Source organism: Agrococcus sp. DT81.2 (genome assembly GCF_049844935.1).
Classification (GTDB): domain Bacteria; phylum Actinomycetota; class Actinomycetes; order Actinomycetales; family Microbacteriaceae; genus Agrococcus.
This window is the reverse complement of the sequence record NZ_JBNCLZ010000001.1, coordinates 518,769-624,265: the sequence shown is the minus strand read 5'-3', so window position 1 is coordinate 624,265 and position 105,497 is coordinate 518,769. Positions and strand designations below refer to the sequence as shown.

Sequence of the window (105,497 nt, the reverse complement as noted above, 5' to 3'; positions counted from 1 at the left end):
CAGCGCCCTGCGCCCTCCCGCTGGTTGAGCCGGTCCGGGCGCGCAGCGCCCTGACCGTGTCGAAACCATCCCGCTCCGCCGACCGGTTTCGACACGCTCTGCGCCTTCGGCGCGGAGCGGCTCAACCAACGGAGGGGCGGTCTGCGGCGCCGGCTCCGACTGCTCCCGCTGGTCCGGACGCGCAGCGCCCTGCGCCCTCCCGCTGGTTGAGCCGGTCCGGGCGCGCAGCGCCCTGACCGTGTCGAAACCATCCCGCTCCGCGACCGGTTTCGACGCGCTCTGCGCCTTCGGCGCGGAGCGGCTCAACCAACGGAGGGGACCGGCGCGGAGCGGCTCAATCAGCGGAGGGGCGCGGCGCCGATCGGGCGTCCTGGATCGCCGCTGCCAGCCGCTGCGGCCGGCGGGAGCTGATCACCCAGGCGCCCGTCGGATCCGTTTGGTCCTCGACGGCGACGCGGACGAGCGACTTCGTCCATGGCGAGATGACGTGATGGTCGGTCGGATCCCATCCCGCCCGCATCGCCGCAGTCGCATCCGCGCCCTCCAGCGCATCCGCCGCGCCGAGGTGCACCGCGTCGATCCGAGCCCTGCCGGCGCGCAGGACGCCGTCCTGCACCTCCACGACCGGTGCGCCCAGCCACAGGGCGGCGACGATGGCGGCGTAGAGCCCGATCGCGACCGCAGCGCCGACGCCGATGTTCACCGGCAGGAACACCAGCAGCGAAGCGGGCACGATCAGCAGCAGGAGCAGGAGCATCCACCACGGCGGCGTGAGCCGCTCGCGGTACGAGGGAGCGGGGTTCATGGCTCCATCATCCCGTGCCCGCCGGAGCGCTGCCGGGCACCGCGTTTCCCGACCGGCCGGGGCTCGGCTAGCCTCGACTGCGATGGAGCAGGTCGAAGTCCTCGTCACCGGATCGCCGGTGCCGTCCTACGCGCACCCGGGCGACGCCGGGGCCGACGTCCACGCCGCCGAAGCGGTGACGCTCGAGCCGGGCCAGCGAGCGCTGGTCGGCACGGGCGTCGCGATCGCGCTGCCGGACGGCTTCGCCGCGTTCGTGCACCCGCGCAGCGGCCTCGCCGCGAAGCACGGCATCACGATCGTCAACGCACCCGGCACCGTGGACGCGGGCTACCGGGGCGAGATCAAGGTCAACCTGCTCAACACCGGCAGCGAGCCGCACAGCATCGAGGTGGGCGACCGCATCGCGCAGCTCGTCGTGCAGCGCGTCGAGCGCGTGCGCTTCATCGAGGTCGAGCGGCTGCCCGGATCGGATCGGGGAGAGCGCGGGCACGGATCGACCGGCCACGGCGCCGTCCAAGAGGGGATCGCACGATGACCGACACCACCGAGGGCCAGGGCCAGCTCGACGACGACGAGGCGCTCGTCGAGAAGAGCGCGCCGGACGACAGGGCGGAGGTCGGCCCGCTCGACGAGGCCGAGGCGCCCGTGCGCCCGTACGTCGACCTCGGCGGCCTCCGGATCGTGCCGAGGCCCGGGATGCAGATGCGCCTCGAGGTCGAGGAGAAGACGAAGCGGATCGTCGCCGTCACGCTCGAGCACGAGGGATCGACCGTGCAGCTGCAGCCGTTCGCGGCGCCGCGCAGCGAGGGCATCTGGGCGCCCGTGCGCGAGGTGCTGCGCGCGCAGCTCGAGCGCCAGGGCGCGACGGTCGACGACGCGGAGGGACTGCTCGGTCCCGAGCTGCGGGCTCACCTGCCGTCGGGTCCGGACGGCTCGCCGCGCGCCGTGCGCATCATCGGCGTCGACGGGCCGCGCTGGATGCTGCAGGGCCTCATCGGCGGGAAGGCGGCGCTCGACGACGAGCAGGCTGCCAGGGCGATCGAGCTGTTCCGCTCGACGGTGGTGTGCCGCGGCGTGCAGCCGATGCCGCCGCGCGAGCTGATCCCGCTCACCGCCCCGAAGACCGTCTGATGACGGACGAGCGCGACCAGCCGACCGACCCGGCAGCGCAGGAGCCGTCCTTCTCCGACCAGGTCGGCGCCGCCATCCGCGGATCGACGCTCGGCCACCTCGACCCCTCCGCGAAGCCGTCGCCCCACGCGATGCTCGCGGCGATGGGCGGCGCGCGCGGCCTCGTCGAGTCGCTGCTGCCGGGCATCCTCTTCCTCGCGCTCTACGCGACCACGAAGGATGTGTGGCTGGCCGTGCTCGTGCCGCTCGTCGTCTCGGTCGGATTCGTCGCATGGCGCGTGCTGCAGAAGGGCCAGCCCGTGCTCGCGTTCGCCGGGCTCATCGGCGTCGGCATCTCGGCCGCGGTGGCGCTGCTGACCGGGCAGGGGGAGGACAACTTCCTCTGGGGCTTCACCGTCAACGCCGTGGTCATCACGGTGCTGCTCATCAGCATGCTGATGCGACGACCGCTCGTCGGCGTCATCGCCGGCGCGCTCACCGGCACCCCCTACGCGTGGCGCACCGAGCGTGCGAAGCGCGCCGTCGCCTGGCGGGCGACCGCGCTGTGGCTCGCCGTGATCGGCGCCCGCCTGGCGTTCCAGGTGCCCATGTACTTCGCCGCCGACGCCGGCACGCCCGGTGCGGTCGAGCTGCTCGCCGCCACGAAGCTCGCGATGGGCGTGCCGCTCTACCTGGCTGCGCTGTGGGTCTCCTGGCTCATGGTGCGCGCCGTGCTGGACACGCCAGCGGATGCGGCGGAGGCCGAGGCGCGCTAAGGTATCTTGACGTCAAGATATCTTCCTCTGGCCGACCGGAACGCCGGCTCGAGGCATACACTCGAGGCGCAGCCTGCGCATCCCGTGAGACCCCTAAGGAGTCACGATGGCGAATCCCAACAGCTTCGGCAGCAAGGACACCCTCTCGGTCGGCGGCACCGACTACACGGTGTACCGGATCGAGAAGGTGGAGGGCCACGAGCGCCTGCCCTTCAGCCTCAAGGTGCTGCTCGAGAACCTACTGCGCACCGAGGACGGCAAGAACGTCACGAGCGCCCAGATCCAGGCGCTGGGCTCGTGGGACGCGAACGCGCAGCCGAACGTCGAGATCCAGTTCACGCCCGCGCGCGTCGTGATGCAGGACTTCACCGGCGTGCCCTGCATCGTCGACCTCGCCACCATGCGCGAGGCCGTCGCCGAGCTCGGCGGCGACCCGACGAAGATCAACCCGCTCGCCCCGGCCGAGCTCGTCATCGACCACTCGGTCATCGCCGACCTCTTCGGCACCGCCGACGCGTTCGAGCGCAACGTCGAGATCGAGTACCAGCGCAACGGCGAGCGCTACCAGTTCCTCCGCTGGGGCCAGACGGCGTTCGACGACTTCAAGGTCGTCCCGCCGGGCACGGGCATCGTGCACCAGGTCAACATCGAGAACCTCGCGAAGGTTACCTACTCGCGCACGTTCGACGGCGAGCTGACCGCGTACCCCGACACCGTGGTCGGCACCGACTCGCACACGACGATGGTCAACGGCCTCGGCGTGCTGGGTTGGGGCGTCGGCGGCATCGAGGCGGAGGCGGCCATGCTCGGCCAGCCCGTCTCGATGCTCATCCCGCGCGTCGTCGGCTTCAAGCTCACGGGCGAGATCGCCACGGGCGTCACCGCGACCGACGTCGTGCTCACGATCACCGACATGCTCCGCAAGCACGGCGTGGTCGGCAAGTTCGTCGAGTTCTACGGCACCGGTGTCGGCGCCGTCCCGCTCGCGAACCGCGCCACGATCGGCAACATGAGCCCCGAGTTCGGCTCGACGGCCGCGATCTTCCCGATCGACGACGTCACGCTCGACTACCTGCGCTTCACCGGCCGCGAGGAGCAGCAGATCGCGCTCGTCGAGCAGTACGCGAAGGCCCAGGGCCTGTGGCACGATCCGTCGGTCGAGCCGGTCTTCTCCGAGTACATGGAGCTCGACCTCAGCACCGTCGTGCCCTCGATCGCCGGACCGAAGCGCCCGCAGGACCGCATCGAGCTGACCCGCGCCAAGGAGCAGTTCGCGCTCGACATCGCCAACTACGCGGCGCCGACGTCGAGCCACGACATCGTCGACCTCGAGTCGAAGCACTCGTTCCCCGCGTCCGACCCGGGTGCTGTGCCCGGCGAGGAGGAGGACGACACGCGCGAGGTGCACATCAACCGCGGAGGCCCGGCGGAGTTCTCGAAGCCGGTGTCCGTCTCGACGCCCGAGGGCGAGACCTACACGCTCGACAACGGCGCCGTCACGATCGCGGCGATCACCTCGTGCACGAACACCTCGAACCCCTCGGTCATGCTCGCCGCCGGCCTGCTCGCGCGGAAGGCGATCGAGAAGGGGCTGAAGGCGAAGCCGTGGGTCAAGACCACGCTCGCGCCGGGATCGAAGGTCGTCACCGACTACTACGACAAGTCAGGGCTGACGAAGGACCTCGACGAGCTCGGCTTCTACACGGTCGGCTACGGCTGCACGACGTGCATCGGCAACTCCGGTCCGCTCATCGACGAGGTCTCGGCCGCGATCAACGAGCACGACCTCGCGGTCACCGCGGTGCTCTCGGGCAACCGCAACTTCGAGGGTCGCATCAACCCCGACGTGAAGATGAACTACCTCGCGTCGCCGCCGCTCGTCATCGCGTACTCGCTCGCCGGCACGATGGACTTCGACTTCGAGACGCAGCCGCTCGGCAAGGACAAGGACGGCCAGGATGTCTTCCTCGCCGACATCTGGCCCTCGGCCGAGGAGGTGCAGTCGACGATCGACTCATCGATCGACACCGAGATGTTCACGCGGCAGTACGCGGCGGTCTTCGACGGCGACGAGCGGTGGCGCAGCCTGCCGACGCCCGACGGCGACGTCTTCGAGTGGAACGAGCAGTCGACCTACGTGCGGAAGCCCCCGTACTTCGACGGCATGACGATGGAGCTCACGCCGGTCGAGGACATCCAGGGCGCGCGCGTCCTCGCGAAGCTCGGCGACTCGGTCACGACCGACCACATCTCGCCGGCCGGCAGCATCAAGGCCGACAGCCCGGCGGGCAAGTACCTCACCGAGCACGGCGTCGACCGCAAGGACTTCAACTCCTACGGCTCGCGCCGCGGCAACCACGAGGTGATGATCCGCGGCACGTTCGCGAACATCCGCCTGAAGAACCTGCTGCTCGACGGCGTGGAGGGCGGCTACACCCGCGACTTCACGACGACCGAGGGCGAGCAGGCCTTCATCTACGACGCGTCGCAGCACTACCAGGAGCAGGGCATCCCGCTGGTCGTGCTCGGCGGCAAGGAGTACGGCTCCGGCTCGAGCCGCGACTGGGCGGCGAAGGGCACGAACCTGCTCGGCGTCAAGGCCGTCATCACCGAGTCGTTCGAGCGCATCCACCGCTCGAACCTCATCGGCATGGGCGTCGTGCCGCTGCAGTTCCCCGCCGGCGAGACCTGGGAGACCCTCGGCCTCGACGGCACCGAGGAGATCTCGATCACGGGGCTCACGCAGCTCAACGAGGGCGTGACGCCGAAGACGGTGCACGTCGTCGCGAGCCCCACGGCGCACAGCCCCGAGGGCAAGCAGCCGGTCGAGTTCGACGCGGTCGTCCGCATCGACACGCCTGGAGAGGCGGACTACTACCGCAACGGCGGCATCCTGCAGTACGTGCTGCGCTCGCTCGTCTGAGCGATCAGCGATGACAGAAGGCCCCCGGCGATGCTGGGGGCCTTCTGGGTTGCCGCGACTACGATGGGGGACCTATGGCGATCCTCGAGCAGATCACGGGTCCGCGCGACCTCGACGGACTCTCCCGCGAGCAGCTGGCTGAGCTGGCCGCGGAGATCCGCGCATTCCTCATCCGAGAGGTCTCGCGCACCGGCGGGCACCTGGGCCCGAACCTCGGCGTGGTCGAGCTGACGATGGCGATGCACCGGGTGTTCGACTCGCCGCGAGACGCCTTCGTCTTCGACACGGGGCACCAGTCGTACGTGCACAAGCTGCTCACCGGCCGGCAGGACTTCACCCGGCTCCGGCAGCGGGGCGGCCTCGCGGGCTACCCGCAGCGCTCCGAGAGCGAGCACGACATCGTCGAGTCGAGCCACGCCTCCTCGTCGCTGTCGTGGGCCGACGGCATCAGCCGCGCCTTCGACATCACCGGCCAGCACGACCGCACCGTCGTCGCCGTCGTCGGCGACGGCGCGCTCACCGGCGGCATGACGTGGGAGGCGCTCAACAACATCTCCGACGACAACCGGCGCAGGCTCGTCATCGTCGTGAACGACAACGGCCGCTCGTACGCGCCGACGATCGGCGGCATGGCCCGCTTCCTGAACGGCGTGCGCACGCAGCGCTCGTACACGAGCCTCCGCAGCACCTCCGAGCAGCTCTTCTCGCGCTTCGGCCACCCCGGCCGCGCGATCTACCGCGGCGTCCGCGGTGCGACGCACGGCTTCCTCACCCGCTTCGTCAACAACGAGGTGCTCTACTCCAACCTCGACATCAAGTACCTGGGCCCGATCGACGGGCACGACCAGGAGGCGCTCGAGGAGGCGATGCAGCAGGCGCGCGACTTCGGCGCGCCCGTCATCGTGCACGTCATCACGCAGAAGGGCCAGGGCTTCGACCCGGCGATCAACGACGAGGCCGACCAGTTCCACGCGGTCGGCCAGATCGACCCCGAGACCGGCGAGGCGATCGCGAGCGCCGGCAGGCCGTCCTGGACCTCCGTGTTCGCCGACGAGCTCGTCTCGATCGCCCGGAAGGACGAACGGATCGTCGGCATCACCGCCGCGATGCTGCGCCCGACGGGGCTCGACCGCCTCGCTGCGCTCGACGCATCCCGCGTGCTCGACGTCGGCATCGCCGAGCAGCACGCCGTCACCACCGCCGCCGGGCTCGCGTTCGGCGGCCTGCACCCCGTGGTGGCGATCTACGCGACCTTCATCAACCGCGCCTTCGACCAAGTGCTCATGGACGTGGCGCTCCACAAGGCCGGCGTGACGTTCGTGCTCGACCGTGCAGGGGTCACGGGCCCCGACGGGCCGAGCCACCACGGCATGTGGGACCTCGCGCTGCTGCAGTTCGTGCCGGGCATCCGCCTGGCCGCGCCGCGCGACGCCGCACGGCTCGAGGAGGCGCTGCGCGAGGCGGTGGCGGTCGACGACGCGCCCACGGTCATCCGCTACCCCAAGGGCTCCGTGCCGAACCAGCTCGACGCGGTCCGCCGCACCGACGACGGCGTCGACGTGCTGCTCGAGGCCCCGCACCGCGACGTGCTGCTCATCGCGATCGGCCCGTTCGCGCACCTCGCGATGGACGTCGCCCAGCGCGTCCAGGCCCAGGGCATCGGCGTGACCGTGGTCGATCCGCGGTGGGTCGTGCCGGTCGCCCGCTCGATCGTCGAGCTCTCGCGCGAGCACCGCATCGTCATCACGCTCGAGGACGGCGTCCGCGTCGGCGGCATCGGCACGCGCGTGCGGCAGGAGCTGCGCGCTGCCGGCGTCGACACGGCCGTCGACGAGCTGGGCCTGCCGGATGCGTTCATCGACCACGCCGAGCGCGGCGAGATCCTCGAGGACGCGGGGCTCTCGGCGCAGACGATCGCCCGCAACATCGTGCAGCAGGTGCTGGGGACGGGCCGCGTGCCGATCGCACGGCCGCTGCCGGGAGAGCAGGAGCTGCGGCTCGAGCCGAACCCGGACGACGCCGCCTCCCGCGCACGCGACTAGCGGTTCTCCACAGCCGCCGTCGGTCCTGCCGCGGCGCGCGCGGTTCGTGGGGTTCCATGCGCGCATGGACGACGGCTCCCGACCGCACCTCAGCGCCGAGCGGCTGCTCGAGCTCGGCGACTTCCCGCTCGACGACGACGCGTCGCTGCTCGAGCGTGCCAGGAGCCTGATCCGCTGCGGCCTCGTGCGGAGGCTCTGGCTGCTGCTGCTCGATGCCGACGGCGTCATGGTGCCGACGCTCACGCAGATCGACGAGACGCCCGTCGCGCCGGAGCCCGAGGCCTCGGTGGGGCTCCGGCGGCTCGTCCGCGGCATCGCCGACATGGGCGGCTCCGTCGCCGTCGTGCTCGAGCGGCCCGGCCCGCCGTGGCCCTCGCCCGACGACTGGGCGTGGCACGACGCCATCCGACGGGCGGCCGACGGCCGGGGGAGCGCGCTCCGCGCCGTGCTGCTCGCGCACAGCGGCGGGGTCGACCTGCTGCAGCCGGGGGACGACGCGACGTGACCCGCTCGCGGTCACCGCGACGGCGTGCGACGCTGGGCGCATGAGCGCTGGAGGCACGAGCGACGGCAGCCACGTCGTGGGCATGGACCTGCGCGTCACGCCTGCCCTCTCGATCCCCGCGACCGAGCTGCGCTGGCGGTTCTCGCGCTCCTCCGGCCCCGGTGGACAGCACGTGAACACGTCGGACAGCCGGGTGCAGCTTTCGTGGAGCGTCGCCGACTCCGCGAGCCTCTCCGACGACGAGCGGTCACGGCTGCTCGCGAGCCTCGGGCGTCGAGTCGTCGACGGCGCGGTGACCGTGTCGGCATCGGAGCAGCGATCGCAGTTGCGCAACCGCGAGATCGCATCGCGCAAGCTCAGCGAGCTCATCGCGGCGGGACTGGCACCCGAGGGGCCGCGCCGCCGCGCGACGAAGGCGACGCGCGGCGCGCATCGACGTCGGCTCGCCGCCAAGCAGCTTCGGTCGGCGACGAAGCAGCAGCGCCGCCGGCCGCGCGAGGAGTGACGGCGCTTCGAGGCGCGGCCCGTATCGTGGCGACATGAGCTGGCTGCGCGCCCCGGGCGCCGATGACGACAAGCGCTCCATGGGGGTGCTCGGCGTCGTCACGGGGTCGGAGCGCTACCCCGGGGCCGCGGTGCTTGGCGTCGAGGCCGCGTGGCGCGCGGGCGTCGGCACGGTCCGGCTCTGGGCACCCCGCCGCGTCCAGGACCTCGTGCTCGCCCGTCGGCCCGAGACGGTCTGCCACGAGCTGGAGGAGGAGCCGACCGGCGTCGACGCGTGGCTGCTCGGCTCGGGGCAGGACTCCCGCGAGCGGCCCACCGCGCTTCGCACGCTCCTCGACGCCGCGCTCGGCTCCGGCGCGCCGTGCGCCATCGACGCCGGCGCGCTCGACCTCGCCGGTCAGCACCGGGGCGCTGCGGTCGTGACGCCGCACGCGGGAGAGCTCGCACGGATGCTGCGCGCGCTCGGACGGGACGTCGACGCGGATGCGGTGCGGGCTGCGCCCGTCGACAGCGCCCGATCGGTCGCCGACGCCCTCGACGTGGTCGTGCTGCTCAAGGGCGCGACCACGCACGTCGTCGCTCCCGGTGCCGCCGCCGTGGCGGTGCGGGCTCCGACCCACCGGCTCGCCGTCGCCGGCAGCGGCGACGTGCTCGCCGGGCTGCTCGGTGCAGCGCTCGCCTCCACCGCAGCCGATGCGCCTCGGGGAGAGCGGCTCGCCTCGCTCGTCGCGGCAGGCGTGCGGCTGCAGGGCCGAGCCGCCGCGCTCGCCGCGGAGGGCGACGTGCCGATCGCGGCGCTCGACGTCGCGGAGCGCCTCGCCGACGCGCAGCGCTGACTCAGTCGTCGAACCCCAGCGAGCCGTCGCGGCGCGACGCGCGCACGAACCAGGCGAGCGAGCAGCCCGCCACGACGAGCCAGCCGCACGCGAGCAGGAGGGCCATCGCGAGCTGCCCGCCGTCGGCGGAGCCGGTCGCCGCGCCGCGCACGGACGCGAGCGCGGGCGTGAGCGGGAACACCTGCACCGCCCACTGCAGCGGCTCGGCCCAGAACGCGGTCGGCACCGTGACGCCGGCGGCCATCACGAGCACGCCGTTGAGCACGTTCGGCACGACGTTGCGCCACGCGCGCGCACGCAGCACCCAGGCGCCGACCGCGAGCCCGACCGCGTAGCCGCCGAGGGCGGTCGCGACGAGCCCCAGCAGGCCGAGCGCGACGTCCTCGGGCGTCCAGCGGACGCCGAGCGCGCTGCACAGCCCGAAGAGCGCGATCGACGACGACGCGACGGCGGAGAGCATCCACTGCACCGACCGGCCGAGGAGCACCGGCCACAGGGCGCCCGGCGCGGCGACGAGCAGCGGGAACGACCCCATGTCGCGCTCCCACGTCGTGGACTGCACCGACAGCATCGACTCCGCCCAGCACATGAAGACCGCCTGCCCGATCGCGAGCCGCAGCACCACGTCGGGATCCTGCACCAGCAGGCCGACCATCGCGAAGAAGAGCACTTGCGACAGCACTCGGCCGAGCCAGCCGACGCCCCACGAGAGCGGCGAGTAGACCGCTCGCAGGTCGCTCATGGCGACTCGCGTCGCCGCGCCGGCGATGCGCATCGGCGCTACGACAGCCTCACGCATGGCCGACCCGCCCGGTCCGCCGGGCCGTGCGCAGGGTGCGGGCGAGCGCGAGGAGCGCGACCGCCCAGCAGGTGAGCGAGAGCCCGGCGAGGGCGGCGAGGCGCCAACCCACCTGGTCGACGACCGGAGCGGTGAGCGCGTCGCGCAGCAGGTCGCCGCTCCAGGACAGGAAGAACAGCGAGGCGGGCACCTCCACCCACCCGGGCAGCAGGCTCACCGGCACGAGCACGCCGCCGAGCACGAAGAACGGATACGAGAGCGCGTTCTGCACCGCCCGCGCACTGCGCGCGAGGACGAAGACGCAGGACATGAGCGTGGCCGTGCCGCACATCGCGAACGCGGTCAGCAAGAGCGTCGCCACCAGCAGCGCCGGATGCGCGATCGGCACCGGGGCGCCGAGCATCAGCGAGCCGGGGACCCACGCGAGCGGCACGACCGCCAGTGAGCAGGCGGAGACCGTCGCGATCCGCCCCAGATGCTGCGCGGCGAACGACCCGGGCGCCGCGAGCAGCGCATCCATGCGTCCAGCGCGCCGCTCGGCCGAGACCACCTCGCCGCCCACGAAGAGCGCCTCCACCCACAGCCCCATGAGCACGGGCGCGAGCACGGCGAACGGGGCGAGGTCCGCCCGACCGGCCTGCAGCAGCACCGCCACGAGGGCGGCCGTCGTCAGGGGCGTCGTGAACCACGCGAGGAACGAATCAGGGGTGCGGCCCAGCTCCCGCAGCTGCAGTCGCGCGCCGCCCGCGAACGCGATCGTCGCGGCTCTCGCGCTCACAGGTCCATCCGGCGGCCGCCGATGAGCGAGAGGTACGCGTCCTCGACCGTCGGAGCCTCGACACCGACATGCACCATGCCGGCGGCCATCAGCGCGCCGAGGAGCCCGGCGACGTCGTCGCGGTCGACGGTGCGCACGGCGGTGCCGTCCCCGAGCAGCTCGAAGCCTCGCGCCTGCAGCAGCGGCCGGTGCTCCGGGAGCACGTCCGTCACGGTGGCGCGGACCGTCCTCACCTCGCGCGTGATGCTGCGGGGCGTGCCGGCAGCCACGACCCTGCCCCGATCGAGGAACGTGAGGGTGTCGCAGACCGCCTGCGCCTCGGCCATGTCGTGCGTCGTGAGCAGGACCGTCCTGCCCTCGTCGCGCATCGCGACGACCAGGTCGCGGAACGCGTGCGCCGACACCGGGTCCATGCCGATCGTCGGCTCGTCGAGCACCAACACCTGCGCGTCGCCCATCAGGCCCCTCGCGAGATGCAGGCGCTGCTGCATGCCTCGGCTGAACGACTCCACCCGATCGTCCGCGCGGTCGGCGAGCCCCACGGACTCGAGCATCGCGTCGGCGCGAGCGGCGGCGCTCCGCCGGTCGAGGCCCACCATGGCACCCCAGAAGCGGAGGTTGTCCCTCGCCGTGAGCCGCGTGTAGAGCCCTCGCTCGCCGCCGAACACGACCGAGAGCGAGCGGCGCACGCGCGAGGCGTGCGCCACGACGTCATGACCGAGCACGCGCGCCGTGCCCGACGTGGGGAGCAGCACCGTCGAGGCGATCCGGCACAGCGTGGTCTTGCCGGCGCCGTTCGGCCCGAGCAGCCCATGGATGCCGCCGACGGGCAGCGCGAGGTCGAGGCTCTCGAGCGCGGTCCGGTCGGGCGCCCGGCGCGCGCGGAACGAGCGCGTGAGCGCGCGCGTCTCCAGCGCCATCGTGTCGGGCATGTGCCAACTCTGGGGGGTACGGAATGAGACATGCTCAGTAGGATTACGGAGATGGATGTCCACGAGAGGATCGCGCGCGTGCGCGCCGCGCTGCGGGAGGGCGACGCGCTCGGGGCCGGGCGGCTCATGGAGGAGGCGCGGTCCTCTGCGAGGGACGACGCGGATCGGCTCGTCGTCGAGGTGCACAGCGCCGCGTTCCAGCTCGCGACCGACGTCAGCGGCTACGGGCCGGTCTCGACAGAGCAAGCGTGGGCGGCGCTGCGCGGCGACGTCGGCGTGGCGCTGCCGCCGCTGCTCCACCGCCGTCTCGCGCTCGAGCTGCGGATCAGCGACGGCATCGGGGCGCTCGACATCGCCGCGCTCGACGACGCCGTGCGCGACGCGCTCGAGCTGGTGCAGCACGATCCCGCAGCGCTGCCGACCGCCGTGCGCGCGGTGAGCAATCGGCTCACCGTGCGGATGGACGTGCTCGAGCGCTCGGGCATCGGCCCGGGAGAGCCGGGCCACGCCGACGCGCTGCTCGCGATCGGAGATGCGCGCACGCTCGCCGACACCCTCGGCGCTCGCGGCACGATCGACCGACGAGCGGTGTTCGCCGCGGTGGCGATGGGTGACTGGCCGCGCGCGTGGGAGTGGGCGCAGCACGCCCTGCAGCGTGATGCCCTCGCGCCCACCGAGCGCGCGGGTCTCGTCAGCGAGGCAGCCATGCTCGCGCTCGAGCGCGGCATGCACGCGGAGGCTCGCGCGCTCGGGTCGCTGGTGCATGCCTCGGTCGCGGGGCGCAGCTCGGTGTGGGCGCGGCTGTGGGCCGCCTCGGGCTTCGTGATCGCGGCGGCGGCAGGGGGCGGATCCGTCACCGCCGGACTGCGCGCCGTCGCGCGGTCGGTGGATCGTGACAAGCACCGGGCTGCGCCGCGCTACGCCATGCGCGCAGCACTCGTCGCCCTCGAGGCGGGCGCGCCGGCGACGGAGGTGCTCGCGTTCCTCGAGCAGTGCCTCGGCGCTCGAGCCGGCTGGCCCGAGCCCTGGGCCTCGCTGATCGAGGGGACGGCGTCGCCGTTGCCGCTGCAGCGGCTGCACGAGCTGGACGCGTGGTGCGACGGGCCCGGCATCGCGTGGCAGCGGGCGGCCGCCCTGCGCCTGCGCGCGCAGGCACTGCTGCGCGAGGGATCGGTGACCGCCGCCTCAGCCGACATCTCGCGCGGCCTGCGGCTGCTGTCGGCGTGGGAGGGGCACCGCCGTGATGAGCTCGAGCAGCTGCGGGCGCGGCTGCTGCCGGAGCGGTCGATCACTCCGGCGCAGGCCGGCGTCCTCCGGCTGGTCGTCGAGGGCTTGACCGACCGCGAGATCGCGGTCGAGCTCGGCCGCTCGCCGCGCACGGTGGAGTCGCATGTGCGGGCGCTGCTGCGCGCGTACGGCGCCCGCAACCGGGTCTCGCTCGCGGTCGCGGCAGCCCGGGAGCCGTTCCTCGAGGCGTGACGCCGCCTCGCTGACGCCATTCAGGCTCGGCGCAGGATCCCCGTAAGCACGAGCTCGCGCACGCGCGGGAGCACGTCGGCCGCGAGGATGCCATCGTCGACCTCGAGGAGTTCGGCGATGGCGCCCACGAGCACCCCGAGCGCCAGCTCGCCGTCGCACGCGCCCACGAGCGCCGCGAGCGCGGTGTCGACCGAGACGGTGCGTCCCAGCGCCCCGCCCTGTCGCAGCTCGATGACGTTCGGGCCCGCAGCGCCCGGCACCTGGTGACGAGCCTCCGTCACGTCGGACGGGACGACGAGGTGCTCGGCGGCGAGTGCCGCGTCGTCGAGCCCTGCGAGCCACTCGGCGTCGTCGAACGCGGTGGCGAGGTGGCCGCCGACGTGCTCGAGCGCGACGACGTGGGGGAGGCGCTCGAAGCGCGCGAGGCTCGCGGTCGCGAGCGGCCGGCGCAGCGCGAGCCAGCCCATGCCGATCGACGTCACGCCGCGGGCCTCGAAGTCGTCGAGCCACGCGTCGAGCAGCGCGTCGTGCGCGTCGTCGCGGGGCAGCGTGCCGCCGTCCCGCAACCAGAGCTCGGCGTAGCGCACCGGATCGAGCGAGTCCCGCTCGATCGCCCACACGTCGAGCTCGTCGCCGGCCCAGCCGCGCACGCGGTCGAGGCCTGGCTCGGCGCCGATGCTCTCCCAGTTGCCGAGCAGGCGAGCGGCGCCGCCGGGTGCGAGGTGCAATGCCATGCCGCCGACGACCGCGGCCATCAGCGCATCGCCGGTCGCGCCACCGTCGCGGTACTCGTACGCGGGCACGCCCTCGGCGCGCGGAGTGATGACGAAGGGCGGGTTCGAGGCGATGAGATCGAACCGCTCGCCGTCGACCGGGTCGAAGAGCGACCCGAGCCGGATCTCGACGCCGTCGACCCCGTTGAGCCGCGCGTTGAGGGCGGTGAACCAGAGCGCGCGCGCCGAGATGTCGGTCGCGACCACGTGGTCGGCGAAGCGGCGCAGGTGCAGCGCGATCACGCCGCAGCCGGTGCCCAGGTCGAGCGAGCGGCCGCATGCCACCGGCGGCAGCAAATGGGCGAGCGTCCTGGCCGCACCGCCGACGCCGAGCACGTGGTCGGGCCGGAGGGGCGCGACGCCCGCGAGCTCGTCGAGGTCGCTCGCGATCCACCACTCGCCCGTGCCGAGCGCGTCTCGGAAGGCGTGCGGGCGGATGGCCACGAGCGGCGCGACGAGCGGCGTCCCGTTCCCCGCGCGGCGCTCGGCGATGCCGAGCGCGACCGCGCCCTCGATGCCCAGCGTCGGGAGCGCATCCGCCAACTCGGCGTCCGTGACGGGGTCGCCGAGCACGAAGGCGCGCAGCAGCGTCGCGAGGGGACCGGGCTTGCGCAGCGCGGCGCGCCGGGCCGGCTCGGCGACCATGCGGGCGAGCGCCGCCTCCGCGTGCTCGCCGACCAGCGCACGGACGCCCCCGCCCGTGAACCCCGCTGCGGCGAGGTCTCGGGCGAGGGCGTCGACGTCGGCGGTGCGCATCCCGCCAGTCTGCCGGATCAGGCGGTGGGCCCGGCGATCCTCGGCTCGTGGAAGGTGCCGCCGAAGACGCGCTCGGAGGCGCCGACGCGGTCGAGGTACGGCGTGATGCCACCCAGGTGGAAGGGCCAGCCGCCGCCGAGGATCATGCAGAGGTCGATGTCCTCGGCGGCCTCGACGACCCCGTCGTCGAGCATGCGCTTGATCTCGTCGGCGAGGCCGTCCTCGATGCGCAGCCGCAGGTCGTCGACCGAGAGCGCCACCGCGCCGGCCGGCGTGTGCTTCGCCACGATCTTGCGCGCCCGCTTGTCGATGCCCTTGGGGTCGCCCTTCCCGTCCCGCTCGAGCAGCACGCCGGCCTCTGCGAGCTCGTGCAGCGCCGGCGACTCGAAGAACCGGTCGGGGAACGCGCCGTGGTGCGTGTCGAGCACGTGCGCGCCGACCTTGAGACCGACGAGGTCGAGCAGCACGAACGGGTCCATCGGGAAGCCGAACGCGCGCTGCGCCGCGACGACGTCCTCGAACGACGAGCCTTGCTCGACCGCGTGCATCGCCTCGCCCAGCAGCTTCGCGAGCACGCGGTTCACGACGAACCCGGGGGTGTCGCGCGTGATGACCGCGTTCTTCTTCAGGTCCTTCGCGACCCGCATCGCGGTCGAGAGCGTCGCGTCGTCGGTCGCCGGGGTGTTGACGACCTCGATGAGCGGCATGACCGCGACAGGGTTGAAGAAGTGGAAGCCGACCAGGCGCTCGGGGTGCGCGAGCTTTGCACCGATCTGCTCGACCGAGAGGCTCGACGTGTTCGTCGCCAGGACCGCCGTCTCCGACAGGTGCGGCTCGACCTCTGCGAAGACCTGCTGCTTGACGCCGAGCTCCTCGAAGACCGCCTCGATCACCCAGTCGCAGTCGGCGAAGTCGGCCTTGTCGACCGTGCCGGAGATCAGCGCGGTGAGGCGCTTGCCCTCGTCGTCCGAGATGCGGCCCTTGCCGACGAGCGTGCCGATCTCGTCGCGGATGCCCGCCACGGCCTTGTCGACGCGGCCCTGGTCGAGGTCGGTGATGACGACCGGCACCTGCAGGCGCCGCAGGAAGAGCAGCGCGAACTGGCTCGCCATCAGGCCCGCGCCGATGATCCCGACCTTGGTGACCGGCTTCGCGAGCGCCTTGTCGGGCGCTCCCGCCGGGCGCTTCGCCCGCTTCTGCACGAGGTTGAAGGCGTAGATCGATGCCGCGAACTGGTCACCGCCGCTGAGCTCCGCGATGACCTCGTCCTCGGCGGCGAAGCCGACAGCGCGGTCGTTCTTCCTTGCGAGCTCGAGCAGGTCGAGCGCCCGGTAGGGCGACTGCGGGATGGTGCCGAGCTTCTTCTCCACCGTGTCCCGAGCGATGCGCACGGCGATCGGCCACTTGACCGTGCGCTCGATGGCGCCGGGCGCATGCGGGCGGTCGACCTTCTTGCCGCCGAGCACCTCGTCGGCCCAGCGGATCGACGACTCGAGGAAGGTGGCCGGGCCGAACATGACGTCGGCGATGCCGAGCTCGAGCGCCTCCGCGGGCTTGAGCACGCGGTTCTGCTTGAGCGGGTTCTCGATGACGACCTTGAGCGCTCGCTCGATGCCGATGAGGTTCGGCAGGATCGTCGCACCGCCCCAGCCGGGCACGAGCCCCAGGAAGACCTCGGGGAGGCCCACGGCGGGCGCCGCGGCGTTGATCGTGCGGTAGTCGGCGTTCAGACCGATCTCGAGTCCGCCGCCGAGCGCGAGCCCGTTGATGAAGACGAACGTCGGCACCGGCGCGCCGTGCAGCAGCCCGAGCACGCGGTGCCCGAGCCGTGGCAGCTCGGCCGCGGTCGCCCGGTCCGGGATGTCGGCCACGTTGCTGAGATCGACGCCGGCGGCGAGGAAGTACGGCTTGCCCGTGACGGCGATCGCGTCGATCTCGCCCTTCGACGCGCGCTCGCGCTGCGCCTCGAGGGTGTCCCCGAGCTCGAAGAGCGTGGCGGGGCCGAGCGTCGACGGACGCGTGTGGTCGCGGCCGTTGTCGAGCGTGACGAGGGCCATCGTGCGGCCGGAGCGCAGCGCGATGTCGCGCACGTGGCTGTGCGTGATCACCTCGTCGAACTCGGCGGCGGCCAGCAGGGGGAACTCGTCGCGGATGGCCATCAGATGCCCTTCCCGTAGCGCTTGTGGTTGGGGTTCTCCCAGATGACGGTGCCGCCCTGGCCGAGGCCCACGCACATGGCGGTGATGCCGAAGCGCACGTCGGGGCGCTGCTCGAACTGGCGGGCGAGCTGCAGCATGAGGCGCACGCCGGAGGAGGCGAGCGGGTGGCCGATCGCGATCGCGCCGCCCCACGGGTTGATGCGAGGGTCGTCGTCGTCGATCCCGAAGTGGTCGGTGAAGGCGAGCACCTGCACGGCGAACGCCTCGTTGAGCTCGAACAGGCCGATGTCCGAGATGTCGAGGCCCGCCTTGCGCAGCGCCTTCTCGGTCGACGGCACGGGACCGATGCCCATGATGTCGGGGTCGACGCCCGCGAAGGCGAACGAGACCATCCGCATCCGCGTCGACAGACCCAGCTCCTTCGCGGCCGACGACGACGCGACGATCGACATGGTCGCCCCGTCGTTGAGGCCGGATGCGTTGCCGGCGGTCACGCGGCCGTGGTCGCGGAACGGCGTCTTCAGGCCCGCGAGCGCCTCCATCGTCGTGCCGGGCCGCGGCGCCTCGTCGGCGGTCGCGAGGCCCCAGCCGGAAGCGCCCTGCGTCGCGACGGGGATGAGGTCGTGCTGGATGTGCCCGGCCTCGAGCGCGGCGGCGTACTTGTGCTGCGACGCCATGGCGTAGCGGTCGGACCGCTCCTTCGTGAGGTGCGGGTAGCGGTCGTGGATGCGCTCGGCCGTCTTGCCCATGTTGAGCGCGTCCATCGAGACGAGCTTCTCGGCGACGAACCGGGGGTTCGGGTCGGCGTCGAGGCCCATGGGGTGGCGGCCCATGTGCTCGACGCCGCCGGCGATGGCCACGTCGTAGGCGCCGAAGGCGATGCCGCCGGCGACGGTCGTGACCGCCGTCATGGCGCCCGCGCACATGCGGTCGAGCGCATAGCCCGGCACGGTGACGGGGAGGCCGGCGAGCATGCCGACGGTGCGGCCGAGCGTGAGGCCCTGGTCGCCCGTCTGCGTCGTCGCGGCGACCGCGACGTCGTCGATGCGGTCGAGCGGCAGGCTCGGGTTCCGCTCGAGCAGCCCGGTGAGCGCCTTGACCGCGAGGTCGTCAGCTCGGGTCTGCCAGTACATGCCCTTCTCGCCCGCACGCCCGAATGGGGTGCGGACGCCGTCCACGAACACGACGTCGTCGTTGGCCACGATGCCTCCTGATTGGGGTGATTGGCATCAGTGTAGGAAGGCGGCCAGCGGGCCGCTGGGCGGTTGCCGCTTCCTACGAGGGGTCGTCCGAGGGGTCGGGACCGGCTTGGTCGGCCTCTACAAAAGCGGCAGCGATCCTCTGTGCGGTCGCCGCAACCTGCCAGGGGCGGGCGTCGCGCTCGCGCATGGCCGCGGCGACCGCTTCGACGGTGGGCTCCACCGGGTCCCACGCGAGGCGGCGCACCGTGTCGGGCGACAGCAGGTTCTCGGCCGGCATCGACAGCTCCTCGGCGACGGCCTGCACCGCCGCGCGCGCGTGGCGCAGCCGCGCATCGGCCTCGGGCTTGCGGGTCTTCCAGAAGCGCGGAGGCGGCGGCTCGTCGCTGCGCACGCGCAGCGCGGGCGGGTCGTCGGTGGCGCGCCCCGCCTCGATGGCGGACCACCAGCGGTCGAGCTCGCTGCGGCTCGCGCGGCCGGTGAAGTCCTTGCGGGCGGCGAGCCTGCCCTTCGCGTCGATGTCGGCCATCGCCGCCGCGAGCAGCGAGCGGTCGGGCACCAGCCGGCCCGGCGCGGTGTCGGTCTCGCGGGCGAGCTCGTCGCGGGCCAGCCAGAGCGCACGCGCGACGGCCAGCTGCCGGCGGTCGCGGATCGCCTGGATGCCGGAGAGGCGGCGCCACGGCTCGGCCGCCGGCGGCTTCGGCTGTCGCTCGAGCGCGTACGCGAACTCCTGCTTCGCGACCTCCTCCTTGCCCTGGCGCGCGAGCTCCTCCGCGAGCGCATCGCGGGCGTCGGGCAGCACCTCGACGTCGAGCGCCGCATACTCGAGCCACGACCGCGGGATGGGGCGGGCCGACCAGTCGCTCGCGCCGTGCTCCTTGCGCAGCGTCACGCCCACGAGGCGCTCCGTGACGGCCGCGAGGCCGACGCGCTCGAAGCCCGCGAGCCGCGCGCCGAGCTCGGTGTCGAACAGCGTGGCCGGTTCGAGCCCCACCTCGCGCAAGCACGGCAGGTCCTGGCTCGCCGCGTGGATGATCCACTCCTCGCCGCCGATCGCCTCCTGCAGCGGTGACAGGTCGTCGATCGCGGTCGGGTCGACGAGCACCGTGCCCGCGCCGCGCCGGTGCACCTGCACGAGGTACGCCTTCGCCGTGTAGCGGAAGCCGTTCGCGCGCTCCGCGTCGACCGCGACCGGACCCGAGCCCGCCGCGAGCCGGTCGGCGGCGGCGGCCAGCGCATCCGCGTCGGCGATCACGTCGAACGGGCCCTTGGCGACCGCCTCCGGCAGCTTCGGCGGGGTGGGCTCCGCGGCGTCAGCCACGCGTCCGCCTGTGCGCGTCGAGCCCGGCGGCGCCGGGCTGCACCGGCAGCCCCGCGATGGCGCAGAGCAGGTCGGTCCAGGCCGTGAGGTGCGCGCCGAAGTCGTGGCCCGTCGGCGTCCAGGAGGCGCGCAGCTCGATCTGTGCGCCGTCGCCCTGCGCCGCGAGCTCGCCGAAGCCGCTCGAGAGGATCTTCGTGGCCGTGCCCGACTCGGAGTGGTACTCGGCGCCGCGCTGCTCGAGCGCCTCGAGGAGGTACGTCCAGGTCACCTCCGCCAGGAACGGGTCGACCCCGATCTCGGGATCCTGCGATGCCTGCGTGAAGCTCACGATGCGGAAGTCGCCGCCCCACGCCTCCGGCTCCTCCGGGTCGTGCATGAGGATGAAGCGGCCGGTGCCGAGGTCGGAGTCGCGGCCGTGGCTCGGTGCGCCGACGTCCGCCGCGATCGCGAACGAGTGCGGCGCGATGCGGCCGGGTGCCGGGATCTCGCGCACCGACAGCTCGCTGCGCAGCTCCGCGCGGCGCAGCTGGTCGACGGCAGCGCGGAACGCCTCCGGCTCGGGGGCGGGGGCTCCACTGCTCGTGTCCACCGGGCAAGACTACGATTCCCCCGTGACCACCCGAGCGAGGCGCGCCGCCGCCGACCAGCCGTCCGGGCGGCAGGGGCGCGCGGGAATGCTCGCCCTCGCGGCGGCCGGCGCGGTCGTGGCCGGAGCCGGGCTCGCGGTCACCGGGGCCTCCGCGATGATCGCGTCGATGCTCGTGACGCCGCCGCGGCAGCAGGTCGACGACATCGTCGTGCTCGGCGTCGACGCGCGCGGCGTGCGCCTCGGCCGCACGCCCGACACCGGCTTGCCCGGGGTCTACGCGCTGTGGGTGGGGGAGCGGCTCGCCGTGCTGGGCCCCGTCGTGGCGGAGGACGCGCACAGCGTCACCCGCGCGATCGACGAGCCCGCGCACGAGCTGCTCGCCGGTGTGCGGAGCGCGCGCTGGTCGGGGTATGCCGTGCACCGGCCGCAGGACGTGACGGATGCCGTCGAGCGCGTCGACGTGCCGACGGAGGTCGGGCCGGCGCCGGCGTGGATCATGGGCGACCAGGATTCCGAGACGTGGTGCATCCAGATCCACGGCCGCGGCGTGACCCGCCGCGAGACGATCCGGGCGGTGCCCGCCTTCCTCGAGCGCGGCATCCCGTGCATGGCCGTGTCGTACCGCAACGACACGGAGGCGCCGCCGAGCCGCGACGGCAAGTTCCGGCTCGGGCTCGACGAGTGGCGCGACGTCGACGACGCGATCGGCTTCGCCGTCGCCCGCGGCGCCCGCCGGATCGTGCTGATGGGCTGGTCGATGGGCGGGCAGATCGCGCTGCAGGTCGCGCGCCGCTCACGGCACCGCCGCCGCATCGTCGGCGTCGTGCTCGACTCGCCGGTCGTCGGCTGGCGGCCGACGCTGCGCCTGCAGGTGGCGCTCGTGCGCATGCCCGCATGGCTCGTCGACACCGCGGTCGGGCTGCTCGAGTCGCCCGCGGCGGTGCTGTCGGGCAGTCGCAGCCTCGACTTCGACGAGCTCGACAACGTGCTGCACGCGGATGCGCTCACGCAGCCGATCCTGCTGCTGCACTCCGCCGACGACGGCTTCGTGCCGCCCGACGCGTCGCGGGAGCTCGCCGAGGCGCGCCCCGACATCGTCGACTACCGGGAGTGGCGCCAGGCGCGGCACACGAAGCTCTGGAACCTGGACCGCGGGCGCTACCTGCGCGAGATCGGCAACTGGCTCGACGCGCGGGGCATCGCCGCGTTCGAGTGAGCCCTACGCGCTCGACTCCCTGACGTGCCGCTGGATGCGGCCGAGCATCCCCGCCATGCCGCGCAGGCGCAGCGGCGACACGACCCGGTCGAGGCCGAGCATCCGCGGCATGTCCGCCGGCACGGCGAGCACCTCGTCGGCGCTCGCGCCCTCGAGGCCCTGCGCGAGGATCGACGCGAACCCGCGCGTGGTCGGCGACTCGGCGGGCGCGGTCGCGTGCACGTGCACGGCGTCGTCGACCTCGACGAACAGGAAGACGGGGGACTGGCACTCCGCCACCCGCTCGCCCAGATCTGGGTGGTCGGCGTAGCGCTCCGGCAGCTCCGGCAGCTCGTCGGCGAACTCGAGCAGCAGCTGCAGGCGGTCCTGCTCCTGCATGGCCTGGAAGTCGTCGACGGTGCGCTGGAGCGCTGCGGTGAGGCTCATCGGGCCGCCTCGGGCCGTGCGGGCACGGCGCCGGGCTCGGCGCCCACCGCGATCGGCACGCCCACGAGCGAGCCCCACTCGGTCCACGAGCCGTCGTAGTTGCGCACGCCCGGCAGCCCCAGCAGGTGGGTGAGCACGAACCAGGTGTGGCTCGAGCGCTCGCCGATGCGGCAGTACGCGATCACGTCGTCGGCGTCGCGCAGGCCGGCGCCGTCGAGGTAGATGGCCTCGAGCTCCGCGCGCGACCGGAAGGTGCCGTCGTCGTTGACCGCCTTGCCCCACGGCACGCTCGCGGCGGTGGGGATGTGGCCGGCGCGCAGCGCGCCCTCGTCCGGGTACGCGGGGGCCGTCGTGCGCTCGCCCGAGTACTCCTCGGGGCTGCGGACGTCGACGAGCGGCTTGCCGAGGTGCGCGAGCACGTCGTCGCGGAAGGCGCGCAGCGTGCGGTCGTCGCGCGGCACGACTGGCACCTCGAGCGCCGGCCGGTCGGCGGGCTCGCGCGTGAGCTCGCGGCCCTCGGCGATCCAGGCGTCGCGGCCGCCGTCCATGATGCGGGTGCGGTCGTGGCCGTAGAGGGCGAAGACCCACAGGGCGTAGGTCGCCCACCAGTTCGCCTTGTCGCCGTAGAACACCACGGTCGTGTCGCGGCCGATCCCCTTGCGGCCGAGCAGCGCGGCGAACGCCTCGGGGGAGAGGTAGTCGCGCTGGACCGGGTCGTTGAGCTCCGTGTGCCAGTCGATCTTCACGGCTCCCGGGATGTGCCCGACCTCGTAGAGCAGCACGTCCTCGTCGGACTCGACGATCACGACGTCCGGGTCGTCGAGGTGCGCGGCGACCCACTCGGTGGAGACCAGGCGGTCGGGGGCTGCGTACTCGGCGAAGCGAGGCTCGGACTCGGTCACTGCGTCTCCTTCTGGGGCGGGCCGCCCGCCCGGTTCTTCGGCATGCGTCGTGGGCGTGCTTCATCGGCCTGAGTAGGCTCGGAGGGGGGAACGCCATCCTCCCACCGAATCTTCCCGCCAGGCGCTCGCTCGCGCCGCAGAAGGAGCGCCCATGCCAGCACCGATCTCGCTCGTCGAGCTCCGGCCCCAGGTCGGTGCAGAGGAGATCGTCGCGAGCCTCGTGCCCCCGCCGCAGTTCGACGGCGCGACGTTCGAGAGCTACCGGCCCGACCCCGCGCATCCGTCGCAGGGCGACGCGCTGCAGCGCATGCAGGAGCTCGTGGAGGCCTGGACGAAGCCGAAGCGCGGCCTCTTCCGCAAGCCGCAGGAGGTCAAGCCCGGCATCTACCTCGACGGCGGCTTCGGCGTCGGCAAGACGCACCTGCTCGCCTCGCTCTGGAAGGCCATGCCCGGCCCGAAGGTGTTCGGCACGTTCATCGAGTACACGGCGCTCGTCGGCGCCCTGGGCTACGCCGAGACCGTGCGGCAGCTGCAGGGCTCGCGGATCGTGTGCATCGACGAGTTCGAGCTCGACGACCCCGGCGACACGATGGTGATGACCCGCCTGCTGGGCGAGCTCGTCGCGACCGGCACGAAGCTCGCGGCGACGAGCAACACCCCGCCGAACGCGCTCGGCGACGGCCGCTTCGCCGCCTCCGACTTCCTGCGCGAGATCACCGCGATCGCCGACCGGTTCCAGATCATGCGCATCGACGGCGAGGACTACCGGCACCGCGACATCACCGGCCATGCCCCGGTCGTCGAGGACGACGCGATCGAGCGCGAGCTGGGCGCGATCGACGGCACGACGGCGATCGATGACTTCGACGCGCTCATCGCCCACCTCGCGCACGTGCACCCCTCGCGCTACATCGGCCTCGTGGAGGGGCTGCGGGGACTCGGCCTGCGGGGGGTGCGCGTGCTGCACGACCAGAACGACGCGCTGCGCTTCGTCGCGCTCGTCGACCGGCTCTACGACGCCCAGGTCGCGCTGCGGGCGAGCGGCACGAGCCTCGACCAGGTCTTCAGCGAGGAGATGCTGGGCGGCGGCTACCGCAAGAAGTACCTGCGCGCGATCTCGCGGCTCATCGCGCTCGCGAACGAATAGATCGCGCCGGCCGACGGAGAGCCGCGCTCAGACGCCGTCGGTGCGGTGCAGCTGCTCCTCCGCGTCGCGCTGCGCGGCCGTGGCCGGGTCGACCGGCGGGTAGCGGCGGTTGAGCACCACGAGGTAGACCGCGCCGAGCACGGCCGAGATGAGCGAGCCGGCCAGCACGCCGAGCGTGCCCTCGACGATGAGCTCCTCGGTGGTGCGGTGCGCGAGCTCGTTCATGAGCAGCGAGACCGTGAAGCCGATGCCGCCGAGCAGGCTGACGCCGATGAGCTCCGAGAACCGCACCCGTTCGAGCTTCGGCACCCGCAGCGCCGCTTGGCCGATGAGTCCCGCGACCGTGATGCCGACGAGCTTGCCGACCGGCAGCGCGATCACGATCGCCCAGAACACCGGGCTGAGCTGCGAGAGCGGCACCTGCGGGATGATCACCGACGCCGAGGTGAAGGCGAACAGCGGCAGCACGATGCCGTTCGAGAACGGCTCGAGCTTCTCGCGCGCCGACTCGGCGGGCGCGGGGGAGAGCACGAGCCCGAGCGCGACGCCCGCGATCGTCGCGTGGATGCCGCTCATCGCGACGAGCCACCACGTGACGAGCGCGACGACGAGCAGCAGGATGCGCAGCGTCCAGTCACCGCGCCTGGCGCGGTAGGCGCGACCGAGCAGCCAGAACGCGACCACGCCGAGCGCGGCGAGGCCCAGGTGCAGCAGCGAGACGCTCTCGGTGAAGAACACCGCGATGAAGAGGATGCCGATCAGGTCGTCGATGACGGCCAGCGCGAGCAGCAGCGCGCGCACGTTCGAGGGCAGCCGCTTGCCGACCAGCGCCAGTACGCCGAGCGCGAAGGCGATGTCGGTCGCGGTGGGGATCGGCCAGCCCTGCGCGCCGTCGGCGCCCGCGAGGTTGAAGTAGAGGATGGCCGGCACCGCGACGCCGCCGAGCGCTGCGATCGTCGGCACGGCCGCCTTCGAGACGCTCGAGAGGTCGCCCTGCGTGAACTCGTAGCGCAGCTCGATCGCGACGACGAAGAAGAAGATGACCAGCAGGCCGTCGGTGACCCAGTGCGCGGCCGAGAGGTCGAGGCCGAAGACCGTGAACGGCAGGTGCGCGTGCTTGGCGGCGTCGAGCCCCGGCCCGAGCCCCGTGTTCGCGACCACCAGTCCCAGGATCGCCGCCCCCAGCAGGAGCATGGCCGACACCTGGGGATTCCGGATCCACGTCATGCGCCCATCCTTCCACCCGGGCAGCGCCCGCAGGCCCTACCGCCTCGGCAGCCGCGGAAACGCGCCCGAAACACGCCGACGCATCCGTAACCATCGCGAAACGAGACCGCGACGGCGTACGAAACGGGGCGGGAGGAACCTCGGGAGCAGTCCCTACCGGATACCCCCAAGGAGCACCTCATGGATGCAGGCAGCATCGCCTTCGGTGTCATCGCGACAGCCCTCGTGCTGTTCATGACGCCCGGGCTCGCGTTCTTCTACGGCGGCCTCGTGCGCGCCAAGAGCGTCATCAGCATGATGATGATGTCGTTCGGGGCCATCGGCCTCGTCGGCACCCTCTGGATCCTCTACGGGTTCAACATGGCGGCCGTCGACTCGCCCTTCGCCTTCTCAGGCAACCCCTTCAGCGACTTCGGCCTCGCGGCGCTCGCCGCCGGCGAGAGCGCCAACACCGACCTCGTGGGCGTCGCCTACGGCTCGACGTTCGCCATCATCACCGTCGCCCTCATCTCCGGCGCCATCGCCGACCGCGCCAAGTTCGGCGCCTGGATGCTCTTCGCCGGCGCGTTCGCGACGCTCGGCTACTTCCCGATCGCGGCATGGGTGTGGGGCGGCGGCTGGGCGTACTCGCTCGGCGACCTGCTCGGCCTGCCGGCGGTGATCGACTACGCGGGCGGCACGGCGGTGCACATCAACGCCGGCGCGGCCGCGCTCGCGCTGACGTTCGTGCTCGGCAAGCGCATCGGGTTCACGAAGGGCGCGCACAAGCCGCACAACGTGCCGTTCGTCATCCTCGGCGCCAGCATCCTCTGGTTCGGCTGGTTCGGGTTCAACGTCGGCGCCGAGTGGCTCAACGGGCTCGGCAACGCGGGCCTCATCACGCTGAACACGATCGGCGCGACCGCGGCATCCATCTGCGCGTGGCTGCTGGTCGAGAAGCTCAAGGACGGCAAGCCCACCTCGGTGGGCGCCGCCTCTGGTGCGGTCGCCGGCCTCGTCGCCATCACCCCCGCGTGCGCCAATCTCACGCCCGGCTGGGCGCTGCTGCTCGGTGTCATCGCCGGCGCTGTCTGCGCCCTCGCGGTGGAGCTGAAGTGGAAGCTCGGCTTCGACGACTCGCTCGACGTCGTGGGCATCCACCTCGTCGGCGGCCTCATCGGCACCGTCTACCTCGGCTTCTTCGCCACCGACACGGGCCTGTTCCTCGGCGGCGGCGCGGGTCAGCTCGCTGTGCAGCTCATCGCGGCGCTCGGCGTGATGGTCTACGCCTTCGTGATCGCGTTCCTCATCGGCTTCGCGATCGAGAAGACGATCGGCTTCCGCGTCAAGAACGAGGACGAGCTGGCGGGCGTCGACCAGACCGTGCACGGCGAGGACGCGTACGGCTACGAGCTCGAGCGCGAGCGCGAGCGCGTCTGAGCGCAGCATGCACGCGAGGGGGCCGGCTCAGCCGGCCCCCTCCGCGCCGCCCCGGCAAGCGGACCCCGCTTCGCCCGCAGGACCCGAGATCGGGGGTCCGGCAGGCGGAGTCGGGTCCGCTTCAAAGCGCGACGGCGCCCCGCACCTTGTGGCCGACGGCGATCGACTCGGCCGAGATGGCCGAGCGGGGGGAGAGCAGCGGCAGCACCGCGAACGCGACCTGCTCGGGGCTCGAATCGCCGGGCTTGCCCTGCGCGACATCCGCCTTCGGCGACTCGGTGACGGGGCCCGGGTTGACGACGTTGACGGCCACGCCGGAACCGGCGAGCTCGTCGGCGAGCGACTGCGCGGCGATGATGAGCGCGGCGTTGCGCACCGCACCGGTGATGTTGCCGGTGATGAGGGCGTTCTGGCCGCTGAGGCCGACGATCCGGCCGTAGCCCGCCGCGCGCATCGACGGGATGACGGCGTTCGCGATGCGCAGGAACGTCATGGCCTTGCCCTCGACGGCGGCCGCGACCTGCACCGGGTCGCCCTGCTTCGCCGGATCGAGCGACTGCGCCGGCGGGGCTGCCGCGACGACGAGCGCGTCGATGCGGCCGTGCTGCTCGAGCACGCGCGCGACTGCGGCGTCGACGGATGCGTCGTCCGCTCCGTCGAGGCGGATGTCGGCACCCTCGCCGCGCGCGGCGGTGACGACGGTCGCGCCCTCGGCGCGCGCCGCATCCGCGACGGCGCTGCCGATGAGGCCGGTGCCGCCGACGACGAGGACGACATGGTCGGTGAGCTGGAGGTCCATGCGGGCCACGCTATCGGCGGCAGCTCACGGTCTGTGCCGAGGTTCCGGGCGTACGGTCACCGGCACGATGCGCGGGCGGCCCCGCCCGCAGGAAGGAGGCACGGATGCACGAGGGACACGAGCACGGAGCCCAGGAGGGCGGCGGGCCGCACGTGGGGACGTTCGGCGCTCATGTGGCCGAGCTCGAGGCGTGCGCGGCGGCATGCCGCGACTGCGCGCGCGCCGACCGCGAGGAGGGCATGGACGACTGCGCCGTCATGTGCGAGGCGTGCGCCGACCTCTGCGAGGCGGCAGCGCGCATCCTCGCCCGAGCGACGCTGCCGCAGGAGGCCAGCCAGGCGCTGCTCGCCGCGTGCGCCGCGATGTGCCGCGCCTGCGCGGCTGAGTGCCGGCGCCACGACGCCGAGCACTGCCGTGCGTGCGCCGAGGCGTGCGAGCGCTGCGCCGAGATGTGCGAGGCGGCCTGAGTCACCCCCGGCGGCGCAGAGACGACGAAGGCCCCGGCTGCTGCCGGGGCCTTCTGCGGTGGGCGATACCAGACTCGAACTGATGACCTCTTCCGTGTGAAGGAAGCGCGCTACCAACTGCGCCAATCGCCCGTGCCCGCCAGCGGTGATCGCAGTGCGGACCGCACAAGTCTGCCACATCCGGAGCCGCGCGCGTGACCAGCGGAGCGCTTCCGCGACACGAGCCGGACGATTTGGACTTGGGGTCCGAGCGTGGGTATAGTCATGCGAGTGCTCAGCGATGAGCCCCGCGGATGTGGCGCAGTGGTAGCGCATCACCTTGCCAAGGTGAGGGTCGCGAGTTCGAATCTCGTCATCCGCTCGACAGCAATGTCATGAGAGTCAATCTCACACCACCTGGTGGGGTGGCCGAGTGGTGAGGCAGCGGCCTGCAAAGCCGTCTACGCGGGTTCGAATCCCGTCTCCACCTCGAGCATTCACCTAGGGCGATTGGCGCAGCGGTAGCGCGCTTCCCTGACACGGAAGAGGTCACTGGTTCGAACCCAGTATCGCCCACCAGCATGAAGCCCCCGGAGCCTCACGGCCCCGGGGGCTTCTTCCGTTCCTCAGGCTCCTCCCTGCCGGGGTCTACGTGCTTCGCAGGGCGCCCGAGTAGCCTCGCGCCGTGACCGCCATCACTGCAATTCCCGTCGCCCTGGGCAACCGCTTCGCCACGGAGCTGCCGGAGCTCGCCGTGCCGTGGCGGGCGGAGGAGTCGCCCGACCCCACGCTGCTCGTCCTCAACATGGAGCTCGCGGCGGAGCTGAGGCTCGACCCGACCGCGCTGCGCACCCCGGCTGGAGTGGGTCTGCTGACGGGGACCACCGTCCCCGAGGGGGCGACGCCCGCAGCGCAGGCGTACGCCGGGCACCAGTTCGGCGCCTACTCGCCGCGGCTCGGCGATGGGCGCGCGCTGCTGCTCGGCGAGCTCGAGGACGAGCACGGCCGGCTGCGGGACCTCCACCTCAAGGGCTCCGGGCGCACACCCTTCGCCCGTGGTGGCGACGGCCTCGCGGCAGTCGGGCCGATGCTGCGCGAGTACATCGTCAGCGAGGCCATGCACGCGCTCGGCATCCCGACGACGCGCTCGCTCGCGGTGGTCGCGACCGGACGCTTCGTCCGCCGCGACGAGTGGCTGCCGGGCGCGGTGCTCGCGCGGGTGGCCAGCAGCCACCTGCGGGTCGGCACCTTCCAGTACGCGCGCGCCACGGGCGACATCGGGCTGCTGCGGCGCCTCGCCGATCACGCGATCGAGCGGCATGCGCCCAGCGCCGCCGACGACGCGCATCCGTACCTCGCGCTCCTGCGAGCCGTGATCTCGGCGCAGGCGCGACTGGTGGCCCAGTGGATGCTCGTCGGCTTCGTGCACGGCGTGATGAACACCGACAACATGACGATCTCGGGCGAGACGATCGACTACGGTCCGTGCGCCTTCATGGAGGGCTTCGACCCGGCGACCGTCTACAGCTCGATCGACGCCGGCGGGCGCTACGCGTACGGCAACCAGCCGGCGATCGCGGAGTGGAACCTCACCAGGTTCGCGGAGACGCTGCTCCCGCTGCTCGCCGAGCAGCAGGACGACGCGATCGCCCTCGCGCTGGAGGCGCTCGGCGACTTCGCGCCGCAGCACCGCGCGGCGTGGTCGGCCGGCCTGCGGTCGAAGCTCGGGCTCCGCGCCGACGACGACGGACAGGAGGCGACCCTCGTGGTCGACGAGCTCCTGGCCCTGCTCGAGTCGGGCCGCGTCGACCTCACCTCGGGCTTCCGCAGCCTCAGCTCGGTCGCCCGCGGCAGCTCCGAGGCGGCGCACGGCCTGTTCGACCACCGCGCCGCGTTCGATGCGTGGGCCGAGCGCTGGCTCGCGCTCCGCCCGGACGCGGACGCGATGGACCGCGTGAACCCGGTGTACATCCCGCGCAACCACCTCGTGGAAGAGGCGCTCGCCGCGGCGACGGAGGGCGACCTCGACCCGCTCGGACCGCTCCTCGATGCGGTGAGCCGTCCCTTCGACGAGCGCGAGGGGCTCGAGCGGTACGCGGCGCCGGGCCCGGAGCGCAGCTTCCGCGCCTACCGCACCTACTGCGGGACGTGATCGGCGCCCCAGACGTCGAGCGCGTGCGCTCGCGCGTCCGCGGCGGCCGCGGCGATCGCGCCGGTCACGACGACGTCGGTGCCGAGCTGCGAGGCGACCAGCTCGGGCGCCGGGAGGTCGAGGTCGGTGGGGAGCGATGCGCGCGCGGCGGCGACCACGTCGGCGATGCCAGCTGAGATCGCGCCCGAGACCACGACCAGCTGCGGGTCGAACATGCTTCCGAGCACGCTGACGACCCGCGCGAGGACGTCTCCCAAGCGGTCGACGATGGCGCGAGCGTGCTCGTCGCCACCGGCGGCGAGCTCCAGCACCGCGCGGCCGTCGAGCCGGTCGCGCGGCAGCGCGGCCAGCGCGCTGGTCGCTGCCGCGCCGGTCGCCACCGCTTCCACCGCCCACGCCTCCGCTCGAGCGCCGAGGCCGTCGGCGGTGCCGACACCGGTGACGTGGTCGAAGGCGACCATCTCGCCGACCCCGCCGTGCGTGCCGCGGAGCACGTTGCCGTCGACGACGACCCCTGCACCCAGTCGAGCGCCCGCGAGCAGCGTGACGTAGTCGCGACAGCCCTGGGCCGCGCCGATCGCGCCCTCCGCAACAGCGGAGAGCGAGGCATCGTTGTCGACTCGCCGCAGCGGCGCCCACGAGAGGGCGTCGATGAGGCCGGGATTCATGCGCTCCCAGAAGCCCGCGGGATGGCGCGGCGAGCGGCCCGCAGCGTTCACCGGCGCCGGAACGCCGACGCAGACCGCGAGCACGTCGCTCCTGGTGCGCCCCGCATCCTGCAGGGCGGCGTCGACGGTTCCCTGGATGAGCGTCCGGCGAGCCGAGGGGTCGTCCCGGTCCATCTCGAGGATCGTGCGGTGAGTCGCGAGCGCCCTGGAGCGCAGGTCCGTGACGGTCGCGGTCACGTGCACGTTGCCCGCGTCGACGCCGACGAGCACGGCAGCGTCGCCGCGGAGCGCGAACCGCCTGGCCGGCCTTCCCCTGCGGTAGTCGCCTCCCTGTCGCGCGTCAGGCAGCTCGTGCAGCAGCCCGATCCTAGCGAGCGCCTCCATCGCCTCGATCGCCGTCGGCCGGCTGAGGCCCGTGCCTTGGATCACGTCGGTCGCGGTGAACTCCTCGACGGTCCAGGCATGTGCGAGCACGGCGTCGTAGCTGGCGGGGCGGGCCCGTGCTGCGGGGAGCGGGGAGGACATGGCTCTTGACCTCTCTTGCGAAACACTGTCACACTGCGGCGCAACGATTGATTCGACCACTTGATCTAATCAGTGGCGGCATCCGGATCGCAATGGCGCGAGCGGGGGAGAGCGATGTCCCGGACTGAAAGATGGCGACGAATGCTCGCTGCGAGTGCCGTCCTGGCGCTGAGCGGCAGCATGCTTGCGGGTTGCGCGGCAGACGGTCGAGAGTCGATCCGCTTCACGTTCAGCAAGCGTGAGGCGATCGAGTTCATGACCGCGCTCGTGGCTGACTACAACGCGTCGCAGAGCGACGTGCGGGTGGAGATCGACACCTCGGGGGTCGACGTCGTCTCGGCCAGCTTCGTGCGCGGCAATCCGCCCGACCTGATGCTGGCCAACTACAACTACGAGGTGGCCCGGTTCGTGCAGCGCTGCGCGCTCATCGACCTCGGCGACACGCAGGCCGCAGCCACCACCCGCGACGACCTGCAGCCGCTGATGGAGCAGTACGGCACCTGCGACGGGCGGGTCAGCGCTCTGCCCTACTCGGTGATGGCCGCATCCGTCATCTACAACCGGCAGATCTTCGAGGAGCAGGGGCTCGAGGTGCCGCAGACCTGGAGCGAGCTGCTCGCGGTGTGCGACGCGCTGGAGGCCGCCGGCATCACGCCCTTCTACGCGACCCTCAAGGACGACTGGACGGTCGGCCAGGGCTGGTACGACTACGCCGTCGGCGGCTCGCTCGATGTGCTCGAGTTCTTCGACCGGCTCGCGGCGGCGGGCACGGACGTCGGCCAGGGCTCGGCTGCGTCGTTCCAGCAGGACTTCGCGGAGCCCATGGACCGGATGGTGCAGCTCACGAGCGAGTACGTCAACGAGGACGCGCCGAGCCGCGGCTATGGCGACGGCAATCTCGCCTTCTCACAGGGCGCGGCCGCGATGTACCTGCAGGGGCCATGGGCGTTCAGCGAGATCGCGAAGACCGCCCCCGATCTCGACCTCGGAACGTTCCCCCTGCCGATGACGGAGGACCCGGCCGACCTCGCCGTCCGGGTCAACATGGATCTCGCGGCAATGATCCCCGTCGAGTCGCAGCATCCGGACGCGGCCCTGGATTTCCTCGAGTACCTCTATCTGCCGGAGCACATCGAGGAGTACAACGATGCGCAGCTGGGCTTCGCGCCCACCACGGACGCCCCGCCCCCGGACGACCCGCGCATCGCGGGCATGACCGAGTACTACGAGGACGGTCGCATCTACCAGGGACCCTCGGTGCTGGTGCCGAGGACCATCCCCGTCTTCAACTACGCGCAAGCGATGGTGCTGGGGTCGGATCCCGACGCGATCCTTCGCACGATGGACGCGGACTGGGTTCGGCTCGCGTTCAGGGCACCGGCGCCGGCCGTGAACGAGGGAGCGGAACGATGAGCTCGACAGCCTCGACCGCAGCCTCGAGCGGCACCGGGATCCGCCGGCGCAAGCGGCGCGTAGAACCCATCTACTACCTGTTCCTGCTCCCGAGCCTGGTGCTGTTCACGCTCGCGATCACGGTCCCGGGCGTCATCGGCATCTTCTTCAGCTTCACCGATTCCATCGGTCTGGGTGAGTGGAGCTTCACGGGGCTGACCAACTACATCGCGCTCTTCAGCGATCCTGCGATCCTGCAGAGCTACCTGTTCACCTTCGGCTTCTCCGTCGCGACGGTCATCGTCGTCAACGTCATCGCCTTCCTGCTCGCCGTCGGCCTGACGTCGCGCATCCGGATGAAGGCAGGTCTGCGCACCGTCTTCGTGATCCCGATGGTGATCTCGGGCATCGTCATCGCCTACGTCTTCAACTTCCTGTTCTCGAACTCCCTGCCGGCGGCCGGCTCGGCGCTCGGGATCCCGTGGCTCTCGACGAGCATGCTCGCGAACGATGATCTCGCGTGGATCGCCATCGTGATCGTCACGGCGTGGCAGGCGATTCCGGGAACCCTGCTCATCTACATCGCAGGGCTCCTCTCGGTGCCGGGAGAGGTCTACGAGGCCGCCTCGATCGACGGTGCCGGCAAGCTCCAGCAGCTCGTGCGCATCACGATGCCGCTCGTCGCCGGGTATGCGGTGATCAACGTCATCCTCGGCTTCAAGGGCTTCCTGAACGCCTACGACATCATCGTCGGGCTCACCGGAGGGGGCCCGGGCACCGCCACGCGCAGCATCGCGATGAGCATCATCGCGGGCTTCAACGGCGGTGATTACGCGTACCAGATGGCGAACGCGACCATCTTCTTCATCGTCGCAGTCCTGATCTCCCTCCTGCAGCTCTCGTTGACGCGCGGAAGGAGCGCACTCTGATGGCCATCTCGACCTTGCCCACGACCCCGGTCCTCGCAGGCACGAAGACCGAGCCGCAGCCGCGGTTCCGCATGGAGCGGGTGAACTGGTCGGGCACGATCATCCTCATCCTCTGTGCGGTCACGGTGCTGCTGCCGCTCTACGTCACGATCTCGATGGCGCTCAAGACGCCCGAGCAAGCCGTCGACGGGAATGCCTTCTCCTTGCCGGCGCCCGTCGACCTCCGAGGCTTCGCCGAGGCGTGGGAGCTCACGAAGTTCCCGGTGGGCGCGGCGATCTCGCTGCTGGTGACGGCGGGAACCGTCGCCGCGACGATCGTCCTCGCGGCGTTCGCGTCGTACGCGATCGTGCGCAACTGGGACCGTCGGCTCTTCCGCTACTCGTTCTTCTACCTGCTCGCGGCGATGTTCATCCCGTTCCCGGTGATCGCCCTGCCGCAGATCCAGCTCACCGGCCGCCTGGGACTCGACAACCCCGGGGGCGTGATCATCCTCGCGACCATGTTCCAGCTCAGCTTCAGCGTGCTGCTGTTCACGGCGTTCCTGCGGTCCATCCCGCTCGAGCTCGAGGAGAGCGCCAGGATGGACGGGGCGACCACCTGGCAGACGTTCTGGCACCTGATCTTCCCGCTCCTCGCCCCGATGAGCGCCACGGTGGGCATCTTCGCCTTCCTGTACGCGTGGAACGACTTCATGATGCCGTCGCTCATCATCGCCGATCCGGAGCTGCAGACCCTGCCCGTGCGGCAGAACCTGTTCCAGAACCAGTTCAGCAACAACTACAACGTGTCCTTCGCCTCCTACCTCATGGCGATGGCACCCGCGATCATCGCCTACCTCTTCACGCAGCGCTGGGTGATGGAAGGCGTCACGCAGGGCGCGGTCAAGGGCTGAGGCCCCCGCGCCGCCACCGCTCCCGCCCGCGCATCAGCATGAAGGATCCCTCGTGACCATGCCCATCGCTCAGACCGCCTCCGGCGCGCTCGACGACTCCGCGTCGCCGTGGTGGCGGCACGCCGTCGTGTACCAGATCTACCCTCGCAGCTTCGCGGATGCCGACGGCGACGGCATCGGTGACCTCCCGGGCATCCTGTCCCGCGTCGACTACCTGACGTCGCTCGGCATCGACGCGGTCTGGCTGAGCCCGTTCTACCCGTCCGCGCTCGCGGACGGGGGCTACGACGTCGCCGACTACCGCGACGTCGACCCTCGGCTCGGCTCGCTCGACGACTTCGACGCCATGGTGGAGGCGCTGCACGCGCGCGGGATCAAGGTCGTCGTCGACATCGTTCCCAACCACACGTCAGACCAGCACGCGTGGTTCCAGGAGGCGCTCGCCGCCGGCCGCGGCGCCGTGGCTCGCGAGCGCTACATCTTCCGCGAGGGGACCGGTCCGGACGGCGCTGAGCCGCCGACCGACTGGAGCTCGGTGTTCGGCGGCTCGGCGTGGGAGCGCGTCGACGACGGCCAGTGGTACCTGCACAACTTCGCAAGAGAGCAGCCTGACCTCAACTGGGACAACCCCGACGTGCGCGCTGACTTCCTCACAACGCTGCGCTTCTGGTCGGATCGCGGCGTCGACGGCTTCCGCATCGATGTCGCCCACATGCTCACAAAGGATCTGACCGAGCCGCTGCCGTCCAAGGACGAGCTGGCGCTGCGGCCGGTCGACGGTACGCATCCACTGCTCGACCGTGACGACGTCCACGACATCTACGCGGAGTGGCGCACGGTGCTCGACTCCTACGATCCGCCGCGCACCGCCGTCGCCGAAGCCTGGGTCGCGCCGGATCGCATCCACCTGTACGCGCGACCCGAGAGCCTCGGCCAGGCCTTCAACTTCGATCTGCTGGAGGCCGACTTCGACGCCGGCCAGTTCCGCGAGATCATCACCGCGAACCTCGCGAGGGCCGCGATGTCGGGCTCGTCGAGCACCTGGGTGCTGTCGAACCACGACGTCGTGCGCCACGCGACCCGCTACGGGCTGCCGACGGCCGACGCGAGCGCTGCACCCGCTCGGCACGGCGGTGAGTGGCTGCTCCGGGGCGGCGACGAGGCCGTGCTGGATCGAGCGCGCGGCCAGCGGCGCGCGCTCGCGGCCACGCTCTTCATCCTCGGTCTCCCGGGCTCGACGTACCTCTACCAGGGCGAGGAGCTCGGCCTGCACGAAGTGGCGCAGATCCCCGGCGCGGCTCGTCAGGATCCGACCTACTTCCGGACGCAGGGCGCGGAGATCGGGCGCGACGGATGCCGGGTCCCGTTGCCGTGGACCAGCTCGGGGGACTCGTTCGGCTTCGGGGGACTGGCGCACTTGCCGCAGCCCGCGTGGTTCTCGGCGCATGCGGTGGACGCCGAGGACGCCGATCCTGCGTCGTGCCTGAACCTGTACCGGGCAGCGCTCGCGCTGCGTCGGCAGCTGCAGGCGGGCGAGCGCCTCGAGTGGACGCAGACCGGTCGCGACGACGTCCTGCGCATCCGGAGGCCCAACGGCTGGCAGGTGATCACGAATTTCGGCGACCGACCGTTCGAGATCGGGGCAGACGCGGCCGTAGCGGCGATCCTGTCGAGCCGGCCGCTCGACGGCACGGCGCTGCCGGGCGAGTCGACGGTCTGGATCGCGCCTGCCGCGACGGCGCCGGCGGAGCGACGCCGAGGCGAGGAGACGGCGCCTACGATGGAGCAGTGACCACCGGATTCGATCTCTTCACCGACCGTGCCGTCGTCGCCATGCGCGTCGACGGGGAGCTGCAGGACCTGGCCCGCGAGGTGAGCGACACGCAGACGGTCGAGCCGGTGACGATCGACAGCCCCGACGGCCTCGACATCCTCCGCCACTCCGCCGCGCACGTGCTCGCGCAGGCCGTGCAACGCGTGAACCCAGAGGCACGGCTCGGCATCGGCCCGCCCGTGCAGGACGGCTTCTACTACGACTTCGACGTCGCCGAGCCCTTCTCGAGCGACGACCTGAAGTCGCTGCAGAAGGAGATGGAGCGGATCGTCAAGGCCGGCCAGCGCTTCGTGCGGCGCGTCGTGACCGACGACGAGGCGCTCGAAGAGCTCGCCGACGAGCCGTACAAGCTCGAGCTCATCGGCCTCAAGGGCGGCGCCGCGAAGGCCGCAGAGGGCGCATCCGTCGAGGTCGGAGCCGGCGAGCTCACCATCTACGACAACGTCGACCCGAAGACGGGCGAGGTGGCCTGGAAGGACCTCTGCCGCGGCCCGCACCTGCCCTCCACACGACTGATCGGCAACGGCTTCGCGCTCATGCGCGTCGCGGGCGCCTACTGGCGCGGCAAGACCGACCTGCCGCAGCTGCAGCGCATCTACGGCACGGCATGGCCGACGAAGGACGAGCTGCGCGCCTACCAGCAGCGCCTCGAGGAGGCCGCGAAGCGCGACCACCGAAAGCTCGGCCGGGAGCTCGACCTGTTCTCGTTCCCCGAGGAGATCGGCTCCGGCCTCTCGGTGTGGCACCCGCGCGGCGCGATCGCGCGCGGCGAGATGGAGCAGCACGCCCGCCGCCGTCACATCGAGCAGGGCTACAGCTACGTGTACACGCCGCACATCACCAAGCGCGACCTGTTCGTCACGTCGAACCACCTCGTCACCTACGGCGAGGGCATGTGGCCGCCCATCCACATGGACGAGGAGCGCGACGAGGCCGGCAACGTCACGAAGCAGGGCGTCGACTACTACCTCAAGCCCATGAACTGCCCGATGCACATCCTCGTGTACAAGAGCAGCGCCCGCAGCTACCGCGACCTGCCGCTGCGGCTCGCCGAGAACGGCACCGTCTACCGCAACGAGCTCTCGGGCGCCCTCCACGGCCTCACCCGCGTGCGCGGCTTCACGCAGGACGACGCGCACCTGTTCGTCACCCCCGAGCAGCTCGAGGAGGAGACGACGAAGGTCCTCGAGTTCGTGCTCTCGCTGCTGAAGGACTTCGGCCTCACCGACTTCCGCCTCGAGCTGTCGATGCGCGACGACGAGAAGGAGAAGTGGATCGGCGACGAGGCCGTGTGGGAGACGGCGACGGATGCGCTCCGCCGCGTCGCTCGCGCGTCGGGCCTCGAGGTGGTGGAGGAGCCGGGGGAGGCCGCCTTCTACGGCCCGAAGATCGACCTCAAGGTGACCGACGCGATCGGCCGCTCGTGGCAGCTCTCGACCGTGCAGCTCGACTTCAACCTGCCGGAGCGCTTCGAGCTCGAGTACACCGCGGCCGACGGCTCCAAGCGGCGCCCGATCATGATCCACCGCGCCCTGTTCGGCTCGATCGAGCGCTTCTTCGCGATCCTGGTCGAGCACTACGCCGGCGCCTTCCCCGTATGGCTCGCACCGGTGCAGGTCGTGGGCGTGCCGGTCGCCGCGGACTACGCCGGCTACCTCGACGAGATCGCCGCGAAGCTGCGCGCGAAGGGCGTCCGCATCGAGGTCGACCGCAGTGACGAGCGGATGCAGAAGAAGATCCGCACGCACACGCTCATGAAGGTGCCGTTCCAGCTGATCGCCGGCGAGAAGGACCGCGACGCGGGCAGCGTCTCGTTCCGCTTCCGCGACGGCACGCAGGACAACGGCGTGCCGGTCGACGAGGCCATCCGCCGCATCGTCGAGGCCATCGAGACGAAGGCACACGTGTGACCGAGCGCCACATGGACGAGCCGGCCGAGCGCGCCGCGGTGCACCGCGACTCGCTGCCGCCGTTCGACCCCGCGGAGCCGCCCGAGCCGCCGCTCGTCGGCGAGCACGCGTGGGGCGCGCCCACGCAGATGTCGAGCGAGCTGCCCGGCGTGCCGGACCACTTCCAGCGCCTCTGGACGCCGTACCGGATGGTCTACATCCAGCAGGGGCAGATGCCCGACGAGGACGCGTGCCCGTTCTGCCGCGCTCCCGAGCTCTCCGACGACCAGGGCCTCATCGTGCACCGCGGCGAGACGTGCTTCGTGCTGCTCAACCTGTTCCCCTACAACACCGGCCACATCATGGTGTGCCCGTACCGGCACGTCGGCATGTACGACCAGGCGACCACCGACGAGGTCGCCGAGATGGCCGTGCTCACGCAGACCGCCATGCGCGTGCTGTCGCAGGTGACGCGCTGCCAGGGCTTCAACATCGGCCTCAACCAGGGCCGCATCGCGGGCGCCGGCATCGCCGACCACCTCCACCAGCACATCGTGCCCCGGTGGAGCCTCGACTCGAACTTCTTCCCGATCATCGCGAAGACCAAGGCGCTGCCCATCCTCCTGGAGGACATGCGCCAGGACATCCAGGCAGCCTGGCCGGTGTGACCCGGCGCGTGTGCGTTGGGGGCTCCGCAGCGGCGTAGCATCGACAGACGTGACCGAAACCCCCAGCACCAGCACCTCCACCACCGGCTCCGCTCGCGTCAAGCGCGGGCTGGCCGAGATGCTGAAGGGCGGCGTCATCATGGACGTCGTCACCCCTGACCAGGCCCGCATCGCCGAGGACGCCGGCGCCGTCGCCGTCATGGCGCTCGAGCGCGTGCCGGCCGACATCCGCGCCCAGGGCGGCGTCGCCCGCATGTCCGACCCGGACCTCATCGACGCCATCAAGGCGGAGGTCTCGATCCCCGTCATGGCGAAGGCCCGCATCGGCCACTTCGTCGAGGCGCAGGTGCTCGAGGCGCTCGAGGTCGACTACATCGACGAGTCTGAGGTGCTGAGCCCCGCCGACTACGTCAACCACATCGACAAGTGGCCCTTCACCGTGCCGTTCGTGTGCGGCGCGACCAACCTGGGCGAGGCGCTCCGGCGCATCACCGAGGGTGCGGCGATGATCCGCTCGAAGGGCGAGGCCGGCACCGGCGACGTCTCCGAGGCGACGAAGCACATCCGCACCATCAAGGGCGAGATCCGCAGGCTGCAGACGCTCTCGAAGGACGAGCTGTACGTCGCCGCGAAGGAGCTGCAGGCGCCGTTCGAGCTCGTCGCAGAGGTCGCCGAGCTCGGCGCGCTGCCGGTCGTGCTCTTCACCGCCGGCGGCGTCGCGACGCCCGCCGACGCTGCCCTCATGATGCAGCTGGGCGCCGACGGCGTCTTCGTCGGCTCCGGCATCTTCAAGTCGGGCCAGCCGGAGCGGCGAGCCGCGGCGATCGTGAAGGCGACCGCCGCCTTCGACGACCCGAAGGCGATCGCGGATGCGTCGCGCGGGCTCGGCGAGGCGATGGTCGGCATCAACGTGGCCGACCTTCCCGCGCCGCACCGCCTCTCCGAGCGCGGCTGGTAGCGGTGAGCCGACCGGGCGAGCCCCGCGTCGGCGTCCTGGCCCTGCAGGGCGACGTGCGCGAGCACGTCGCCGTGCTCGAGGCGCTGGGCGCCGCCGTGACGCTCGTGCGCACGCCGGCGCAGCTCGCCGTCGTGGACGGTCTCGTGCTGCCCGGCGGCGAGTCGAGCGTCATCGACAAGCTGTCGCGGCTCTTCGGCGTGCGCGAGCCCGTCCGCGAGCGGATCGCCGACGGGATGCCCGTGTACGGCACGTGCGCCGGCCTCATCCTGCTCGCCGACCGCATCCTCGACGGGCTGCCGTCGCAGCTGCCGTTCGGCGGCCTCGACGTCGACGTGCGCCGCAACGCGTTCGGCAGCCAGGTCGACTCGTTCGAGGCGGAGCTCGAGGTGCCGGCGCTGGGGGAGGAGCCGGTGCACGCGACGTTCATCCGCGCCCCCGCGGTGGAGCGCGCGGGCGTCGGCGTCGACGTGCTCGCGAGCGTCGACGGACGCGTCGTCGCTGTCGAGCAGGGGGCGCTGCTCGGCACGGCCTTCCACCCGGAGGTCGGCGGCGAGCTGCGCTTCCACCGCCGCTTCCTCGACCACGTCGCGCGTGTCAGCGGTGCGTGATCGGATGCTCGGGTGAACCGGACCCTGACCGACGCGGCCGCGAGCGCGCCCACGAGCGGCCGCAGCGACGGCCGCATGGGACGCCTCCCGTGGCAGGTGCTGTGGATCGGCCTCGCCGTCATCTGGGGCTCCTCGTTCCTCTTGATGAAGCTGGGCCTCGAGGCGCTGCACCCCATGCAGATCGCCACGCTGCGCATCGGCATCGCCGCCGTCACGCTCCTGCTGCTCTCGGCCGCGATGCGCACCCGGCTGCCGCGCGACGCGGGCACGTGGGGACTGCTGGCGATCTGCTCGTTCTTCCTCACGGCACTGCCGTTCACGGCGTTCGTGGTCGCTGAGACGCGCATCTCCTCCGGCCTCACCGGTCTCGCGAACGCCTTCACGCCGGTCGCCACGGTGCTGTTCGCGCTGCTGCTGCTGCCGAGCGACCGGCTCACGCCGCGCAAGCTGGTGTCGGTGCTGCTGGGATTCGTCGGTGTGGTGCTGATCGCGCAGCCGTGGACCTCGGGCACGGGCCCCGACCTGCTCGGCATCGCGATCGCGGTGCTCGGCGCCGCCTCGTACGGCGTCGGGTGGACGCTCAACCGCAGGCTGCTCGGCCGGCGCGAGGTGCCGGGGCTCGCGCACCCGACGGCGCTCATGGTCACCGGGCTGCCCATGGCGCTCGTCGCGCTCTTGGCGTGGGCCGCGCTCGAGGGCTGGTCGCCGGTCGCTGCGCACGGCCCCGCCGACGCGCTGCCGCTCGCCTTCGCGGCGGTCGCGGTGCTCGGCTTCGTCGGCACGGGCGTCGCCTACGTGCTCCAGTTCGAGGTCGTGCGGGCCGTCGGTCCGACGGTCGCCGCCACGGTCACGTACCTCATCCCGGTCGTGGCGGTGACGCTCGGCGTCGTCGTGCTGGGGGAGGCGGTCGGCCCGTGGCAGCTCGCGGGCGCGGCGATCGTCATCGGCGCCGGGGGGCTCGTGCAGGCCAAGCCACGCAGGCGCAGGGCCGCCTCCGGCTGATCGGCCCGGCGCGGACTGCTTGAATCACCACGTGCAGCTCTACTCCAGCCGTCCGGGGCAGGCCATCTGGCAGGTCGTCGGCGACCTCGTCGCCATCGCCACGATCGCCGCCGCCATCGTGGTCTCGCAAATGGTGGGCGCAGCCATCGCCTCGCTCGGCGGCTTCGGGCAGCAGATCCAGTCGGCCGGCAGCGGCTTCTCGACCACGCTGGCCGACGCGGGGGAGGCGCTCGCGCGGGTGCCGCTGGTCGGCGAGGGCGTGGCGCAGCCGTTCCGCGACGCCTCCGGCTCAGCCACCGACCTGGCGGCCGCCGGCACCGCGCTCACGAGCGCCGTCGACGCGCTCGCGGCCACGGTCGCGACGGCGCTATGGCTGCTGCCGGTGCTGCTCGTCGTGCTCGTCTGGCTCGTGCCGAGGCTGCGGTTCGCCGCCAGGGCGCGCGCGATCGGCTCGCTCGCCCGGTCGCGCGAGGGCCGCGACCTGCTCGCGATGCGGGCGCTCGTCGCGCAGCCCGCGACGGCGCTGCTGCGTGCCGTGCCCGATCCGGTCGGCGCGCTCCGCGACGGTGACGACCGAGCGCTGCGCGCCCTCGCCGCCCTCGAGCTGCACAGTGCCGGCGTACGGGACCGTCAGCCCTGAGTCCGCCCGGCCGTCGCGGTCCGGGCCGCAGGGTGACAGGCTCGCCACGTGGAGCTCGAGGCAGTGCTGGCGCAGCGGCTCGCGACCCAAGGCTTGACGGGCCGCGCGATCACGGCCGCCGCTGACGACGTCGCCGCCGTGGTGCGGCACCTGCTCGCGGTGCAGGCGCAGGACGCGCCGCTGGCCCGCTGGTCGCTCGCGATGCGCACCGGCCGGCCTGGGGACGAGCACATCCGCGCGACGCTCGACTCCGGCGCAGTGGTGCGCACCCATGTGCTCCGACCGACCTGGCACTATGTCGCGGCCGACGACATCCGGTGGCTGCTGGCCCTCACCTCGCCGAAGGTGCTCAGCGGGATGGCGGCGCGGCGTCGCGCCCTCGGGCTCGATGATCCCGCGGTTGCACGCCGGGAGATCGACCGGATCCTGGCCCTGCTCACCCACGGCCCAGCCACCCGGCGGGCGCTGCAGCGGCGCCTCGACAGCGACGACCTCCGCGGCGAGCGGCTCGGCCATGTCCTGGGGATCGCGGAGCTCGAGGGCCTGATCTGCTCCGGGCCCCTCCTGCAGGGCCAGCACACGTACGTCCCGCTCGACGACGTCGTGCCACCGTCGCGCGCGCTGGACCGCGACGAGGGGGTCCGAGCGCTCGTCGCTCGATTCTTCCGCGGTCACGGTCCCGCCTCGGTCGCGCACCTCGTGCGGTGGACGACCGTGACGCGGCGGGAGGTCGTCGCCGCGCTCGACGACCTCGGCGACGGGCTCGCGGCCGTCGAGATCGACGGCGAACCGCACTGGTCGGCCGCCGACGCGTCGGATGCGCCCGGTCGGCGCGACGGCGCGTTCCTCCTCCCGGTCTTCGACGAGGCGTACCTGCCGTACCCCGGCTCCAACTTCCGGCGCTCCTCGGGACACCCGTGGGGTGAGCGCTCGCACGCCTTCGCGGAGGCAGGCGGAGGGGTGGTCATCAGCGACCTGCAGGACGTCGGCTGGTGGAAGCGCACCGAGGCGGGCCGAAGCACCCGGGTCTCCCTCGGACTCGATCCGGCGCTGCAGCCGAGGCGCCGTCGCGCGATCGAGGCGGAGGCCGGCTCGCTGGCGGCGCACACCGGCCGGTCGCTCGAGGTCGTCGTCCACTGACCGCCTCGCGGCGACGCCGTGACCGTCGCCACCGCGCGTAGGATGGGTCCCCACCCGTCTCGCGATCAGGAAGCAGCATGTCCGGACATTCCAAGTGGGCCACGACCAAGCACAAGAAGGCCGTCATCGACGCCCGCCGCGCGAAGTCGTTCGCGAAGCTCATCAAGAACATCGAGGTCGCCGCGAAGATCGGCGGCGCCGACCTCTCCGGCAACCCGACGCTCGTCGACGCCGTCCAGAAGGCGAAGAAGACGAGCGTCCCGAACGACAACATCGACCGCGCCATCAAGCGCGGCGCCGGGCTCACCGGCGAGTCGATCGACTACACGACGATCATGTACGAGGGCTACGCGCAGAACGGCGTCGCGCTCATGGTCGAGTGCCTCACCGACAACAAGAACCGCGCCGCCGCGGAGGTCCGCACGGCGATGACGCGCAACGGTGGGACGATGGCCGACCCCGGCTCGGTCGCCTACAACTTCACGCGCAAGGGCGTCGTGTCGGTGACGAAGACCGACGAGGTCACCGAGGACGACATCCTGCTCGCCGTGCTCGACGCGGGCGCGGAGGAGGTCACCGACCAGGGCGGCGGCTTCGAGATCGTCTCCGAGCCGGGCGACCTCGTCGCCGTCCGCACCTCGCTGCAGGAGGCGGGCATCGACTACGACGCGGCCGACATCGAGTTCGTGCCGAACCTCAAGGTCGAGGTCGACGCCGAGACCGCCCGCAAGGTCATGCGGCTCATCGACGCCCTCGAGGACAGCGAGGACGTGCAGAACGTCTACGCCAACTACGACATGAGTCCAGAGGTGCAGGCGCAGCTCGACGAGGACGAGTAGCCGGTGGCGGCGTCGGTGCGAGTGCTCGGCGTCGACCCAGGCCTCACGCGCTGCGGCATCGGCGTCGTCGACGTCGAGCGGCGCACGCCCACGCTCGTGCACGTCGAGGTGGTGCGCTCCGACGCCGGGGCGCCGATCGAGCAGCGGCTCATGCGCATCGGGCGCGGCGTCGAGGCGGCGATCGACGCGCACAAGCCCGACGCGATCGCCCTCGAGCGCGTCTTCGCGCAGGCGAACCTGAGCAGCGTGATGGGCGTCGCGCAGATCTCCGGGATCGTGCTGCGCGCCGCTGCCGAGCGCGCGATCCCGATCGCGATGCTCACGCCGACCGAGGTGAAGGCCGCCGTCACCGGCTACGGCGCCGCCGACAAGCGGCAGGTCGCCGAGATGGTGCGGCGGCTGCTGCGCCTCGACGTCGCGCCGAAGCCTGCCGACGCGGCGGATGCGCTGGCGATCGCGATCGCGGAGGGCTGGCGCACGCGCGTGCCGAGAGCGGGCGTCACCACGCCCGCGCAGCGGGCGTGGGCGGCAGCGGAGTCCGCCGCGCGCGGGCGGTAGCCGACGCGGGTGGTCGGAGCTAGCGGCGCAGTCCTCGGCGGCCGATCTCGACGGCACCGAGGATCGAGGCCATGAACATGAAGAGGCCGGCGACGAAGATGACCGCCTCGAGCCCGGGGAACGCGATGGCGTAGCTCATGACGACGAACGAGCCCACGAGCAGCGCGAAGAGGAGCAGGAACTGGACGACGTGCATGGAGACTCCTGGTCGGTGGGCTGCAGGTCACGCCAGGCTATCAGCGGGCACGGCACGGCGCGGCAGGCCGGCGGGCGCGCGCCCCGGCCCTAGGCTCGGATCGTGATCTCGAGGCTCGACGGAACGGTGCTGTCGGCACGCGGACAGCGGCTGGTCGTGGGCGTCGGCGGCGTCGGTCTCGTCGTCGCGGTCACCCCGCAGACTTCGCTGACGGCCGCGGCCGGGCGCGCGATCGCCCTCCACACGCACCTCGTCGTGCGCGAGGACGAGCTCGCGCTCTACGGGTTCGAGACCGAGTCGGAGCTCGAGGCCTTCGAGCTGCTCATCGGCGTCACGGGCGTCGGTCCCAAGTCGGCGCTCGGCGTGCTCGCGCACCTGACGCCCGACGAGCTCGCCCGCGCGATCGACGGCGGCGACGAGCGCGCGTTCAAGGCGGTGAGCGGGATCGGCCCGAAGACGGCGAAGCTGCTCATCCTGCAGCTGAGCGGCAAGCTCGTCGCCCCCGCCGTCACGCGCACCGCGGCAGCGCCCGACGCGCGCGCCGACGTGCTGAAAGCGCTCACGGGCCTCGGGTGGCCCGAGCGCACCGCGGCGGACGCCATCGAGCGCGCCGCGGTCGCGGCCCCGGACGCCGCCGCCTCGAGCGGAGCGCTGCTGCGCGCGGCGCTCGCCATCCTCGGTCCGGCGGCGCGCCCGTGAGCGACCCGCTGATCGACCCCGCCGTCACGCCGGACGAGATCGCCTTCGAAGGCGCACTCCGGCCGACGAGCCTCGCCGAGTTCATCGGCCAGCCGAAGGTGCGCGGCCAGCTCGAGGTGCTGCTGCAGGCGGCGCGCATGCAGGATCGCGCGCCCGACCACATCCTGCTCGCCGGCCCGCCAGGGCTCGGCAAGACGACGCTCGCGATGATCATCGGGCACGAGACGGGCAGACCCATCCGCTTCTCGTCCGGTCCGGCGATCCAGCACGCGGGCGACCTCGCGGCCGTGCTGTCGGCGCTCGTGCCGGGGGAGGTGCTGTTCGTCGACGAGATCCACCGCATGGCGCGCTCGGCCGAGGAGATGCTGTACCTCGCGATGGAGGACTTCCGGATCGACATCATGGTCGGCAAGGGAGCCGGCGCCGCCTCCATCCCGCTGGAGCTCGCGCCGTTCACGCTCGTCGGCGCCACCACCCGCTCGGGCATGCTGCCGGCGCCGCTGCGGGATCGCTTCGGCTTCACCGCCCACCTCGAGTTCTACGAGACCGCCGACCTCGAGCACGTGCTAGCCCGGTCGTCGCGGCTCATGGACCTCGACCTCGACACCACCGCGCTCGCTGAGCTGGCCGGCCGGTCGCGCGGCACGCCTCGCATCGCGAACCGGCTGCTGCGACGCGTGCGCGACTGGCTGCTCGTGCACGCCGGCTCGAGCGACCTCGACGGCGTCCGCGCCGCGCTCGAGCTGTACGACGTCGACGAGGCGGGACTCGACCGCATCGACCGCGCCGTCCTGCACGCGATCGCGCACCGCTTCGCGGGGGGTCCCGTCGGGCTGTCGACGCTCGCGGCAGCCGTCGGCGAGGAGGCCGACACCATCGAGTCGGTCGTCGAGCCGTTCCTCGTGCGCGAGGGCCTCATCGGCCGCACGCCGCGCGGCAGGATCGCCACGGCGAGCGGGATGCGCCACGCCCGCGCGCTCGGATGGGAGGACACGCTCGACGGGGTATGATCAGTCCTTGGTCCTGCGCGCAGCCGCGCAGGACGAACGACCCCCGAGAGGCCTCTTCCGAATGCTGTTCCTGCAGACGACGACCACCGCCCAGCAAGGGTTGCCGATCGACCCGCTGACGATCATCATGCTCGTCGTCCTCGCGGCGATGATTTTCTTCATGTTCCGCAGCAACAAGAAGCGCAAGGCGCAGGCCGAGGAGCTGCAGACGAAGATGGTGCCCGGCGCGGAGGTCATGACGAACTTCGGCATCTTCGGCGAGCTCATCGCCATCGACGAGGAGCGCAACGAGGCGCACATCGAGATCGCGCCCGGCACGGTCATCCGTGTGCACCGCCAGGTGCTCGCTCGCGTCGTCGACGACCACGCCGAAGTCGCGGGCGACGTCACCGACGACCGCACGGACGACGCCGGCGACGCCGGCGAGCCGCGCGACCGCGCCTGATCCGTGGCGAAGGCTCGCGCGCGGGGCGGTCGCGCCCTCATCTGGCTGGTCGTCCTGATCGCCGGTCTCATCGGCGTCAACTTCTCCGCCGTCCAATGGGGCGGCGGCTCGTGGACGCCCAGCCTCGCCCTCGACCTCGAGGGCGGCACGCAGATCGTGCTCGAGCCGCAGCTCGCCGAGGGCGCCTCCGTCACGCAGGAGCAGCTCGACCAGGCCGTCGCGATCATCCGCCAGCGCGTCGACGCCTCGGGCGTCTCCGAGGCTGAGATCACCACCCAGGGCGGCCAGAACATCGTCGTCGCCCTCCCGGGCGAGCCCGACGCCGCCACGATGCAGCGCATCCAGGCGAGCGCCAAGATGGAGTTCCGCCCCGTGCTGCAGTCGGCTCCGGCGAACGCGCCGGGCGCCACGCCCCCCGCCGCGCCGGCGCCCGAGAGCACCGAGCCGGCCGCGACGCCCGAGACCGCGTGGGACCAGGCGTGGATCACGCCCGAGCTGCAGGCCGAGTTCGACGCGTTCCAGTGCGCCGACGTCGACACCACGGTGCCGGCGCCCGCCGACCAGCCGTACATCACGTGCTCGACCGACGGCACCGCTCGCTTCATCCTCGGCCCCGTCGTGGTCGAGGGCGCCGACATCGCCGACGCGCAGGTCTCCGCAGCGACGAACAGCCAGGGCCAGGCGACCGGCGGCTGGGGCGTGAACCTCGAGCTCGACGGTGACGGCCCGGCGGCCTTCGACGCGGTCACGCGCGCGATCACCGGCCTCCCCGAGCCGCAGAACCAGTTCGCGGTCGTGCTCGACGCCACCGTGCTCATGCCGATCACGTCGAACGCCGTCATCACCGACGGCAACGCGCAGATCACCGGCGGCTTCACGCAGGAGGGCGCGCAGAGCCTCGCCGACCAGCTCCGCTTCGGCGCGCTGCCGATCGGCTTCCAGGTGCAGTCGAACGAGACCATCTCGCCGACGCTCGGCGCGAGCCAGCTGCAGGCCGGTCTGCTCGCGGGCCTCATCGGCCTCATCCTCGTCGTGCTCTACTCGGTGCTCCAGTACCGGGCGCTCGGCCTCGTGGTCGTGCTCTCGCTCGGCATCGCGGCGATCCTGACGTACCTCGTCGTCAACTTCCTGTCGAGCACCGAGGGCTACCGCCTCTCGCTCGCCGGCATCGCCGGCCTCGTGATCGCGATCGGCATCACCGCCGACTCGTTCATCGTCTACTTCGAGCGCATCCGCGACGAGCTGCGCGAGGGCAAGCACCTCTCGAGCGCGCTCGAGACTGGCTGGAAGCGCGCGTTCCGCACGATCCTCGTGTCGGATGCCGTCAGCTTCCTCGCCGCCGTGATCCTCTACCTGCTGTCGGTCGGCAACGTGCGCGGCTTCGCGTACACGCTCGGCATCACGACGTTCATCGACATCGTCGTGGTCGCGCTCTTCACGCATCCGCTGCTGCGCGTGCTCTCCCGCACCCGGTTCTTCTCGTCGGGCCACCGGCTCAGCGGGCTAGACCCGCAGGCGCTCGGCGCGGTCTACCGCGGCCGCGCGAAGTTCCGCGAGCCGGTCGCGGCCGGCAGGGCGGCGCGCTCGTCGAAGGAGGCGCAGAAGCGCCAGACGATCGCCGAGCGCAAGGCGTCCGTCGGCGCGGGCGTCGGCGCAGGCGCGGGTGCGAGCGTCGCTCCCCGCCCCGGCACCGGCAAGGAGAACTGATGGCATCGCTCACCACGATCGGCAACGAGCTCTACACGGGCGAGCGGTCCCTCCCGGTCGTCCCCAAGCGCAAGTTCTGGCTCGCGATCGCTGCGGGCATCCTCATCCTGCTCGCGCTCGGCACCGTGCTGCGCGGCGGCTTCGTGTTCGGCATCGAGTTCACCGGCGGCAGCGAGTTCCGGGTCTCCGGTCTCCAGCAGTCCTCGGTCGAGGGCGCCGCGGAGGCCGTCGAGTCGGTCGTGCCCGACTCGGAGGCTCGCGTCGCGACGCTCGGCGCCGACACCGTGCGCGTGCAGACCGACGCAGTCACCGAGGAGCAGGCGGCAGAGATCCGCGCCGCGCTCGCCGAGACCTACGGGGTCGAGACCGGCGAGGTCGCGCTCTCGTTCGTCGGCCCCTCGTGGGGCCAGGACGTGACCCGGCAGTCGCTGCAGGCGCTCGTGACGTTCCTCGTGCTCGTCTCGATCGTGCTCGCCGTCTACTTCCGCACCTGGAAGATGTCGGTGGCCGCGCTCGCGTCGCTCGCGTTCGACCTGCTCGTCACGGCCGGCGTCTACGGCATCATCGGCTTCGAGGTGACGCCTGCCGCGGTGATCGGCTTCCTGACGATCCTCGGCTACTCGCTGTACGACACCGTCGTGGTGTTCGACAAGGTGCGCGAGAACACGGCGCCGGGCACGAGCGGCGGTCTGCTCGACAACATCAACCTGGCCGTGAACCAGACGATCGTGCGGTCGATCAACACCTCGATCGTCGCGACGCTGCCGATCGCGTCCATCCTGTTCATCGGCGCGCTGCTGCTCGGCGCCGGCACGCTCCGCGACATCTCGCTCGCGCTCTTCATCGGCACGATCGTCGGCACCTGGTCGTCGATCTTCGTCGCGGCACCCGTGTACGCCTGGCTGCGCCAGGGTGACACGATCGCAGCCGAGGCGATCAAGCCGCAGCGCGAGCGCGGGGCGGTCGTCTGAGCCGCGAGCCGGCCTGACACGAGAGGAGGAAGGGCATGAGCGAGACGCAGCCGTCCGGCGGCTTCCGCACGCTGCTGCCCTTCCTCTTCTCGCGCTCGCACCGCGCGGGGGCGGTCGACGAGCTCATCCGCACCGTCAAGTCGCAGCACCCGAAGGCCGACACCGGGCTCATCCAGCGGGCGTACATCGTCGCGGAGGAGGCCCACAAGGGCCAGTACCGCAAGTCCGGTGAGCCGTACATCACGCATCCGGTCGCCGTGGCGCAGATCCTCGCCGACCTCGGCATCGGTGCCATCACCGTCGCCGCCGCGCTGCTGCACGACACCGTCGAGGACACGACCTACACGCTCGAGCAGTGCAGGGCCGACTTCGGCGACGAGATCGCGATGCTCGTCGACGGCGTGACGAAGCTCGACAAGCTGAAGTACGGGCAGACGGCGCAGGCCGAGACGGTGCGCAAGATGGTCGTCGCGATGTCGAAGGACATCCGCGTGCTCGTCATCAAGCTCGCCGACCGGCTGCACAACGCCCGCACGTGGGGCTTCGTCTCGGACGAGTCGGCGCAGCGCAAGGCGCGCGAGACGATCGAGATCTACGCACCGCTCGCGCACCGGCTCGGCATCCAGACGATCAAGGTCGAGCTCGAGGACCTCTCGTTCGCGGTGCTGCAGCCGAAGGTCTACCTCGAGATCAAGAACCTCGTCGAGGCCCGCGCGCCCGAGCGCGAGCGCTACCTCGACGACGTCGTCGCCGGCCTGACCGAGGACATGCGGGCCGCGAAGATCCGCGGCCGCATCGCCGGCCGACCTAAGCAGTACTACTCGATCTACAACAAGATGCAGGTGCGCGGCCACGACTTCGCCGACATCTACGACCTCGTCGGCGTGCGCGTCATCGTGCCGACCGTGCGCGACTGCTACGCCGTGCTCGGCGCGATCCATGCGCGCTGGCAGCCGATGCCCGGCCGGCTCAAGGACTACATCGCGACGCCGAAGTTCAACCTCTACCAGTCGCTGCACACGACCGTCATCGGCCCCCGCGGCCACCACGTCGAGATCCAGATCCGCACGGAGGAGATGCACCGGCGCGCCGAGTACGGCGTCGCGGCGCACTGGAAGTACAAGCAGGGCGGCGGCGCGATGTCGTCGACCGACATGGCGTGGCTCGCGCACATCAACGACTGGCAGGAGGAGACGACCGACCCGGGCGAGTTCCTCGACTCCCTGCGGTTCGAGATCGGCGCGAAGGAGCTGTACGTCTTCACGCCCAAGGGCAAGGTCATCGGCCTGCCCGCCGGCGCGACCCCCGTCGACTTCGCCTACGCCGTGCACACCGAGGTCGGCCATCGCACCATGGGCGCGAAGGTCAACGGCCGGCTCGTGCCGCTCGACACGAGGCTGACGACCGGTGACATCGTCGAGGTGTTGACGTCGAAGAACCCCGACGCCGGGCCGAGCCAGGACTGGCAGGGCTTCGTCACCTCGCCGCGCGCCCGCAGCAAGATCCGGCAGTGGTTCCAGCGCGAGCGCCGCGACGAGGCGGTCGAGGTCGGCAAGGAGGCGATCGCCAAGGCGATGCGCAGGCACGACCTGCCGCTCCAGAAGCTGATGGGGCGGGATGCGTTCGCGCAGGTCGCGGCGCAGCTGAAGTACGACGACGTCACGGGGCTGTACGCGGCCGTGGGGGAGGGCCACGTCTCGACCCAGTCGGTGCTCGAGAAGGTCGTCGCGGCCATCCGCGCCGACGAGGGCGGCGACGACGACGAGCCGGAGCCCGTGCTGCCCACCCGCACCGCAACGCGGGTGTCGACGAGCTCGTCGGGCGTGCTCGTGCGCGGTGCCGACGACATCCTCGTGAAGCTCTCGAAGTGCTGCACCCCGGTGCCCGGCGACGACATCGTCGGCTTCGTGACCCGCGGCCAGGGCGTGAGCGTGCACCAGCGCTCGTGCCCGAATGTGCAGGGCCTGCTCGCCGAGCCCGAGCGCATGATCGAGGTCGAGTGGGCGCCCACGTCGAAGGGGCTGTTCCTCGTGAACATCCAGGTCGAGGCGCTCGATCGCTCCGGCCTGCTGAGCGACATCACGCGCGTGCTCACCGAGCACCACGTGAACATCCTCTCGGCGAGCGTGCACACCGGCACCGACCGGCTCGCGCTCAGCCGCTTCGCGTTCGAGATGGGCGACGTCACGCACCTCGATCACGTGCTGAACGCCGTCCGCCGCATCGACGGCGTCTACGACGTCTACAGGATCACGACGGGCTGAGCTCGCCAGCGGGTGTCGTCAGATGCAGCCGGCGGTGCGGATCGGAACTGCGGTGCAGAGGCTGTGCGACGGCCCGTGAGCGTGGCTATGCGGAGGCTCTCAGCGGCTCGAGGGCGGCGAGGACGAGATCGAGGCCGAAGACGAACTGCTCCGCCGGGTCGAAGCCGGCAGCGACCAGCGCCGCGGCGGACTCATTGAGGTAGGGGAACTCGTCGGCCGGGAGCAGAGGCAGGAAGACGTCCTCGGTCATGTCGGCGAGCTCATCGGCGGTGTCGAACGGCAGGCTGGCCTCTTGCAGGGCGAAGCCGTAGACGTAGCTGTCGAGCAGCCAATTGGCGTGCGTCGCCATCAAGGGCGAGAAGCCGGCTCTCCGTAGGCAAGCGGTGACCGCTTCGTGGTGGCGGAGGTTCGCGGGCCCGGGCGCTGTCCGTGACTCCATCAGGCTGATCGCCCACGGGTGGGACGCCAGAACCCGGCGAGCGGATGCTGACCGCTGACGCATCGCCGACTGCCAGTCGGCCTCCTGGGGCGGGAGCTCGATCTCGTCGAACACGAGGTCGATCATGGCGTCCAGCAGCTCCTCCTTGTTCGCCACGTAGTGGTAGAGCGACATCGCGCCCGCGCCGAGCGCGCCAGCCAGCCGGCGCATGCTCAGCCCCTCGACCCCCTCGCGGTCGGCGAGCCGGACCGCCTCGACCACCACGCGCGGCTTGCTGAGCCCCGCGTCTGACGCGACCTGGCGCTGCTCCCTCGCGGACACGGATCTCCTCACTTCGGACGGGCCTTGACAATCGTACAGCGTACGCCCATAGTGCTTCGTACAGTGTACGCGTACAGTGTACGAAGGAGCGAGCGTCGCAGCTCGGAGCAGGAGGCGTCTGTGGGAATCGAACAGCGATCGAGTGGCGGAGCGCGCGCGGTGCCAGGGGCGAGTCCGCCCGCTGCCGCGACGATGCGGGTCGTCGGCGCAACGGCCATCGTGCTCGCAGCGTCGATGGCGATCCAGAACGCGATGTTCGTCGCAACCGGACCTCCCGCCTTCGGGGACCCGATCGAGGAGGTGCTCGCCTGGCACGCGCAGCACCGGCTCACGGTCGCGATCGCGGTCGGCCAGGAAGCGCTGCACCTGCCGCTGCTGCTCGGGTTCCTGACGGGCCTCCACGGGGTCGTCGGGCGTCGCGGCGGTGCAGGCGCGGACTGGTCGCGCCTTGCCGTGGCTGCGGGCGCGACGGTCTCGGCGGTCCTCGCGCTCTACAGCGTGCTGTGGATCGGAGTCGTGCTGTCCGCCGACGAGCTCGCCGAGCCCAGCCCGGCGTTCGAGGTCGTCTGGCAGCTGCATGCCGCAGCGTACGCGCTGGCGCTGCCGGCGCTCGGCACCACCTTCATCGGCGCTGCGCTGGCGACGCACTCGAGCCGGCTGACGCCTCGGTGGCAGCGTCTGCTCGGCGTGACCGGGGGAGGTCTGCTGCTCGCCGCCGGAGCGGCCAACCTCGCGATCGCGGACGGCTCGGCACTCCTGTTCGTGGGGCTGCCCGGCTTCGCCGCCTGGCTCGTGTGGCTGCTTGCGACCGGTGTACGGCTGGTGCGCGCTCGAACGGCCGACCATCCCGACAACGCATCGACCCACGACCGGAAGAAGAAGCGATGACCATCCGAACGAGCAGCTCGAACCCGCTCGACACCCCGCCGATCCCCGTGCAGGCCAAGCTCGCGGCAGCCTGGACCAGCGTCATGCTCCTCTACGTCTACGTGGACGTCCTCGGCCTCTACAAGCCCGGCGTCGTCGATGACATCCTGGTCGGCGTCGTCTGGGAGTTCGACATCACGCCGACCTGGGCGATCACGGCCCTGATCCTCCTGACGATCCCGATCTCCATGGTCGTGCTGTCGATGACACTGCCCGCCAGGGCCAACCGCATCACGAACCTCATCGTGGCCTCGATGCAGATCCCATTCGCGGCATTCAACGCGGTGGGCCAGGTGGGCCAGCCCTGGATGTACTTCTACGTCCTTGGCGTCGCACTGGAAGTGATCGTCCTCGGCTTCATCCTGCGCTCCGCCTGGACCTGGCCCCGGACCCTCGCCGTCCCAGCCGGAGGCGCGACGCCCGCCGCCGAGCTCACCGGCGGATGAGCACGAGAGAGGGCCGGCGCGCTGCGCCGGCCCTCTCTCGTGCTGCTCGCTCAGCCCGCGGCGGCGACGACCTCGAGCCAGGAGCGCTTGGTGGCCAGCTCGGCCTCGAGCTCGGCCTTCTGCTTCGGGTCGGTCGCCGCGGCGACCTCCGCCTCGAGCTTCTCGATGGCGTCCTCGAGCTGTCCGGCGAGACCCTCGGAGCGCGCCTTCCGCTCGGGGTTCGACGACTTCCAGTGCTGCTCGTCGAGCTCGCGCACGTGCGTCTCGATCGCCCGCATCCGGTCCTCGACCTCGCGCAGCGCCTCGCGCGGCACGCGACCGATCTCGTCCCAGCGCTGCTGGATCGGCAGCAGCGCCTCGCGCGCGGCAGCGCGGTCCTTGAGCTGCAGGATCGGGGCAGCCTCCTCGAGGAGCGCGCGCTTCGCGGTCAGGTTGGCCGAGTACTCCTCGTTGTCGACGGCGGACTGCTCCGCCTTGGCCGCGAACAGGACGTCGCCGGCCTCCTTGAACTGCGCCCACAGCGCGTCGTCGATCTTGCGCCCCGCTCGGCCGGCGTTCTTCCACTCGTCGAGCAGCGAGCGGTACGCGGGGATCCCGTCGACGCCCTTGGGCGCAAGGGCCTTCGCCTGGTCGACGAGCGCCTGCTTGCGCGCGCGCACGTCCTTGTGGGATGCGTCGAGGTCGGCGAAGAAGCGGCGGCGAGCGCCCTCGAGCGTGGCGCGCGCGTCGCGGAAGCGCTTCCAGAGCGAGTCGGCCTGACCCTTCGAGATGCGCGGGCCGTCCTTCTGGAGCCGCTGCCAGTCGGCGAAGAGCGCGTCGACGCGCTGCATGGTCTGCTTCCACTGCACGTTCTCGAGGTCCCCGGCGGCGAGCTGCTCGATGGCCTCGACGACGCGGGTGCGCTCGGCGATCGCCTCGTCGAGCTCGGCCTTGCTCGCGGCCTGCTGCTTCGCCTCGAGCTCGCCGAGCTCGCCGCGCAGCGCGTCGAGCCGGGTGAGGAGCGACGGGATGTCGCCGACGGCGCTCGCCTCCGAGACGGTCGAGTGGAGGTGCGAGGCGGCCTTCGCGACGTCGCGCGCGCTCGCGCCGCCGCGGATGCGCTGCTCGAGCAGCCGCACCTGGCCCTCGAGGTCAGCGAACTTGCGCTCGAAGTAGGCGAGCGCCTCGGTGGCCTCGACGTCGGGGAACTGTCCGACCACGCGCCAGCGCTCACCCTCCTTGACGGCGACGGTGCCGGTCGCGTCGACGCGGCCGAGACCGCGCTCGACGACGGGCTCGCCCATCTCGGGCTCTGCGGCGGCTGCGGGCTCCGCGTCGGGCGCAGACTCCTCGGAGGCCGGCTCGGCGGCGGGCTGCTCGGCCGGCTCGGCGGCCGGCTGCTCGGCCGGCTCGGCGGCGGGCTGCTCGGCCGGCTCGACGAGGGCCTCGTCGGCGCTCAGCTCGGCGACGGCGTGCTCGGCGGGGATGCCGGCCGCGGCGTCGGCCGCCGCGGTCATCTCGGCGGCGGAGAGCGGAGCGTCATCAGCGGGGACGTCACCTTCGGCGGGCTGCGCCGCGTCGGGCGCGGCGGGAGCCGCCTCGGCGGCGGGCTGCTCGGCGGCAGCCTCGTCGGGGGCGGTGGTCTCCTCCGCGGGGGCGGAGTCGGTGGGCTGGATGGGCTCGGGCATGACTGAGTCTCTCGTACGAGGGAACGGGCAGGTCGAGCCTAGCGCGGTGGAGCTGGCGCAGAGGCCCTTTCGGGCCGCTGCGCGACCCCAGGGCAGGGGCCCGTCCCGGGTCCCGGCTCCGATGGGCGGAGGGTGCTCGCTACTGCAGCACGAAGTCGTCGATCGCGACCGGCTCCGCGGGCGGGCCGTCGGGGACGCCGCCCTCGGTGCCGAGCGAGATGACGTCGGTGCGCAGCTGGTCGAGGCCCGACGTGACGCGGCCGATCACGCTGTAGCCGCCCGCGCTGTCGGAGGGGATGGTGGTGTCGCCGTAGACGATGAAGAACTGGTGGCCGTTGGAGTCGGCGTTGCCGCCCTGGCGGGCCATCGCGATGGTGCCCTCCGGGTAGACGTCATCGGCCGGCGCGTTCTCGACGGGTCCGTACATGTACGAGGGGTCGCCGCTGCCCTGACCGTCGGCCGAGCCGCACTGCAGCACGCTGAAGCCCTCGCTCGTCGTGAGGCGGTGGCACGACTTGCCGTCGTAGTAGTCGCGCTGCGTGTCGGCGAGCACTGCCGAGACGGCCTGCGGGGCCGCGGCGCCGTCGAGCTCGACGCCGAGCTCGATGCCGTTGAGCGTGAGCGCGCCCGTCCAGGTGCGCCCCTCGGCGAGCGAGGGGTCGGGCACGAGCGAGTCGGCGGCGGTGGTCTCGGTCGGCGCAGCGCTCTCGCTGGCCGCCGGCGCGGGCGGCTGCACGGTCGAGAGCAGCGCCGTGCCGCCGACGAGCACCACGAGGGCGAGTCCTGCGCCGATGAGCGAGTCGCGCCGCTGCCGCCGCTTGCGACGCTGGTGCAGCGCCTGCCGCGCGCGATAGTCGCGCACGCGGCGCTCCTGCTCCTGCTTCGTGACCACGGGCTCTCCTCCGGACGGCTGCCGCGCGCCCGCGCGGCCGCGGATCAGGCTACCCCGTCGTCGGCGCACGGCCGGGCCGCGGCGCGTGGGCGGCGCCGCCTAGCATGGAGGCATGGCCAGGGGGACGACAGCGCCGCTCGCGGTGCGCATGCGCCCCACGAGCCTCGACGAGGTCGTCGGCCAGCGCCACCTGCTCGGGCCGGGCTCGCCGCTGCGCAGGCTCGCCGCGCCGTCCGACGGCGCGAGCGGGCAGAGCGTCATCCTGTGGGGCCCGCCGGGCACCGGCAAGACGACGCTCGCGCAGTCGATCGCGCACTCCTCCGACCGGCGCTTCGTCGAGCTGAGCGCCGTGACGGCCGGCGTCAAGGACGTGCGGCAGGTGATGGAGGAGGCGCTGAACGAGCGCGACCTCTTCTCGCGCTCCACCGTGCTGTTCCTCGACGAGATCCACCGGTTCACGAAGGCGCAGCAGGACGCGCTGCTCCCGGGCGTCGAGCAGGGCTGGGTCACCCTCATCGCCGCCACGACCGAGAACCCGTCGTTCAGCGTCGTGAGCCCCCTGCTGTCGCGCTCGCTGCTGCTCACGCTCGAACCGCTCGGCGACGACGACATCGTCGAGCTCATCGAGCGCGCCATCGCCGACCCGCGCGGCTTCGACGGTGCCATCGAGCTCGAGCCCGAGGCCCGCGCCCAGCTCGTCCGCCTCTCCTCCGGCGACGCCAGGCGCGCCCTCACCGCGCTCGAGGCGGCAGGGGCGCATGCGCTCGAGGCGGCGGGCGACGCCGTGCCCGCCACGGTCACGGCCGACGCGGTCGCGAGCGCCGTCGACCGCGCGCTGCTGCGGTACGACCGCCAGGGCGACGAGCACTACGACGTCATCTCCGCGTTCATCAAGTCGGTGCGCGGCTCCGACCCCGACGCGGCCCTCCACTACCTCGCGCGCATGATCGAGGCGGGGGAGGACCCGCGCTTCATCGCCCGGCGCGTCATCGTGCTCGCGAGCGAGGACATCGGCATGGCCGACCCGCAGGGCCTCGTGATCGCGACGGCCGCCGCCACCGCGGTGCAGATGATCGGCATGCCCGAGGGCCGGATCCCGCTCGCCGAGGCGGTGGTCTACCTCGCCACCGCACCCAAGTCGAACCGCTCCTACCTCGGCATCGACCGTGCCATCGCCGACGTGCGCGCCGGCGACTTCGGACGCGTCCCGAACCACCTGCGCGACGCGCACTACGCCGGCGCGAAGCGCCTCGGTCATGGCAAGGGCTACCGCTACGCCCACGACGCGCCCCACGGGGTCGCCACCCAGCAGCACCTGCCCGACCCGCTCGTGGGCCGCCGCTACTACGAGCCGGGGCAGCACGGCTTCGAGCGCGACATCGCCGCTCGGCTCGAGCGCATCCGCCGGATCCTGGCCGGCGACGCCTGATCTGGTAGCCTTGTCGCTGGTCCACAGGCCGGCATCGCCGCGCCGCCGGGCCCGCCCCCCTCCTTAGGTCCTGGCACTGTGCCGGGACAGCCGCTCGCGCGGCAGCGAATCAGCGAAGGAAGTCATGTCCACGAAGTCCCGTACCCGGTCGAAGACGCGCCTCTCGCGCGCCCTCGGCATCGCCCTGACCCCGAAGGCGGCGCGCTACCTCGAGAAGCGCCCCTACGGCCCCGGCCAGCACGGCCGCACCAAGCGCAAGGCCGACAGCGACTACGCCGTCCGCCTCCGCGAGAAGCAGCGCCTGCGCGCCCAGTACGGGATCCGCGAGCAGCAGCTCCGCATCGCGTTCAACGAGGCCCGCCGCCAGGCCGGCCTGACCGGTGAGAACCTGGTCGAGCTGCTCGAGATGCGCCTCGACGCACTCGTGCTCCGCTCGGGCTTCGCCCGCACGATGTCGCAGGCCCGCCAGATGGTCGTGCACCGCCACATCATGGTCGACGGCCAGCGCGTCGACCGCCCGTCGTTCCGCGTGAAGCCGGGTCAGACCATCCACGTGCACGAGCGCTCGGCCGGCATGGAGCCGTTCCAGGTCGCCGCCGCCGGCGGTCACGCCGGTGTGCTGCCCCCGGTCCCGCCGTACCTCGACGTGCAGCTCGACCGCCTGCAGGCGCGCCTCGTGCGCCGCCCGAAGCGCGCAGAGGTGCCCGTCGTGGCCGAGGTCCAGCTCGTCGTCGAGTACTACGCCGCGCGCTGATCCGCGCAGCGAACGCAGAGGGGTCGCCGGAAGGCGGCCCCTCTCGTCGTTAGACTGTCGAAGCCCCGGCGCCGACCGGCCCCGGGGGAGAGCGTGACACGAGGGGGACCCGCTGTGAAGAAGCTCCTGTTCCTGGCCATCGGCGTCGTCATCGGCGTCTTCGCCGCCCGCCGCATCGAGGACACCGAGAAGGGCAAGGCGTTCCTCGACAACGTCGACGCGCGCGGCCGTGAGTTCACGGACGCAGTCAAGGACGGCTACCAGGCTCGCGACCGCGAGCTGCGAGGCGAGTGACGACAGTCGATCCGAGCCCGGGCGCGATGCGCCCGGGCTCGTCATGCCACCGGCCGTGACCCGGCCCTCACGCCCACATCCGTCAGGCCCACAGCGGGCTGGAGAGACCTGACCCACATGCAGACCGCAGACATCCACAGCCGCTTCCTGAGCTACTTCGAGCGCCGCGACCACCAGATCGTGCCGTCCGCCTCGCTCGTGAGCGACGACCCGGCGATCATGTTCACGATCGCCGGCATGGTGCCGTTCATCCCGTACCTCTCCGGCAGGGTGCCTGCCCCGTGGCCGCGCGCTGCCGACGTGCAGAAGTGCATCCGCACGAACGACATCGAGGAGGTCGGGCGCACCCCGCGCCACGGCACGTTCTTCCAGATGGCCGGCAACTGGTCGTTCGGCGACTACTTCAAGCGCGAGGCGATCGGCTACGCGTGGGAGCTGCTGACGGGCTCCGAGTCCGACGGGCACTACGGCTTCGATCCGCAGCGGCTCTGGGTGACGGTCTACGAGACCGACGACGAGGCCGAGCGCCTCTGGCTCGAGGTCACCGACATCCCCGCGTCGCGCATCCAGCGCCTCGGGCTCGAGGACAACTACTGGATGACCGGGCAGCCTGGCCCCGCCGGCCCCGACTCCGAGATCTTCTACGACCTCGGCCCGGAGTACGGGCCCGAGGGCGGGCCGGCCACCGGCAGCGACCGCTACGTCGAGATCTGGAACCTCGTCTTCATGCAGGACGAGATCGCCGACGTGCGCTCGAAGACCGAGTTCACGATCGTGCGCGAGCTGCCGAGCAAGAACATCGACACCGGCATGGGGCTCGAGCGCATCGCCTTCCTCAAGCAGGGCGTGCCGAACATGTACGAGATCGACCAGGTGCGCCCCGTGCTCGACCTCGCGAGCGAGCTCTCCGGCCGGCGCTACGGCGCCGTGCACGAGGACGACGTGCGCATGCGCGTCATCGCCGACCACATCCGCTCGTCGCTCATGCTCATGGGCGACGGCGTCACCCCCGGCAACGACGGCCGCGGCTACATCCTGCGTCGACTCATGCGCCGCGCGATCCGCTCGATGCGGCTGCTCGGCGTGCAGGACCCGACCTTCCCGACGCTCTTCGGCGCGAGCCGCGACGCGATGGCCACCGCCTACCCCGAGCTCGAGCAGGCGTACCCGCGCATCGAGCGGATGGCCGTGGCCGAGGAGGAGACGTTCCGGTCGACGCTCGAGTCGGGCTCGACCGTGCTCGACCTCGCGATCGCCGACGTGCGCCGCGACTCGGGCAACGTCGTGCCCGGCAGGACGGCGTTCCTGCTGCACGACACGTACGGCTTCCCGATCGACCTCACGATGGAGATCGCGGAGGAGGCGGGCCTGCAGGTCGACCGCCCCACGTTCGAGACGCTCATGAGCGAGCAGCGCACGCGCGCGAAGGCCGACGCGAAGTCGCGGCGCAAGCAGCTCGCCGACCTGTCGGTCTACAGCGACCTGCGGGCGAAGGGCGAGACCGCGTTCCTCGGCTACGACGAGCTCGAGGCCGACGGCGAGGTCATCGGCATCATCGCCGACGGCGCGCAGGTCGCCGCGGCGAGCACTGGGCAGGAGGTGGAGGTCGTGCTGACCGCCACCGCGCTCTACGCCGAGTCGGGCGGTCAGGAGAGCGACCAGGGCCGGCTCATCGGCGCGGGGTTCGAGGCCGACGTGCTCGACGTGCAGCGGCCCATCGCGGGTCTCGTGAGCCACACCGTGCGCGTCACCTCGGGCGAGATGGCTGTCGGCGACGTCGCGCACGCCGTCGTCGACCCGCTCTACCGCCGCGCCGCGAACCAGGCGCACTCGGCGACGCACGTCGTGCACGCGGCACTGCGCCAGCTGCTCGGCCCGGACGCCCACCAGTCCGGCTCCTACAACAAGGCCGGCTACATGCGCCTCGACTTCTCGTGGTCGAGCGCGCTCTCGAGCGACATGCGGCAAGAGCTCGAGGGGATCGCGAACACGGCGATCCGCGACGACCTGCCGGTCGAGACGCGGGTCATGCCGCTCGACGAGGCGAAGTCGCTCGGCGCGATGGCGCTGTTCGGCGAGAAGTACGGCGACTCGGTGCGGATGGTCGACATCGGCGGCCCGTGGTCGCGCGAGCTGTGCGGCGGCACGCACGTCGCCGCCTCGAGCCAGATCGGCCTCATCTCGATCACGAGCGAGGCGAGCGTCGGCTCGACGAGCCGCCGCGTCGAGGCGGCGGTCGGGCCGGATGCGTTCCGGCAGCTGGTCGCGGAGCGCTCGCTCGTGAGCGAGCTCACCTCGATGCTCAAGACGCCCAAGGAGCAGCTGCCCGGTCGCATCCAGGAGCTCGTCGCGTCGCTCAAGACGGCTGAGAAGCGCATCGCGGAGTTCGAGTCGCAGCAGCTCGCCGGGCGTGTGCAGCCGATCGCCGACAGCGCCGAGCGCCTCGGCGACGTCCGCTTCGCAGCGGTCGACCTCGGCTCGGTCTCGTCCGCGGACGACTTGCGATCGCTCGCGGCGCAGGTGCGCGAGCGCCTCGGCGGCGACGCCGCGGTCGTCGCGATCGGCGGCGCCGTCGACGGCAAGCCCGCGATCGTGGTCGCCACGAACCAGGCGGCTCGCGACACCGGCGTCGCGGCCGGTCCGCTCGCGAAGGCGGCGGCCGGCGCGCTCGGCGGCGGCGGCGGCGGCAAGCCCGACATGGCGCAGGGCGGTGGCCAGGACGCGAGCGCGATGCCGGCTGCCATCGCGGCCGTGCGGACCGGGGTCGAGCGGGCCGGGGCCGGTCGAGCAGGGAGCGACCGCTGAGCGGCTCGGGCATGCGCCAGGGCGTGCGGATCGGCGTGGACGTCGGCCGCGCGCGCGTCGGCGTCGCTCGATCCGACCGCGACGGGCTGCTCGCGACCCCGGTCGAGACGATCCAGCGCGCGTCGACCGACGTCGTCGCGCGGCTGCGGGAGATCGCCGCCGAGCTCGACGCCATCGAGGCGGTCGTGGGCCTGCCCATCTCGCTCTCGGGCGGCGACACCCCCAGCACCCAGGACGCGCGCGACATCGCGGCGCTGCTCGCCACGGCGATCCCGGTGCGGCTCGTCGACGAGCGGCTCTCGACCGTCACCGCATCCGCCGGCATGCGAGCCGCGGGAAAGTCGAGCCGCCAGCAGCGGTCGAGCATCGATCAGGCGGCCGCGGTCGTCATCCTGCAGCACGCGCTCGACAGCGAACGGGCAGCCGGGCGCGCGCCCGGCGAGCTGCTCTCCACCGGCGACGACGAGCGCGGCAACGAGGCCGCGCCGCGAGAGGACTGACATGGCTGGACGTCGTGCGCGCGAGCGCAAGCAGCGGGGCCGCAGGCGGCTCATCGGCGCGATCGTCGCGCTCGTGATCCTGGCGGGCATCGGCATCGCCGCGGCCTGGGCCATCCCGCGCGTCATCGACCGCTTCAGCGGGCCGGAGGACTACCCGGGGCCGGGCACCGGCGAGGTGATCGTGCAGGTGCAGTCGGGCCAGAACGGCTACGACGTCGCGGCGACGCTCGTCGAGCAGGATGTGGTGGCGAGCGCCGAGGCGTTCACCGACATCCTGGTCGCCGACCCGTCGATCCAGCTGCAGCCCGGCGCGTACCGGCTCATGCAGCAGATGTCGGCGCAGGGCGCCGTCGACGCGCTCGTCGACCCCGCGAACAAGGTCGAGCTCCGGGTCACGGTGCCGGAGGGCTACACGCTGCCGCAGGTGTTCGAGCGGCTCGAGCGCGACCTCGGCATCCCGCAGGCCGAGCTGCTCCAAGCATCCGGCGACCTCACGCAGTTCGGGCTGCCCGAGAACGCCGTCTCGCTCGAGGGCTGGCTCTTCCCCGCGACGTACACGTTCGACGAGGGCGTCACCGCGGTCGACGTGCTCACGGCGATGGTCGAGCGCCAGCGGCAGGCGCTCGAGGCCGCCGGCGTGGCGGAGGCCGACCAGGAGCGCGTGCTCATCTTCGCCTCCATCGTGCAGCGCGAGGCTCGGCTGCCCGACGACTTCGGTCGCGTCGCGCGCGTGTTCCAGAACCGCCTCGACATCGGCATGCCGCTCCAGTCAGACGCGACCGTCGCCTACGGCACCGGCAACCTGCACGTCGTCACGACGACGGCGGAGGAGCGCGCCGACGCCGGCAACCCGTACAACACCTACGCGAACCCGGGCCTCCCGGTCGGGCCGATCGGCGCGCCCGGCGACACCGCGATCCAGGCGGCGCTCTCGCCGACCGAGGGCGACTGGCTCTACTTCGTGACGGTCAACCCCGAGACGGGCGAGACGGTCTTCTCCGAGACGCTCGCCGAGCACGAGGTCGGGGTCGCGCAGTTCCAGCAGTTCCTGCGCGACAACCCGGGCTGGGGCGGCTGACGTGACGGGAGCCGGTACCCGCCGGCTCGCCGTCGTCGGCTGGCCGGTCGAGCACTCGCTGTCGCCCGCGCTGCACGGCGCGGCGGCGCGCGAGCTCGGCCTCGACTGGGACTACGGGCGCTGCGCTGTCCCGCCCGACGGGCTCCGATCGTTCGTCGACGCGCTCGGGCCGGAGTGGCTGGGCCTGTCGGTGACGGCGCCGCACAAGGACGACGCCGCGGCCATCGCCGACGAGCTCGACCCGCTCGCCCGCGCGACCGGCACGGCGAACACGCTCCTGCGCGGGCACGACGGGCGGCTCCGCGGCTGGAGCACCGACGTCGGCGGCATCGTGCGCGCGTTCGCGGATGCGGGCCTCGACGACGCCGGGACCGGCGCGATCGTGGGTGCGGGCGCGACCGCCCAGACGGCGCTCCTCGCGCTCGCCCGGATGGGCGCCCGGCACGTCACGGTCGCCCTCCGCACACCGGCGAAGGCGGCGCGGCTCCGCGAGCTCGCCGCCGAGCTCGGCGTGACGCTCGCGGTGCAGGGGCTCGAGGCACCGCTCCCCGGCGTCGACGCCGCGGTCTCGACGCTGCCCGCGGCAGCGGACGCGACCGCCAGCTTCGCGGCGCCGCCCGTGCTGCTGCTCGACGCCGACTACGCCCGCCCCGAGGGGTCGCGGTTCCTCGGCGCGCTGCCCGCGGGACGAGTCATCGACGGCCGGGCGATGCTGCTGCAGCAGGCTGTGCTGCAGGTGCGGATCTTCGCGCTCGGGGACGTCGACGCGCCGCTGCCCGATGAGCCGCGCGTGGTGGCCGCGATGCGTGCCGCGCTCGTCGCGCGCGGGACCGGCGTCCGGGCATCCGACTCTCTGGAAGAATCGTGAGCATGCTGCGCTGGCTCACCGCCGGGGAATCCCACGGCCCCGAACTGCTCGCCCTCCTCGAAGGGATGCCCGCGGGCGTGCCCATCACCGCGGAGCAGATCCAGGCCGACCTGCAGCGGCGCAAGCTCGGCGCCGGCCGCGGCGCCCGCATGAAGTTCGAGCAGGACGAGCTGTCGATCTCCGGCGGCGTGCGCCACGGCGAGACGCAGGGCGGGCCCATCGCGCTGCGCATCGGCAACACCGAGTGGCCCAAGTGGACCGAGGTGATGGGCGCCGCACCGCTGCAGGAGGCGCTCACCGGTGCCCGCGCCGCGAAGCTCACGCGACCGCGCCCGGGCCACGCCGACCTCGTCGGCATGCAGAAGCACGGCTTCGACGAGGCCCGACCCGTGCTCGAGCGGGCGAGCGCCCGCGAGACCGCTGCCCGCGTCGCGCTCGGCGCCGTCGCCCGTGCCTTCCTCGGCGAGCTGGGCGTGCGGCTCGTGAGCCACACGCTCTCGATCGGTCCCGTGCGCGTGCCCGAGGACGCCGCGCTCCCCGTGCCCGACGACGTCGACCGGCTCGACGCCGACGAGCTGCGCTGCCTCCACGCCGAGACGAGCGCCGCGATGCTCGCCGAGGTCGAGGACGCGCGTCGCGCGGGCGACACGCTCGGCGGCATCGTCGAGGTGCTCGCCTACGGGCTGCCGCCCGGGCTCGGCTCGTACGTGCACTGGGACCGCAGGCTCGACGGCCGGCTCGCGCAGGCGCTCATGAGCATCCAGGCGATCAAGGGCGTCGAGGTGGGCGACGGCTTCGAGACGACGCGCCGCCGCGGCAGCGTCGCGCACGACGAGCTCGTCGTCGGCGACGGCGGCGTGCACCGCGAGACCGGCCGGGCCGGCGGCATCGAGGGCGGCATGACGACCGGCGACCCGCTGCGCGTGCGCGCGGGCATGAAGCCCATCGCGACGGTGCCGCGCGCGCTGCGCACGATCGACGTCGCCACCGGTGAGGCTGCGCAGGCGCACCACCAGCGCAGCGACGTGTGCGCCGTGCCCGCGGCCGGGGTCGTCGCCGAGGCCATGGTGGCGCTCGTGCTCGCCGACGCGATGGTCGAGAAGTTCGGCGGCGACTCCGTCGCCGAGACGCGCAGGAACCTCGACGCCTACCTCGCCGCGATCCCCGAGCAGCTGCGCACCACGCCGTGACCGCCGACGGCCCGAGGCCCGGCGACGAGGCGGGCACGCTGCCCGCCCCCCGGCCCGGCGACGAGGCGGGCACCGTGCCGCCCGTCGCCCTCATCGGTCCCATGGCCGCGGGCAAGTCGTCGCTCGGCCGCAAGCTCGCAGCGCGCATCGGCCGCACCTTCGCCGACACCGACAAGGTCGTCGTGCTCGAGCACGGGCCCATCCCGCAGATCTTCGCCGAGCACGGCGAGGTCGCGTTCCGGCGCTGGGAGGCGGAGGCCGTGCGCCGCGCGCTCGTGCCCGGCGCGGTCGTCGCGCTCGGCGGGGGAGCGGTGCTCGACGAGCGCACCCGCGCGCTCCTCGCGCACGCGACCGTCGTGCTCGTCACCGTCGACGAGCAGGTGGTCGAGCGCCGCCTCTCCGGTGGCGGCCGTCCGCTCGTCGCGGACGGCATCACCGCGTGGCGGCGGGTCGCCGCCGAGCGCGAACCGATCTACCGCGAGCTCGCGGACACCGTCGTCGACACGTCGAGGACGCCCATGGCCCAGCTGGTCGACCGGCTCGAGGCCTGGCTCGCGGAGCGCGAGCTGTGACACACCAGAGGGGGAGCGCATGACCACCATCCGCGTCGAGACCGAGGCGCCCTACGAGGTCCACGTCGGCAGGGGCATCCTGGTCGACCGCATCCGCGCGTCGCTCGGCGACGCCACCCGGCTGCTCGTCGTGCACCAGCCAGCCATGAGCCGCATCGCCGACCACATCAAGGCCGAGCTCGACGTCGAGGTGCTGCTCGCCGAGGTGCCCGACGCCGAGGCGGCGAAGCGCATCGAGGTCGCACAGTTCCTGTGGCAGATCATGGGGCAGGCGGAGTTCTCGAGGACGGATGCCGTGCTCGGCCTCGGCGGCGGCGCCGTCACCGACCTGGCCGGGTTCGTCGCCGCGACGTGGCTGCGCGGCGTGCGCATCATCCAGGCGCCGACGAGCGTGCTCGGCATCGTCGATGCGGCCGTCGGCGGCAAGACCGGCATCAACACCGAGCAGGGCAAGAACCTCGTGGGCGCGTTCCACCACCCGGCGGCGGTCGTCGCCGACCTCGAGCTCGTCGACTCGCTGCCGCGCAACGAGCTGCTCACGGGCTTCGCGGAGGTGGTGAAGGCCGGCTTCATCGCCGAGCCGCGCATCCTCGAGCTGCTGGAGGACTCCCTGGACGCGACGACCGACCCGTCGACGCCGGAGTTCCAGGAGGCCATCGCGCGTGCGATCGAGGTGAAGGCGCGCGTGGTCGCGAACGACTTCCGCGAGCACGGCGAGCGCGAGTTCCTGAACTACGGGCACACGCTCGGCCACGCGATCGAGCACACCGAGCGCTACCGCTGGCGCCACGGCGCGGCGGTCTCGATCGGCATGATGTTCGCGGCCGAGCTGTCGCGGCTCGCCGGCCGGCTCCCGGAGCCCGTCGTCGACCGCCACCGGGCCATCCTGCAGTCGCTCGAGCTGCCCACGACCTACCCGGTGGGCCGCTGGCAGACGGTGCTCGGCACCATGCGCAAGGACAAGAAGACGCGGGGCTCGATGCTGCGCTTCGTCGTGCTCGACGACGTCGCGAAGCCCCGCATCCTCGAGGGCCCCGACGACAGCCTGCTCTTCATGGCCTACCAATCCCTCGCCGACTGAGCCCCGCCCATCCGCCCGCAGGGCCTGAGTGGCGGCTCCGGCATCTGAGTGGCGCCTCCGGCAGGTGAGTGGCGCCTCCGGCAGGTGAGTGGCGGCTCCGGCAGGTGAGTGGCGGCTCCGGCAGGTGAGTGGCGGCTCCAGCATCTGAGTGGCGGCTCCGGCATCTGAGTGGCGGCTCCGGCATCTGAGTGGCGGCTCCGGCATCTGAGTGGCGGCTCCGGCATCTGAGTGGCTGCTCCGGTGCACGGCGGGCTGCGTCGCATCCCGAATGCGTGTTGATCCCGGAAGGCGCCACTCACGTGCGGGGGGCGCCACCCACCTACGGGAGGCGCCACTCACTTGCGGAGGGCGCCACTCACCCGCGCGCGGCGCCACTCACCTGCGGGCGGCGCCACTCGAGGCGGAGAGCGGCGCGGCCGAGCGGGCGACCCATTGCACACCCGCGCCTCGCGGTGCAGACTCCCTGCCATGGCACACGGCGACATCACGCATCTCGAGATCCCTGTCAGCGACATGGCCCGCGCGACCGAGTTCTACAGCAGCATCTTCGGCTGGCAGATCACCGAGTCAGAGGGCTACGAGGGCTACCCCATGTGGCAGGCGCCGAACGGCGTCTCCGGCGGCGCCCTCACCGCCCGCGAGGAGGGCTTCACGCAGCCCCGCTCGGTGATCGAGGTCGACTCGATCGACGAAGCCCTCGCGAAGGCGGAGCAGCTCGGCGGCTCGGTCACCCTGCCGAAGGAGGAGATCACGCCGACCAGCTGGTGGGCCGTGTTCACCGACCCCGACGGCAACAGCATCGGACTCTTCGAGGGCGAGATGTAGCGCTGCCGCGCCTGCCAGACTGGCGGCATGCGCATCCTCGTCCTCAACGGACCGAACCTCGGCAGGCTCGGCACGCGGGAGCCCGACGTGTACGGCACGGCGACGCTCGCCGACATCGCACCGCTCGTGGCCTCGGTCGGCACGGCGGATGCACCGATCGAGCCGGACGTGCGGCAGACGGACGACGAGGCGGAGCTCGTCGGGTGGATCCACGAGGCCGTCGACGCGCGCACGCCGGTGATCCTCAACCCGGCGGCGTTCACGCACTACTCATACGCCCTCCGCGACGCCTGCGCGCAGCTGCAGGGCGTGGCGCCGCTCGTCGAGGTGCACATCTCGAACCCGCACGCGCGCGAGGCGTTCCGCCACACCTCCGTGGTGTCGGCGGTCGCCACGGGAGTCATCGCGGGCTTCGGCCTCGACGGCTACCGGCTCGCCGCCGAGGCGATCGCGGCGCGCTGATCACTCCCGCGCGGCAGCGACGGTCAGCGTCGCGGGCACGCGCAACCGCTCCGGCTCGGGCAGCGCGAAGCCGCCCTCGACCGCCGACATGCGGGGATGAGCCGCCCACTCGAGCACCGTGCCCTCGTGCAGGGCCACGATCCGCAAGCCGGCGCCGAGCAGTGCCGTGACGATCTCCGAGACGGAGTGCGGCCACTCGAGCGTCCGCGGGTGCGCGACCCGCTCGCCGCCGCCGGTGTAGGCGGAGTCGTCGATCCACTCGAGCGCGGTGCCGTCCGCGAAGTAGCGGTGGGTGACGCACAGCGCGTCGGCGTCGGTGTCGTCGAGCGCCAGCATCGCGGGATGCGCGTCGCGGAAGTAGAGCAGGCCGCCGGGCACGAGCAACTCGGCGATCTGCGCCGCCCAGAGATCGAGGTCCTGGAACCAGCAGATGGTGCCGATCGACGTGTACACGACGTCGACCGCGGTGCTGATGGCGGCGGCCGCGTCGAGCACGTCGCTACGCACCCAGCGCGCGTCGACGCGGCACGCGGCGGAGAGGCGCGCGGCGACGTCGAGCGCGGGCTGCGAGAAGTCGAGCCCGATGACGGATGCGCCCGCGTGCGCGAGCGACACGGTGTCGGTGCCGATGTGGCACTGCAGGTGCGCGAGCGAGCGGCCCGCGAGGGGGAGAGGGTCATCGGGGTCCGCGCCGAGCAGGCCGGCGAGCACCGGGAGGTCGCGGCGCACGACGTCGGTCAGCGCCGTCGGATCCTCGGGCAGCAGCCGGAGCGATTCGTAGTGCAGCTCGTGGATCGGCACCCGGTCGTCCCAGTTCGCGCGATTGACGGCGCTCGCCTCCGAGTGGGACACGCGGTGGCCGTCGGAGTGCTCCGCGTCGAAGGCGTCCTGCATGCCGCCAGCCTACGATCGGGGACGCCCTCAGCGCCCGGTACACTCGTCTGTCGGCCCGCGCAGGGCCCTCGAGGCCCACGGAACGGAACACACGGCATGGCAACCACGAACGACATCAAGAACGGCGCGGTGCTCAACCTCGACGGCCAGCTCTGGAGCGTCATCGAGTTCCAGCACGTCAAGCCCGGCAAGGGCGGCGCGTTCGTGCGCACGAAGCTGCGCAACGCGCGCAGCCAGAAGGTCGTCGACAAGACCTTCAACGCCGGCACGAAGGTGGAGTTCGCGACCGTCGACCGCCGCGACTACCAGTTCCTCTACAACGACGGCACCGACTTCGTGTTCATGGACAACGACACGTACGAGCAGCTGCCGATCCCCGCCGACATCGTCGGCGACAGCGCCCGGTTCCTGCTCGAGAACGGCACCGCGACCATCTCCATGCACGAGGGCGAGGCACTCCAGGTCGAGCTGCCCGCATCCGTCGTGCTCGAGATCACCTACACCGAGCCGGGCCTGCAGGGCGACCGCTCGAGCGCCGGCACGAAGACCGCGACCGTCGAGACGGGCGCCGAGATCCAGGTGCCGCTGTTCGTCGAGCAGGGCACCCGGGTCAAGGTCGACACGCGCGACGGCAGCTACCTCGGTCGCGTCAACTGACGTGGCCGACGAGACCTACCCCTCCCGGCGGAAGGCGCGCAAGCACGCCGTCGAGGTGCTCTACTCGGCGCAGGCGCGCGACGAGGCACCCGAGACGGTGCTGCGCGACACCGCCGACCGGCTGTCGTGGAGCACGCACGGCTGGTTCCCGTTCGCCCGCGAGATCGTGGCGGGCGTCGCCGACGAGCTCGACGGCATCGACGAGCTCATCGCCTCGTCGAGCGCGAACTGGCCGATCGACCGCATGCCCCGCACGGACCTCGCGATCCTGCGCGTCGGGGTGTGGGAGCTCGAGCACGAGACGGCGCCGGTGAGCGTGATCGTGTCGGAGGCCGTCCACCTCGCGAACGAGCTCTCGACCGAGCGCTCCGGCACCTTCATCAACGGCGTCCTCGGCAAGATCGCGGCCTCCCGCTCGTAGGCGCCGCAGCGGCCGGTCCGAGCCTCGCTCGCGATCAGGCGCTTGCTCCCGACTGAGCGACAGCGACCACCCGCAGTCGGCGCTCTCGCTCCCGCGAGGGGGTCGCGTCGACGCTCATGGGCGAGGACCCTGGCAGCGTGACGGATGCGGTGCTCATGACCGCCGGCGGGTGGTCCGTGCTCGCCGGCTCGCTCGTGTTCTTCGCGGGCGCGGCCTACGGCGTGCCTCGCGTGTTCATGCTCCGCGCACCCGAGGAGCGTCTCGCCGTGCTGGAGGCGGACGCCCGTGCGTGGCGGCGCTCGCAATGGCTCTACGCCGCCGGTCCTGTGATCGCGGCGCTCGGCGTGCTCACGGTCGCCGCAGGCTGGACCGAGCCGGCGCGGGTGCTCGCCTCCGTCGCCGGAGCGGCGATGCTCGTCGGCGCGGTGCTGTGGGGCGTGACCTGCGCCCGTCGCGGGCGTCGGATCGCCGAGTTCGCGCGGGGAGAGCTGCCCGCCGGGTCGTGGCTGGGATACGTGTGGCTCACGCTCCTCGGCCTCGCGCTGCTGGGCGCGGCGGCGCTGAGCCACGAGACGTGGATCGGCGTGCTGCTGCTCATCGCGGCGGCCGCGTTCACCGCGCTGTTCGTGGGCACCCGGGACATCCCGCCCTTCGCGTTCTACCTCGTGCTCGCAGCATTCAGCGTCTGGACGCTGCTGGCGACGCCGCACTAGCCCGAGGGGTGCACCCCGGGTCGGACTGGCCCCGGTGCGGCCGCCGGCGGACGAGCACGCCGGCATCGTGGATCAGATCGACACCGACTGCGTCTCGATCGACGGCGTCCTCGGCAGGATCGCGGCCTCCCGCTCGTAGCTGCCAGCACGGGCGCTCGCGCTCGAGCATCCCTCACTATAGGATCGGGGTCGATCGCGACGAGGGGATGCCGATGCTGGTGCGTGCGATGGCGGCCCTCGGCGCCATGACGGCCCTGGTGGCCGGACTGCTCTCGCCGTCAGTGGCACCCGCGGCAGCCGCGCCGCCCGCTGCTGCCGACGCGATCGTCACCTGCCTCGTGCGCTCGGCGATCGTGCCGATCGTGGGCGACGGATCCGGCGCAGCTGCGGATGCGCGAGACGCCGCGCTGCGCACGCTGCGGCACGTCCTGCTCCTCGCCGATCCCGACGGGCTGGCGGCTGCGGAGCCGCGGCTCGACGACGCTGGGCGCGCGACTGGACTCGACGTGCTCGAGGCCGTGCCGGGCGCGGCTGCTGCCGCCGCCGCGGCCGCCATCGGCTCGCTGCCGGCGCACCAGCGCGCGCTCGTGTCCGAGAGCGACGTCCACGTGGCGGGGTCGGCCGGCGTCGGCCTGCGCGCGCTGTGCGACGGCCTCGACCGCGCGCTCGCCGCCACGGGCACCGCCGCTGACGCGCTCGTGTCGGTCGCGATCGACCACGCGCGCGCGACCCTCCGCATCGGCGTGGAGGCCGCGAGCCCGGCAGCGATGCCCGCTCGGCGCGCACCGCTGCCGACGGCCGCCTCGGGCGCCGACGCCGTCGCCGCGGCTCCCTCGCTCGGCGACGCGCTCGGTCTCGCGCCCGGCTTGCCGGTCGAGCTGGTCGCCGACGTGCGCGACGCGCCCGCCACCCGGCTCGACGACCGCGACGGTCTGGGCGGCGGTGTCGCCGTGCAGGTGGGCGGCGCAGCCTGCACCACCGGGTTCGCCATCCGCATGGCCGACGGCGGCCGCGCGCTCATGAGCGCCGGCCACTGCACCTCGCCGGATGGCACCAACGGCGCCTCCGTCGTGAACGGCTTCCAGGCGTCGCTGTGCGGCAGCGCCGGCAGCGGCGCCACCATCGGTCGCGTCGAGCACAACCTGCTCACCACGGGCTGGGCGGTCGACTCGATGGCCGTGCGGACCGCCTCCGCGGCGCCCACGATGTGGCTCGGCTCCCGCTGCACGGGCACCCGGGAGGTGCCCGTGCAGGGCATCGGCAGTGCCGGCAGCGGCGACCGCGTCGGCTTCTCCGGCACGCGACAGGGCGAGCAGTACGGCAGCCGCACCTCGGAGCCGGCGGGCTGCTACGACTTCGGCTTCTGGTCGTGCTCTGTCTACCGAGCGATGTCGTCGAGCAGCACCTACGTGTGCCTGCCCGGGGACAGCGGCGGACCCGCGTACCGGCAGCGCGCCGACGGCGGTGTCCAGGCGCTCGGGGTGATCAGCGCGTCGGGCTACGACCTCGGCATCAACCGCTGCAGCTACGTCGACCTCCCCACCGCGCTGTGGATCAGCGGGGCCACGATCATGACGCAGGCGTCGACCGTGATGGCGCCGCCGACGCGGCTCGCCGGCGCTGACCGCTACGCCACCGCCGCGGCGATCTCCAGGCACGGCTACCCGAGCGGCGCAGCGGCGGCCTACGTCGCGAGCGGGGAGGGATTCGCGGATGCGCTGAGCGCCGGCGCCGCCGCCGCCCACCGGCGCGCACCGCTGCTGCTGACAGGTCGCGACGCGCTGCCCGCCTCGGTGCGCACCGAGCTCCAGCGCCTGCGACCCGGGTCGATCGTGCTCGCGGGCGGCACGCCCTCGGTGTCGGCGGCCGTCGAGGCGGAGCTCGCCGCGATCGCCCCGGTCGAGCGGCTCGCCGGCGCCGACCGCTACGAGACGAGCGCGCTGATCGCCCAGCACGCGTTCCCCGACGGCGCGTCGTCGAGCTACGTCGCCACCGGCCGCGGCTTCCCCGACGCGCTCGCCGCCGGGCCGGTCGCGGCGCTGCGCGGCGCGCCGGTGCTGCTCGTCGACGGCGCCTCCTCCGCGCAGCCCGCGACGACGCTCGCCGCACTCACGGCGCTCGGCACCGTGCAGGTCACGATCGTCGGCGGCACGCCATCCGTCTCCCAGTCCGTCGCGGCCGCCCTCGGGGCGGGACGCGGGCTCGATCGCGTCGCCGGCGTCGACCGGTTCGACACGGCGGCGCGCCTCAACCAGGCGTTCGCGACCGCACCTCCCGCGCTCTACGTGGCGAGCGGGGAGCAGTTCCCCGACGCCCTCGCCGTCAGCGCGGTCGCCGGCGCCAGGCCCGCACCGCTGTACCTGACGCGCGCCGGATGCCTCGCGCCAGTCGTGCAGTCCGAGCACGCGCGGCTCGGGCGGCCGCCCGTGGTGCTCGTGGGCGGGCTGCCGACGCTCCGCGACGGCGTGCAGCGCTACGAGCTCTGCGAGTAGCCCGGCCTCGAATGCGGTGCGGATCCTCAGATCCACCCGGCACCCGGGCCGACCTCTGGCGCTTCGCCCGAAGTGCGCGCACGCTGATCGCATGAGCGATCACGAGCGCCTCGACACCGACTGCGTCATCGTCGGCGGCGGCCCGGCAGGCCTCATGCTCGGCCTGCTGCTCGCCCGCCGCGGGGTGCGCGTCGTCGTGCTCGAGCAGCACGGCGACTTCCTGCGCGACTTCCGCGGTGACACCATCCACCCGTCGACGCAGCAGGTGCTGCACGAGGTCGGGCTCCTCGAGCGCTTCCTCGCGCTGCCGCACGCCGAGATGCCGCAGGTGTCGATGCGCTTCTCGGGCGAGCGGCTCGTGGTCGCCGACTTCACGCGCCTGCCGACGGTGCGCAAGGCGATCGCGTTCATGCCGCAGTGGGACTTCCTCGACCTGCTCGCCGACGCGGGTCGAGAGCTGCCGGGCTTCGAGGTGCGGATGCGCACGGCCGGCACGGCGCTGCTGCGCGAGGGTGCGAGGATCTCTGGCGTCCGCGCCGAAGGCCCTGACGGCCCCGTCGAGATCCGCGCCCGCCTCACCGTGCTGGCCGACGGCCGCGACTCGGCGCTGCGCGCGGACGCCGGGCTCGAGCCCGTCGGCCGGCCGAGCGCGATCGACGTGCTCTGGTTCCGGCTGCCGCGCGCGGCGGGGGAGCAGGTGCCCTTCATGCAGATCGGCGACGGGGCGCTGCTGTCGATCGACCGCGGCGACTTCTTCCAGGCCGCCCACATCGTCCGTCGCGGCGCGTGGACGGGCGACGACGCGTCCTTTGCGGCGCTGCGCCGGCGCGTGTCGGCCCTCGAGCCCCGCTTCGCCGAGCGGGTCGAGCGCCTGCGCTCCGACGACGTGCGCGTCCTGCGCGTACGGATCGATCGGCTTGAGCGCTGGCACCGCGACGGCCTGCTCGCGATCGGCGACGCGGCGCACGCGATGTCGCCGGCCGGCGGCGTCGGCATCAACCTCGCGATCCAGGACGCGGTGGCCGCCGCCAACGCGCTCGCGCCCCGGCTCGCGAGCGCACGGCCCACCGAGGCACTGCTGCGCCGCATCCAACGGCGCCGCGAGCCGGCCGCCATGGTGACGCAAGCGCTGCAGCGGCGGCTCGAGACCGTCCTCGTGCGGGTCGCGGAGCCGGGCAGCGTCGTGCCCGTGCCGCTGCCGCTCCGGGTCGTCCAGCGCCTGCCGGCGCTGCGGCACGCGATGGGGCGCTTCATCGGGCTCGGCCTGCGGCCCGAGCATGTCGCGGATGCCCGGCCGAAGCCCGGGCGGCGCACCCGGACGCGGTAGGGTGGAGTCATCAGACAACCTTGAAGCCCGTCCTGTGAGGCGGAGAAGGGAGTCCCCGTGACTGCACCGCGCACCGTGCTCGGCCCCGACGAGATCGCCAGGGCCCTCACGCGCATCGCCCACGAGATCCTCGAGGCGAACCAGGGACCCGACGACCTCGTGCTGCTGGGCATCCCGACTCGCGGCGCCCACCTCGCGCAGCGGCTCGCCGACCGGCTCACCGGCATCACCGGCATCGACTTCTCGGCCCGGGTCGGCACGCTCGACGTGACCATGCATCGCGACGACCTGCGCGGCAGGCCCACCCGCGCGACCCACCCCACGCGCATCCCCGCCGACGGCGTCGACGACCGCGTCGTCGTGCTCGTCGACGACGTGCTCTACTCGGGCCGCACGATCCGCGCCGCCCTCGACGCGCTCGCCGACCTCGGCCGCCCGCGCGCCGTGCGGCTCGCGGTGCTCGTCGACCGCGGCCACCGCGAGCTGCCGATCCGAGCCGACTCGGTGGGCAAGAACCTGCCGAGCGCGCGCACCGAGCACGTCTCGATCCTGCTCGAGGAGGTCGACGGCCGCGACGCCGTGACGATCGAGTCACGCGCGGACGAGCTGAGCGCGTCCGACGAGCCGTCGGCGGGCATCGCGTGAGGCACCTGCTCACGGCGGCCATGCCCCGCGACGAGGCCATCGCGCTGCTCGACCTCGCAGAGGACATGCACCAGATCCAGGATCGCGAGCTGAAGAAGCTCCCGGCGCTGCGCGGTCGCACGGTCGTCAACCTGTTCTTCGAGGACTCCACCCGCACGCGCTCGTCGTTCGAGATCGCCGGCAAGTGGCTCTCCGCCGACGTCATCAACGTCTCGGGCAAGGGGTCGAGCGCGTCGAAGGGCGAGTCGCTGCGCGACACGGGCCTCACGATCGCCGCGATGGGCGTCGACGGCGTCGTGGTGCGGTCGGGCGCCTCCGGAGCACCCGCGCTGCTCGCCGACTGGATCGGCCGGCCGGTCATCAACGCCGGCGACGGCACCCACGAGCACCCGACGCAAGCCCTGCTCGACGCGTTCGCGCTCCGCCGCCGCATCCACGGCGACGCCGCTCGAGGCAAGGCGCTCGACGGCGTGCGGGTCGCGATCGTCGGCGACATCGCCCACTCGCGCGTCGCCCGCTCGAACGCGCTGCTGCTGCCGGCGCTCGGCGCCGAGGTGACGCTCGTCGGCCCGGCCGCGTTCCTGCCCACGCCCGCCGCCGACGGCTCGCGGCTGGGCCTGCGCGCCGAGACGAGCCTCGACGCGGTCATCGCCGAGCGGCCGGATGCGCTCATGCTGCTGCGCGTGCAGCTCGAGCGGCAGGCCGGCAAGGTCGCCCCGAGCGTCGGGGAGTACATCACCGGCTGGTCGCTCACCGACGAGCGGCTCGCTCGCCTTGGCGATGCGGCGATCATGCACCCCGGCCCGATGAACCGCGGTCTCGAGCTCTCGAGCCGCGCGGCCGACGGCGACGCATCGACCGTGCTCGCGCAGGTGACCGCGGGCGTCTCGGTGCGGATGGCCGTGCTCTACTCGCTCCTCGCTTCCGACCACCGATCCTCTGCCTCCGACCGATCTCTCGACAGTGGAGCTGCCCGATGACGACGCTGCTGAAGAACGCCTCGGTGCTCGGCGGCGAGCCGCGCGACCTCGCCATCGACGGCGGCGTGCTCGTCGACCCGGCGAGCGCCGACCGCGACTCGGTCGAGACGATCGACGCGACCGGCCTCGTCGCGCTGCCCGGCCTCGTCGACCTGCACACGCACTTGCGGCAGCCCGGCGGCGAGCAGGCCGAGACGGTCGCGAGCGGCGTGCGCGCCGCGGCGGCGGGCGGCTACACGTGCGTGTTCGCGATGGCGAACACCAACCCCGTTGCCGACACGCCTGCGGTGGTCGAGCAGGTGCACCGCCTCGGCCTCGAGGCGGGGCTCGCGACCGTGCGTCCCATCGGCGCCGTCACCGTGGGCCTCGCGGGGGAGCGGCTCGCCGACATGACGATGCTCGCCGGCAGCGCCGCGCGCGTGCGCGTCTTCAGCGACGACGGCAAGTGCGTCGCCGACGCCGAGCTCATGCGCCGCGCCCTCGAGCACGCCGAGTCGCTCGGCGCCGTCGTGGCGCAGCACGCGCAGGACCCGCACCTCACGCGGGGCTCCGTCATGCACGAGAGCCCGCTGGCCGCCGAGCTCGGCCTCACGGGCTGGCCGTCGGTCGCCGAGGCGTCGATCGTCGCCCGCGACGCGATGCTCGCCGAGCTCACGGGTGCCCGGCTGCACGTCTGCCACGTGTCGACGCTCGAGACCGTCGAGGTCGTGCGCGCGGCGAAGGCGCGCGGCATCGCGCTCACCGCCGAGGTCACGCCCCACCACCTGCTGCTCACCGAGGAGCTCGTGCGCTCCTACGACGGCCGCTTCAAGGTCAACCCGCCGCTGCGCGCCGACCGCGACGTGCAGGCGCTCCGCGAGGCGCTCGCCGACGGCACGATCGACATCGTCGCGACCGACCACGCGCCGCACGCGCCGGAGGCGAAGCAGACGGCGTTCGCGGATGCCGCGTTCGGCATGGTCGGGCTCGAGACGGCGCTCAGCGTGGTGCAGCAGGCGATGGTCGAGACGGGCCTGCTCGACTGGGCCGGCGTGGCGCGCGTCATGTCGACCGCCCCCGCGGCGATCGGCAGCGAGCCCGGCTACGACGCCCCGCTCGAGCCCGGCTCGCCCGCGCACGTCGTGCTCGTCGACCCGGCCGCTCGCAGCGCCGTCGACGTCTCGCGCCTGCACGGCCGGTCGACCAACTCGCCGTTCCTCGGCATCGAGCTGCCGGGCCGCGTGCTGCACGTCTGGCACGGCGGCCGGCGCACCGTCGCCGACGGGCGCGTGCAGTGGATCGGCGAGGAGGCCGGCCGATGACGAAGGAGCTGTTCGCGATCCTGTGCGCCGCGCTCGTGGCGCTGGTCGTCCTGCTCGCCGTGGCCGGCGTGCTCGCGCGCCGGCGGCGCCAGCGCGACATCGAGCCGCCGCAGCCGTGGACCGACGCGATGCCGACGCTCGTCGTCGACGCCCTCTACGTCGCGACCACGCGCGCCGGCGACCGGTACGACCGCGTCTTCGCCCACGGCCTCGGCTTCCGCGGCCGCACGCGGGTCGCGATCGACCCGGACGGCGTGCAGCTCGTCGCCGACCGCACCGAGGTGCGCATCCCGGCCGAGCGCATCCGATCGGTCGAGCGCGCCACCTGGACCATCGACCGCGTCGTCGAGCCGGGCGGGATGATCGTCATCTCGCACTCGCTCGGCGCCGACGTCGACACCTGCCTCCGCATCATCGGCGACGACCGCGAGGCGTTCGACGCGCTCCGCGGCCTCGTCCGCACCCGAACGCAATCCACAGGGGAAGGAACCACCTCATGACCACCCCCGCTCCCGCGGCCCTTCGACAGGCGCAGGACGCCGCACTCGTCCTCGAGGACGGCACGATCTACCGCGGCACCGCCTACGGCGCCGCAGGCAGAGCCCTCGGCGAGGCCGTCTTCGCGACCGGCATGACCGGCTACCAGGAGACGCTCACCGACCCCTCGTACGCCGGCCAGATCGTCGTGCAGACCTCGCCGCACATCGGCAACACCGGCGTAAACGACGAGGACGCCGAGTCGCGTCGCGCGTGGCCCGCCGGCTACGTCGTGCGCGCGGCGAGCCGCGTCGTCTCGAACTGGCGCGCCGACGGCACCCTCGACGCGCAGCTCCAGCAGGACGGCGTGGTCGGCATCGCCGGCGTCGACACCCGCGCCATCACGCGCCGGCTCCGCGACGCCGGCGCGATGCGCGCCGGCGTGTTCTCGGGCGACGCGCTCGTCGACGACGAGTCGATGCTCGCCGCCGTGCGCGAGAGCCCGCAGATGGCCGGCCGCAGCCTCGCGGAGGTCGTCTCCACGCCCGAGGCGTACACGCTGCCCGCCATCGGCGAGCCGCTCGGCACGCTCGCCGTGCTGGACCTCGGCGTCAAGGCGTCGACGCTGCGCTACCTGCAGGAGGAGGGCTTCGACCTCGTCGTGCTCCCGCAGGACGCGACGCTCGACGAGGTGCTCGCGCATCGGCCGATCGCCGCGTTCTACTCGAACGGGCCCGGCGACCCCGCCGCGAGCGAGAGCCAAGTCGTGCTGCTGCAGGGGCTGCTGCGCGAGGACCTGCCGTTCTTCGGCATCTGCTTCGGCAACCAGCTGCTCGGCCGCGCCCTGGGCTTCGGCACCTACAAGCTGCCGTTCGGCCACCGCGGCATCAACCAGCCGGTGCTCGACACCGCCACCGGCCGCGTCGAGATCACGAGCCAGAACCACGGCTTCGCCGTCGACGCGCCGCTGCACGAGGAGCTCGCGAGCCCCGCGGGCTTCGGCCGCGTGGAGGTGAGCCACTACTCGCTCAACGACCAGGTCGTCGAAGGGCTGCGCGCGCTCGACATCCCAGCGTTCAGCGTCCAGTACCACCCCGAGGCCGCGGCGGGCCCCAACGACGCCCGCCACCTCTTCGCCCGCTTCAAGGAACTGGTGCTGCAGCACCGCGCCGCCCTCGGCACCGACAGCACCGACACGCAGAAGGACGCCTGAATGCCCAAGCGCGACGACATCCGCTCCGTCCTCGTCATCGGCTCCGGGCCGATCGTCATCGGCCAGGCCGCCGAGTTCGACTACTCCGGCACCCAGGCGTGCCGCGTGCTCCGCGAGGAGGGCGTGCGCGTCATCCTCGTCAACTCGAACCCGGCGACGATCATGACCGATCCCGACTTCGCCGACGCGACCTACATCGAGCCGATCACCCCCGAGGTGATCGAGACGATCATCATGAAGGAGCGCCCGGACGCGATCCTGCCGACCCTCGGCGGCCAGACGGCGCTCAACGCGGCCATCGCGCTGCACGAGCAGGGCATCCTCGAGCGGCACGGCGTCGAGCTCATCGGTGCCTCCTTCGACGCCATCCACAAGGCCGAGGACCGCCAGCTGTTCAAGCAGCTCGTCCTCGCCGCCGGCGCCGACGTGGCCCGCAGCCACATCGCGCACACCGTCGAGGAGGCGATCGAGTTCGCCGAGGACCTCGGCTACCCGCTCGTCATCCGCCCCTCGTTCACGATGGGCGGCCTGGGCTCCGGCTTCGCCTACGATCGCGCGCAGCTGATCCGGATGGTGGGCGACGGCCTCCACCAGTCGCCGACCACCGAGGTGCTGCTCGAGGAGTCGATCCTCGGGTGGAAGGAGTACGAGCTCGAGCTCATGCGCGACTCGGCCGACAACACGGTCGTCGTGTGCTCCATCGAGAACGTCGACGCGGTCGGCGTGCACACGGGCGACTCGATCACCGTCGCGCCCGCACTCACGCTCACGGACCGCGAGTACCAGCGGCTCCGCGACATCGGCATCCGGGTCATCCGCGACGTCGGCGTCGACACCGGCGGCTGCAACGTCCAGTTCGCGGTGGACCCGGTCTCGGGCCGCATCATCGTCATCGAGATGAACCCGCGCGTCTCCCGCTCCTCGGCGCTCGCGTCGAAGGCGACGGGCTTCCCGATCGCCAAGATCGCCGCGAAGCTCGCGCTCGGCTACCGGCTCGACGAGATCCCCAACGACATCACGAGGGTCACGCCCGCGTCGTTCGAGCCCGCGCTCGACTACGTCGTCGTGAAGGTGCCGCGCTTCAACTTCGAGAAGTTCCCGGCAGCGGATGCGACGCTCACGACGACCATGAAGTCGGTCGGCGAGGCCATGGCGATGGGCCGCACGTACACGCAGGCGCTGCAGAAGGCGCTCCGCTCGCTCGAGAAGCGCGGCTCCTCGTTCCACTGGGAGGGCGAGCCGGGTGACGCCGCTGCGCTGCTCGAGGTGGCGAGCGTGCCGACCGACGGCCGCATCGTGACGCTGCAGCAGGCGCTGCGAGCGGGCGCGACGGTCGAGCAGGCGCACGAGGCGACCGGCATCGATCCGTGGTTCCTCGACCAGATGGTGCTCATCAACGAGGTCGCCGACGAGGTCCGTGCCGGTGACCTCGACGAGCCGCTGCTGCGGCTCGCGAAGGAGCACGGCTTCTCCGACGCCCAGATCGCGCAGCTGCGCGGCACGACGGAGGCCGAGGCGCGCGAGGCGCGCTGGGCCATGGGCCTCCGCCCCGTCTTCAAGACCGTCGACACGTGCGCGGGGGAGTTCCCCGCCGTCACGCCGTACCACTACTCGAGCTACGACCTCGAGACCGAGGTCGAGCCCTCCGACCGCCGCAAGGTGATCATCCTCGGCTCCGGCCCGAACCGCATCGGCCAGGGCATCGAGTTCGACTACTCGTGCGTGCACGCGTCCTTCGCGCTCGCCGACGCCGGCTTCGAGACGATCATGGTCAACTGCAACCCGGAGACGGTCTCGACCGACTACGACACGAGCGACCGGCTCTACTTCGAGCCGCTCACGCTCGAGGACGTGCTCGAGATCGTGCACGCCGAGCGCGCAGCCGGCGAGCTCGTCGGCGTGATCGTGCAGCTCGGCGGCCAGACGCCGCTCGGCCTCGCCCGCGGCCTCGAGGCCGCCGGCGTGCCGATCCTCGGCACGACGCCCGACGCGATCGACGCGGCCGAGGAGCGCGGCCTGTTCCAGCGCATCCTCGACGACGCCGGGCTCGTCGCGCCCCGCAACGGCACGGCGACGACCGAGGACCAGGCGGTCGAGATCGCCGAGGCCATCGGCTACCCCGTGCTCGTGCGGCCCTCGTTCGTGCTCGGCGGCCGCGGCATGGAGATCATCTACGACACCCCGAGCCTGCACGGCTACTTCGACCGCATCGCCTCGCACGGCATCGTCGGGCCCGACCGGCCGCTGCTCGTCGACCACTTCCTGGACGACGCGGTCGAGATCGACGTCGACGCCATCTACGACGGGGAGGAGCTGTACGTCGGCGGCATCCTCGAGCACATCGAGGAGGCCGGCATCCACTCCGGCGACTCGTCGTGCACGATGCCGCCCGTCGGCCTCGGCCGCGCGCAGCTGCTCGAGATCCGCGACGCCACCCTGCGCATCGCGCAGGGACTCGGCGTGCGCGGGCCGATCAACGTGCAGTTCGCGTACGCGGCCGGGGTGCTGCAGGTCATCGAGGCCAACCCGCGCGCGAGCCGCACGGTGCCCTTCGCGGCCAAGGCGCTCGGCACGCCGATCGCGAAGGCCAACGCCAGGGTGCTCGCCGGCGCCACCATCGCCGAGCTGCGTGCCGAGGGCATGCTGCCGGAGCAGGACGGCACGATCCTCCCGATCGACGCGCCGGTCGCGGTGAAGGAGGCCGTGCTGCCGTTCCGCCGCTTCCGCACCGCAGACGGCCGCGTCGTCGACTCGCTGCTCGGGCCGGAGATGCGCTCGACGGGCGAGGTCATGGGCATCGACCGCGACTTCCCGACCGCGTTCGCGAAGAGCCAGTCCGCCGCCTACGGCGGCCTGCCGACCTCCGGCACCGTCTTCGTCTCGCTCTCCGACCGCGACAAGCGGCAGGCGGTGCTCCCGCTGCACCGGCTGCAGCAGCTCGGCTTCCACATCGTCGCGACGGTCGGCACGGCCGAGGTGCTCGCGCGCAACGGCATCCGCGTCGAGACGGTGCGCAAGCACTCGGATGCGGGGGTGGAGCCCTCGATCGTCGACCTCATCGATGCGGGTGAGATCGACATCATCATCAACACCCCGACCGGCGGTATCGCCCGCGCCGACGGCTACGAGATCCGCGCGGCCACCATCGCGGCCGACAAGGCGCTCTTCACGACCGTCGCGCAGCTCGGCGCGGCCGTCGCGGCGATCGAGGCGTCGCGCGAGGCGTACGAGGTGACGAGCCTGCAGGAGTACCACGCGCGGCGGTCCGCGTGACCTTCCTGGTGCGACTCACCGCATCCGTCGCCGCGCACGGCCCGCTGTGCGTCGGCATCGACCCGCACCCGTCGCTGCTCGAGGCGTGGGGAGCGCGCGGCTCGGCCGCGGCACAGGCGGAGCGGCTCGGCCGCGACGTCGTGGCTGCGGCCGCGGGCAGGGTCGCGGTCGTGAAGCCGCAGGTCGCGCTCTTCGAGGCGCTCGGCTCCGCGGGCGTGGCCGCGCTCGAGCGGGTGCTCGCCGACGCGCGCGCGGCTGGCCTCGTCGTCATCGCCGATGCCAAGCGGGGCGACATCGGCTCGACGAACCTCGGGTACGCCGCCGCGTGGCTGGCTCCCGGCTCGCCGCTCGAGGCCGACGCGCTCACCGTCAGCCCCTACCTCGGCGTCGGGGCGCTCGACCCGCTCTTCGAGGCCGCGGAGCGAGCGGGCAAGGGACTGTTCGTGCTCGCCGCGACCTCGAACCCCGAGGCGGCAGCCGTGCAGCTCGCGCGGGTGCCGGACGGCCGCACGATCGCCGCCGCGGTCGCGGCCGCGGTCGCCGAGCGGAACGCGGTGACCGGTGCGGGTCACGGGCTCGTGATCGGCGCGACCGTCGACCGGGCCGCGTTCGGCCTCGCCGCACCCGGGCTGTCAAGGGATGCGTCGACGCCCGTGCTCGCTCCCGGGTTCGGCGCGCAGGGTGCCCGCCTCGCGGACCTGCGCAGCCTCTTCCCGGAGGATCGGCTCGTGCTCGCGAGCGCGTCCCGCAGCATCCTGCAGCCGGGTCCGGACGGGGTCGCCGCGGCGATCGACGCGGCCGTCGCCGAGCTGGCCGCCGCGCGGTGAGCGCTGACCCGTGACGACGCCCGACCCCGCGGCCGCCGGCCGCGCCGCCGTCGAGGCGCGGCGCGCCCGAGCCGCCGTCAAGCGCGCGCTGCGCGCGGGGCAGCGAGGCCCTCGCGACGTCGCGGAGCGCGCGTGGCAGGAGCCGGGCAGCCCGGAGGCGCGCCTGCGCTTCGTCGAGTTCGCCGGGAGCCTGCGCGGCCTCGGCCCCGCGCGCGTCGAGCGGCTCATGGCCTCGCTCGGCATCGCGGCGGGCAAGCGGCTCGGCGGGCTGGGCGATTTGCAGCGGGAGCGCGTTCGCGGTTGGCTGGACGACGTGGATCCCTCGCGTCGCCCCCGGCTTATCGTGCTCGCCGGTCCCACGGCGGTCGGCAAGGGCACGGTCGCGCAGTACGTGCGCGAGCACTTCCCGCAGATCCGCCAGTCGGTCAGCGCCACGACGCGCGCCGCCCGCCCGGGCGAGATCGACGGCGTGCACTACGCGTTCGTCTCCGACGCCGACTTCGACCGCATGGTCGACGAGGGCGAGTTCCTCGAGTGGGCGACGGTGCACAATCAATCGCGCTACGGCACGCCCCGCTCGAGCGTGCAGGCGGCGCTCGACGCCGGCAGCTCCGTGCTGCTCGAGATCGACCTGCAGGGCGCGCGGCAGGTGCGCGAGTCGTTCCCGGATGCGGTGCTGCTGTTCCTCGCACCGCCGTCGTGGGACGAGCTCGTGCGCAGACTCGTGGGCAGAGGCACCGAGACCGCGTCGGAGCGCGAGCGCCGGCTGGAGACCGCCAAGGTCGAGCTCGCGAGCCAACCGGAGTTCGACGCCACGATCGTCAACGCCGACGTCGCGCAGGCGGCGCGGCAGGTGGTCGAGCGCATCCTCGCAGCAGAGGCCGACGAGGGCGCTCCTCCGGCTGCGCGAGCCGCCGCGGACCGTTGAGCAGGGCAGGCCGCGAAGGTAGGATCGGCCCGAGATCGACCGTGCCGTCGAGCGTGGCGCGACGAGCGCGTGACGCAGCTTCGGTCATGACAGAGGACTGCGGATGATCGACGAGGCCGCCTCGGAGAGCACTGCGCCGGTGCCGGCCGTCGCGCGCGACCTCCTGTCGCCGTTCATCGAGCTGCTGCCGGTGCACGGGGCATCGATCTCGGTGCTGGCGGGCGCCAGTCAGTCGACGCTCGGTGCGAGCGACGCGCTCGCGGCCCGGCTCGAGCAGCTGCAGTTCGAGCTCGGGGAGGGGCCGCACTGGGAGGCACTCCACAGCGGCGAGCCCGTGCTCGTGCCGGACGTGCGCGAGCGCCGGTCGTCGTGGCCCGTCTTCTGCGCCACGGCGAGCGAGCTCGAGGTCGGCGCGATGTTCGCCTACCCGCTCACCCTCGGCGCCGTCGTGGTCGGCGTCGTCGACCTCTACCGGTCCTCGGCGGGAGACCTCAGCCCGAGTGACCGGGCCAAAGCACGCTCGCTCGCAGCGGTCGCCGCCAGCACGGCAGTCCGCCTCGCCGCGCTGGCCGCTACCGAGGATCAGCCGCAGCAGGGCGCGTGGTCGCCCGAGCTGCGACGCGTGGTGCACCAGGCGACCGGCATGGTGCTCGTGCAGCTCGACGTGACCGCCACCGAGGCGTTCGCCCGGCTGCGCGCCCATGCGTTCGCGACCGGCGCGTCGCTAGAATCGGTAGCGCAGGATGTGGTGGCGAGAAGGCTGACGCTCGATGATCCAGCGGCAGGCGGTTGACGATGTGCAACAGCAGGGTTCGAAGGGGAAGCGCGCATGACTGAGTCCTCGCGGGAGGTCCGCCTGAATGCGGCCTTCGTCACGCTCGCCGAGACGCTGACCTCGGAGTACGACGTCATCGAGCTCCTCCACACCCTCATGGGCGAGTGCATCGGTCTGACGGATGCCGAGGCGGGCGGTCTCCTGCTCGCCAATCCGCAGGGCGAGCTCGAGCTCGTCGCGTCGACGAGCGAGGGAGCCGGATTCGTCGAGGTGATGCAGCTCAACGCCGGCGAGGGTCCGTGCATCGAGTCGCACGCGACAGGCGAGGCGGTCTCCGTCCCGGACATCACGGAGACGCGGCCGGAGTGGGCCGAGTTCCGCGATGCAGCGCTGGCCGAGGGCTATCACGCCAGCTACGCCGTGCCGCTGCGGGTGCGCTCCGAGGTGATCGGCGCCATGGGGCTCTTCAGCACGAGCGCGGGCGACCTCCTCGCCGAGGACGCCCGGATCGCCCGCGCGCTCGCGGACGTCGCGTCGATCGGCATCCTGCAAGAGCGAGTCCTGCGCGAGAGCGCCATCGTCGCCGAGCAGCTGCAGCGCGCCCTCGACAGCCGGGTGCTCATCGAGCAGGCGAAGGGGGTGCTCGCCGCGCTCCACGACATCGACATGGACCGGGCGTTCCAGATGCTCCGCGATCACGCCCGCAGCAACAACCTGAACCTGCATGCCGTCGCCCAGGGCGTCATCGACCGCACCATCCGGATCGAGCGCGCCTCGCGGCGCATCACGGCCGAACCGCCGAACTAGCCCTTGACCGCCCCTCGGTTCTCGTGAAGGATCGGGGTACAAGCAAGGGTGCTCTCCAGACCTCGGAGCACGCGTCGCCGGCGCAGAGCCGGCTCGATGCGGAAGAGGCGGCAATGGAGACGACCATCAGCACGACGGATCGGCAGCGCGACGACGTGCGACGACCGCAGCGCGATCGCGGGCCGGCGTGGGCCGAGCGCACTTGGCTCGAGGGCAAGGGCAGGCTGCTCGACGAGCGGGCGTACCTCGCAGCGCTCGGGCGTGGGGGAGCCCAGCGGATGGCCATCCCGCTCGGGGAGGGCTGAGCAGTGGACCTCGAGATCGAGCTCCGCTTCCTCGCCGTCTTCTTCGCGGCGCTGCTGGTCGTGCAGGCGCTGCTGCTGCTGACCTGGGTGGCGGCAAGGGGCGTGAGGAAGGGCCGCGCCGCCCTGCGGCCCGCCGCGCGCATCGAGTCGACGCAGCCAGCGGCCGCTCCCGCGCAGCCCACCACGTAAGTCGATCCGTCGGCCGCCCGCGCGCGGTAGAGTGGTCTCTTGCGCCCACCGGCGCATGAGCTTCGCCGAGCGCGATCCCGCGCTCAGCCACCACCTGCAGGAGGCACCCATGGCCAAGGGCATCATCAACCCCCCGATCGACGAGCTGCTCGACAAGGTCGACTCGAAGTACCAGCTGGTCATCTTCGCGTCGAAGCGCGCGCGCCAGATCAACGACTACTACACCGACATCCACGAGGGCTCGATGTTCGACAACGTCGGCCCGCTCGTCGACGCCACGATCGAGGACAAGCCGCTCTCGGTCGCACTGCACGAGATCCACGCGGACAAGCTCGTCCTCACCCACGACGAGGCCGCCGAGGCCTGATGCGCGTCGTCGTCGGGATCTCCGGCGGTATCGCCGCATACAAGGCAGCCCTCGCGATCCGCGAGCTCGTGCAGGCCGGTCACGACGTGCACGTCGTGCCGACCGCATCCGCACTCCGCTTCATCGGGCGCCCGACGCTCGAGGCGCTGAGCCGCAATCCCGTCACCGACGAGGTCTTCGACGACGTCGCGGCCGTGCGCCACGTCGCGCTCGGCCAGTCGGCCGACCTCATCGTGGTGCTCCCCGCGACCGCGAACACGCTCGCGAAGCTCGCGACCGGGCTCGCCGACGACCTGCTCGGCACCACCGTGCTCGCCTCCCGGGCACCGCTCGTGCTCGCGCCCGCGATGCACACCGAGATGTGGGAGCAGCCGGCCGTGCAGGCGAACGTGCGCACGCTCGTCGAGCGCGGCGCCACCGTGGTGGGGCCCGTCGAGGGCTCGCTCACAGGCGGCGACACCGGGCTCGGCCGCATGGCCGAGCCGACCGAGGTCGTCGCCGCGGCGCTCGCGCGCGTCGCGGGCGCCGGCTCGCTCGCGGGCCGCTCGGTCGTCGTCTCCGCCGGCGGCACGCGCGAGCCCATCGATCCCGTGCGGTTCCTCGGCAACCGGTCGAGCGGGGCCATGGGCGTCGCACTCGCCTCCGCCGCGCGCGACGCCGGCGCGACCGTCACGCTCGTCGGCGCCAACCTGCACGTGCCCGCGCCCCACGGCGTCACCACGGTCGAGGTCGAGACGACCGCGCAGCTGCGCGAGCGGATGCTCGAACTCGGGGACGCGGATGTCGTCGTGATGGCGGCCGCGGTCGCCGACTACCGCGTCGACGGCGTCTCCGACGCGAAGCGCACGAAGGAGGCGTGGGGCGAGACGCCGACGCTCACCCTCGCGCTCAACCCCGACATCCTCGCCGAGCTGTCGCGGCGTCCGCGCTCCGGTCTCGTCGTCGGCTTCGCGGCCGAGACCGAGGCCGACGACGCCGCGCTGCTGCAGCGCGGCCGCGACAAGCTCGCGCGCAAGGGCGCCGACCTGCTGGTCGTCAACCGCGTCGGCCACGACGAGGGATTCGGCCACGTCGACACGCGCGTGCGCGTGCTCGACGGCTCCGGTGTCGTCGCCGACGCCGCCGGCAGCAAGGCGTCAGTGGCCCGCGCCATCATCGATGCCGTCGCGCAGCGCCTCGCCGCTCGACCCGCATCCACCGCATCCAGCCTCACCGCATCCCAGGAGCGCCAGTGACCCTGCGCCTGTTCACGTCCGAGTCCGTGACCGAGGGCCACCCCGACAAGATCTCCGATCAGATCTCCGACGCGGTGCTCGACGCCATGCTGACGCAGGACACCGAGGCGCGCGTCGCCGTCGAGACGCTCGTCACCACGGGGCTCGTGCACGTCGCGGGCGAGGTTCGCACGACCGGCTACGTCGACATCGCATCCGTGGCGCGCAAGGTCATCGTCGACATCGGCTACGACTCGAGCGAGGTGTCGTTCGACGGCAACTCGTGCGGCGTGACCGTCTCGATCGGCGAGCAGTCGCCCGAGATCGCCACCGGCGTCGACACGGCCGTCGAGGCGCGCGACGGCTCCGTCGACCCGCTCGACCGCGACGGCGCCGGCGACCAGGGCATCATGTTCGGCTTCGCGACCGACGAGACCCCCACGTTCATGCCGGCGACCGCGTGGGCTGCGCACCGGCTCGCCGAGCGGCTCGCCGCCGTGCGCCGCAGCGGCGCGATCCCGTGGCTGCGCCCCGACGGCAAGACGCAGGTGACGATCGGCTACGACGGCTTCCGCCCGGTCAGCGTCGACACCGTCCTCGTCTCCACGCAGCACGCCCCCGGTGTGACCGACGCCGACATCCGGGCCGCCGTCATCGAGCACGTCATCGACCCGGTCGTCGGGCAGCTCGGCCTCGACGCGAGCGGCATGCGCGCGATCGTCAACCCCTCCGGATCGTTCCTCACCGGCGGGCCGAAGGGCGACGCCGGCCTCACCGGCCGCAAGATCATCGTCGACACCTACGGCGGCGCCGCCCGGCACGGCGGCGGCGCGTTCAGCGGCAAGGACCCGTCGAAGGTCGACCGCTCAGCCGCGTACGCGTTGCGGTGGGTGGCGAAGAACGCGGTCGCCGCGGGCCTCGCGTCGCGCCTCGAGGTGCAGGCCGCGTACGCGATCGGCATGGCGCAGCCGGTCGGCCTCTACGTCGAGACGTTCGGCACCGGCACCGTCGACGACGCGACGATCCAGGCCGCGATCCAGCAGGTCTTCGACCTGCGTCCCGGCGCGATCGTGCGCGACCTCGACCTGCGCAAGCCCAAGTACCGGCAGACCGCCGCCTACGGCCACTTCGGCCGCGAGCTGCCCGACTTCACCTGGGAGCGGCTCGACCGCGTCGACGACCTGCGCGCCGCCGCGGGGCTCTGACCGGCGTGGCGGCCGAGGCTGCCCGGTTCGCCCGCGTCGTGGTCGACTCGCGGCTGCCGCAGCTCGACCGGCTGTTCGAGTACCGCGTGCCGCCGGGCCTCGAGGGTGTCGCCCCCGGCGTGCGCGTGCGCGTGCCGCTGCGCGGTGACCGGATGACCGCCGGCTACGTCGTCGAGGTGGCGGATGCGCGTGCCTGGGAGGGCGAGGTCGCCGACGTCGAGAAGGTGCTCTCGCCCGTGCCGGTGCTGCAGCCGGAGGTGTGGGCGCTCGCTCGCGCCGTCGCCGACCGCGCTGCCGGCGGCGCGGCCGACGTGCTGCGGGTCGCGATCCCCGGCCGGCAGGCGCGCGTCGAGAAGGCGTGGCTCGCGCAGGAGGCCGCGGCGCTGCCGCCGTTGCCCGAACCGGCGGCGGAGACCCCGCTGCCCGGGCTCGTCGAGGCGCGCCGACGCATCGCCCTCGAGTGCGCCGGCGGCGTCGCGGCGGTCGAGGCCGCCGAGGGCACGGCGTGGGTCGGGCGCTGGGCGATCGCGCTCGCGGCACTCGCCCGGCAGGCCCTCGAGCGCGGCGAGCAGGCGATCCTCGTCGTCCCCGACCATCGCGAGCAGCGCCAGCTGCGGCTCGCGCTCGAGGCCGCCGTCGGCGTCGAGCGCGTCGTCGAGCTCGATGCGCGCCAGAAGAACCCCGACCGGTACCGCGGCTTCCTCCGCTGCCTCGACGGCGAGCCGATCGCGATCATCGGGCCGCGCTCGGCGGTGTACGCGCCCGCCGCGAGGCTCGGGCTGCTCGCCGTCTGGGAGGACGGCGACCCGCTGCTCGCTGAGCCGCTGTCGCCCTGGGTGCACGCGCGCGACGCCGCGCTCGTGCGGCAGGGCCAGTCCGGCTGCGCGCTCGTCATCGCCGGGCATGCCCGCTCGACCGACGCCGAGCGGCTCGTCGAGCTCGGCCACCTCGAGCACGAGCGGCTCGGCGCGCACCGCGTGCGGGTGCTGCCCGCCGCGCTCGCCGACGACGGCAGGCGCGTGCCCGCCGCCGCGTTCGCCGCCGCCCGGGAAGGGATCGCGTCGAAGCCCGTGCTCGTGCAGGTGGGGCGGCCGGGCCACGCACCGGGGCTGCGCTGCGCCGACTGCGGCAGCCGCGCGCGCTGCAGCACGTGCGGCGGCCCGCTCGGCGTGCGCTCCCGCACCGCCGCGCCCGCGTGCCGGCTGTGCGGGCGGCTCGCCGCGGGCTGGCGGTGCCCCTCGTGCCACGGCGCGAAGCTCGTGGGCGTCGGCCGCGGCTCGACGCGCATCGCCGAGGAGCTCGGCCGCGCGTTCCCCGGCGTGCCGGTCGTCGTCGCCGATGGCGAGCACGAGCGGCTCGCGATCGACGCCCGGCCGCGGATCGTCGTCGCCACGCGCGGCGCCGAGCCGGTCGCCGACGGCGGGTACGGCGCCGTGCTGCTGCTCGACGGCGATTCGCTGCTCGCGCACGAGGGACTGCGGATCGCCGAGGAGGCGGTGCGGCAGTGGGCGTCGGCGCGCGCGCTCGCCGCTGAGGGCGCGCCCGTCGTGCTCGCCGGCGTCGTCGGTCCCGCGGCGGCCGCGCTCACCGGCGACACGACCGTGCCGTTCGCGAAGGGCGAGCTCGCCGAGCGCCGACAGCTGCGGTTCCCGCCAGCCGTGCGCACCGCATCCGTCGTCGGCACGCCCGACGCGGTCGCCGACGCGCTCGAGGCGCTCGACGGCCTCGACCACCTCGACGTGCTCGGTCCCGTGCCCGTCGCCGACACCCGGCCGGGCGAGGAGGCGGAGCGCGCGATCGTGCGCTTCGCGTACGCCGACGGCGCCCGCGTCGCGGGCATCGCGCGCGCCCGCGTGCTCACCGCCGCCGCGCGTCCCCGGCGCCCCGGCGCCCCCGCACGGCTCCGCATCCGGTTGGATGATCCCGAGCCCTTCGACGGGCTCTGACCGCCACGAGCTCCGCCCGACACGGGCACCGCCCCCGAGAGGAACCATGCGCATCGTCTTCGCCGGCAGCCCGGCCGCCGCCGTCCCGAGCCTCGAGGCGCTCGCGCGCACCCACGAGGTGCTCGCGGTGGTGACGCGCACCGCGTCACCCCAGGGCCGCAAGCGCGTGCTGACGCCGACGCCTGTCGCGGATGCCGCCGCAGCGCTCGGCATCCCGGTCATCGAGGCGAACCGGCTCGACGCCGACGCCACCGCCGCGATCACCGCGCTCGAGCCAGAGCTGGCCGTCGTCGTCGCCTACGGGGGCCTCGTGCGCGAGCCGCTGCTGTCGGCGCCGCCGCACGGCTGGATCAACCTGCACTTCTCGCTGCTGCCCGACTACCGCGGCGCCGCGCCCGTGCAGCGCGCCCTGATCGACGGCCGCGGCGTCACCGGCGTCAGCGTGTTCCGGCTCGTCCCGGAGCTCGATGCCGGCCCGATCGTGAGGATGCGCGAGGCGCCGGTGCCCGAGGGGGCGACGGCCGGCGCGCTGCTCGAGCAGCTGGCCGAGCTCGGCGCGCTCGAGCTCGTCGCCGCCGTCGACGCGATCGCCGCTGGCACCGCGACGTTCGAGCCGCAGTCGAGCGCGCCCTCGTTCGCGCCCAAGCTGACGCTCGCCGACGGCGCGATCGACCTCGCCGCGACCGCGCCCGCGGTGCTGAGCCGCTGGCGCGGCGTGACGCCCGAGCCGGGCGCCCACGCGACGGTCCTGGACGAGCGGGGCGACGGGGAGCGGATCAAGCTCCTCGCCCTCGCCCGCTCCGGTGCCGAGCCCCTCCCGCCGGGCGACGCCAGGCTCGCGGGCCGCACCGCGATCGTGGGCACCGGGAGCGCGCCGCTCGAGCTGCTCGAGGTGCAGCCGGCGGGCCGCCGCCCGATGGCGGGTGCCGACTGGCTGCGAGGCCGGGGCGGCGCGGCCGCCTTCCGGACCGGAGCGGCGGCATGAGCGCCCGCGAGGTCGCCCGCGACGTCGTGCTCGCCGTCGACCGCGACGACGCGTACGCGAATTTGCTGCTGCCCGCGCGCATCCGCGAGGCCGGGCTCAGCCCCGCCGACGCCGGCTTCGCGACCGAGCTCGCATACGGCACGCTCCGCTGGCAGGGGCTGCATGACGCGCTCATCGCCGATGCGGCAGGCAGGCCGATCGACGAGATCGACCCGACCACGCTCGCGACGCTCCGCATCGGCTCGCACCAGCTCAGCCGCATGCGCACGCCCGTGCACGCGGCGGTGCACGAGACGGTCGCGCTGCTCGGCAAGCACAAGGGCAGGGCGGGCTTCGCCAACGCCGTGCTGCGCCGGCTCTCGGAGGTGCCCGCCGAAGAGCGACTCGCGCGCCTCACCGGCACGATGACGGACGACGACCGGCTCGCGCTCGAGACCGCGCACCCAGCGTGGGTGCTGCGGGCGCTGCGGCGCTCGCTCGACCGTGAGGGGGCCGCCGACGAGCTCGGCGCGCTGCTCGCGGCCGACAACGACCCGCCCGCCGTGCAGCTCGTCGCGCTGCCCGGCATCGCCGATCCCGACGCGCTCGACGGCGCGCCGACCGCGAGCCCCATCGGGCGCGTCGCGCCGCCCGGCGACCCGGCCCGGCTCCCGCAGGTCGCGGATGGCAGCTGGCGCGTGCAGGACGCCGGCTCGCAGCTCGCGGCGCTCGCGCTCACCCGCGCTCGACCCGTGCGGGCGGGGGAGCGGTGGCTCGACCTCTGCGCCGGGCCCGGCGGCAAGGCGGCGCTCATGGCCGCCGAGGCGGCCGCTGCCGGCGCGTCGCTCGAGGCGAACGAGCTGCTGCCGCACCGGGCGCGACTCGTGCGCGACGCCGTGCGAGGCATCCGGCCACGGCCCGACGTCGTCGTCGGCGACGGGCGCCGCTACGGCCGCGGCGAGACGGCGGGCGCATTCGACCGCGTCCTGCTCGACGCGCCCTGCACGGGGCTCGGGGCGCTCCGCCGGCGTCCCGAGGCTCGCTGGCGCAAGCAGCCGACCGACGTGCCGGAGCTCGCGGCCCTGCAAGCCGACCTGCTCGAGGCGGCATCGCGCGCCGTCGCGCCCGGCGGGCTCGTCGCCTACGTCACCTGCTCTCCGCACCTGGCAGAGACCCGCGCGGTCGTCGAGCGCGCAGCAGCGCTCGGGCTCGTGCCCGTCGACACGCGCTCGGTCGTGCGCGAGCTCTCGCCCGGCATCGCGCTCGGGGAGACGGGCGACGCCGTGCAGCTGTGGCCGCACCGCAACGGCACCGACGCGATGTTCATGCAGCTGCTGACGACGGCGTAGCCCCCGACCGGCGCCCGACCGGCCCGCACCAGCCCCGGCCGCACCTGCACCGATCTGCGGGTCCGCGCGCGCCGCACGCGCGATTCGGTACCGCAGCCCGAACGGCCCCGCGATCCCCAGCACGGATCTGCGGGTGCTGGACTCGCGCACCTGCAGATCGGTACCGGTCCGTCAGGGACCCACCGACGGCCGCCTGTCACGGCGTCCTTGAGACCGCCTTCGTGCTGGCCTCCCGGCCCCTTCCGCCCCGACGGGCGAGCATCCGCCCCGCGGCTAGGGTGGAGGCATGGTCAGGATCCACCCCAGCATCCTGTCGGCGGACTTCGTGAACCTCGAGCGCGACCTCGAGAAGATCGCGACGGCCGACGGCGTGCACGTCGACATCATGGACGCGCACTTCGTCCCGAACCTCACCTTCGGCCTGCCGATGGTGCAGCGCATCGCGGAGGTGACGGAGCTGCCGCTCGACGTGCACCTCATGATCGACGACCCGGACACGTGGGCGCACCAGTACGCGATCGACGGCGTCGAGTCCGTCACCTTCCACGCCGAGGCGACGCGCGACGCCGTCGCGATCGCGCGCGAGCTGCGCGCCCGCGGCACGCGCGCCGCGATCGCCGTCAAGCCCGGCACGGCCGTCGAGCAGGTGCTCGAGCACCTGCCGGAGTTCGACATGGTGCTCGTCATGACGGTCGAGCCCGGCTTCGGCGGCCAGGCCTTCATGCCCGAGATGATGCCGAAGCTGCGGCTGCTGCGCGGCCGCGCCGACGACCTCGGGATCGAGCTCGCGCTGCAGGTCGACGGCGGCATCACCGACGACACGCTGCCCATCGCCGCGGCCGCGGGCGCCGACGTGTTCGTCGCCGGCTCCGCCGTCTACGGCCACCCGGACCCTGCGGGCCGCATCGTCGCGCTCCGCGAGTCGGGCATGCTCTCGCCCGGTAGCCTGGAGCGGTGAAGACCTTCGACGAGCTGTACGCGGAGCTCGAGCGCACCCTCGCCGAGCGCCGTGAGGGCTCCGGGACCGTCGCGGCCGTCGACGCCGGCGTGCACGCGATCGGCAAGAAGATCGTCGAGGAGGCCGCCGAGGTCTGGATGGCGGCGGAGCACGAGTCCGACGAGGACGCCGCGATGGAGATCTCGCAGCTGCTGTACCACCTGCAGGTGCTCATGCTGGCGAAGGGCATCACGCTCCAGGACGTCTACCGACATCTCTGACGCGCCGCCCATCATTCGTCAGACTTGAAGGACCCCATGCTGAAGATCGCTGTGCCCAACAAGGGCTCGCTGGCCGAGACGGCCGCCTGGATGCTCGACGAGGCCGGCTACCGCGGCCGCCGCGACGGCAAGGAGCTCATCGTCGTCGACGCGCGCAACGAGGTGGAGTTCTTCTTCCTCCGCCCCCGCGACATCGCCACGTACGTCGGCTCCGGCGCGCTCGACGTCGGCATCACCGGCCGCGACCTGCTGCTCGACTCCGGCTCCGACGCCGTCGAGGTCGAGGGGCTGGGCTTCGCGCGCTCGACGTTCCGCTTCGCCGGCCCCGCCGGCCGCTTCTCGAGCGCGGCAGACCTCCAGGGCGTGCGCATCGCCTCGAGCTACACGCTGCTCGTCGAGCAGCACCTCGCCGAGCACGGCGTGACCGCCGAGCTCGTGCGCCTCGACGGCGCGGTCGAGTCGGCCGTGCGGCTCGGCGTCGCGGATGCCGTCGCCGACGTCGTCGAGACCGGTGGCACGCTGCGCGCCCAGGGCCTCGAGGTGTTCGGCGACCCGATCCTCTCGAGCGAGGCGGTGCTCATCTCGAACGGCTCGAACCCCGCGGGCATGGCGACGCTCAAGCGCCGCCTCGACGGCGTCATGGTCGCTCGCGACTACGTGCTCGTCGACTACGACATCGAGCGCGTGCACCTCGACGCGGCCATCGAGGTCGCCCACGGCTTCGAGAGCGCGACCGTGAGCCCGCTGCAGAAGCAGGGCTGGGCCGCCGTGCGCGTCATGGTCCGCCGTGACGAGACCAACCAGATCATGGATGCGCTCGCGGACGTCGGCGCGCGGGCGATCATCGTCTCGCGCATCCACGCGGCGCGCATCTGATGATGGGGCGCATCTGATGACGGGCCTCAGCTGATGCTCGCCACCCGCGTCATCCCCTGCCTCGACGTCGCCCACGGCCGCGTCGTGAAGGGCGTGCAGTTCCAGGGCCTCACCGACCAGGGCGACCCCGTCGAGCTCGCCGCGCGCTACGCCGAGCAGGGCGCCGACGAGCTCACGTTCCTCGACGTCAAGGCCACCGTCGACGAGGCGGGGACCATGCTCGACGTCGTCGAGCGCACAGCCGAGCAGATCTTCATCCCGCTGACGGTCGGCGGCGGCGTCCGCAGCCGCGACGACGTCGCTCGACTCCTCGCGCACGGCGCCGACAAGGTGGGCGTCAACTCCGCGGCGATCCGCGAGCCGGCGCTCATCGACCGGATCGTGGCCGACTTCGGCTCGCAGGTGCTCGTGCTCTCGCTCGACGTGCGTCGCGCGCCCGAGATGCCGAGCGGCTTCGAGGTGACGACGCACGGCGGCAGCCGCGGCGCCGGCCTCGACGCGCTCGCTTGGGCCCGCGAGGGCGTCGCGCGCGGCGTGGGGGAGCTGCTCGTCAACTCCATCGACGCTGACGGCACCAAGGAGGGCTTCGACCTCGAGCTGCTCCGCGCCGTCCGGGCGGTAGCCACCACGCCCGTGATCGCCTCCGGCGGCGCCGGCGGTCCCGACCACTTCGCGCCGGCCGTCGAGGCGGGCGCCGACGCGGTGCTCGCCGCGAGCATCTTCCACAGCGGCCAGTGCACGATCGGCGACGTCAAGGCCGCGATGCGCGAGGCGGGGGTGACGGTGCGATGAGCGAGCCCAGATCGGTGCAGCTGCCCGAGCTCAAGCTCGACGCGGACGGCCTCGTCGCCGCCGTGATCCAGGACGACGCGACGGGCGACGTGCTCATGGTCGGGTACATGGACGCGGAGGCGCTGCGGCGCACCGCGACCGAGGGCCGCGTCACCTTCTGGTCGCGCTCCCGCCGGGAGTACTGGCGGAAGGGCGACACGTCCGGCAACATCCAGGTGCCCCGCTCGATCGCGATCGACTGCGACGGCGACGCCCTGCTCGTGCGCGTCGACCAGTCCGGTCCCGCGTGCCACACCGGAGCGCACTCGTGCTTCTTCACGCCCGTCGCGATGGCCGGGGCAGCGCCCGGCGCGACGTCGTCGGCGGAGCAGCCGTGACCGCCGGGACGACCGGCCGCGCCGACTTCGACGCGCTCCTCGCGGAGCACCGAGTCGTGCCGGTCGTGCGCGAGGTGTTCCTCGACGCCGAGACGCCCGTGGGCGTCTACCGGCGCGTCGCCGGCGGCAGGGCGGGCACGTTCCTGCTCGAGTCGGCGCAGCAGGGCGTGTGGAGCCGCTACTCCTTCGTCGGCGTCGCCTCCTTCGGGCAGCTCACCGCCGACCGCGGTGAGGTCGTCTGGCGCTCCGAGACCGTGTCGGCCGAGCGGCTGCTCGGCGACGACGCGCAGCGGCTCGGGCTCGAGACCGTCGAGCACGTGCTGCGCCGCTGGGCGACGCCCCGCATCGCCGGGCTGCCCCGGCTCACGAGCGGGCTCGTCGGCCACATCGGCTGGGAGGCGGTGCGCGAGCTCGAGCGGCTGCCCGACGCGCCGCCGCGCGAGGTCGACGTGCCCGCGATCGCGATGTCGCTCGCGGCGACGCTCGTCGTGCTCGACCACCGCACGGGAGCGGCGCACCTCGTCGCGAACGTTCTCAACGACGGCGTCGATGACGCGGATGCGCTGTGGCGCGACGCGCAGGCACGGCTCGACGCGCTCGAAGCCGACCTCGCCCGCCCGGAGGCCGGCTCGCTCGCCTCGCTCGACCGCGACGCGGAGCCCCGGCCGACGGCGCGCGTCAGCGCCGACGACTTCCGGGCCATGGTCGACACCTCGAAGCAGCACATCGTCGACGGCGACGTCTTCCAGGTCGTGCTCTCCGCCCGCTTCGACCTCGCGACCGACGCCGACCCGCTCGAGGTCTACCGGGTGCTGCGCATGCTCAACCCGTCGCCGTACCTCTACCTGCTCTCGCTCGAGGACGCGGCGGGCGCCCCCTACGCGGTGGTCGGCTCGAGCCCCGAGGCGCTCGTGACCGTCCACGACGGCGCCGCGACGATGCATCCGATCGCCGGCAGCCGGCCGCGCGGCGCCGACGCGGCCGCGGACCGCGCGCTCGCGGACGATCTGCTCGCCGACCCGAAGGAGCGCAGCGAGCACGTCATGCTCGTCGACCTCGCCCGCAACGACCTCGCGAAGGTGTGCGTGCCCGGCACGGTCGCCGTCACCGAGCTCATGGCGATCGAGCGCTTCAGCCACATCATGCACATCGTCTCGACCGTCGAGGGCCGCATGCGCGACGACGCGACCGCCGTCGACGCGTTCCGCGCCACGTTCCCGGCCGGCACGCTCTCGGGTGCGCCGAAGCCGCGGGCGCTCGAGATCATCGACGCCCTCGAGCCCGCCCAGCGCGGCGTGTACGGCGGTGTGGTCGGATGGCTCGACCTGGCCGGCGACGCCGACCTCGCGATCGCGATCCGCACGGTCACGATGCGCGACGGCGTCGCCCACGTGCAGTCGGGCGCAGGGCTCGTCGCCGACAGCGACCCCGAGACGGAGCTGCAGGAGGTGCGCAGCAAGGCCGCGGCGCCGCTGCGGGCCGTCGCGGTCGCGTCGTCGATGCGCGGGCCCGCGTGAGCGCGCGCCGGTCGGCCCCGAGCGGCCGCCTGATCGCCGTCCTCGGCCTGCTGCTCGCCGGCGCGCTCGGCCTGCTCTCCGCCACCCAGCCGTGGGGGAGCGCCACGCTGCTCGACGGCCGCGAGCTCGCCGTCGCGGGGCAGGACGCCGCCGGCGCGATGACGACGCTCTCGCTCGCGACCGTCGCCCTCGCGCTCGTGCTGCCGCTCGCCGGCCCGATCTGGCGGCTCGTGCTCGGCGCGCTCGCGCTGCTGCTCGGCGGGCTGCTCGCCACGCACGCGGCGACCGCGCGAGCGGGCGTGGACGCGGCGATCGCCACGCTCGTGGCCGACGCGACCGGGCTCTCCGGCTCGGCGCAGCAGGCGGAGCTCGCGGCGACCGCGAGCACCGCGTGGCCGATCGTGGGCATCGCCGCCGGCGCGCTCGCCGCCGCGGTCGGCGTGTGGGTGCTCGTCACGGCACGGCGATGGCCGGCGCGAGCGTCCCGCGCCGCCCGCTACGAGCGCAGCGGCTCGGGCCTGGCATGGGATGTCATGGACGACGGCGAGGACCCGACTCGGTAGACTCGGGGCAGTGGCGCGTCAGCGCGCCGGAGGATCGACCCGAGGAGCATCGTGAGCGCACGCACCGGCATCACCGAGCAGCACGCAGCTGAGCTGTCCATCGCCGAGCAGGACTCGTCGTTCTCCGACCCGGGGCACGGCCACTCGCGCGCCGCGTGGGTCAGCGTCCTCGTCATGATCGCCGCCTTCACGTTCGGCACGCTGTTCTTCTTCCTCGACATGCCGACGCTCGTCTGGGCGAGCGCCGGCCTGCTCCTCATCGGCATGGTGCTCTGGCCCATCCTCAACCGCGCCGGCTTCGGCCCGAAGGACCACTAGGCCGTGCTCGACGCGCTCACCGCGGGCGCGCTCGAGGACGCGGCTCGGCGGCGCGCGGCGCTGCCCGCCGACCGCCTGGAGACGATCGCGCTCTCCACGCCCGCGCCCCTCGACGCCGCCGCCATCCTCGGCACGCCCAAGCCCGACTCGGACGGCCCCCACATCATCGCCGAGGTGAAGCGGGCGAGCCCCTCGAAGGGCCCGCTCGCCGACATCCCCGAGCCCGCGTCGCTCGCGGCCCGCTACCAGGCGGGCGGGGCGAGCGCCATCAGCGTGCTCACCGAGGAGCGCCGCTTCCTCGGCAGCCTCGACGACCTCCGCGCCGTGCGCGCGGCGGTGTCGCTGCCGGTGCTGCGCAAGGACTTCATCGCCGACGAGTACCAGCTGCTCGAGGCGCGCGCGTTCGGCGCCGACCTCGCACTGCTGATCGTCGCGTCGCTCGAGCCGGCGCGCCTCGCCCAGCTGCACGAGTTCGCCACCGGGCTCGGGCTGTCGGTGCTCGTCGAGGTGCACGACGAGCACGAGATCGACGCGGCGCTCGACGCGGGTGCGCGCATCCTCGGCGTGAACACCCGCGATCTGAAGACGTTCTCGATGCACCCCGAGCGCTTCGCGGAGCTGCGCGCGCGCATCCCGGCCGGCGTCGTCGCCGTCGCGGAGTCGGGCGTGCGCGACGCGACCGACGTCGCCCGCTACCGCAGGGACGGCGCGGATGCCGTGCTCGTCGGCGAGGCGCTCGTCACCGACGGCGACCCCGAGTCGCGCGTCGCAGAGTTCGGGAGGGCCGCATGAACGCACAGGCTGACAGCACGCAGGCATCGAGCACGGCACCGCTCCGGGAGCAGCACGGGCCCTGGTTCGGCGGCTACGGCGGCGTCTTCATGCCCGAGCCGCTCATGGCCGCGATCGACGAGCTCGCCGCGTGCTACGAGGCGTGCAAGGTCGACCCGGAGTTCCAGGCCGAGTTCGCTCGCCTGTCCCGCGACTACACCGGCAGGCCGTCGATGCTCACCGAGGCGACGCGGCTGAGCGAGCAGGCGGGCGCGCGCATCCTGCTCAAGCGGGAGGACCTCAACCACACCGGCAGCCACAAGATCAACAACGTGCTCGGCCAGGCGCTCGTCGCGCAGCGGCTCGGCAAGACGCGGCTCATCGCCGAGACGGGCGCGGGCCAGCACGGCGTCGCGACCGCGACGGCCGCCGCGCTCTTCGGCATGGAGTGCGTCGTCTACATGGGCGAGGTCGACACCGAGCGGCAGGCGCTCAACGTCGCGCGGATGCGTCTGCTGGGCGCGGAGGTCGTGCCGGTCACGAGCGGTTCCCGCACGCTCAAGGACGCCATCAACGAGGGCCTCCGCGACTGGGTCGCGAACGTCGACTCCACCCACTACCTGATGGGCACGGTCGCCGGCCCGCACCCCTTCCCCGAGATGGTGCGCGACTTCCACCGCGCGATCGGCGAGGAGGCGCGCGAGCAGACCATCGCGATGACGGGCGGGCTGCCCGACGCGGTGCTCGCGTGCGTCGGCGGCGGCTCGAACGCCATGGGCATCTTCCACGCCTTCCTCGATGACCCCGAGGTGCGGCTCATCGGCCTCGAGGCCGCGGGCGACGGCGCCGACACCGAGCGCCACGCGCTCTCGATCGAGCGGGGCGAGCCGGGCCTCCTGCACGGCATGCGCACCTACCTGCTGCAGGACGGCGACGGGCAGACGCTCGAGTCGCACTCCATCTCGGCGGGCCTCGACTACCCCGGCGTCGGCCCGGAGCACGCGTGGCTGCACGACATCGGCCGCGCCGAGTACCAGCCGGTGAGCGACGCGGAGGCGATGGACGCGTTCCTCGCGCTCACGCGCGCCGAGGGCATCATCCCCGCGATCGAGTCGGCGCACGCCATCGCCGGCGCCCTCCGGCTCGCGCGCGAGGCGCCCGGCTCGACGCTGCTCGTCTCGCTCTCCGGGCGCGGCGACAAGGACGTCGCGACCGCTGGCCGCTGGTTCGACGTGCTCGACGAGAAGGCGAAGCAGCAGTGAGCCGCATCCGCACCGAGGACGCGATCCGCGCGAGCGGCAACCGCGCGCTCATCGGCTACCTGCCGGTCGGCTTCCCCGACCTCGAGACGAGCGTCGAGGCGGCCGTCGCGATCGCCGAGGCCGGCTGCACGGCGATCGAGCTGGGCGTGCCCTACTCCGACCCCGGCATGGACGGCCCGGTCATCCAGGCGGCCACCCAGTCGACCCTCGAGCGCGGCTTCCGGCTCGAGGAGCTGTTCGAGGCCGTCGCGGCGATCACGGCGCGCACGGACGTGCCCGTGCTCGTGATGACGTACTGGAACCCGGTGCTGCGCTTCGGCGTCGAGCGGTTCGCCGAACGGCTCGCCGCCGCGGGCGGCGCCGGCCTCATCACACCCGACCTCACGCCCGAGAACGCCGCGGACTGGCTCGCCGCCGCCGACCGCCACGACCTCGACCGCGTCTTCCTCGCGGCCCCCTCGTCGTCGGACGCGCGCATCGACCGCGCCGTCGCCGCATCCCGCGGCTTCGTCTACACCGTCTCGACGATGGGCACGACCGGCGCCCGTACCGACGTCGACGACGCGGCCAGGGCGCTCGCCGACCGGATCGCCGCGCGCGCCGACGCCGCAGGCACCACGGCGCTGCGCTGCGTCGGCCTCGGCATCTCGACGGCGGAGCAGGTGCGCGACGTGCTCAGCTACGCCGACGGCGCCATCGTCGGCTCCGCGCTCGTGCGCGCGCTCGGCGCCGACGGCGTGCCCGCCGTGCGCGAGCTCGCCGCGTCGCTCGCCGCCGGTACACTCGACGACGGCCCGGCCGGCGCCGCAGCCTCAGCGCCGTCGAGCACCGCCTCGGCCGGCACCGCCCCCGTCAGCCCAGAGAAGGGCGCATCCGCGTGACCACCGTCTTCCAGAGCCTCCCCAGCCCCAGCCCCGAGTGGCAGCAGGTGCCGATCGGCGCGTGGCTCGACTCGATCGGCGTGCTGCCGCTCGTGCAGGGATCCGTGCTGGCCGCCGTCCTCTTCGGCGTCGTGCTCGGCCTCGTGTTCACGGTCGTCGCGCTGCTCGTGTCGGCGCTCACCGGGCGGCTGACGAAGCGGGATGCTGCCTGGGTGCTGGTGTGGTCGCTCGTGTCGGGCATCCTGATCGCGCTCTTCCTCCGCATCGTCGGCCCCACGTGGGGCATCCAGACCTACGCGCTGTGCATCCTGGCCGGCATCGTCGTCGCGACGCTGCTGACCGGCTGGCGCCTCCGCCAGCGCGGCGTCGACGCCGGCTACGTCATCGACATCGCCGTCTGGGCGGTGCTGCTCGGCATCGTCGCGGCCCGCGTCTTCCACGTGGCCACGCACCCCGACGACTACTTCGGCCCCGGCCGCGACCCGATGACGGCGCTCTACATCTGGGAGGGCGGCATCGCGATCTTCGGCGCCCTCATCGGCGGCGCGATCGGCGTGTGGATCGGCTGCCGCCAGACCGGCGTGCGCTTCACGACCTTCGCCGACGCGCTCGCGCCCGGACTGCTGCTCGCGCAGGCGTTCGGCCGCCTCGGCAACTGGTTCAACCACGAGCTCTTCGGCCAGCCCACCGCCTTGCCGTGGGGCCTCGAGATCGAGGCGACCAACCCGGCCTTCCCGATCGGCCTGCCCGCCGACACGCTGTTCCACCCCACGTTCGCGTACGAGATCGTCTGGAACGTGCTGGGTGCCGCGCTGCTGCTGTGGCTCGACCGCAAGCGCGACGTGCAGTGGGGCCGCCTCGTCGCGCTCTACCTGATCTGGTACGGCATCGGCCGCTCCGTCTTCGAGACGATCCGCGTCGACCCGACCGAGCTGCTGCTCGGCATCCGCGTCAACGTGTGGATGGCGTTCCTCGCCATCGCGGTCGGCATCGTCGTGTGGGTGGTGCAGACTCGCCGCCACCCGGGGCTCGAGCCGTCGCCGTGGCAGCCCGGTCGCGAGCCGGAGTCCGACCGTGCCGTAGACTCTGACGTCTACACGGACCTCCCCGAGTCCCGCACCCAGGACGACGTCGAGATCACCGCCGCACAACCCGCGGCCGCTACCAAGTAGTCCAGCGCGTCCCTGGACGCGCTCGCGGGCCGACGGCGTCCCGCTCCGACCGCAAGCACTTCCAGCACAGGAGCACGATGCGCACCATCAGCGACCTCTCGGACGGGGCCTTCACCTCGCGGGGCCTCGGCCTGCCGGCGGCCTCTGGCATGTACGACCCGAGGCACGAGCGGGATTCCTGCGGACTGGCGATGGTCGCCACCACCCGCGGTACGGCAGGCCACGACATCGTTGCGCTCGCGCTCGACGCGCTGCGCAACCTCGAGCACCGCGGCGCGGTCGGCTCCGATGCCGGCACGGGCGACGGCGCCGGGATCCTCGCGCAGATGCCCGACGCCTTCCTGCGCGCGGTGGTCGACTTCGACCTCCCCGAGGCCGGCGAGTACGCCGCGGGACTCGCGTTCCTGCCGCTCGACGGCCACGCCCGCCGGACCGCGCGCGAGCGCATCGAGGAGATCGCCGGGCAGGAGCGGCTGCGCGTGCTCGGCTGGCGCGAGGTTCCCACCGTGCCCGACGCGCTCGGCAAGCTCGCGAGGGCCGCGATGCCCGCCATCGAGCAGCTCTTCGTCGCCGCCGCCGGCACGCCGGTCGCGGGACTCGAGCTCGACCGCCTCACCTGGCGGCTGCGCAAGCGCATCGAGCGCGAGGTGGGGGAGTACCTGCCGTCGCTGTCGAGCCGCACCATCACCTACAAGGGCATGGTGACGACGCTCCAACTCGAGCCCTTCTACCCCGACCTGAGCGACGAGCGCTTCGAGACCAAGCTCGCGATCGTCCACTCCCGCTACTCCACGAACACGTTCCCGTCGTGGCCGCTCGCCCAGCCGCTGCGCATGATCGCCCACAACGGCGAGATCAACACCGTCGAGGGCAACCGCAACTGGATGCGAGCGCGCGAGTCGCAGCTCGCGAGCGAGCTGCTCGGCGACCTGCGCCCGCTCAAGCCGATCGTGACGCCCGGCATGAGCGACTCGGCGTCGTTCGACGAGGTGCTCGAGCTGCTCACGCTCGCCGGCCGCTCGCTGCCGCACGCGATCATGATGATGGTGCCGCAGGCGTGGGAGAACCAGCCGGACATGCCGCAGGACCTGCGCGACTTCGCCGAGTACCACTCGCTGCTCATGGAGCCGTGGGACGGCCCGGCGGCGATCAGCTTCACCGACGGCAGCATCGTCGGCGCGACGCTCGACCGCAACGGGCTGCGCCCCGGCCGCTGGCTCGAGACGTCCGACGGCCTCGTCGTGCTCGCGAGCGAGACCGGCGTGCTGCCGATCGAGCCGAGCCGGGTCGTGCGGCGCGGCCGCCTGCAGCCCGGCAGGCTGTTCATCGTCGACACCGAGGCCGGCCGGGTCGTGCCCGACGAGGAGGTCAAGCAGGAGCTCGCGTCAATGGAGCCGTGGGGGGAGTGGCTCGAGTCGAGCCGCATCCACCTCGCCGACCTGCCCGACCGCGAGCACGTCGCGCACACGGCCGCTTCCGTCACCCGCCGCCAGCGCACCTTCGGGTACACCGAGGAGGAGGTGCGGATCCTCATCGCCCCGATGGCGAAGACCGGCGCCGAGCCGCTCGGCGCGATGGGCTCCGACACCCCCATCGCGGCGCTCTCGAGCCGCCCGCGGCTGCTGTTCGACTACTTCGCGCAGGCCTTCGCGCAGGTCACGAACCCGCCCCTCGACTCGCTGCGCGAGTCGATCGTGACGAGCATGACGACGGGCGTCGGTCCTGTGCGCAACCTGCTGACGGCCACGCCGTCGCACGCGAGCCAGATCATCGTCGACTTCCCGGTGATCGACAACGACCAGCTGGCGAAGATTCGCTCGATCGACCGCACGCCCGGCTCGCGCCGCACGGTGGTCGTGAAGGGCCTCTACCGCGTGGAGGACGGGCCGGCGTCGATCCAGGCGACGGCGATGGAGCGCCGCATCGCCGAGATGTGCCGCGAGGTCGACGAGGCGATCGCCGAGGGCGCGCAGTTCATCGTGCTCTCCGACCGCGACTCCACCGACCAGCTCGCGCCCATCCCGACCCTGCTCATGACGAGCGCCGTGCACCACCACCTCATCAAGGCATCCACCC

Annotated in this window: 102 protein-coding genes and 4 tRNA genes (1 of these 106 only partly in view); 86 read left to right on the top strand and 20 right to left on the bottom strand. The window is 72.8% G+C overall.

Going from position 1 to position 105,497, the window contains the following annotated elements; all coding sequences use genetic code 11:
* Positions 1-334 precede the first annotated feature (334 nt).
* Positions 335-805: a DUF3093 domain-containing protein gene (locus tag ACLQ21_RS03005; RefSeq protein WP_425661292.1), complete on the bottom strand. Its 471-nt coding sequence runs from the start codon at positions 803-805 to the stop codon at positions 335-337.
* Between the two features lie 82 nt (positions 806-887).
* On the opposite strand from ACLQ21_RS03005, the gene dut reads away from it, so the two are divergent.
* From dut to ACLQ21_RS02965, 8 genes are all read left to right on the top strand, one after another.
* A complete protein-coding gene (gene dut / locus ACLQ21_RS03000) occupies positions 888-1,340 on the top strand; it encodes a dUTP diphosphatase (RefSeq protein ID WP_425661290.1) in 453 nt (150 codons plus the stop codon).
* On the top strand, positions 1,337-1,936 hold the full coding sequence (locus tag ACLQ21_RS02995) for a DUF3710 domain-containing protein (RefSeq protein WP_425661288.1): 600 nt from the start codon (positions 1,337-1,339) through the stop codon (positions 1,934-1,936). The genes dut and ACLQ21_RS02995 overlap by 4 nt, the downstream gene beginning before the upstream one ends.
* A complete protein-coding gene (locus tag ACLQ21_RS02990) occupies positions 1,936-2,691 on the top strand; it encodes a DUF3159 domain-containing protein (RefSeq protein WP_425661286.1) in 756 nt (251 codons plus the stop codon). Before ACLQ21_RS02995 ends, ACLQ21_RS02990 begins: the two co-directional genes overlap by 1 nt.
* A 106-nt stretch (positions 2,692-2,797) precedes the next feature.
* On the top strand, positions 2,798-5,614 hold the full coding sequence (acnA, locus tag ACLQ21_RS02985; RefSeq protein ID WP_425661284.1) for an aconitate hydratase AcnA: 2,817 nt from the start codon (positions 2,798-2,800) through the stop codon (positions 5,612-5,614).
* 74 nt (positions 5,615-5,688) lie between these two features.
* On the top strand, positions 5,689-7,656 hold the full coding sequence (dxs, locus tag ACLQ21_RS02980) for a 1-deoxy-D-xylulose-5-phosphate synthase (protein WP_425661282.1): 1,968 nt from the start codon (positions 5,689-5,691) through the stop codon (positions 7,654-7,656).
* A gap of 64 nt (positions 7,657-7,720) precedes the next feature.
* Complete coding sequence (locus ACLQ21_RS02975; RefSeq protein WP_425661280.1) at positions 7,721-8,161, top strand: hypothetical protein; 441 nt, start codon at positions 7,721-7,723, stop codon at positions 8,159-8,161.
* An 82-nt stretch (positions 8,162-8,243) separates the two neighbouring features.
* Positions 8,244-8,666, top strand: a complete 423-nt coding sequence (gene arfB, locus ACLQ21_RS02970) for an alternative ribosome rescue aminoacyl-tRNA hydrolase ArfB (RefSeq protein WP_425661425.1) — start codon at positions 8,244-8,246, stop codon at positions 8,664-8,666.
* Between the two features lie 34 nt (positions 8,667-8,700).
* Entirely contained in the window at positions 8,701-9,501 is an 801-nt protein-coding gene (locus ACLQ21_RS02965) for an ADP-dependent NAD(P)H-hydrate dehydratase (RefSeq protein WP_425661278.1), read from the top strand.
* Position 9,502: 1 nt separating this feature from the next.
* Here the strand turns inward: ACLQ21_RS02965 and ACLQ21_RS02960 are convergent, their stop codons facing one another.
* Genes ACLQ21_RS02960 through ACLQ21_RS02950 form a run of 3 tightly spaced genes read right to left on the bottom strand, consistent with a single transcriptional unit; the run spans position 9,503 to position 12,010 of the window.
* Positions 9,503-10,243 (bottom strand): ABC transporter permease, encoded by a 741-nt coding sequence (locus ACLQ21_RS02960; protein ID WP_425661276.1) that lies wholly within the window; start codon positions 10,241-10,243, stop codon positions 9,503-9,505.
* Between the two features lie 49 nt (positions 10,244-10,292).
* Complete coding sequence (locus tag ACLQ21_RS02955; RefSeq protein ID WP_425661275.1) at positions 10,293-11,078, bottom strand: ABC transporter permease; 786 nt, start codon at positions 11,076-11,078, stop codon at positions 10,293-10,295.
* Positions 11,075-12,010: an ABC transporter ATP-binding protein gene (locus ACLQ21_RS02950; protein WP_425661273.1), complete on the bottom strand. Its 936-nt coding sequence runs from the start codon at positions 12,008-12,010 to the stop codon at positions 11,075-11,077. The genes ACLQ21_RS02955 and ACLQ21_RS02950 overlap by 4 nt, the downstream gene beginning before the upstream one ends.
* Before the next feature lie 51 nt (positions 12,011-12,061).
* Here ACLQ21_RS02950 and ACLQ21_RS02945 point away from each other — a divergent pair, with 51 nt between their 5' ends.
* Positions 12,062-13,489 (top strand): helix-turn-helix transcriptional regulator, encoded by a 1,428-nt coding sequence (locus ACLQ21_RS02945; protein WP_425661271.1) that lies wholly within the window; start codon positions 12,062-12,064, stop codon positions 13,487-13,489.
* 20 nt (positions 13,490-13,509) lie between these two features.
* On the opposite strand, the gene ACLQ21_RS02940 is transcribed toward ACLQ21_RS02945, so the two are convergent.
* From ACLQ21_RS02940 to ACLQ21_RS02920, 5 genes are all read right to left on the bottom strand, one after another.
* Complete coding sequence (locus ACLQ21_RS02940) at positions 13,510-15,018, bottom strand: DUF7059 domain-containing protein (RefSeq protein ID WP_425661269.1); 1,509 nt, start codon at positions 15,016-15,018, stop codon at positions 13,510-13,512.
* A gap of 17 nt (positions 15,019-15,035) precedes the next feature.
* Positions 15,036-17,177: a 3-hydroxyacyl-CoA dehydrogenase NAD-binding domain-containing protein gene (locus ACLQ21_RS02935; RefSeq protein WP_425661267.1), complete on the bottom strand. Its 2,142-nt coding sequence runs from the start codon at positions 17,175-17,177 to the stop codon at positions 15,036-15,038.
* Complete coding sequence (locus tag ACLQ21_RS02930; protein WP_425661423.1) at positions 17,177-18,382, bottom strand: thiolase family protein; 1,206 nt, start codon at positions 18,380-18,382, stop codon at positions 17,177-17,179. Before ACLQ21_RS02930 ends, ACLQ21_RS02935 begins: the two co-directional genes overlap by 1 nt.
* Positions 18,383-18,452: 70 nt before the next feature.
* Positions 18,453-19,697: an HRDC domain-containing protein gene (locus ACLQ21_RS02925; RefSeq protein WP_425661265.1), complete on the bottom strand. Its 1,245-nt coding sequence runs from the start codon at positions 19,695-19,697 to the stop codon at positions 18,453-18,455.
* On the bottom strand, positions 19,690-20,286 hold the full coding sequence (locus ACLQ21_RS02920) for a DUF3000 domain-containing protein (RefSeq protein WP_425661263.1): 597 nt from the start codon (positions 20,284-20,286) through the stop codon (positions 19,690-19,692). The genes ACLQ21_RS02925 and ACLQ21_RS02920 overlap by 8 nt, the downstream gene beginning before the upstream one ends.
* 22 nt (positions 20,287-20,308) lie before the next feature.
* On the opposite strand from ACLQ21_RS02920, the gene ACLQ21_RS02915 reads away from it, so the two are divergent.
* The gene (locus ACLQ21_RS02915) at positions 20,309-21,502 is read left to right on the top strand and encodes an alpha/beta hydrolase family protein (protein WP_425661261.1); all 1,194 of its coding nucleotides are present in this window, start codon (positions 20,309-20,311) and stop codon (positions 21,500-21,502) included.
* A 3-nt stretch (positions 21,503-21,505) separates the two neighbouring features.
* On the opposite strand, the gene ACLQ21_RS02910 is transcribed toward ACLQ21_RS02915, so the two are convergent.
* Together ACLQ21_RS02910 and ACLQ21_RS02905 are read right to left on the bottom strand one after the other, a co-directional pair.
* Positions 21,506-21,928, bottom strand: coding sequence for a SufE family protein (locus ACLQ21_RS02910; RefSeq protein WP_425661260.1), 423 nt, complete (start codon positions 21,926-21,928; stop codon positions 21,506-21,508).
* Entirely contained in the window at positions 21,925-22,830 is a 906-nt protein-coding gene (locus ACLQ21_RS02905; protein WP_425661258.1) for a sulfurtransferase, read from the bottom strand. The genes ACLQ21_RS02910 and ACLQ21_RS02905 overlap by 4 nt, the downstream gene beginning before the upstream one ends.
* Positions 22,831-22,981: 151 nt before the next feature.
* Here ACLQ21_RS02905 and zapE point away from each other — a divergent pair, with 151 nt between their 5' ends.
* Positions 22,982-23,977: a cell division protein ZapE gene (zapE, locus tag ACLQ21_RS02900; protein WP_425661256.1), complete on the top strand. Its 996-nt coding sequence runs from the start codon at positions 22,982-22,984 to the stop codon at positions 23,975-23,977.
* Between the two features lie 27 nt (positions 23,978-24,004).
* Here the strand turns inward: zapE and ACLQ21_RS02895 are convergent, their stop codons facing one another.
* Positions 24,005-25,204, bottom strand: a complete 1,200-nt coding sequence (locus ACLQ21_RS02895; protein ID WP_425661254.1) for a Na+/H+ antiporter NhaA — start codon at positions 25,202-25,204, stop codon at positions 24,005-24,007.
* 180 nt (positions 25,205-25,384) lie between these two features.
* Between ACLQ21_RS02895 and ACLQ21_RS02890 the strand changes: the two genes are divergently transcribed.
* The gene (locus ACLQ21_RS02890; RefSeq protein WP_425661252.1) at positions 25,385-26,623 is read left to right on the top strand and encodes an ammonium transporter; all 1,239 of its coding nucleotides are present in this window, start codon (positions 25,385-25,387) and stop codon (positions 26,621-26,623) included.
* Positions 26,624-26,744: 121 nt separating this feature from the next.
* Here the strand turns inward: ACLQ21_RS02890 and ACLQ21_RS02885 are convergent, their stop codons facing one another.
* Positions 26,745-27,422, bottom strand: coding sequence for an SDR family NAD(P)-dependent oxidoreductase (locus ACLQ21_RS02885; RefSeq protein WP_425661250.1), 678 nt, complete (start codon positions 27,420-27,422; stop codon positions 26,745-26,747).
* Positions 27,423-27,526: 104 nt separating this feature from the next.
* Here ACLQ21_RS02885 and ACLQ21_RS02880 point away from each other — a divergent pair, with 104 nt between their 5' ends.
* Positions 27,527-27,889, top strand: coding sequence for a four-helix bundle copper-binding protein (locus ACLQ21_RS02880; protein ID WP_425661248.1), 363 nt, complete (start codon positions 27,527-27,529; stop codon positions 27,887-27,889).
* Between the two features lie 59 nt (positions 27,890-27,948).
* Here ACLQ21_RS02880 and ACLQ21_RS02875 read toward each other — a convergent pair.
* Positions 27,949-28,021: transfer RNA gene (locus tag ACLQ21_RS02875), tRNA-Val, on the bottom strand.
* A gap of 157 nt (positions 28,022-28,178) precedes the next feature.
* On the opposite strand from ACLQ21_RS02875, the gene ACLQ21_RS02870 reads away from it, so the two are divergent.
* The 4 genes from ACLQ21_RS02870 to ACLQ21_RS02855 all read left to right on the top strand — a co-directional run bounded on the left by ACLQ21_RS02870 (position 28,179) and on the right by ACLQ21_RS02855 (position 30,020).
* A tRNA-Gly gene (locus tag ACLQ21_RS02870) sits at positions 28,179-28,250 on the top strand.
* 37 nt (positions 28,251-28,287) lie between these two features.
* A tRNA-Cys gene (locus ACLQ21_RS02865) sits at positions 28,288-28,358 on the top strand.
* Positions 28,359-28,372: 14 nt separating this feature from the next.
* Positions 28,373-28,447, top strand: a tRNA-Val gene (locus ACLQ21_RS02860).
* A 106-nt stretch (positions 28,448-28,553) separates the two neighbouring features.
* Positions 28,554-30,020 (top strand): protein adenylyltransferase SelO, encoded by a 1,467-nt coding sequence (locus ACLQ21_RS02855; RefSeq protein ID WP_425661247.1) that lies wholly within the window; start codon positions 28,554-28,556, stop codon positions 30,018-30,020.
* Here the strand turns inward: ACLQ21_RS02855 and ACLQ21_RS02850 are convergent.
* Complete coding sequence (locus tag ACLQ21_RS02850; RefSeq protein ID WP_425661245.1) at positions 30,005-31,213, bottom strand: ROK family protein; 1,209 nt, start codon at positions 31,211-31,213, stop codon at positions 30,005-30,007. The two genes, ACLQ21_RS02855 and ACLQ21_RS02850, sit on opposite strands and share 16 nt — an antisense overlap.
* A 141-nt stretch (positions 31,214-31,354) precedes the next feature.
* On the opposite strand from ACLQ21_RS02850, the gene ACLQ21_RS02845 reads away from it, so the two are divergent.
* The 13 genes from ACLQ21_RS02845 to ruvC all read left to right on the top strand — a co-directional run bounded on the left by ACLQ21_RS02845 (position 31,355) and on the right by ruvC (position 44,563).
* Positions 31,355-32,626 carry an ABC transporter substrate-binding protein gene (locus ACLQ21_RS02845; protein WP_425661243.1) on the top strand — a complete coding sequence of 424 codons (1,272 nt, stop codon included), beginning with the start codon at positions 31,355-31,357 and terminating at the stop codon, positions 32,624-32,626.
* On the top strand, positions 32,623-33,534 hold the full coding sequence (locus ACLQ21_RS02840) for a carbohydrate ABC transporter permease (protein WP_425661241.1): 912 nt from the start codon (positions 32,623-32,625) through the stop codon (positions 33,532-33,534). The genes ACLQ21_RS02845 and ACLQ21_RS02840 overlap by 4 nt, the downstream gene beginning before the upstream one ends.
* Positions 33,534-34,427: a carbohydrate ABC transporter permease gene (locus ACLQ21_RS02835; protein WP_425661239.1), complete on the top strand. Its 894-nt coding sequence runs from the start codon at positions 33,534-33,536 to the stop codon at positions 34,425-34,427. Before ACLQ21_RS02840 ends, ACLQ21_RS02835 begins: the two co-directional genes overlap by 1 nt.
* 58 nt (positions 34,428-34,485) lie before the next feature.
* A complete protein-coding gene (locus ACLQ21_RS02830) occupies positions 34,486-36,219 on the top strand; it encodes a glycoside hydrolase family 13 protein (protein WP_425661421.1) in 1,734 nt (577 codons plus the stop codon).
* A gap of 41 nt (positions 36,220-36,260) precedes the next feature.
* Positions 36,261-38,171 carry a threonine--tRNA ligase gene (thrS, locus tag ACLQ21_RS02825; protein WP_425661419.1) on the top strand — a complete coding sequence of 637 codons (1,911 nt, stop codon included), beginning with the start codon at positions 36,261-36,263 and terminating at the stop codon, positions 38,169-38,171.
* Between the two features lie 128 nt (positions 38,172-38,299).
* Complete coding sequence (locus tag ACLQ21_RS02820) at positions 38,300-38,818, top strand: HIT family protein (protein ID WP_425661417.1); 519 nt, start codon at positions 38,300-38,302, stop codon at positions 38,816-38,818.
* A 49-nt stretch (positions 38,819-38,867) separates the two neighbouring features.
* Entirely contained in the window at positions 38,868-39,776 is a 909-nt protein-coding gene (gene pdxS / locus ACLQ21_RS02815; RefSeq protein ID WP_425661237.1) for a pyridoxal 5'-phosphate synthase lyase subunit PdxS, read from the top strand.
* Positions 39,777-39,778: 2 nt separating this feature from the next.
* Positions 39,779-40,384 carry a pyridoxal 5'-phosphate synthase glutaminase subunit PdxT gene (gene pdxT, locus ACLQ21_RS02810; protein WP_425661235.1) on the top strand — a complete coding sequence of 202 codons (606 nt, stop codon included), beginning with the start codon at positions 39,779-39,781 and terminating at the stop codon, positions 40,382-40,384.
* A gap of 12 nt (positions 40,385-40,396) precedes the next feature.
* Positions 40,397-41,386 (top strand): DMT family transporter, encoded by a 990-nt coding sequence (locus ACLQ21_RS02805; RefSeq protein WP_425661233.1) that lies wholly within the window; start codon positions 40,397-40,399, stop codon positions 41,384-41,386.
* A 31-nt stretch (positions 41,387-41,417) separates the two neighbouring features.
* Positions 41,418-42,026: a hypothetical protein gene (locus ACLQ21_RS02800; protein WP_425661231.1), complete on the top strand. Its 609-nt coding sequence runs from the start codon at positions 41,418-41,420 to the stop codon at positions 42,024-42,026.
* A gap of 48 nt (positions 42,027-42,074) precedes the next feature.
* Positions 42,075-43,166 carry a winged helix DNA-binding domain-containing protein gene (locus ACLQ21_RS02795; RefSeq protein ID WP_425661229.1) on the top strand — a complete coding sequence of 364 codons (1,092 nt, stop codon included), beginning with the start codon at positions 42,075-42,077 and terminating at the stop codon, positions 43,164-43,166.
* 77 nt (positions 43,167-43,243) lie between these two features.
* Positions 43,244-44,005 (top strand): YebC/PmpR family DNA-binding transcriptional regulator, encoded by a 762-nt coding sequence (locus tag ACLQ21_RS02790; RefSeq protein WP_425661227.1) that lies wholly within the window; start codon positions 43,244-43,246, stop codon positions 44,003-44,005.
* A 3-nt stretch (positions 44,006-44,008) separates the two neighbouring features.
* The gene (gene ruvC, locus ACLQ21_RS02785; protein WP_425661225.1) at positions 44,009-44,563 is read left to right on the top strand and encodes a crossover junction endodeoxyribonuclease RuvC; all 555 of its coding nucleotides are present in this window, start codon (positions 44,009-44,011) and stop codon (positions 44,561-44,563) included.
* Between the two features lie 19 nt (positions 44,564-44,582).
* Here ruvC and ACLQ21_RS02780 read toward each other — a convergent pair whose 3' ends face one another.
* Positions 44,583-44,759 (bottom strand): hypothetical protein, encoded by a 177-nt coding sequence (locus ACLQ21_RS02780; protein ID WP_425661223.1) that lies wholly within the window; start codon positions 44,757-44,759, stop codon positions 44,583-44,585.
* A gap of 102 nt (positions 44,760-44,861) precedes the next feature.
* Between ACLQ21_RS02780 and ruvA the strand changes: the two genes are divergently transcribed.
* From ruvA to ACLQ21_RS02750, 6 genes are all read left to right on the top strand, one after another.
* On the top strand, positions 44,862-45,458 hold the full coding sequence (gene ruvA / locus ACLQ21_RS02775) for a Holliday junction branch migration protein RuvA (protein WP_425661221.1): 597 nt from the start codon (positions 44,862-44,864) through the stop codon (positions 45,456-45,458).
* A complete protein-coding gene (gene ruvB, locus ACLQ21_RS02770; RefSeq protein WP_425661219.1) occupies positions 45,455-46,468 on the top strand; it encodes a Holliday junction branch migration DNA helicase RuvB in 1,014 nt (337 codons plus the stop codon). The genes ruvA and ruvB overlap by 4 nt, the downstream gene beginning before the upstream one ends.
* Positions 46,469-46,529: 61 nt before the next feature.
* A complete protein-coding gene (yajC, locus tag ACLQ21_RS02765) occupies positions 46,530-46,913 on the top strand; it encodes a preprotein translocase subunit YajC (protein ID WP_425661217.1) in 384 nt (127 codons plus the stop codon).
* A gap of 3 nt (positions 46,914-46,916) precedes the next feature.
* Entirely contained in the window at positions 46,917-48,620 is a 1,704-nt protein-coding gene (gene secD, locus ACLQ21_RS02760; RefSeq protein ID WP_425661215.1) for a protein translocase subunit SecD, read from the top strand.
* Positions 48,620-49,591 (top strand): protein translocase subunit SecF, encoded by a 972-nt coding sequence (secF, locus tag ACLQ21_RS02755; protein WP_425661213.1) that lies wholly within the window; start codon positions 48,620-48,622, stop codon positions 49,589-49,591. Before secD ends, secF begins: the two co-directional genes overlap by 1 nt.
* A gap of 35 nt (positions 49,592-49,626) precedes the next feature.
* Complete coding sequence (locus ACLQ21_RS02750; RefSeq protein ID WP_425661211.1) at positions 49,627-51,855, top strand: RelA/SpoT family protein; 2,229 nt, start codon at positions 49,627-49,629, stop codon at positions 51,853-51,855.
* Between the two features lie 85 nt (positions 51,856-51,940).
* Here ACLQ21_RS02750 and ACLQ21_RS02745 read toward each other — a convergent pair whose 3' ends face one another.
* A complete protein-coding gene (locus ACLQ21_RS02745; protein ID WP_425661209.1) occupies positions 51,941-52,615 on the bottom strand; it encodes a TetR/AcrR family transcriptional regulator in 675 nt (224 codons plus the stop codon).
* Positions 52,616-52,774: 159 nt separating this feature from the next.
* Between ACLQ21_RS02745 and ACLQ21_RS02740 the strand changes: the two genes are divergently transcribed.
* On the top strand, positions 52,775-53,503 hold the full coding sequence (locus ACLQ21_RS02740) for a hypothetical protein (RefSeq protein WP_425661207.1): 729 nt from the start codon (positions 52,775-52,777) through the stop codon (positions 53,501-53,503).
* Positions 53,500-53,988, top strand: a complete 489-nt coding sequence (locus ACLQ21_RS02735) for a DUF6326 family protein (protein WP_425661205.1) — start codon at positions 53,500-53,502, stop codon at positions 53,986-53,988. The genes ACLQ21_RS02740 and ACLQ21_RS02735 overlap by 4 nt, the downstream gene beginning before the upstream one ends.
* A 50-nt stretch (positions 53,989-54,038) precedes the next feature.
* Here ACLQ21_RS02735 and ACLQ21_RS02730 read toward each other — a convergent pair whose 3' ends face one another.
* The gene (locus tag ACLQ21_RS02730) at positions 54,039-55,655 is read right to left on the bottom strand and encodes a DUF349 domain-containing protein (RefSeq protein ID WP_425661203.1); all 1,617 of its coding nucleotides are present in this window, start codon (positions 55,653-55,655) and stop codon (positions 54,039-54,041) included.
* A gap of 139 nt (positions 55,656-55,794) precedes the next feature.
* Positions 55,795-56,547 carry a peptidylprolyl isomerase gene (locus ACLQ21_RS02725; protein ID WP_425661202.1) on the bottom strand — a complete coding sequence of 251 codons (753 nt, stop codon included), beginning with the start codon at positions 56,545-56,547 and terminating at the stop codon, positions 55,795-55,797.
* 112 nt (positions 56,548-56,659) lie between these two features.
* Between ACLQ21_RS02725 and ACLQ21_RS02720 the strand changes: the two genes are divergently transcribed.
* The 12 genes from ACLQ21_RS02720 to aroQ all read left to right on the top strand — a co-directional run bounded on the left by ACLQ21_RS02720 (position 56,660) and on the right by aroQ (position 68,405).
* Positions 56,660-57,976 carry a replication-associated recombination protein A gene (locus ACLQ21_RS02720; RefSeq protein ID WP_425661200.1) on the top strand — a complete coding sequence of 439 codons (1,317 nt, stop codon included), beginning with the start codon at positions 56,660-56,662 and terminating at the stop codon, positions 57,974-57,976.
* A 124-nt stretch (positions 57,977-58,100) separates the two neighbouring features.
* Positions 58,101-58,730, top strand: a complete 630-nt coding sequence (gene rpsD, locus ACLQ21_RS02715; protein ID WP_425661198.1) for a 30S ribosomal protein S4 — start codon at positions 58,101-58,103, stop codon at positions 58,728-58,730.
* 114 nt (positions 58,731-58,844) lie between these two features.
* Positions 58,845-59,024: a hypothetical protein gene (locus ACLQ21_RS02710; protein WP_425661196.1), complete on the top strand. Its 180-nt coding sequence runs from the start codon at positions 58,845-58,847 to the stop codon at positions 59,022-59,024.
* Between the two features lie 117 nt (positions 59,025-59,141).
* Positions 59,142-61,829, top strand: a complete 2,688-nt coding sequence (alaS, locus tag ACLQ21_RS02705; protein WP_425661194.1) for an alanine--tRNA ligase — start codon at positions 59,142-59,144, stop codon at positions 61,827-61,829.
* An 11-nt stretch (positions 61,830-61,840) separates the two neighbouring features.
* On the top strand, positions 61,841-62,329 hold the full coding sequence (ruvX, locus tag ACLQ21_RS02700) for a Holliday junction resolvase RuvX (RefSeq protein ID WP_425661192.1): 489 nt from the start codon (positions 61,841-61,843) through the stop codon (positions 62,327-62,329).
* A gap of 1 nt (position 62,330) precedes the next feature.
* On the top strand, positions 62,331-63,407 hold the full coding sequence (mltG, locus tag ACLQ21_RS02695; RefSeq protein ID WP_425661190.1) for an endolytic transglycosylase MltG: 1,077 nt from the start codon (positions 62,331-62,333) through the stop codon (positions 63,405-63,407).
* Between the two features lies 1 nt (position 63,408).
* Positions 63,409-64,275: a shikimate dehydrogenase family protein gene (locus ACLQ21_RS02690; protein ID WP_425661188.1), complete on the top strand. Its 867-nt coding sequence runs from the start codon at positions 63,409-63,411 to the stop codon at positions 64,273-64,275.
* 2 nt (positions 64,276-64,277) lie between these two features.
* Positions 64,278-65,465 (top strand): chorismate synthase, encoded by a 1,188-nt coding sequence (gene aroC / locus ACLQ21_RS02685; RefSeq protein WP_425661186.1) that lies wholly within the window; start codon positions 64,278-64,280, stop codon positions 65,463-65,465.
* Positions 65,462-66,037: a shikimate kinase gene (locus ACLQ21_RS02680; protein WP_425661184.1), complete on the top strand. Its 576-nt coding sequence runs from the start codon at positions 65,462-65,464 to the stop codon at positions 66,035-66,037. Before aroC ends, ACLQ21_RS02680 begins: the two co-directional genes overlap by 4 nt.
* Before the next feature lie 19 nt (positions 66,038-66,056).
* A complete protein-coding gene (gene aroB / locus ACLQ21_RS02675) occupies positions 66,057-67,118 on the top strand; it encodes a 3-dehydroquinate synthase (RefSeq protein WP_425661182.1) in 1,062 nt (353 codons plus the stop codon).
* Between the two features lie 468 nt (positions 67,119-67,586).
* The gene (locus ACLQ21_RS02670; RefSeq protein WP_425661181.1) at positions 67,587-67,943 is read left to right on the top strand and encodes a VOC family protein; all 357 of its coding nucleotides are present in this window, start codon (positions 67,587-67,589) and stop codon (positions 67,941-67,943) included.
* Between the two features lie 27 nt (positions 67,944-67,970).
* Complete coding sequence (gene aroQ, locus ACLQ21_RS02665) at positions 67,971-68,405, top strand: type II 3-dehydroquinate dehydratase (protein ID WP_425661179.1); 435 nt, start codon at positions 67,971-67,973, stop codon at positions 68,403-68,405.
* Here aroQ and ACLQ21_RS02660 read toward each other — a convergent pair whose 3' ends face one another.
* Positions 68,406-69,299: a class I SAM-dependent methyltransferase gene (locus ACLQ21_RS02660; RefSeq protein WP_425661177.1), complete on the bottom strand. Its 894-nt coding sequence runs from the start codon at positions 69,297-69,299 to the stop codon at positions 68,406-68,408.
* Between the two features lie 96 nt (positions 69,300-69,395).
* On the opposite strand from ACLQ21_RS02660, the gene efp reads away from it, so the two are divergent.
* From efp to gltB, 36 genes are all read left to right on the top strand, one after another.
* Complete coding sequence (efp, locus tag ACLQ21_RS02655) at positions 69,396-69,956, top strand: elongation factor P (RefSeq protein WP_425661175.1); 561 nt, start codon at positions 69,396-69,398, stop codon at positions 69,954-69,956.
* A gap of 1 nt (position 69,957) precedes the next feature.
* Complete coding sequence (nusB, locus tag ACLQ21_RS02650; RefSeq protein WP_425661173.1) at positions 69,958-70,377, top strand: transcription antitermination factor NusB; 420 nt, start codon at positions 69,958-69,960, stop codon at positions 70,375-70,377.
* A gap of 116 nt (positions 70,378-70,493) precedes the next feature.
* A complete protein-coding gene (locus ACLQ21_RS02645; RefSeq protein WP_425661171.1) occupies positions 70,494-71,090 on the top strand; it encodes a hypothetical protein in 597 nt (198 codons plus the stop codon).
* 212 nt (positions 71,091-71,302) lie between these two features.
* Positions 71,303-73,582, top strand: coding sequence for a cell wall-binding repeat-containing protein (locus ACLQ21_RS02640; protein WP_425661169.1), 2,280 nt, complete (start codon positions 71,303-71,305; stop codon positions 73,580-73,582).
* A gap of 91 nt (positions 73,583-73,673) precedes the next feature.
* The gene (locus ACLQ21_RS02635) at positions 73,674-74,909 is read left to right on the top strand and encodes an FAD-dependent oxidoreductase (RefSeq protein ID WP_425661167.1); all 1,236 of its coding nucleotides are present in this window, start codon (positions 73,674-73,676) and stop codon (positions 74,907-74,909) included.
* Between the two features lie 57 nt (positions 74,910-74,966).
* Entirely contained in the window at positions 74,967-75,554 is a 588-nt protein-coding gene (gene pyrR / locus ACLQ21_RS02630; protein ID WP_425661165.1) for a bifunctional pyr operon transcriptional regulator/uracil phosphoribosyltransferase PyrR, read from the top strand.
* A complete protein-coding gene (locus ACLQ21_RS02625) occupies positions 75,551-76,534 on the top strand; it encodes an aspartate carbamoyltransferase catalytic subunit (RefSeq protein WP_425661163.1) in 984 nt (327 codons plus the stop codon). Before pyrR ends, ACLQ21_RS02625 begins: the two co-directional genes overlap by 4 nt.
* Positions 76,531-77,835, top strand: coding sequence for a dihydroorotase (locus ACLQ21_RS02620; RefSeq protein ID WP_425661161.1), 1,305 nt, complete (start codon positions 76,531-76,533; stop codon positions 77,833-77,835). The genes ACLQ21_RS02625 and ACLQ21_RS02620 overlap by 4 nt, the downstream gene beginning before the upstream one ends.
* The gene (locus ACLQ21_RS02615; protein WP_425661159.1) at positions 77,832-78,335 is read left to right on the top strand and encodes a hypothetical protein; all 504 of its coding nucleotides are present in this window, start codon (positions 77,832-77,834) and stop codon (positions 78,333-78,335) included. Before ACLQ21_RS02620 ends, ACLQ21_RS02615 begins: the two co-directional genes overlap by 4 nt.
* On the top strand, positions 78,332-79,525 hold the full coding sequence (gene carA / locus ACLQ21_RS02610; protein WP_425661157.1) for a glutamine-hydrolyzing carbamoyl-phosphate synthase small subunit: 1,194 nt from the start codon (positions 78,332-78,334) through the stop codon (positions 79,523-79,525). The genes ACLQ21_RS02615 and carA overlap by 4 nt, the downstream gene beginning before the upstream one ends.
* Entirely contained in the window at positions 79,526-82,798 is a 3,273-nt protein-coding gene (gene carB, locus ACLQ21_RS02605) for a carbamoyl-phosphate synthase large subunit (protein ID WP_425661155.1), read from the top strand.
* Positions 82,795-83,625, top strand: coding sequence for an orotidine-5'-phosphate decarboxylase (pyrF, locus tag ACLQ21_RS02600; protein ID WP_425661153.1), 831 nt, complete (start codon positions 82,795-82,797; stop codon positions 83,623-83,625). The genes carB and pyrF overlap by 4 nt, the downstream gene beginning before the upstream one ends.
* Before the next feature lie 10 nt (positions 83,626-83,635).
* Entirely contained in the window at positions 83,636-84,553 is a 918-nt protein-coding gene (gene gmk, locus ACLQ21_RS02595; protein ID WP_425661151.1) for a guanylate kinase, read from the top strand.
* A gap of 103 nt (positions 84,554-84,656) precedes the next feature.
* Positions 84,657-85,346: a GAF and ANTAR domain-containing protein gene (locus ACLQ21_RS02590; protein WP_425661150.1), complete on the top strand. Its 690-nt coding sequence runs from the start codon at positions 84,657-84,659 to the stop codon at positions 85,344-85,346.
* Between the two features lie 36 nt (positions 85,347-85,382).
* Complete coding sequence (locus ACLQ21_RS02585; RefSeq protein ID WP_425661149.1) at positions 85,383-86,135, top strand: GAF and ANTAR domain-containing protein; 753 nt, start codon at positions 85,383-85,385, stop codon at positions 86,133-86,135.
* A 113-nt stretch (positions 86,136-86,248) separates the two neighbouring features.
* The gene (locus tag ACLQ21_RS02580) at positions 86,249-86,440 is read left to right on the top strand and encodes a hypothetical protein (protein WP_425661147.1); all 192 of its coding nucleotides are present in this window, start codon (positions 86,249-86,251) and stop codon (positions 86,438-86,440) included.
* 3 nt (positions 86,441-86,443) lie between these two features.
* A complete protein-coding gene (locus tag ACLQ21_RS02575) occupies positions 86,444-86,629 on the top strand; it encodes a hypothetical protein (RefSeq protein WP_425661145.1) in 186 nt (61 codons plus the stop codon).
* Between the two features lie 109 nt (positions 86,630-86,738).
* Positions 86,739-86,996 carry a DNA-directed RNA polymerase subunit omega gene (rpoZ, locus tag ACLQ21_RS02570; protein WP_425661415.1) on the top strand — a complete coding sequence of 86 codons (258 nt, stop codon included), beginning with the start codon at positions 86,739-86,741 and terminating at the stop codon, positions 86,994-86,996.
* Positions 86,996-88,231, top strand: a complete 1,236-nt coding sequence (coaBC, locus tag ACLQ21_RS02565; protein ID WP_425661143.1) for a bifunctional phosphopantothenoylcysteine decarboxylase/phosphopantothenate--cysteine ligase CoaBC — start codon at positions 86,996-86,998, stop codon at positions 88,229-88,231. The genes rpoZ and coaBC overlap by 1 nt, the downstream gene beginning before the upstream one ends.
* Complete coding sequence (gene metK, locus ACLQ21_RS02560; RefSeq protein WP_425661141.1) at positions 88,228-89,415, top strand: methionine adenosyltransferase; 1,188 nt, start codon at positions 88,228-88,230, stop codon at positions 89,413-89,415. The genes coaBC and metK overlap by 4 nt, the downstream gene beginning before the upstream one ends.
* 5 nt (positions 89,416-89,420) lie before the next feature.
* Complete coding sequence (locus tag ACLQ21_RS02555) at positions 89,421-91,361, top strand: primosomal protein N' (RefSeq protein ID WP_425661139.1); 1,941 nt, start codon at positions 89,421-89,423, stop codon at positions 91,359-91,361.
* Between the two features lie 46 nt (positions 91,362-91,407).
* On the top strand, positions 91,408-92,346 hold the full coding sequence (locus ACLQ21_RS02550) for a methionyl-tRNA formyltransferase (protein WP_425661137.1): 939 nt from the start codon (positions 91,408-91,410) through the stop codon (positions 92,344-92,346).
* Positions 92,343-93,674, top strand: coding sequence for an RsmB/NOP family class I SAM-dependent RNA methyltransferase (locus tag ACLQ21_RS02545; RefSeq protein WP_425661135.1), 1,332 nt, complete (start codon positions 92,343-92,345; stop codon positions 93,672-93,674). The genes ACLQ21_RS02550 and ACLQ21_RS02545 overlap by 4 nt, the downstream gene beginning before the upstream one ends.
* 286 nt (positions 93,675-93,960) lie before the next feature.
* On the top strand, positions 93,961-94,632 hold the full coding sequence (gene rpe, locus ACLQ21_RS02540) for a ribulose-phosphate 3-epimerase (RefSeq protein WP_425661133.1): 672 nt from the start codon (positions 93,961-93,963) through the stop codon (positions 94,630-94,632).
* Positions 94,629-94,892 carry a phosphoribosyl-ATP diphosphatase gene (locus ACLQ21_RS02535; RefSeq protein WP_425661131.1) on the top strand — a complete coding sequence of 88 codons (264 nt, stop codon included), beginning with the start codon at positions 94,629-94,631 and terminating at the stop codon, positions 94,890-94,892. Before rpe ends, ACLQ21_RS02535 begins: the two co-directional genes overlap by 4 nt.
* A gap of 36 nt (positions 94,893-94,928) precedes the next feature.
* Positions 94,929-95,768, top strand: coding sequence for an ATP phosphoribosyltransferase (hisG, locus tag ACLQ21_RS02530; RefSeq protein ID WP_425661129.1), 840 nt, complete (start codon positions 94,929-94,931; stop codon positions 95,766-95,768).
* 30 nt (positions 95,769-95,798) lie between these two features.
* Positions 95,799-96,560 carry an imidazole glycerol phosphate synthase subunit HisF gene (gene hisF, locus ACLQ21_RS02525; RefSeq protein ID WP_425661413.1) on the top strand — a complete coding sequence of 254 codons (762 nt, stop codon included), beginning with the start codon at positions 95,799-95,801 and terminating at the stop codon, positions 96,558-96,560.
* The gene (gene hisI / locus ACLQ21_RS02520) at positions 96,557-96,937 is read left to right on the top strand and encodes a phosphoribosyl-AMP cyclohydrolase (protein ID WP_425661127.1); all 381 of its coding nucleotides are present in this window, start codon (positions 96,557-96,559) and stop codon (positions 96,935-96,937) included. Before hisF ends, hisI begins: the two co-directional genes overlap by 4 nt.
* Positions 96,934-98,454, top strand: a complete 1,521-nt coding sequence (locus ACLQ21_RS02515) for an anthranilate synthase component I (protein ID WP_425661125.1) — start codon at positions 96,934-96,936, stop codon at positions 98,452-98,454. Before hisI ends, ACLQ21_RS02515 begins: the two co-directional genes overlap by 4 nt.
* The gene (locus tag ACLQ21_RS02510) at positions 98,451-99,017 is read left to right on the top strand and encodes a Trp biosynthesis-associated membrane protein (RefSeq protein ID WP_425661123.1); all 567 of its coding nucleotides are present in this window, start codon (positions 98,451-98,453) and stop codon (positions 99,015-99,017) included. Before ACLQ21_RS02515 ends, ACLQ21_RS02510 begins: the two co-directional genes overlap by 4 nt.
* A gap of 51 nt (positions 99,018-99,068) precedes the next feature.
* Entirely contained in the window at positions 99,069-99,335 is a 267-nt protein-coding gene (locus ACLQ21_RS02505) for a DUF6704 family protein (RefSeq protein WP_425661121.1), read from the top strand.
* Positions 99,336-99,338: 3 nt separating this feature from the next.
* Entirely contained in the window at positions 99,339-100,127 is a 789-nt protein-coding gene (gene trpC, locus ACLQ21_RS02500) for an indole-3-glycerol phosphate synthase TrpC (protein ID WP_425661119.1), read from the top strand.
* Positions 100,124-101,368 (top strand): tryptophan synthase subunit beta, encoded by a 1,245-nt coding sequence (gene trpB, locus ACLQ21_RS02495; RefSeq protein WP_425661117.1) that lies wholly within the window; start codon positions 100,124-100,126, stop codon positions 101,366-101,368. Before trpC ends, trpB begins: the two co-directional genes overlap by 4 nt.
* Positions 101,365-102,249, top strand: coding sequence for a tryptophan synthase subunit alpha (trpA, locus tag ACLQ21_RS02490; RefSeq protein ID WP_425661115.1), 885 nt, complete (start codon positions 101,365-101,367; stop codon positions 102,247-102,249). The genes trpB and trpA overlap by 4 nt, the downstream gene beginning before the upstream one ends.
* Before the next feature lie 230 nt (positions 102,250-102,479).
* Positions 102,480-103,421: a prolipoprotein diacylglyceryl transferase gene (gene lgt, locus ACLQ21_RS02485; protein WP_425661411.1), complete on the top strand. Its 942-nt coding sequence runs from the start codon at positions 102,480-102,482 to the stop codon at positions 103,419-103,421.
* Between the two features lie 77 nt (positions 103,422-103,498).
* Positions 103,499-105,497: the 5' portion of a glutamate synthase large subunit gene (gene gltB / locus ACLQ21_RS02480; RefSeq protein WP_425661113.1), read on the top strand. The gene runs 2,579 nt beyond the window's last position; only the first 1,999 of its 4,578 coding nucleotides appear in the window; it begins with the start codon at positions 103,499-103,501; the stop codon falls past the right edge of the window.

Coding starts and splice junctions, on each gene's coding strand:
- ACLQ21_RS02935 (WP_425661267.1), bottom strand. CDS start 17,177: ATGGCCATCCGCGACGAGTTCCCCCTGCTGGCCGCCGCCGAGTTCGAC.
- ACLQ21_RS02640 (WP_425661169.1), top strand. CDS start 71,303: ATGCTGGTGCGTGCGATGGCGGCCCTCGGCGCCATGACGGCCCTGGTG.
- ACLQ21_RS02975 (WP_425661280.1), top strand. CDS start 7,721: ATGGACGACGGCTCCCGACCGCACCTCAGCGCCGAGCGGCTGCTCGAG.
- rpsD (WP_425661198.1), top strand. CDS start 58,101: ATGTCCACGAAGTCCCGTACCCGGTCGAAGACGCGCCTCTCGCGCGCC.
- ACLQ21_RS02880 (WP_425661248.1), top strand. CDS start 27,527: ATGCACGAGGGACACGAGCACGGAGCCCAGGAGGGCGGCGGGCCGCAC.
- coaBC (WP_425661143.1), top strand. CDS start 86,996: ATGCGCGTCGTCGTCGGGATCTCCGGCGGTATCGCCGCATACAAGGCA.
- carA (WP_425661157.1), top strand. CDS start 78,332: ATGACCACCCCCGCTCCCGCGGCCCTTCGACAGGCGCAGGACGCCGCA.
- ACLQ21_RS02910 (WP_425661260.1), bottom strand. CDS start 21,928: ATGAGCCTCACCGCAGCGCTCCAGCGCACCGTCGACGACTTCCAGGCC.
- secF (WP_425661213.1), top strand. CDS start 48,620: ATGGCATCGCTCACCACGATCGGCAACGAGCTCTACACGGGCGAGCGG.
- ACLQ21_RS02585 (WP_425661149.1), top strand. CDS start 85,383: ATGACTGAGTCCTCGCGGGAGGTCCGCCTGAATGCGGCCTTCGTCACG.
- aroC (WP_425661186.1), top strand. CDS start 64,278: ATGCTGCGCTGGCTCACCGCCGGGGAATCCCACGGCCCCGAACTGCTC.
- ACLQ21_RS02890 (WP_425661252.1), top strand. CDS start 25,385: ATGGATGCAGGCAGCATCGCCTTCGGTGTCATCGCGACAGCCCTCGTG.
- ACLQ21_RS02550 (WP_425661137.1), top strand. CDS start 91,408: ATGCGCATCGTCTTCGCCGGCAGCCCGGCCGCCGCCGTCCCGAGCCTC.
- ACLQ21_RS02830 (WP_425661421.1), top strand. CDS start 34,486: ATGCCCATCGCTCAGACCGCCTCCGGCGCGCTCGACGACTCCGCGTCG.
- aroB (WP_425661182.1), top strand. CDS start 66,057: ATGACCACCATCCGCGTCGAGACCGAGGCGCCCTACGAGGTCCACGTC.
- ACLQ21_RS02615 (WP_425661159.1), top strand. CDS start 77,832: ATGACGAAGGAGCTGTTCGCGATCCTGTGCGCCGCGCTCGTGGCGCTG.
- ACLQ21_RS02840 (WP_425661241.1), top strand. CDS start 32,623: ATGAGCTCGACAGCCTCGACCGCAGCCTCGAGCGGCACCGGGATCCGC.
- ACLQ21_RS02790 (WP_425661227.1), top strand. CDS start 43,244: ATGTCCGGACATTCCAAGTGGGCCACGACCAAGCACAAGAAGGCCGTC.
- ACLQ21_RS02750 (WP_425661211.1), top strand. CDS start 49,627: ATGAGCGAGACGCAGCCGTCCGGCGGCTTCCGCACGCTGCTGCCCTTC.
- hisI (WP_425661127.1), top strand. CDS start 96,557: ATGAGCGAGCCCAGATCGGTGCAGCTGCCCGAGCTCAAGCTCGACGCG.
- rpe (WP_425661133.1), top strand. CDS start 93,961: ATGGTCAGGATCCACCCCAGCATCCTGTCGGCGGACTTCGTGAACCTC.
- carB (WP_425661155.1), top strand. CDS start 79,526: ATGCCCAAGCGCGACGACATCCGCTCCGTCCTCGTCATCGGCTCCGGG.
- mltG (WP_425661190.1), top strand. CDS start 62,331: ATGGCTGGACGTCGTGCGCGCGAGCGCAAGCAGCGGGGCCGCAGGCGG.
- dxs (WP_425661282.1), top strand. CDS start 5,689: ATGGCGATCCTCGAGCAGATCACGGGTCCGCGCGACCTCGACGGACTC.
- ACLQ21_RS02735 (WP_425661205.1), top strand. CDS start 53,500: ATGACCATCCGAACGAGCAGCTCGAACCCGCTCGACACCCCGCCGATC.
- ACLQ21_RS02730 (WP_425661203.1), bottom strand. CDS start 55,655: ATGCCCGAGCCCATCCAGCCCACCGACTCCGCCCCCGCGGAGGAGACC.
- ruvX (WP_425661192.1), top strand. CDS start 61,841: ATGCGCCAGGGCGTGCGGATCGGCGTGGACGTCGGCCGCGCGCGCGTC.
- ACLQ21_RS02950 (WP_425661273.1), bottom strand. CDS start 12,010: ATGCCCGACACGATGGCGCTGGAGACGCGCGCGCTCACGCGCTCGTTC.
- ACLQ21_RS02670 (WP_425661181.1), top strand. CDS start 67,587: ATGGCACACGGCGACATCACGCATCTCGAGATCCCTGTCAGCGACATG.
- ACLQ21_RS02940 (WP_425661269.1), bottom strand. CDS start 15,018: ATGCGCACCGCCGACGTCGACGCCCTCGCCCGAGACCTCGCCGCAGCG.
- ACLQ21_RS02850 (WP_425661245.1), bottom strand. CDS start 31,213: ATGTCCTCCCCGCTCCCCGCAGCACGGGCCCGCCCCGCCAGCTACGAC.
- ACLQ21_RS02645 (WP_425661171.1), top strand. CDS start 70,494: ATGGGCGAGGACCCTGGCAGCGTGACGGATGCGGTGCTCATGACCGCC.
- ACLQ21_RS02965 (WP_425661278.1), top strand. CDS start 8,701: ATGAGCTGGCTGCGCGCCCCGGGCGCCGATGACGACAAGCGCTCCATG.
- ACLQ21_RS02620 (WP_425661161.1), top strand. CDS start 76,531: ATGACGACGCTGCTGAAGAACGCCTCGGTGCTCGGCGGCGAGCCGCGC.
- ACLQ21_RS02895 (WP_425661254.1), bottom strand. CDS start 25,204: ATGACGTGGATCCGGAATCCCCAGGTGTCGGCCATGCTCCTGCTGGGG.
- aroQ (WP_425661179.1), top strand. CDS start 67,971: ATGCGCATCCTCGTCCTCAACGGACCGAACCTCGGCAGGCTCGGCACG.
- arfB (WP_425661425.1), top strand. CDS start 8,244: ATGGACCTGCGCGTCACGCCTGCCCTCTCGATCCCCGCGACCGAGCTG.
- yajC (WP_425661217.1), top strand. CDS start 46,530: ATGCTGTTCCTGCAGACGACGACCACCGCCCAGCAAGGGTTGCCGATC.
- ACLQ21_RS02660 (WP_425661177.1), bottom strand. CDS start 69,299: ATGCAGGACGCCTTCGACGCGGAGCACTCCGACGGCCACCGCGTGTCC.
- thrS (WP_425661419.1), top strand. CDS start 36,261: ATGCGCGTCGACGGGGAGCTGCAGGACCTGGCCCGCGAGGTGAGCGAC.
- ACLQ21_RS02780 (WP_425661223.1), bottom strand. CDS start 44,759: ATGCACGTCGTCCAGTTCCTGCTCCTCTTCGCGCTGCTCGTGGGCTCG.
- dut (WP_425661290.1), top strand. CDS start 888: ATGGAGCAGGTCGAAGTCCTCGTCACCGGATCGCCGGTGCCGTCCTAC.
- ACLQ21_RS02635 (WP_425661167.1), top strand. CDS start 73,674: ATGAGCGATCACGAGCGCCTCGACACCGACTGCGTCATCGTCGGCGGC.
- rpoZ (WP_425661415.1), top strand. CDS start 86,739: ATGGCCAAGGGCATCATCAACCCCCCGATCGACGAGCTGCTCGACAAG.
- trpB (WP_425661117.1), top strand. CDS start 100,124: ATGAACGCACAGGCTGACAGCACGCAGGCATCGAGCACGGCACCGCTC.
- efp (WP_425661175.1), top strand. CDS start 69,396: ATGGCAACCACGAACGACATCAAGAACGGCGCGGTGCTCAACCTCGAC.
- ACLQ21_RS02945 (WP_425661271.1), top strand. CDS start 12,062: ATGGATGTCCACGAGAGGATCGCGCGCGTGCGCGCCGCGCTGCGGGAG.
- acnA (WP_425661284.1), top strand. CDS start 2,798: ATGGCGAATCCCAACAGCTTCGGCAGCAAGGACACCCTCTCGGTCGGC.
- ACLQ21_RS02720 (WP_425661200.1), top strand. CDS start 56,660: ATGGCCAGGGGGACGACAGCGCCGCTCGCGGTGCGCATGCGCCCCACG.
- ACLQ21_RS02820 (WP_425661417.1), top strand. CDS start 38,300: ATGTCGAGCGAGCTGCCCGGCGTGCCGGACCACTTCCAGCGCCTCTGG.
- ACLQ21_RS02885 (WP_425661250.1), bottom strand. CDS start 27,422: ATGGACCTCCAGCTCACCGACCATGTCGTCCTCGTCGTCGGCGGCACC.
- ACLQ21_RS02990 (WP_425661286.1), top strand. CDS start 1,936: ATGACGGACGAGCGCGACCAGCCGACCGACCCGGCAGCGCAGGAGCCG.
- ACLQ21_RS02545 (WP_425661135.1), top strand. CDS start 92,343: ATGAGCGCCCGCGAGGTCGCCCGCGACGTCGTGCTCGCCGTCGACCGC.
- zapE (WP_425661256.1), top strand. CDS start 22,982: ATGCCAGCACCGATCTCGCTCGTCGAGCTCCGGCCCCAGGTCGGTGCA.
- ACLQ21_RS02995 (WP_425661288.1), top strand. CDS start 1,337: ATGACCGACACCACCGAGGGCCAGGGCCAGCTCGACGACGACGAGGCG.
- ACLQ21_RS02960 (WP_425661276.1), bottom strand. CDS start 10,243: ATGAGCGACCTGCGAGCGGTCTACTCGCCGCTCTCGTGGGGCGTCGGC.
- ACLQ21_RS02845 (WP_425661243.1), top strand. CDS start 31,355: ATGCTCGCTGCGAGTGCCGTCCTGGCGCTGAGCGGCAGCATGCTTGCG.
- ACLQ21_RS02580 (WP_425661147.1), top strand. CDS start 86,249: ATGGAGACGACCATCAGCACGACGGATCGGCAGCGCGACGACGTGCGA.
- ACLQ21_RS02835 (WP_425661239.1), top strand. CDS start 33,534: ATGGCCATCTCGACCTTGCCCACGACCCCGGTCCTCGCAGGCACGAAG.
- ACLQ21_RS03005 (WP_425661292.1), bottom strand. CDS start 805: ATGAACCCCGCTCCCTCGTACCGCGAGCGGCTCACGCCGCCGTGGTGG.
- alaS (WP_425661194.1), top strand. CDS start 59,142: ATGCAGACCGCAGACATCCACAGCCGCTTCCTGAGCTACTTCGAGCGC.
- hisG (WP_425661129.1), top strand. CDS start 94,929: ATGCTGAAGATCGCTGTGCCCAACAAGGGCTCGCTGGCCGAGACGGCC.
- ACLQ21_RS02590 (WP_425661150.1), top strand. CDS start 84,657: ATGATCGACGAGGCCGCCTCGGAGAGCACTGCGCCGGTGCCGGCCGTC.